Raw genomic sequence first — 114,802 nt, forward strand, 5'->3', positions numbered from 1 at the left:
CGTGAATAACCGACCACCACGATGCCATCCCATCGATAAGTTCTTTGCCGTTACTTAGCTTTAATTTAACGCCACTAGCCGATTCGACAGGGTAAACCGCGGGAGGATTGATCATGGATGAGTAGGGGTGCCAAATGTGTTGCTGGTCAAAAGAAACCTGCTCAGAAGTGATCATGCTTAGGAGTGCCCTTAATCGAAATTTTTTAATTAGGAGTATTAGAGCCTGCTTAAAATTTTTGATCAAGACAAGTTCTTATTTTATCTCTGAACGATTGTTATGTAAGAAAGCTCTAAAATATGATTTTTTTGTAACATGTTAATAAATAAGCGAAAAGCTAATAAAAAATGAGTGATTATGAAAAAAAATTCACTTAATTTAGAACTTGGTGAAACTTTATTCACAAGCTGTAGTCACAAACGCAAGAGCTCGTGACAGGCTCTGAGTTTTACAACTAACGCAAGATAATAAATTTTGTTCAATTTTGGGGTGAATTAAGAATGGCTAATAACAATACATCTGTAAAACCTATGGTTGCCGCTGTTGGTGCAGCATTTATGACTGGTATGGTTGCGGCGCCTGTTGCGACAGCTGCAGAAAACCCATTTGCTACAACTGATCTATCTTCTGGTTATAGCCAGCAAGTTGCTATGAATGAAGGCAAATGCGGCGAAGGTAAGTGCGGTGGTAAGAAAGCTGAGAAGTCTGAAGGCAAGTGCGGTGAAGGTAAATGCGGCGGTAAAAAAGCTGATAAGTCTGAAGGCAAATGTGGTGAAGGTAAGTGCGGTGGTGATAAAGCTGCTAAGTCTGAAGGCAAGTGCGGTGAAGGTAAATGTGGCGGTGACAAAGCTGCAAAATCTGAAGGCAAATGCGGTGAAGGCAAGTGTGGTGGTGACAAAACTGCTAAGTCTGAAGGCAAGTGTGGCGAAGGTAAATGTGGCGGTTCTAAATAAGCCCAAGTACGCTTTGTAGTACTTAATAGAGACCCTGAACCCTCAGGGTCTTTTGACTTAAAGGCTAGGTGTTTTATGAATAAAGACCGCTATCCCGTTACTGGGGCAGGCTTCGGCTTTCGCCGTTGTATGTCCGAGACATTAAAAGAAATTGATCCAAATGGATTTGATTTTCTAGAGATCGCGCCGGAAAACTGGATGGGGCTTGGTGGGCGTTTCGGTAAAGCGTTTAAACAATACACCGAAAAACACCCTTTTATGGCTCATGGTCTATCTCTATCTATCGGTAGCCCTTCGCCTTTAGATATGGATTTTTTGACTCGCCTTAAAGCCTTTCTAAAAGAACATAACATTCGCGGTTACTCTGAACATCTCAGCTACTGTTCTGATGATGGTCATCTTTATGATTTGATGCCGATCCCTTTTACTGCTGAAGCGGTGAAATACGTAGCAGAGCGGATACGTCAGGTTCAAGATGTGCTTGAGCAAAGAATTGCGATGGAAAACGTCTCGTACTATGCAGCGCCTGGTGCTGAGATGACCGAGCAAGAATTTTTGTTAGCTGTCTTGGAAGAAGCTGACTGCGATCTGTTGCTCGATGTTAATAACATCTATGTAAACAGTATCAACCATGGCTATGATGCTGAGGCGTTCTTAAGGGCAATGCCTGCTGAACGGATCATGTATCTTCATATCGCAGGTCATTACAACGAGGCTGAAGACCTTATCGTTGATACGCATGGAGCGCCTGTTGTTGATCCAGTTTGGTCTTTGTTGGAATCTACATATGACCAATTTGGTTTAGTGCCGACGTTATTAGAGCGTGACTTTAATATTCCGCCGCTGCCTGAACTATTAGCTGAGGTAGATCAGGTTCGTTCCTATCAAAATCAATGGAAGATGCGCCATGCACAAACCGTTGCCTGAAATGCCTAAGTTCCAGCAGCTACAATACGAGTTTGCTGCACATATTCGGAATCCCGATGAGAATGATGGTCCTGATGGTATCGAAGACCGTCGCATGGGTATATACCGAGACCTCTTCTTCAATAATGTTGAAGGTTTTTTGTCTGGCAATTTCCCGGTTTTAAAACAGATCAGTTCGAAAGAGTATTGGACTAAGTTGGCGCGCGGTTTTTTTGATAAACATCGTTGTCATACGCCTTACTTTCTTGAAATTGGTCAGGAATTTATTGCTTACGTTCAAAATGAGCGAGAACCACAGGCAGATGATCCTGCGTTTCTATTAGAGCTGATTCATTATGAATGGGTTGAACTCGCATTAGATGCGTCAGAGATAGAGCTACCTTTGCAAAATGTTGATGTTAATGGCGATCTGTTAACGCAACATCCCGTGCAATCGCCTTTGGCTTGGCTTCTCTCTTATCAGTATCCGGTACATTGTGTGCGTCCAGATTATCAGCCGACAGAACCAACAGGCACACCAACTTTCTTGATTGCTTACCGTAATCGCGAAGATGAAGTGCAGTTTATGGAAGTTAATTCAGTGACTGGACGGTTGTTGTACCTCTTATCTGAAGATGAATCGCTCACAGGTGAGCAGGCGTTACAGAAAATCGCGAGAGAGATGCAGCATCCTGATCCATCCCAAGTGGTTTCAGGAGGTTTAAGTACATTGGAGCATCTGCGTTCTAAGGGCATAGTGTTAGGTACAAGAGTTTAGTTACCACTCATTGGATAACGGGTGAAGTTATGTCGAATCCTATGGTTAGTTTTGTTAGTCGTTTACAAGATATCTTAGATAATACGAAGTGTGCAGATGGTCTAGCGCCTTTGTTGTTGAGATTGTATCTCGCGCCTGTGTTTTTGCAGGCGGGCTGGAATAAATATATTGGTTTCGAGAACACCGTTGAGTGGTTTGGAAACAAAGAGTGGGGTCTAGGCTTACCGTTCCCCGAACTCCTGGCTGCTATGGCTACCGGTACTGAATTAATTGGCGGTGTGTTGCTACTGATTGGTTTTGCTGTGCGCTGGATTAGCATTCCATTAATGATAACTATGCTAGTGGCTGCATTTGCCGTGCATTGGGAAAACGGTTGGTTAGCTATCTCTGATGGTGGTAGTTGGTTGGCTAATGACAGAGTCATGGAGGCTCAAGAGCGTCTAGCTGCGGCTAAGAGTTTGCTGCAGGAACATGGACACTACGATTGGCTAACGGGGCGTGGATCTGTTGTTATTTTAAATAACGGGATTGAGTTTGCTATCACCTATTTCGTGATGTTGTTCAGTTTGTTCTTTACTGGTGCTGGGCGATTCGTGAGTGTGGATTATTGGATTCGTCGCTGCTGTAAACAAGATTAGAATTTAGATATAAAAAAGGCCTCGATTTAGAGGCCTTTTTTATTGGGGATAAATATCGATTAACGCGGTTGCGTCGGATTAACGATCAGAGATACAAATGCGTCGTTATACCAATGAGATGCACTAATGAGATCGGTAAAAGATTCAGACTCAAAAACGCGTTCTAAATAACATTCAAACAGTGCGCTGGATTCTTCGATCATTTGTTCAGCTTGTGCAAAAGTAAAGTTCATATACACCTCAATAGTTAACCTGACTCCTTCAGACTTCTATCCCAAATAAAAACCCGAGCATTTTAATCGGGTTTTATACTTTAGTCAAAGTTTTGTTTAAATATTGATCAGGTGTTTGGTTATAAGCTTTTGTTTGTTTGGTTGTCGGATGAGGGCGTTTGCGACCCTACGGAATCTTTTATTTCATCTAGCATATCGTTTAACAAAGGCGCGCATTCATTGCCCGCGTCTAAAGCATTGTCGATAACCTGGCCGACAGTAGGAGATTCCTTCTGATTCAACGCTTGTTGATCATCCATGCATTGCATGTAGTTCTTCAGATAGATAGAACTCGTCTTTCCCGTGCTTTCAAGCTGCTCGATACTCTCGGGCAGTGTGAGTAACCAATCAGGAAACTGTTCTAAATGTTCGTTTGCTTGTGCTGATGCCGAAAAAGTCACTAGTGCAGTGCAAATCAATGCGCGTAAATACAGCATATAAGCCTCCAAAAGCTATAGGCGTATATTAATTAGTTTAGCCTGAAGAAGAGCTGAATCAGTCTCGCTATCGTTGAGGCGGATGCTATTCGACTGTGATTGAATCAACCGTTATTTCTTGATCTGTGATTCTAAAGCGAACGTTAAGATCGTGTAACTTTATTCCGTAACTTTTTTCTGCATCATTCTTTTTATAAGCCGGACGCGGATCACATTGCAGAAGTTCGCTAAGTTGCTGTTTTAACGGCTGTTGTAACCGGATTTCACTCGATGAAATTTCTTGTTGGGCTTGTTCCGAAAATATAACCGGTTGAGCTAGAAGGGTGATTTCATCTGCCATTGGGTATTCAGCATCAGAGATAATGTCTGAGTAAGGCAGGTATGGCTTTATATCAATGACAGGGGTGCCGTCTAATAGGTCTGCACCACTAATCACTAGTTCAATACCGTTAGATGTTTTTTCGATGCTAACTAAGCGTACAGGGGACAACCCGATAGGATTGGGGCGAAAAGGAGAGCGTGTAGCGAATACCCCAAGCCTTTTATTGCCGCCTAAGCGAGGAGGGCGGACTGTAGGTTTCCAGCCTTTATCAATGCACTCACTAAATAGGAAAACGAGCCAGATATGGCTGCAGTTTTCCAAACCCCTAACAATCTCATCACTGGAAAACTCTTCTAAGATCTCAACACGAGCCGTGACGCTTTTCGCTAAATTTGGCTGCCTAGGGATGCCAAATTTTTCTTTAAAAGGGCTTCGGATAACGGCGATTGGAGTTACAGAGTAAGTGCTTGGCATAAGTGAAGTCGCAAATTAGTTGTCACTAGTCTTGAGCTCAGGTTGTACTCTTTATTTTCCTTTAATGCCACTACTCTTCTTTTTAATTCTTTAACAAACTATTTATCTGTTCGAGCTAAAGCTAATCCATAGACCTGCTCGGCGCCGGCATTCAGTAACGCGAGGCTCGCTGCTTCGAAAGTCGCCCCTGTAGTCATTACATCATCAATTAACAATATTTGCTTATGTGTGATCGGTTTGCATTTGAAAGCACCTTTTTGATTCTTGAGTCGTTCTTTACGGGATAGGGAGCGCTGTTGTGGTGTGCTCTTTATTTTGATGAGTGAGTTATGGTCTGAGGGTATGCCGCTGTATTGGCTTATCTTCTCGCAGAGGAGTGCTGCTTGATTAAAGCCTCGTTTTATAAGGCTATATCTATGCATGGGGATCGGCATCAAGCAATCGATGGGTTGGTGAGTTGTTAAATGATCAGCCATCAGTCGGGCTATATGGCTTATAAACTGAGTATTACGATTGAATTTAATGCCGCTAATGAGTTGGTTAATAGGAAATTGATAGTGGAAAAGCGCTTGGGCTTGCTTAAAGGTCGGTTGCTTCTTTTGGCATTGACCGCAAATTAAGTTGTCTTGATTACTTGGGAGGGGAAGGGCGCAGACTTTACAGCAGTGTTCTAACCAAGGTAGGTCTTGTAAGCAGCTAGAGCAGATATTGCTTTTGGAGGGTGTATCAAGCTTGAGCTGACATAAAATGCATAGATCAAAAAACAGACTGTAGTCTACTATTGGTTTTTTCATTGGTTGACAGTTCCTTCTGTCAGGATAAAATTGTCGCTTTATTTTGGTACGTTTTATCGTGGTGCTAGGCTTCCTGCCTGTATCGCTATTTTCTCGGGAGAAGAAGCAAGATGCAACAACTAGGTGCAATTCGTCATGACTGGACAGAAGCAGAGGTAAAAGCTCTGTTTGAACTGCCTTTTAATGATCTGATGTTTAAAGCGCAAACAGTGCATCGCGAAAACTTCGACCCGAATGAAGTTCAGGTTAGTACACTGCTTTCTATTAAAACAGGTGCGTGTCCAGAAGATTGTAAATACTGCCCGCAGAGTGGTCATTACAATACTGGTCTGGAAAAAGAGCGCTTGATGCAAGTTGAAAAAGTATTGGAGAAGGCTCGTAAAGCCAAAGAAACAGGTTCAACCCGTTTCTGTATGGGCGCGGCATGGAAGCACCCAGCAGATAAAGATATGCCTTATGTAATCGAGATGGTTCAAAAGGTCAAAGAGATGGGTTTAGAAACCTGCATGACTTTGGGTATGTTGGATGAAGGCAAGGCTCAACAGCTTGCGGATGCGGGTTTGGATTATTACAACCATAACTTGGATACTTCTCCTGAGTTTTACGACAAAATTATCACTACTCGTACTTACCAGGATCGTTTAGACACGCTACAGAATGTTCGCGATTCCGGTATGAAGATTTGTAGTGGTGGTATTTTGGGCATGGGCGAAACGGCTAAGGATCGCTACGGTTTATTGATGCAACTAGCGAATATGCCAGTGCAGCCTGAAAGTGTACCAATCAACATGCTGGTTAAAGTATCGGGTACTCCGCTAGAAAATGTTGAAGATTTAGATCATATCGATTTTATTCGTATGATTGCTGTGGCGCGTATCATGATGCCTAAATCCCATGTTCGTTTGTCCGCTGGTCGAGAAAAAATGAGCGATGAAATGCAGGCGATGACATTCTTTGCTGGCGCCAACTCTATCTTCTATGGAGAGTGTCTACTCACTACACCAAATCCAGAAACACATCGCGATGTTCAATTATTTAAGAAGTTGGGTATCAATATGGAGCAACGTATCTCTGATACGGATGAAACCCAAGAAGCTGCATTAATGAATGACCTGCAGAAACAGCAGGACAGCACTCACTTCTACGAAGCTTAATGGCTTAAAGGAGGTAGTGAAGACTACCTCCTACTCTATACCCCTTAGAGATTTACTATGTCTTTTGACTCCTTGTCTGAAGAGCTGCAGCAGCGAAAGCAGCAGTCTCTTTATCGTCAACGCCGTACGTTAGAAACACCACAGCAACCTATGGTGAGCGTGGATGGGCGTGAGTATCTTGCCTTCTGCTCAAATGATTATTTGGGATTGGCTAATCATCCTGAGGTTATTCAAAGCTTTCACAAAGCGGCAGATAAGTATGGTGTTGGTGGTGGTGCTTCACATTTAGTGAATGGGCATAGCCAGGCTCACCATGAGCTTGAAGAGGCGCTTGCCGAATTTACAGGTAGACCTAGAGCGCTCCTTTTCTCAACCGGGTATATGGCGAATATTGGTGCCGTAAATGCTTTATTGGATAAGCAGGATGCGGTATTTCAGGATCGCTTAAATCATGCCTCTTTATTGGATGCAGGTTTGCTGTGCGGCGCGCGTTTTCAACGTTACTTGCATAACGACCCCGAGAGCCTAGATACACGCCTGAGCAAATCAGAGGCTCGACGTAAGTTAGTGGTTACTGATGGTGTATTTAGCATGGACGGTGATGTGGCTGATCTGCCTGCACTCGCTTCAGTATGTCGTGATCATAATGCTTGGTTAATGGTAGATGATGCGCATGGCTTTGGTTGTTTAGGTGAACAAGGTGGTGGCTGTGCGGAATATTTCGCTATGGGACCGAATTCACCTGAAGTGCTGGTGGGCACCTTGGGCAAAGGTTTTGGTACTGCGGGTGCATTTGTAGCCGGTTCTGAAGAGCTCATCGAGACCTTAATTCAACACGCTAGAACCTATATCTACACTACAAGTATGCCGCCAGCAGTGGCTGCTGCTACCTTAACGAGTTTGCGTATATTGCGTGAAGAAAACTGGCGTAGAGAAAAGCTCGAAGCGTTGATCCAGCAATTCCGAAAAGGTTGTGATGATTTAGGTTTGGATCTAATGGACTCTCCAACGCCGATACAGCCAATTGTAATTGGCGAATCAGATAAAGCGATCCAGATTAGTCAGGGGCTTGAACGAGAAGGTATATTCATCAGTGCGATTCGTCCGCCAACCGTTCCGCAAGGCAGCGCACGATTAAGAGTGACCTTAAGTGCCGCGCATACAGAAGCGCAAGTTGAGCGCTTATTAGGCACTTTAGAAAAAGTTATTAAAGAGCAGGCGTAGATGAGCCAAGTAAAGCTTTATAAAGAGTACCGCGAGAACCCAGGCAAGCCTGAACTAGTTCTATTACATGGCTGGGGGATGACAGGGCAGGTATGGGGCCCATTTGCTGATCAATTGGCAGAGTATTTTAGCCTGACGATTCTCGATCTACCGGGTTTGGGGCGATCTCAGGAGTTTCCTATCCCTTATACGCTTGATGCGGTATTGGATCTGCTAGTGGACCAGGTGCCTGAATCGGCAATCTGGTTAGGTTGGTCGATGGGTGGGCAGATCGCCGTTGCTTTTGCGGATCGTTTCCCAGCGCGTGTGAATAAGTTGATTACTATTGCTTCTAACCCTTGCTTTGTTCAGCGCGATGATTGGCCGTCGGCTATGGATGAAGAGACTCATCAGGCTTTCGAAACATCGCTTGCTCAGAATCAGAAAAAGACCTTAACCCGTTTTATTATGCTGCAAACACAAGGGGCTGAAGCGGGTCGAGATATTCTGAAGGCTCTTAAAGTGATCCTTTCAGATGTGGAGCACACGGCAGCTGAAGAGAGCTTAGCTTTATTGCGCTTAGATCAACGTCCGGAGTTAAAGAATCTAGCGGTGCCAGTGTTACACCTCTTTGGAGAGGTCGATCACCTTGTTCCAAATTCAGTAGCAGATGCTTGTCAGAGTATAAGTGGTGGTCAAGTGGTGACTTATACCGGTGCCGGTCACTTACCTTTCCTTTCTCATCAAGCTGACGTTGTCGCTGATATTCTTGGTTTTGTTCAAGGGGATCAATCATAGTGGATCTGTTGATTGATAAGCGCCGTGTAGCGGATTCATTTAGCAAAGCTGCTCAGACGTACGACAGTGTTGCTGACTTGCAAAGAGAGGTTGGACAGGAGCTATTGGCTTATCTCCCTCAGCAATCTGTATCCACCATGATGGATTTAGGCTGTGGTACAGGCTACTTCACTCCTAAGCTCAAACATGCCTATCCAGATGCAACTTTACTCAATCTAGATCTTGCCTTGGGAATGTTGCAGTTCTCCCGCGCGCAGCGCTGTGAAGATCAAACCCATTGGATCTGTGCTGATGCTGAGGCGTTGCCGATTGCTGATCAGCAGTTAGATCTGATCTTTTCAAGTTTGGCGATACAGTGGTGTGAAGACGTAGAGGGTTTGTTCTCAGAGATAAGCCGTGTGTTAAAGCCGGGGGGGCGCTTTGTCGTTGCTACGCTGGGGCCTGATACTCTTAAAGAGCTTCGTCAAGCTTGGTCTCATGCAGACAGCTTTACCCATGTGAATCAGTTTATGCCAGTGGAGCAGTTAAAGGCTGCTCTACCGGAAGCGCTTTGTTGTCAAACGTTAGAGCAGCAGAATAAGGTTCTACGTTATTCACAGTTAAAGCAGCTAACAGATGAGCTTAAAAGGCTTGGGGCGCACAATATGAACGCTGGTCAGCAACAAGGTCTGACGGGGCGAGAGCGGGTGCGCCGTTTTAAAGAAGGTTACGAACAGCAACGTTTGGATGATGGGGCTTTGCCGGCGACCTATCAGGTTATATACGCTGTATTTGAAAAAGAAGTTTAGGGGTAAGGTTGTGGGTAAGCGAAGTTTCTTTGTTGCAGGTACAGATACCGATGCTGGAAAAACCGTGGTTTCTACGGGACTGATTGAGGCCGCTAATCAGCGTGAGCTAAGAACGATCGGTTTGAAGCCCATTGCCGCGGGTTGTGAAGAAACGGATGACGGCTTACGAAACTCTGATGCAGTTGCTCTACAAGAGGCGGCATCCGTTGCTATGTCGTATGAGCAAGTAAACCCTTTTGCATTTAAACCTCCTATTGCACCGCATATTGCTGCAATGAAAGAAAATCGTGTATTAAGCGCTGATCGTATTGCTGCGATGTGCAAAGGCGCTTTAATGCAGCCTGCTGATTTTGTGATTATTGAAGGCGCGGGTGGTTGGCGAGTGCCACTAAGTTTTCGTGAAACTATGGCTAATATCCCTAAGCTTTTAAATGTGCCAGTGATCATGGTAGTGGGTATGAAGCTTGGTTGTATTAATCATGCTTTGTTGACTGCCGAAAGCATCTCCCGCGATGGTCTGCAGCTAGCTGGATGGATTGCTAACCGTGTTGATCCAGAGATGGATTGTTACGGAGAAAATGTTGAAACTATCGCAAATATGCTGCGCGCACCTCTACTTGGCGAAGTGCCATATCTAGATGAACCTTCTGCAAAAAATGTTGCCCAATATATTGATCTCGATTTATTGTTGAATAATTAACATGATCAAAAAATGAACATCTCCTCTCGATGTTCTATAATTACTGTTGCCATAGCTGTGTTTAAAAAATATAGAGGTGGTGGCTATGAATGTAACCAATGCTTTGCAGACAGGTTTGGTCGGTATTAATCGTGGTTTGGACAACGCGCCGCGAGCTGCTAGTGATGTCACTGGTTCGGGTAAGCCTGATCAACCTGAAGAAGCTACAGGCCGTGATCAAAACCAAGCGGTACTAGAATCAGCAGCAGGAACTGATGTAGAAGCTGCTGCGACAAAAGTTGTCAGTCAATTGGAAGAACCAGGCGAGCCTGGCGCGATTATTAATGTGCGTGTGTAAATGTGCATTAACTAATAAATGGATGTGGTGAACAAGGTGAAAGCAGAGATTGCTTTGCACATAATCAACAGAGGGGTATAGCTGATGCAGATATTCAATGCAGCTAATTCCCAGGCACTGAATGCCAGTGCTATACCGCAAGAACTTCGCTCGAGTGAAGCGAGGAAGGTGCTTGCGACTGTTGAAAATGTGGCGCCTGAGCAGGAGCTACAATCCAGTCGAGGTTTGGTTAACCGAGATCGTGTGACCCTTTCTGCTGAAGCAGCCGAACTATCCCGTCTTGCTAGCACAACGTCCACCGAACTAGAACGTGAAGATGGTGAACTTATTGGCTTGGAATCTGATGATGCCGAGCTAGTAGGGTTGGAGTCTTCATCATCGACTTCTGCTCCAGCATCCTTAGGCGTTTCTAAATCTGAACAGGCGCAAGAGCAGCAGGAGCTTGAAATAACTCGAGAGCTTGCTAAGCGTGACCGTGAAGTCAGAGCTCATGAACAAGCGCACGCTTCCATCGGTGGGCAATATACCTCTGCGCCGAGCTATACCTATGAGCGTGGGCCTGATGGTCGCCTTTATGCTGTTGCCGGTGAAGTCAAAATAGATACATCTCCAGTGCCGAATGATCCGCAGGCGACTTTAGAGAAAGCTGAAATTATCCAGAGGGCGGCTCTAGGTGTTGCAGAGCCATCTGCAGCCGATCGTGCTGCAGCGGCTGATGCTCGAGCTATGGCGGCTGAAGCGCGCGCTGAGATCCTGCAGCAAGAGGAAGGTGTAAAAGCTGAAGAGGCGAGTGCTGCTGAAGAGTCAGAATCGGAAGATGAGGATGATTCTCCAACTGCAGGTGAGCGTTTGCAGGAATTTAGAGATCAGCAACAGGCTCGTTCTGATGGTGCTGCTGAGGCTCTAAATGACTTTAATGAACGCATGAAAGATATCAATAAAGAGCTTGCACAGATCAACAAGAAACTAGTTGATGCCGGTGTCTTCCAAAAGCTTTTCCCTGAAGGCTCTCTACTTGATCAGCAAGTATAAGCTGGTCAATCCTTTCCTACTGTATATAATCCAATATGAGCTGTGTGAATTCAGCTGGTTTTTCCGCGTGTGGCCAATGGCCAGCATTTTGGATGATTTTGTAATCTGCTTTAGGGAATAGCCCTAAAACCGCATCGCGATATTTGGGTAGTAGATAATCCGATTTAGCGCCCTTAATAAATAAAACTGGATTTGTATAGGGGTTACCTTGAGGGGCTGCGCTGATATTGGAGTATTGGTTATGCAATGCGTCTAAGTTCATTCGCCATGCAAATTTCTTATCTTCAGTGCGGTAGAGATTCTTCAGCAGGAATGCTCTAACACCCAATTCATCGACATAAGCTGAAAGTTGTTTATCAGCATCGCCACGGGATTTAAGGGATGTTAGGTCGACTGAAAATAGTCCTTTGAATACATCGTCATGATGGGGTGTATATTCCACTGGGGCTATATCAACAATAACCAGCTTTGCTATGAGTTCTGGATGAGTAATAGCAAATTGCATTGCTGCTTTACCGCCCATTGAGTGGCCGATAATGTTGGCTTTGTTTAGCTTTAGATCCTGCATCAGTTCAGCGATATCACTAGCCATAAGTTCGTAGTCGATCTCCGCCGAGTGTGGAGAGCGGCCGTGATTTCTCATGTCGGCAGCGATCACTTGAAAGTGCTCTGACAGAACTTTGATTTGAGCGCCCCAGTTTTCAAGGGTGCCAAACAGGCCATGCAAAATAATTAAAGGTTCACCTTCGCCGTGAATCTGATAGTGCAGTTTCATTATCTATTACTCAAAATAAAGGCGGCGCTGATAAGTCAGGGCCGCCTTGGGTATTAACTTACTTAGATATTACAGAATATCTAGTAGCTCTACGTCAAATACAAGCGCAGAGTATGGAGGGATGCCACCTGGAGAACCTTGCTCACCGTAAGCTAGGTTGTAAGGGATAAATAGCTTCCATTTAGCGCCTTTGTTCATTAGCTGAAGAGCTTCAGTCCAGCCAGCGATTACGCCGCCAACAGGGAATTCTGCTGGTTGACCGCGATCGTAAGAACTGTCGAATACTTTACCGTCAGTGAAAGTACCGTGGTAGTGAGTACGAACAGTAGACTCGCGAGAAGGTTTGTCGCCTTCTTCACCTGCTTCGATGATTTCGTACTGTAGGCCTGATTCAAGAACAACAACGCCTTCACGTTTAGCGTTTTCAGCTAGGAACTCTTCACCTGCCGCAGCTGCTTCTTTAGCTTGTGCTTCTTGAGCTGCACGAAGACGTTCGTTGATTACGTTGAACGCTTCTTGGATCTCTTGAACTTCTACGCGCATTGCTTCGCCGTTGAAAGAATCAGCGATACCTGCGGAGATCGCATTTAGATCCATGCCTTCGAATGGCTGTTGTGCTAGCTGGTCGCCCATTTGACGGCCGATACCGTAGCTTGCTTTCTGTTCTAGTGTTTCAAATTGAAGATCAGACATTTATTGAGTCTCGTTGAGTCAAAAAAAGCGAGCAATCTCGCAGCTCGCTATAGAAAATTATTTGCTTAAAAACAATATGGGGTCGACGCGTGTGTTATTCAAGCTTACACCCCAATGAAGATGTGGTCCCGTGGAGCGGCCTGTTGATCCTATCTCCCCAAGCTTGTCACCTGTTTGGAGTACGTCCCCGATTTTTACATCAATTTTACTCATATGGCAGTACATCGTTGTCATGCCGTAACCATGATCAACAATGACTGTTTTGCCATTAAAGAAGTAGTGTCCAGTGTCTACAACGGTGCCTGCAGATGGCGCGGTAATTGGTGTGCCTTTAGGTGCCGCAATATCTAATCCGCTGTGAGGGTTGCGAGGCTGCTTGTTATAAAAACGTTTTAAGCCAAATGGGCTGCTATAAGGACCTTTAGCCGGAATAACAAACCGAGTCGGTAATTGCTCAGGTTCACTCCAATGTTTGTAAGCTGCGACCATTTTAGCTTTTTCGCGGCGCCAGCGTTTTACATCTTCAGGATCAGGTTCTACGTGACGTTTGTTTTTGATGGTTAGATACTGAGCTTTGTATTCTTTGTCCTCAACCTGAAAGTAATACGAGGTTCCGTCAGCTTTTAAGTGTTGTTTCTTGTCTGGTTTGGCGCTTAATGGGATGCCTGCAACAGCGATCCATTTGCTAGTATCCGCGTATGCAGTATCTGTTGATGGTAACACCATAACGCGATTTCCCTTATACCAAGCGGATGGCGCGATAGCTGATGTAAGGCCTTCAAGCGGTAAAATGGCAACGCCGCCAGGTACACGGCTTTCGGTTGGAAGTTCTAGAGCTTGTGCATTGATGCTGAAAGCGCATAAGCCTGTAAAGAGTAGAAGTGATTTGGTGAATGCTTTTCTGATCATATTAATGTTCCGTTATGACTTCATCTACGCTGCAGTGAAGTTGTCCTTTGTGTAAGTGAACTTCTATTTTTTGTCCGCTGACAACATCAGAGGCTGATTGAATAACTTTTTTGTCACTATCTTTGGTGATGGAGTAGCCTCGCTCTAGCGTAGCAAGTGGGCTAACAGTTTGTAACTGGCTCGCCAGCGAAGAAAGTTTTAATTGCTGACTTTTTAAATTTGATTGGCATGCCTGCTTAAGGCGTTGATGCAGCGAGTGAAGCTGTTCTTCCCTGCGTAGCAACAGCTGTTCAGGTGACTGAGCCTTTAAACGCCCTTCCAATTGCTGATATTTGATCTGCTTTTGCGCGAGGATGCGTCTGATTTGATTGTTCAGTTTTAGCTCTACATGATCCAAGCGTTGAGCTTGTTCTTTTAAAATCTGGCCAGGATGGCGTAATCGACTCTGTAAATTCGAAAGTTGCTGCTTGGCGGTAAAAAGCTGTTGCTTCTGTTGGCGCTTAAGTCGAAGGCTGAGCTGATTTAAGCGTAGTTGTAGCTCTTGTTGGTCTGGGCTGACTAATTCTGCAGCAGCGGAGGGGGTAGCTGCGCGGATATCGGCTATAAAGTCTGTAATGACCACATCAACTTCATGTCCTACTGCGCTGATAGTGGGTATTTCACAGTCAAATAAGGTGCGAGCAACTTGTTCGTTGTTGAAAGCTTGCAGATCTTCAAGTGAGCCTCCGCCGCGCCCCACGACGAGAACGTCACAAACTTGGTGCGCTTCAGCCAAAATTATCGCTTTGCAGATTTGTTGCGGGGCATCTTCGCCTTGTACGGCTGTCGGATAAATAGTGACGGGCAGGCCAGGGAAGCGTCTTTTTAGTACCGTTAAAATATCGTGTACTGCCGCACCTGTAGGTGAGGTAACGATGCCAATATGATTGGGGTGTTCCGGAAGCGCTTGTTTTTGTTTGCTGTCAAATAAACCCTCTTTCAAGAGTTTGTTCTTCAACTCTTCAAAAGCAACTTGAAGTTGGCCGCTGCCAGCGGGTTCTAGAAAGTCGCAGATTAATTGATAGTCGCCGCGGCCTTCATACAAGCTAACTTTAGCACGGACAATAACTTTGTCCCCTTGTTTGGGTTGCTTGCTTAACACTTGGTTGCGGTTCTTAAACATGGCGCAGCGTACTTGGGCTTTGTCATCTTTAAGAGTGAAATACCAATGGCCAGAACTAGGGCGAACAAAGTTAGAGATCTCGCCTTCTACTTGAATGGTAAGAAATGATCGCTCAAGCAAAGTGCGTGCTTGTCTATTTAGTTCGGAGACACTGAGCGCATGGGATTGAGTGCCAGATTTAAAGCTATTTGAGTTCTGCATGGCCCTCATATTAAACGATCTAATCGAGTTACTGCATCCGAAAGCAAAAAAAATGAAAACTAGGCCGTAATTACCCTGTAATTTACAAGTTTTAGATTGAGACAAAAGGCTAATTTCTGTATAATTTCCCGTTTAAATTTTACTTACTACACAGGCTGGCAAAGAATGTTGCGAATTGCTGAGGAAGCACTCACTTTTGACGATGTGTTGCTGGTTCCGGGCTACTCTGAAGTACTGCCAAAGGACGTTTCACTGAAAACTCAACTGACTAAAGGTATTCAGCTGAATATTCCTTTGGTCTCTGCTGCTATGGATACCGTGACTGAATCCGGTCTGGCTATAGCTATGGCGCAGGAAGGCGGTATCGGGATCATCCATAAGAACCTGACAATTGAGCAGCAAGCTGCTGAAGTTCGTCGCGTTAAAAAATATGAAGCAGGTGTTGTAAGTGACCCTGTAACTTGCAGCTCTACTATGACTGTAGGTGAACTACGTCAGCTGTCTATTGAAGTTGGTTTCTCCGGCTTCCCTGTAGTTGATGGCGACGATCTGGTTGGTATTGTGACTGACCGTGATTTCCGTTTTGAACGTAAGCTGGATGCGACTGTTGCTTCTATCATGACGCCAAAAGAGCGTTTGGTAACAGTGAAAGAGGGTGTGGACCCTGATGAAGTTCGCAATCTGCTTCGTAAGCACCGTATTGAAAAAATCCTAGTTGTTGATGATGCCTTCAAACTACAAGGCATGATGACAGTTAAGGATATGAATAAGGCTCAGTCTCATCCTAATGCTGCTAAAGATGCTAAAGGTCGTTTGATCGTTGGTGCTGCAGTAGGTACTGGCCCTGAAACACCTGATCGTGTAACCGCACTTGTAGAAGCTGGCGTTGACGTAGTTATTGTTGATACTGCACACGGCCACTCTAAAGGTGTTATTGATCGCGTTGCTTGGGTTAAACAGACTTACCCACAGGTCCAAGTGATTGGCGGTAACATTGCTACTGCTGAAGCGGCAATCGCGCTAGCTGATGCAGGTGCTGATGGTGTTAAAGTTGGTATCGGCCCTGGTTCTATCTGTACTACACGTATCGTTGCAGGTGTTGGCGTGCCTCAGATCAGTGCTGTAGCTAATGTTGCTACTGCTATGGCTGAACGTGGTGTTCCTGTCATCGCTGATGGTGGTGTACGTTTCTCTGGTGACCTAGCTAAAGCCATTGTTGCGGGTGCATCTGCGATCATGGTTGGTTCTATGCTAGCGGGTACTGATGAAGCGCCAGGTGAAGTTGAACTATTCCAAGGTCGAGCATTCAAGTCTTACCGTGGCATGGGTTCTCTAGGTGCTATGGGTCAATCTTCAGGTTCTTCTGACCGTTACTTCCAAGATGCTTCTAAAGGCGTTGAGAAGTTGGTGCCAGAAGGTATTGAGGGTCGTGTACCTTGTAAAGGTCCAATGGGCGGCGTAGTTCACCAGTTAGTAGGTGGCTTGCGTGCAGCGATGGGCTACACCGGTAGTGGCGATATTCAAACTATGCGTACAGTTCCACAGTTTGTACGTATCACTAACGCGGGTATGAGCGAAAGTCATGTTCACGATGTGAGCATCACTAAAGAAGCGCCAAACTACCGCGTAAGCTAAGTAAATAAACTCTGAAAAGAGGGGTGGATAGAATCCGCCCCCTTTTTTTTTTGCGGCGACGCTAATGTCGCAAAGTGAAGAGATTGAAAGTTATGACCAAAGATATTCACGCTCAACGAATTCTGATTCTAGATTTTGGTTCTCAGTACACGCAGTTAATTGCACGTCGTGTACGTGAAATCGGTGTTTACTGTGAAATTCACGCTTGGGATATGTCTGAAGACGATATCCGTGAGTTTGCGCCTAAAGGTATTATCCTTGCTGGTGGCCCAGAGTCTGTTACTGAAGGTGATTCACCTCGTGCACCAGAGGTTGTATTTAACCTAGATGTGCCTGTGTTGGGTATCTGCTACGGCATGCAGACTATGGCTGCTCAGATGGGCGGTGAAGTTTCTACATCCGATAAGCGTGAATTTGGTTATGCCCAGGTTCGTTTAGAAAGCAGCCCAAGCCGTCTACTTGAAGGTATTGAAGATCACGTTGCAAACAACGGTGCTCTCTCTCTAGATGTATGGATGAGCCATGGCGATAAAGTTACTACGCTGCCAGAAGGCTTTGCAGTAATTGCATCGACTGAATCTGCTCCGATTGCAGCAATGTGCAATCCTGAAAAGCAGTTCTTTGGTGTTCAGTTCCACCCTGAGGTGACACACACTAAACAGGGTGGTCGTATCCTTGAGCGTTTTGTTGTTGAGATTTGTGGTACTGAAGCGCTATGGAACTCTGCAAACATCATTGCAGACCAGATCGAAAAAGTACGCGAGCAGGTAGGTGATCAGAAAGTTCTTCTAGGTCTATCCGGTGGTGTTGATTCTTCTGTTGTAGCGGCATTGCTTCATAAGGCTATTGGCGATCAGCTGACCTGTGTGTTTGTTGATAACGGTCTTCTGCGTAAGCAGGAAGGCGATCAAGTAATGGATATGTTCGCTAAGAACATGGGCGTAAAAGTCATTCGTTCTGATGCGGAAGATTTATTCCTAGGTCGTTTGGAAGGTGAAAACGACCCTGAGAAGAAGCGTAAGATTATCGGTAATACTTTTATTGAAGTATTTGATGATGAAGCGACTAAGCTAACTGACGTTAACTTCCTAGCGCAGGGTACGATCTACCCAGACGTAATTGAGTCTGCTGCTGCGAAGACGGGTAAGGCGCATGTGATTAAGTCTCACCACAATGTGGGTGGTCTGCCTGAAGATATGCAGTTTGAGCTAGTTGAGCCGCTACGTGAGTTGTTTAAGGATGAAGTGCGTAAGCTGGGTCTTGAACTGGGTCTTCCATACGATATGGTTTACCGTCACCCGTTCCCTGGACCGGGTTTGGGTGTGCGTATCCTTGGTGAAGTTAAGAAAGAATATGCTGATATCTTGCGTGAAGCGGATGCGATCTTCATTGAAGAGCTGCATAAAGCTGATTGGTACCACAAGACAAGTCAGGCATTTGCGGTGTTCCTACCAGTTAAATCTGTAGGTGTTGTAGGTGATGGTCGTCGTTACGAATACGTTATTGCTATTCGTGCGGTAGAGACTATCGACTTTATGACAGCGCGTTGGGCTCATCTACCTTACGAGCTTCTAGAAACTGTATCTAGCCGTATCATCAATGAGATCCCTAAAGTATCTCGTGTGACTTATGATGTAAGCTCTAAGCCACCTGCGACAATTGAGTGGGAATAAGTATTCTTTAAGCTGAATTGTTATGATAAAAAGCCTGCTCTTGTGCAGGCTTTTTAGTGTTTGGGGAAAGGTGAATGGATCAGCGAGAGATAGATGAACGCTGGATGGAAGAGGCTTTACTGCTGGCGGATCGAGCTGAAGAAATTAACGAAGTGCCGGTCGGTGCTATCGTGGTTCTAGATGGTGAGGTTATTGGTAGGGGCTGGAATCAGCCGATTAGTGGTCACGACCCAACTGCACACGCTGAAATACTTGCGTTGAGGGATGCGGCGGCTAATGTCGGTAACTACAGGCTGGTCGGTGCTGATCTCTATGTAACAATCGAGCCTTGCACTATGTGCACCGGAGCTATTGTTCATTCTCGTATTCGACGTGTTATTTTTGGGGCGGTTGAAGCTAAAGCTGGGGCTGTTCAGAGTAATGGACAGTTGCTTGATCAAACTTGGATGAATTATCAGGTTGAGGTCGAGGCTGGTGTATTAGCTGAGCGTTGTAGCGAAAAAATTAGCGCGTTCTTCAAGCGTCGTCGTGCCGAAATCAAGGCCGAAAAATTAGCTAAAAAGCAAAACCTACTAAAGGGCGGGTAGAAGATCCTCGACTACTTGTCCTTTATCCCAGCTTTCATGGTCTGGATTTAGGTCCGCTTCTTCGTCCTGGCGCTTAGTTTGGAGAACCTGCATCTCCCAGCTAAGTAGCTTCATATATTTTCGAATATTACTGACATAGTGCACAGGTTCGTACCCGCGTGCATAACCGTAACGGACAGTGCTGTAATGTCTTTCTTGAGTTAATAGGGGAAGGTGTTTTTTTACATCATCCCACTTATCGGGGTTTAGCCCGGCTCTTGAGGTCAATACACGCGCATCTTCTAAGTGACCGTAACCTACGTTGTAACCAGCGAGTGCAAACCACAAGTGGTCAGGATCAGGAATGCGATCTGGAATTTTCTTCTTTACGATTACAAGGTAATGAGCACCGCCGATAATACTTTGCATGGGGTCTGTCCGGTCGGTGACATTAACCTCTTTAGCTGCAGCATTGGTTAGCATCATTATTCCTTTGACACCTGTAGGGGAGACTGCTTTTGGATCCCAGTGAGATTCTTGGTAGGCAATGGACGCTAATAATTGCCAGTCTATTCCGGTTTCCTGCTCGGCCATAAGGAAATACTGTTCGATCTTCGGAAAGCGTGTTTGCATATCCTTCTTGAAGGTCGTGGTGTCGTAGAAATTAAGTGGATTACTGCGATTAAAATATTTTTCTTTTAGTGATTCGATCAGAGTTTGGGTACTTTCAAGGGCAAGAAAGCGATTAATGGAATCGCGCAAAGTTTGGTCGTGATGAGGGGAGAGCATCCAGGCTAGAGGTTGTGGCTCGTCGAGATCAAAGCCTTTTTTAAGGCCTGGGAAAAAGGTTTTTTGGCTATCGAAAGTAACGGCATCAACGACTGTGTAGTCTATTTCTTTGTTTTGCACTTGTTCCATCAATTCAGTAGAAGAAAAAGTACTGGTTTCGTCCCAAGTTAATTCTGGATATTGAGCTTTAAGGTCTTGTAAGAGTTCGGCATGGCTGCTGTTGGCTAGGACGACTAGTTTTTTACCGGGTTTAAGTAGATCGGAAATGTCTTTGGGTGCTTTCTTGCCTTTGGTTTGACGGTATATCAGCGTAGTCGTGGTTTTGAGATAGGGTTGGGTGAACTCAAACTTTTCCTGGCGTTCTTCGGTGATCGTAAGCATGGAGCCCGCGATATGACCATCACGTGCGCTCATCGTCGTGAAAATAGAACTGAAATCATCAGGAAGAACCAATTCGAGTTCTACGCCAAGATGGTCGGCATAAGCTTTGGCTAAATCGTATTCAAAACCTGCTGGCTTGCCTTTTTCAATAAAATAAGTGTTCGGTGAGTTGCGTGTAACGAGTTTTATCGCGCCAGATTCTATGATCGCGCCTAGCTGGGTTTTGCTATTCCAGCTTAATAAGCCCGGAATACAGAGCAAAAGAAAAATAACCAGAGCATATGCTGCATCTTTTTTGCGACTAATATCAAACATCGTACTGCTTTTCTGGTATCCAACTGGCTGTTTCGGTAAAATTCACTACTTATATTTCTCCTGTAACCACTGCTTTATATTTGCAGCTATCAAGAGGCTCTATTAGAGATGCTGGCACTGCGCGGAGCACCTGCTCTTTCTGCTTTTCGTCATGAAAAGTTACTTACCGTTATTCAGTCTTCAGTTCCTGCTGTAACAGGTCTATATGCTGAATTTATGCATTTTTCCGATTTGTCACAAGCTTTATCGGACGATGAGCAAAAAGTATTGGAACGTATTTTACGTTACGGACCAAAAGCTGAGGCTCAGGAGCCAGCGGGTCAGCTGTTTTTAGTTGTTCCTCGCCCGGGCACTATATCGCCTTGGTCGTCGAAGGCAACTGATATCGCTCACAACTGTGGCTTATCAGCGATCAAGCGTCTGGAGCGCGGTATCGCATACTACGTTCAAGCATCTAAAGATCTTACTGATGCTGAAGTAGAAGCTGTACAGGCTGTATTGTTCGATCGCATGGTTGAAGCTGTATTGCCAAGTATAGATGACGCGTCTTCGCTTTTCTTAGAAGAAGAGCCGAAGCCACTGACGACTGTAGATATTTTGGGTGGTGGCCGTGAAGCGTTAGTTGCAGCGAATACCGACCTTGGCCTAGCGTTGGCTGAAGATGAGATTGATTACCTAGTTGAAAGCTTTATCGAGCTAGACCGTAATCCGACAGATGTTGAATTGATGATGTTTGCTCAGGCGAACTCTGAGCACTGCCGTCACAAGATCTTTAACGCTTCATGGGATATCGATGGCGAAGCGCAGGAGAAATCGCTGTTTGCCATGATTCGTAACACCAATGAAATGGGCGGTGAGAACGTACTGTCGGCGTATAAAGATAACGCTGCGGTAATGGTTGGTTCTAAAGCGGGTCGATTCTTCCCAAAACCGGATAGCAAAGAGTACAGCTACAATCAGGAAGATATTCAGATCCTGATGAAAGTTGAAACTCACAACCACCCAACTGCAATTGCACCACACTCGGGTGCTGCAACAGGTTCAGGTGGTGAAATTCGTGATGAAGGTGCGACCGGTAAAGGTTCTAAGCCAAAAGCTGGTCTTACAGGTTTTACTGTGTCTGATCTAAATATTCCTGGCTTTGAGCAGCCATGGGAATCTAAATACGGTAAGCCAGAGCGTATTGTGACACCTCTGGATATCATGATCGAAGGCCCTATTGGTGGTGCTGCATTTAACAACGAATTTGGTCGTCCCGCGCTAACAGGTTACTTCCGTACTTTCGAACAGAAAGTAAACGGCGCTGCGGGTGAAGAAGTTCGTGGTTACCACAAGCCAATCATGATTGCGGGTGGTTTAGGTAACATTCGTGATGAGCACGTTGAAAAGGGTGAAATCCCAGTAGGTGCTAAGCTGATCTGCCTCGGTGGCCCTGCAATGCAGATTGGTCTAGGTGGTGGTGCTGCATCTTCTATGACATCGGGTTCTTCTACTGCTGATCTTGATTTTGCCTCTGTACAGCGTGATAACCCTGAGCTAGAGCGTCGTTGCCAAGAAGTTATCGACCAGTGCTGGCAGTTGGGTGATGAAAACCCAATCGCATTTATTCATGACGTAGGTGCAGGTGGTCTATCCAATGCCTTCCCTGAATTGGTAGGTGATGGTAATCGTGGTGCTAATTTCGAACTGCGTAATGTGAACAATGATGAGCCAGGCATGTCGCCGTTGGCTATCTGGTGTAACGAAGCGCAAGAGCGTTATGTTATGGCGGTGGCTCCAGCGGATATGGCTCGCTTCGAAGCGATTTGTGAGCGTGAGCGTTGCCCTTATGCGGTTGTAGGTGAAGCGATCGAAGAGATGCACTTAACGCTTGGTGATACTCACTTCGAGAATAAGCCAGTTGATCTACCAATGAGCGTGTTGTTTGGCAAGCCGCCAAAAATGCATCGTTCTGTAGAGCGCAAAGCATACGAAGTACCGTCTTTCGATACAAGCTCGATCGATCTTAAAGATGCGGCTGAGCGCGTAATGAAACTGCCTGCGGTAGCTTCTAAGTCTTTCTTGATCACTATCGGTGACCGTTCGATTACTGGTCAAGTAGCGCGTGATCAAATGGTTGGTCCATGGCAGGTTCCTGTGGCTAACTGTGCGGTAACGACTGCTGCTTACGATACATATACTGGTGAAGCAATGGCCATGGGTGAGCGTACACCGCTTGCATTGGTTGACTCTCCTGCGTCTGGTCGTATGGCGATAGGTGAGACTGTTACTAACATTGCGTCAGCTCGCATCGGCGACATTAAAGATATTAAGCTGTCTGCAAACTGGATGTGTGCTGCTGGCCACCCAGGTGAAGATGAAAAACTGTATGACACTGTAAAAGCTGTAGGTATGGAGTTGTGTCCGCAGCTGGGTATCACTATCCCTGTAGGCAAAGACTCCATGTCTATGCGTACCGTGTGGGAAGATGAAGGCGAACAAAAATCTGTAACTGCGCCGATGTCTTTGATTATTACAGGCTTTGCCCCTGTAACAGATGCCCGTAAAACATTGACGCCTCAGCTACGTACTGATCAAGGTGAAACTGACCTGATTCTTTTGGATCTAGGTAATGGTAAAAACCGTATTGGCCTTTCTGCATTAGCTCAGGTTTATAACGAAGTAGGTCAAGATGTTCCTGATGTTGATCAGCCAGAGCAACTTGTAGCGTTCTTTGCAGCGATTCAAGAACTGAACGAGCAAGGTCAAATCCTTGCATACCATGACCGTGCTGATGGCGGTCTATTTGCAACGATTGCTGAAATGGCATTTGCTGGTAAAACAGGTGTTGATCTGAATCTAGATATGCTTGCTGGCGAAGAGAGTGAGTTGGCCGCAGCGTTGTTTGCTGAAGAGCTAGGTGCCGTTATTCAGGTTAAGCGTGATAGCTTAGAAACGGTTCTGACTGAGCTAAATGCCGCAGGTCTTGGCGATATTGCTCAGGTTCTAGGTTCTACTAACTTGGATGATGAGATTCGCTTCCACTTCAATGAGGAAGAGATCTATTCTGAGTCACGCGTACAGCTACAGCGCTGGTGGGCAGAGACTTCTTACCAGATTCAGTCTTTGCGTGATAACTCTGAATGTGCACAACAAGAGTTTGATCGTATTCTTGATAAACAAGATCCGGGTCTGAATACTGAGCTTACGTTTGATCAGAATGAAGATGTTGCTGCGCCATTTATTCAGACGGGTACACGTCCTCAGATGGCTATCGTTCGTGAGCAGGGTGTAAACGGTCAGATTGAAATGGGCGCGGCGTTTGATCGTGCTGGTTTTGCAGCTGTTGATGTCCACATGAGTGATATCCTTTCTGGTCGCGTTGAGCTTGATCAGTTTAAAGGCCTGGTTGCTTGTGGTGGCTTCTCGTATGGTGATGTGTTGGGTGCAGGTGAAGGTTGGGCTAAATCGATCCTATTTAACGCACGTGCACGTGATCAATTCCAGCAGTTCTTTAACCGTGAAGACACGTTTGCATTAGGTATCTGTAACGGTTGTCAGATGCTGTCTAACTTGCATGAATTGATTCCTGGTTCTGACTTGTGGCCGCACTTCGTACGTAACGTTTCAGAGCAGTTTGAAGCGCGTGTTGCTATGGTAGAAGTTCAAGATTCTAAGTCTGTGTTCTTGCAGGGTATGGCGGGTTCTCGTATGCCAATCGCAGTAGCACACGGCGAAGGTCGTGCAGAATTCAAAGATGAAGCGCACCTTGCGGGACTTAAGTCATCTGATACAGTGGCTCTACGTTACGTGGATAACTATGGTCAGCCTACAGAGGTTTACCCTGCTAACCCGAATGGGTCACCAGAAGGTATTACAGGTGTTACAACTACTGATGGTCGTGTGACTATTATGATGCCGCACCCTGAGCGTGTTTTCCGCACTGTAACTAACAGCTGGGCGCCAGATGAATGGTCTGAGGATGGTGCGTGGATGCGCATGTTCCGCAATGCGCGAGTTTGGGTAGGTTAATTCCTTTACGGTATAAAAAGGCAGCCAAGGCTGCCTTTTTTATTGCTCGTTATTTTAAGGGGAAGGCAAAAAATGATGAAAAAAAAGGCGCTCAGTGAGCGCCTTTTTATAAAGGTAGTAAGGAATTACTTAGTACCAGAAATCTCAACTTCTACACGACGGTTAGCACGTAGGCAGTCGATTAGGTTAGCGCCGCGCTGGCCATCGCAAGATTTAGCAGGAGCGTTTTCACCCATGTAACCAGTGCTGATTACAGAGCCGTTTACGCCGCCAGCTTGTAGAGCTTCAGAAACTGCATTTACACGCTTCATAGATAGAGCGTCGTTGTATGCGCTCGCACCGATACGGTCAGCGTGACCAACTAGGTTTACGCTAGTTACAGACTTAAGAGAGTTGATGTAGCTAGAAATGTCGCTTACATCGCCAGCGTTAGAGCTGTCGAAGTCGAAGTATACGATGTGCTTCTCAACAGTAGCCATTGGAGCTGGTGCTGGAGCTGGTTCTGGAGCAGGAGCAGCTGGTGCTTTGTAGCCTTCACAACCTTCGATAGCATTAGCTTCTTCCCAGAAGCCGTGACGCCAGCAGCCACCTGAGCCAGTTTTCCAAACTGTAGCGTTCGGAGTTTCGTCCCAGTAACCTGCATTGTCTGGGTGTGCTTGTGCACCAGTAGCTAGGCCCATAGCCATCACTAGGCCTGAAGCAATTGCGAATTTTTTCATTTTGCTGTCCTTAAAATACGATTGGGGTTCTGTATCTTAGAATTGTAAGAAATAATCTGCTTATTACAACTCTTCTAAGCTGAACATAGTATAAACATTCCAATATTTTGTACTATCTTTTGACTATTGTCGGATAAAAGCCGCTATTTTTAGCCTGGCTAATATAGATAGCTATCTATTTCTGAATGCAAACTGTGCACTTTAGTTGCAGATTTTCTCTATATTCTGTTGTTATGGTAATACTTTTTTATAGGGTTTTACTACCACTTTGGCATATACCCCTGCTTCTATATATGGGTCTTTATCTGCCCAAGCTTGCGCTTCTTGCAGTGAATTGAACTCTGCAATAACTAGACTGCCGCTAAAACCAGCTTCGCCTGGGTCTTCACTATCAATGGCAGGATGAGGACCGGCTATAAGTAAGCGGCCTTCTTCGTTAAGTTGATTCAGTCTCGCTAGATGGTCTGGGCGGGCTGCCAGTCTTTTTTCTAGGCTATTCTCAACATCTTCGGAAATAATAGCGTAAAACATAAGGTCTCCTGCTACTGATCGTTATTTTCTGTATTTTCAATGTGGCGTGATAGGTAGAAACCTTGAGCAATAATAAAGACAAGGGTGAGACCAAGCATGCCGAATAATTTAAAGTTAACCCAAATTTCTTCGCTAAAACTGTAGGCGACAAATAGGTTAATAATGCCCATCAGTACGAAGAATATAACCCAAGCAATATTAAGGTTTTTCCAAGCGAACGCCGGGAGGGATATATTGCTACCCATAAGGCGCTCAACAATAGTTTTTTGACCGATGAACTGGCTGCCCAAAAAAGCTAGGCCAAATAACCAGTTAACAACAGTTGGTTTCCACTGGATAAAGGTTTTATCTTGAAAGGCAACCGTTGCTCCACCTAAAAGAACAACTAAAACTAGTGTGACTAGCTGCATCTTTTCGATTGTGTGCGTTTTAATCCATGTGTACAGCATTTGGAGCAGCGTAGCTGGTATTAGGATTGCGGTGGCTAAAATGATGTCGTTTGTTGCCTTATAGACGATGAAAAAGATAATAATAGGTAAAAAATCGAGTAACAGCTTCATAGTCGTTGAAATCAGTCCGTTTAAGGTAAAATACAAAGAACGTTATAGCTCTTTATAGATAGAGTGAAAAATATGGAATTACCACACTACGATTTACATTGTCATTCTACTGCGTCAGACGGTGCCTTGTCCCCTATAGAATTACTAGAGTTGGCAAAAAACAATAATATTGATGTCCTAGCTTTAACAGACCATGACACGGTAGCTGGGGTTAAAGTTTTACAGGCTGAAAACCCTGCAGAAATTAAGATTATTACAGGAACTGAACTAACCTGCCTTTGGAATGGCCGAGTTATTCATATTGTAGGGCTAGGGGTGGATTTAGAATCCGACAGTTTAAAATCCTATCTTGCTAATTTATCTAATCTTCGAATAGAACGGTCAAAGAAAATTAGTCAGCAACTGGTTTCTATGGGCTTACCTGATGTTTTTGAGCAGGCAAAGCAATTGGCTGGTCAGGGGAGTATTGGGCGACCCCATTTTGCACGAGCTTTACGTGAGCAAGGAGCGGTTGCTAATGAGCAGCAAGCTTTTAAAAAATATTTAGGCATTGGAAAAAAAGGTGATGTCAAAATGGCATGGCCTGAACTTTCTGAAACAGTGGGGGTGATCAAAGCTGCGGGTGGTATTGCGGTTTTAGCGCATCCCACTAAGTATAAGATGACTTTTACGAAGCTACGTTTAGTTATTGCTGACTTTGTTGAATGTGGTGGAGAGGCAATTGAGGTTTCTTATCCAGGAGTTACACCAGATCATCATTATCATCTGTTGAGAATAGCAAAAGAAAATAATTTACTACTTTCGGCAGGTAGTGATTTTCATGCGCCTTCACAAGGGTGGACTAACCTAGGAAAGTACCCTCCGATAAAGGTTGAAGGGCAGCATGTTCTAGAGAAATTATTGAACTAAAAGTTTGTCGCTTTTGATTATTTATTAAATAATAGATTGTATAAGAATAACTTTATGTAAGGCGTGTGATAGTGAGCCAGTTTTTTCAAATACATCCCGATAATCCGCAAGCGCGTTTGATTTCACAAGCGGTCGAAATAATTAATAAAGGTGGCGTGGTTATCTATCCTACGGACTGCGCCTATGCATTGGGTTGTCATCTTGGTGATAAGACCGCTTTGGAGCGAATTAAGCGAATTCGACAATTAAGTGATAAGCATAATTTTACATTAGTGTGTCGAGATTTAAGCGAAATAAGTACTTATGCAAAAGTGGATAATACTTGTTATCGATTATTAAAATCCCACACCCCAGGGGCTTTTACCTTTATTTTAAAGGCTACATCAGAGGTGCCTAGGCGTTTATTGCATCCAAAAAGAAGAACGATAGGGATTAGAATTCCAGATAATGCAATTGCCCTAGCGCTAACGGAAGCGTTGGGTGAGCCAATAATGAGCACGTCGCTAATAATGCCGGGCGAAGATATGCCGCTAATGGATCCCTATGAAATGCGTGAATTATTGCAGCATCAGGTCGATCTTGTAATTGATGGTGGCTACTGTGGTATGGAAGCAACAAGTGTAATTAACTTAGTTGAAGATGTGCCTGAAATAATTAGACAAGGTGCAGGCGATATAAGTGACTTTGGTTAATTTATTTTTTATTTCTTTTTGAAAAATATTTTTCCTTGATTATTTATCGACTATAAAGATAATTGCTTACTTACTTTTATTTTGGTGGTTTTGAAATGTCTGATTTTCTTAAAGTTCTACTGCGCAAAAATTCATTGCGCAAACAATGCCAGGAATTATCTGTTTCTGAACTAGAAAAAGTGATTTCTGATTTAACTGTTATTGCTGAAGATAAGCGTGCTGAAGAAGAAGCGCTAGAGGCAGCTGAGCAGGAAAAAGCAGCAAAAATTGAAGCTATTCGCCAAAGTATGCAGGACGCAGGTGTGGATCTAAATGATCTAATGGGGCTAATTGGTGAAGCTGCAAGTACGCCTAAGAAAAAGGTGCAGCCTAAATACCGTATAGAAGATGACAGCGGTGAAGTTCACGAGTGGTCTGGTCGTGGCCGTACCCCGTTAGCTTTTCAGGCTTATTTCGATAAAGGATTTACTAAAGAAGACTGTCTCATTTAAAATAAGAGTACGGTTTTATAGAAGCCCTTTCTTTTATGGAAGGGCTTTTTTGTTTAAAGGTATTAACTTTGATTAATACCTGTTGTCTTAATTAGCATATTTGTAGGTGCGTCGAATGACTGACGAAAAGTTACATAAAGTATTGGCGCGCTCCGGAATAGGCTCACGTCGTGAGATGGAGCGTTGGATTAAAGAAGGTCGAGTTTCAGTAAATGGTTCAATTGCTACCTTAGGAGATCGAATCTCTGAAGGTGATACGGCTGAAGTTGATGGTCATCCTGTACAGTTGATATTTGATAAGCAGGCTGAGCGTAGAGTGCTTATTTATAATAAGCCCGTGGGTGAAATCTGTACACGTCATGACCCAGAAGGTAGGCCAACAGTCTTTAGGCATCTGCCGCCTTTAAAAGAGGGGCGTTGGATTGCGATTGGTCGACTCGACATTAATACATCTGGTTTGTTGTTGTTTACTACCGATGGTGAACTGGCAAATGCATTGATGCACCCGTCTGCTCAAATTGATCGTGAATATGCAGTTCGTGTTTTGGGTAATGTTGATGACGGCATTTTGTCCCGCCTAAAAGAAGGTGTTCTGTTAGAAGATGGCATGGCCCGTTTCACCGATGTGCAGTTCTTTGATGGTGAAGGTGCCAATAAGTGGTTCCACTGTGTAGTGATGGAAGGGCGTAATCGAGAGGTTCGTCGTTTGTGGGAGTCGCAAGAGATTCAAGTTAACCGTCTAAAACGTGTTCGCTTTGGGCCTATTTTCTTGCCTAGCGATGTTAAGTCGGGCACATGGAAAGAGATGACCGGTAAAGAAGTGAATTCTCTGTCTAAAATGCTTGAGCTTAAGCCGAAGCGTGGCGCAAGAATGACGGCTGATGAAAAGCAAAAATACGAGCGTCGTTACAAGAAGCAGAAGGCGCGTCGTCAAGAAGGAAGCTAGTTACGAAGTAAATTTAGACAATAAAAAAGCAGCTTAAAGCTGCTTTTTTATTGTCTTTTATTTCTACTAAATTATTGAGCGTCTAGCGATTGGCCGTTGACAGTTGCGCTGTCTTTGCCCATTAGATAAAGATAGGCCGGCATAATGTCTTCCGGTGCGGTCACTGATTGCGGGTTCTCAGCTGGGTAGGCATCGGAGCGCATTTGTGTTCTGGTTGCACCTGGGTTGATGCAGTTAGCGCGAATATTGCAAATGCCGCTGGTCTCATCTGCTAGTGTCTGCATCAAGCCTTCGGTCGCAAATTTAGATGCTGCATAAGCACCCCAGTATGCCTTGCTTTGACGTCCTACGCTTGATGATGTGAAAACAACCGATGCATCATCTGACTGTTGTAAAAGTGGCATGAGGGTTTGGGTTAGCATGAATGGTGCATTTAGATTTACTTGCATCACCTGCTGCCAAATTACTGGGTCGTAGCTTTCAATCGGTGTCCGCACACCCAAGATGCTGGCATTGTGAAGAATGCCATCGATTCGGCCGAATTCTTGATCGAGCGTGTTGGTTAGCTCAATGTAATCATGTTCTTGTGCACTTTCTAGATTGAGAGGGACTAGTGCAGGTTGTGGATAACCTGCGGCTTCAATCTCGTCATAAACATTTTCAAGTTTTTCTAGTGTGCGGCCAAGAAGAATGACGGTTGCGCCGTGAGCGGCAAAGGTTATTGCTGCGGTACGGCCTATGCCTGAGCCAGCGCCAGTCACCAGAATAACTTTATCCTTTAATAAGTCTGCAGGGGCTTGGTATTCAAACATAGTGATCTGTTCCTAATCATTAACGTAAAGCAGTGTATAGAGATTGTAGCAGTGGCTTGAGCTCAGTTGCACTGGATATCTGGTGATCGGCTTGCCAATTTTTAGGATCGTCGCCTTGATCGATGTAACCGTACTCGGCTGCGATGGTTAGCATGCCGGCGCGATTGCCTGCTTCGATATCCCTAATATGGTCGCCAATGTAGATGCTGCTTTCAGGGTCGCAATCGATTTCTTTGCAGGCTAAGAAAAGTGCTTCTGGGTTTGGTTTCTTGTCTTTAACGTGGTCTGGGCAAATGACGCTTTTTGCTGAATCGCTCAGTTGTAGCCCTTGCATTACTGGTGTGGTGTAGAGCTCTGGTTTGTTGGTGACAACACCCCAAGGTATGTTGTGCTCTTCAAGCCAAGTTAGAAATTCGGCCATACCAAAAAAGAGTTGGCTATCTACATCAAGATGTTCAAGATAAATGCTAAGCATTCGCTGGTGTAATCGGTCAAAGTCGGCTTCACCTTCTTTTAGATTGAAAGCAGCCCCAACCATAGCTCTGGCCCCATGAGAGACATAACCGCGAAGATATTCGTAGTTTATTTCATCACGACCTTCTTCTTTTAGGAGGGTGTTAACAACCCAGTGAAAGTCCGGTGCGGTGTCTATTAGTGTGCCATCTAAATCGAATAAAACTGAAGCTGGTTTATCGGACATGATTACTCTGGTTTAGTCGTAGCGATAATGTAATTCACATCGACATCTGATGGATGAAGGCTGTATGTTTTCGTCAGTGGGTTATAAGTCATACCGCACATGTCTATATTCTTTAGGCCGCTTTGACGGATCCAGTTGCCAAGTTCAGAAGGGCGAATAAACTTTTTGAAATCATGAGTGCCTTCAGGAACTAGTTTCAGTACTTTCTCAGCGCCAAGGATCGCGAAAAGGTAGCTCTTTGGATTGCGATTGAGTGTCGAGAAAAAGACCTTGCCGCCCGGTTTGCAAAGTTTGGCACAGGCTTGAACGATTGAAGATGGATCGGGAACATGTTCCAGCATCTCCATGCAGGTAACAACATCAAAGGATTCAGGTTGCTCGGCTGCTAGCTCTTCAACGGGGATCTGTTTGTAGCTGACATTAACGCCACTTTCAAGACCGTGTAGTTTTGCAACTTTTAGAGGAGCGGCGCCCATATCAATGCCTGTTACGGTTGCACCGCGTTGAGCCATTGATTCGGACAAAATTCCGCCACCACAACCGACGTCTAATACTTTCTTTTCGGCCAGATGCGCAATGCGATCTATATAACCAACGCGTAACGGGTTGATGTCGTGGAGTGGTTTGAATTCGCTATTTTTATCCCACCATTTGCTGGCAAGTTCTTCAAACTTTGCGATTTCTGCTGGATCAACGTTTGCTTGAGTGCTGTTTTCTGGCTGAGTCATGATGTTTTAGCTTTAAAGTATTTGTTGGCATTCTACCATTGCTAAGGCATTGAAAAACAGTTGATCGCGCATCTCTAACTTTAATTGTATAACCTCTTATTTTTTCAGGATTCCCTTGTAGGAAATGTGATATACTCGCGCGGTTAAAAATATCCGCGGAAACCTTCCGTTGTGAGAGTGATTCAAGGATAGGGAATGGGTGATTTAGCCAGAGAAATCCTGCCAGTTAACATCGAAGATGAACTGAAGCAGTCTTACCTTGATTACGCAATGAGCGTAATCGTCGGCCGTGCGTTGCCAGATGCGCGCGATGGCCTTAAACCAGTTCACCGTCGCGTGTTGTTTGCGATGAATGAATTGGGCAATGACTGGAACAAAGCATATAAAAAATCTGCCCGTGTGGTAGGTGACGTAATCGGTAAATACCACCCGCATGGTGATAGTGCGGTATACGACACTATTGTTCGAATGGCTCAGGATTTCTCCATGCGTTATACGCTGGTAGATGGCCAGGGTAACTTTGGTTCGATCGACGGTGACTCCGCCGCTGCGATGCGTTATACCGAAATCCGCATGGATAAGATCGCCCATGAGCTGTTGGCAGATCTTGAGAAAGAGACCGTCGATTTTGTTGATAACTATGACGGTACAGAAAAAATTCCAGCGGTTTTACCTAACCGTGTGCCAAACCTATTGGTAAATGGCTCTTCTGGTATTGCGGTTGGTATGGCGACGAATATTCCACCGCATAACCTGTCTGAGGTGGTTCGTGGTTGTATTGCGCTGATTGAAAATTCAGACCTGTCTGTTGATGACCTTATGGAGTTTATTCCAGGTCCTGATTTCCCAACAGGCGGTATTATTAACGGCCGTGCAGGAATCCTTCAGGCATACCGTACTGGTCGTGGTCGTATCTATGTGCGTGCTAAGCACCATGTAGAAGAAGATGCAAAGAGCGGCAAGCCTTCACTTATCATCACTGAGATCCCTTATCAGCTTAACAAAGCGCGCTTAATCGAAAAGATTGCTGAGCTTGTTAAAGATAAGAAGATTGAAGGCATTACCGAACTTCGTGATGAGTCTGACAAAGACGGCATGCGTATTGTTATTGAACTACGTCGTGGTGAAATGCCAGATGTGGTTATCAACAACCTGTTTGCTCAGACGCAGATGGAGTCAGTTTTTGGTATCAATATGGTCGCTTTGGTTGATGGTCAGCCAAAGATCCTTGATCTGAAAACAGCGCTTGAATGCTTTATACGTCATCGTCGCGAAGTCGTTACTCGTCGTACTGTTTATTTGCTTCGTAAGGCGCGTGAACGTGGTCATATTCTTGAAGGTCTAGCGATTGCTCTTGCAAACATAGATCCTGTTATTGAAATGATTAAAACTTCGCCAACCCCAGCTGAAGCGAAAGAACGTTTGATCGCAGAAGCGTGGGCGCCGGGTGATGTAATTCAGATGCTGGAGCGTGCTGGTGAAGATGCATGTCGCCCTGAAGATCTGGAAGAACAGTATGGCTTACGCGATGGTAAGTACAATCTTTCTCCAGTTCAGGCTCAAGCAATTCTAGAGTTACGTTTGCACCGTCTAACAGGTCTTGAGCATGAAAAACTGATTGCTGAATATAAAGAGCTGTTAGAACGTATTGCTGAACTTCTGAAAATTCTAGGTTCACACGAACGCTTAATGGAAGTGATTCGTGAAGAGCTTGAAGCGATTTTGGAAGAATATGGTGATGAGCGCCGTACTGAAATTACTGCTTCTCGTAAAGATCTGACAGTTGCAGATCTGATCACTGAAGAAGATATGGTGGTAACTATATCTCACGGTGGCTACGCGAAAACTCAGCCGTTGACCGATTACCAATCTCAGCGTCGAGGTGGTAAAGGTAAGTCAGCAGCAGCGATTAAAGATGAAGATTTCATCGAGCATCTACTGATTGCGAATACCCACGATACGATTCTGTGCTTCACGGACCGCGGTAAAGTTTACTGGTTACGCGTATTTGAAATTCCAGTGGCGAGCCGCACAGCACGTGGTCGTCCGATTGTTAATATCTTGCCTTTGGATGAAGGTGAGCGCATCAGCACGATCTTGCCTGTAGGTAGCTACGAAGAAGATAAGTTTATCTTCATGGCGACAGCTTCCGGTACGGTTAAGAAGACTGCACTGACTAACTTCTCCCGTCCGCGTACTAGCGGTCTGATTGCTCTTGATTTGTTAGATGATGACCATCTAATCGGTGCTGCAATCACTAATGGTGAAGACGATGTCATGTTGATGACAAGTGCTGGTAAATCTATGCGCTTCCGTGAGGAAGATGTACGCCCAATGGGCCGTACAGCACGTGGTGTACGTGGCGTTAAGATGGATGACGGCGTTAAGGTTATCTCGTTAATCATTCCTCAAGAGGGCGGTAAGATTTTGACCGCTTCTGAAAATGGTTATGGTAAGAAAACCGCTGTTGATGATTTCCCTGTGAAAGGTCGTGGTGGTCAGGGTGTTATTGCTCAGCAATGCTCTGATCGAAATGGTGCCCTAGCGGGTGCTGTTCAAGTCTTCGATGGTGATGATGTCATGCTGATCAGTGATCAGGGTACCTTGGTGCGTACGCGCGGGGATGAGATCTCAGAACTTGGACGAAATACGCAAGGTGTAACTCTGATTCGCGTTAGCGATGAAGAACGCTTAGTCAGCGTTGCTCGTATCGAAGAACCAGACGAAGAAGAGCAGGTGGAGACTGATGCAGAGGCGGAAACCCCGACCACTGCTGAGGAATAATTTCTACCTCAAGTGCGGCGCGAATGTGCCGCATTTTTTATATATGACTTTAAGTAGAGTGAAGATAAGTCTATGACACGTAAGTACAATTTCAGTGCAGGCCCTGCTGGTTTACCTAGTGAAGTATTGCTGCAGGCTCAAGAGGAACTTCTAGACTGGCACGGTAAAGGCCTTTCCATTATGGAAATGAGTCACCGCAGTAAAGAGTTTGTCTCGGTTGCTGAAGCAGCAGAGCAGGATTTACGTGACCTGATGGGAATTGGTAGTGACTACAAGGTTCTATTCCTTCAAGGTGGGGCTACCTCGCAGTTTTCTATGATTCCAATGAACTTGCTGCGCGGTAAAACTACGGCTGACTATATTAATACCGGTATCTGGTCGAAAAAAGCGATCCAAGAAGCGTCTCGTTATTGTGATGTACGTATTGCTGCATCTAGCGAAGGTAACGGTTTTACTGCTGTTCCAAGCCAAAGCGAGTTGGAGCTAAATGCAGAGGCGGCTTATCTGCATTACACGCCAAATGAAACGATTGGTGGCTTGGAGTTTGATTATGTACCTCAGTCTGGAGATGTTCCTCTAGTTGCTGATCTATCCTCTACAATCCTGTCTCGCGAGATTGATGTAAACCAGTTTGGTTTGATCTATGCGGGCGCGCAAAAGAATATTGGCCCAGCAGGTTTGACGGTTGTGATTGTAAGAGAAGATTTGTTAGGTGATGTTGTTGCCGGCACACCAACAATGTTTGATTACAAAGTACATGCTGATGCTGAATCTATGTGTAATACACCGCCAACCTATGGTTGGTATCTAGCTGGTTTAGTCTTTAAATGGCTAAAAGCCCAAGGTGGTGTAGCTGCGATACAAGCGGCTAATCAGCGTAAACAAGAAAAACTCTATGCAGCGATTGATGCCAGTGACTTCTATGCTAACCCAATGGCGTCAGCTAACCGTTCTTGGATGAACGTGCCATTTACTTTGGCTGATGATGCTTTGGATAAACTGTTCTTAGAACAAGCAGAAGAAGCGGGTTTATTGAACCTTAAAGGTCATCGCTCTGTAGGTGGTATGCGTGCGAGCATCTACAATGCTGTCCCAGAGGAAGCAGTGGATGCGTTGATCGCGTTTATGCAGCAGTTTGAAAAGCAACACGCTTAAAATCATTTGCGGAAAATGAGAAGAGTATGAGTGAACAAGAAAAAGAGTTACGTGTTTTACGTGACCAGATCGATTCTATAGATGGTCAGCTTCATGAGCTTCTGAATCAGCGTGCTAAATGTGCTCAACGTGTAGCTGAAGTTAAACAGAAACATCAAGGTGAAGCGGCGGCTGTATTTTATCGCCCTGAGCGTGAAGCTCAGGTATTGCGCGCTGTGATGGAGCGTAACGAAGGTCCATTGCCTGATAAAGAAGTTGCACGTCTTTTCCGTGAAGTAATGTCTGTTTGCTTGGCGTTAGAAGAGCCAATGCGAGTAGCTTTCCTTGGCCCAGAAGGTACATTTACCCAACAGGCTTCAATGAAGCATTTTGGTCACTCTGCTCATAATCTTCCGATGCAATCGTCTAAAGATGTCTTCCGCGAAGTGCAGTCTGGTGGTGCTCATTACGGTGTTGTCCCAATCGAGAACTCTTCGGAAGGTGTTGTTAGTAGCACGCTTGATCTGTTTAAACAGTTCGATCTTAAAATTTGTGGAGAAGTGGAAGTTCCAGTTCACCTACATTTATTGGTCAACGAAGGTGATAGCTTGGATGAGATCTTCAAGATCTATTCCCATGAGCAGTCCCTAGCGCAAAGCCGTAGTTGGTTAGATGCGCGTTATCCACATATTGAAAAGGTTGCAGTCAGCTCTAACGCCGAAGCAGCACGTTTGGCTAAGCAAGAAGGTCAAGGTTATGCCGCCATTGCAGGTGACATGGCTGCAGAACTTTATGAACTTGAAGCTGCTGTTAGCAATATCGAAGATCAGGCGGATAACTCAACGCGTTTCTTGATCATCGGTGATCAGGATGTTGGCCCTAGCGGTGATGATAAAACATCCATTTTGGTTTCTGTGCCTAATGCTCCAGGTGCTTTGTATCAGTTGTTGGAACCTTTCCATCGTTCACAAATTAGTCTGACACGTGTAGAAACCAGATCATCTGCGAAACAATCTATGTTCTATATCGATTTCGAAGGACATAGTGAAGACAAGCTAGTTGCTAAAGCGCTGGCTGAATTAGCCAAAGAAAGTGTTGAGCTGAAAATCTTAGGTTCATACCCACGCGCGGTGCTTTAAGAGGCATATCGATGAGTTGTGATTTCTTTTCACTGGCTTCACCAGGGGTGCAAAATCTGCACCCCTATTTGCCAGGCAAACCACCAGAAGAGTTAGAGCGAGAGCTTGGCTTAACTGATGTGGTGAAGCTGGCAAGTAATGAGAGCCCAATAGGGGCCTCACCAAAAGTCGTCACAGCTCTCCAAGATAAACTGTCAGGCATCAATCTTTATCCTGATAGTGGTGGTTACCGATTGAAGTTGGCTCTGGCTGACGATTTAAACTGCCAGTCGGAACAGATTACATTAGGTAATGGCTCTAATGATGTGTTGGAACTGATCGCTCGTGCTTTTCTAACCTCAGATGATGAAGTTATCTATTCTGAATATTCTTTTGTCGTTTATTCGTTGGTGACTCAAGCAATTGGTGCTAAAGCTGTGGTCGCTCCAGCCAAAGATTGGGGGCACGATCTTGATGCGATGTTGGAGCGATTAACTCCAAATACTCGTATGATCTTTATCGCTAATCCTAACAATCCGACGGGTACATATTTAACCCAAGGACAGTTAGAAACGTTTTTAGCCCAAGTGCCAGAAAATGTCTTAGTGGTTTTGGATGAAGCTTACACGGAGTATGTGGAAGCAGAAGACTTTCCGGATAGTTTGAGTTTACAGAAGCAGTATTCGAATCTAATCGTTACTCGAACCTTTTCTAAAGCTTATGGCTTGGCTGGTTTACGTGTCGGTTACTCGGTTTCAAACAACGATATAGCAAATCTGTTAAGCCGAGTAAGACAGCCATTTAATGTGAATAATCTGGCGCTTGCCGCTGCAGAAATAGCTATATCTGATCAAGAGCATCTAGATAAAGCTGTACAAGTTAATACTGCAGGCATGGCTTTTTATCAGTCAGGTTTGGCCAAGTTGGGATTGGCATTTATCCCATCGGTAGGAAATTTTATTGCAGTAGATCTGGCTAAAGATGCCTCGCCTATCTACCAATCAATGCTAGAGCAGGGTGTTATTGTTAGGCCAGTGGCGAATTATGGAATGCCAAATCACCTGCGCATCAGCATTGGTTTACAACATGAAAATGAACGTTGCCTAAAAGCATTACAACAAGTGGTAGAGAAACGTTGAGTCAAGGAATCAAAAATACACTAATTATTGGGTTAGGTTTAATTGGCGGTTCTTTAGCAAAAGTACTTCGTCAAAACCGTTGTTGCGGACAGATTATTGGTTTTGATCGTGACCCAGAAGAGACAAAGTTAGGTTTAAGTAGCGGAGTGATCGATGTAGCTGCTGATAGCCTAGCGGATGCTGTAAGTCAGGCGGATATTATTGTTTTAGCAGTGCCTGTAAAAGCGATGGAAAAGGTGCTGGTGGATATTGCGCCATTTATCGCTGAAGAAACATTGATTACAGATGTAGGTAGTACTAAGGCTAATGTGGTCGAAGCGGCTAAGCGAGTCTTTGATCAAGTGCCTTCTGGTTTTGTACCGGGTCACCCAATTGCTGGTTCTGAGAAAAGCGGTGTAGCAGCAGCGGATGAACATCTATTTGAACAGCACAAAATTATTCTAACGCCTTTAGCAGAATCTTCATCTTACGCTGTTAAGGTGTTTACTGAAATGTGGGCGTCCACTGGTGCAGAAGTGCTGATTATGGACGTAGAAAAGCATGATGAAGTGTTGGCAGCAACCAGTCATCTCCCACACATGCTGGCGTTTTCCTTAGTGGATACTCTGGCTCAGGAACAAGGTAATAATACTGATATTTTCCGCTATGCAGCTGGAGGCTTCCGTGATTTTACTCGGATAGCCGGTAGTGACCCGACAATGTGGCACGACATCTGTTTAGCAAATAGAGACGCTTTGCTAGCGCAGTTAGATCGATATACATCGGGATTAGCAAAGCTAAGAGCAGCGATTGAGTGCGGTGATAGTGAGACGATGTTAGGCACTTTCACGCGTGCGCGAGCTGCGCGAGAACATTTTTCAAGAATCCTTTCTGGTACGGCATATTCACAAGATATGAGTAATCAATTAGTAACCTTTCGTGCCCAGCCTGGCGGCAGCGTAAGTGGTAAAATTCGAGTTCCAGGTGATAAATCTATTTCACATCGCTCCATTATGCTGGGTTCCCTAGCTGATGGTGTTACGGAAGTTACAGGCTTCCTTGAAGGTGAAGATAGCTTAGCGACCTTGCAAGCATTCCGTGATATGGGTGTGGTTATTGAAGGTCCTGATGATGGCAATGTAACTATCTACGGCGTAGGTGTTAATGGCTTAAGTGCACCTCCTGGGCCTCTATATGTAGGTAATTCCGGTACATCAATGCGTTTGCTATCTGGTTTATTGGCAGCACAGCAATTTGATTCTGAGCTTACTGGTGATGCTTCTCTTACTAAACGTCCAATGGGTCGTGTAGCTGATCCACTTCGTTTGATGGGAGCAGAGATCGAAACAGCTGAAAACGGTCGTCCACCAATGAAGATTAAGGGTGGTCAGGCACTAAAAGGCATTCATTATGATATGCCTATGGCGAGTGCTCAGGTTAAGTCTTGTCTGCTATTGGCTGGTCTTTACGCTGAAGGTGAGACCTCTGTAACAGAGCCTGCACCGACACGTGATCATACAGAGCGTATGCTCACGGGGTTTGGTTATCCTGTAGAGCAAAATGGCTCTAAAGCAGCGGTTAAATCGGGTGGTCAGTTGCATGCAACTCGCATAGATGTGCCTGCTGATATCTCTTCCGCGACATTCTTTTTGGTAGCAGCGGCTATAGCTCCAGGTTCTGATTTGACTCTAGAGCACGTTGGTATCAACCCAACCCGTGTTGGCATTATCAATATCCTGCGTTTAATGGGTGCGAACCTTGAATTACTTAATGAGCGTGAAGTCGGTGGCGAACCTGTTGCTGATATCCGTATTCGTTATGCACCGCTTAAAGGTATCCATATTCCTGAAGACCAAGTTCCTCTGGCAATTGATGAGTTCCCTGCGCTATTTATTGCAGCCGCTTGCGCCGACGGTACAACGATTGTATCTGGCGCTGAAGAGCTTCGCGTAAAAGAGAGTGATCGAATTCAATCTATGGTTGATGGCCTTAAAGCACTTGGTGTGGATATTGAAGGTACGCCAGATGGTGCGATCATCCAAGGCGGAGAGATCGGCGGTGGCGTTGTAGAAAGCCATGATGATCACCGTATTGCTATGTCTTTTTGTGTGGCTGCGTTGCGTGCTACTGGTGAGATCACAATTAATGACTGTGCCAATGTAGCTACATCTTTCCCTGGCTTTGTTGAACTAGCACAGACTGCAGGAATAAAGGTAGAAAAGGAGGAGGGATGATGTCTAACGGACAGGTCCCCGTAATTACCGTTGATGGTCCCAGTGGATCGGGTAAAGGAACTATATGCCAGCTATTGGCGAAAGAATTAGGTTGGGAGCTGTTAGATAGTGGAGCGTTATATCGCCTACTAGGTCTTGCAGCTAATCATCATGGTGTAAACCTTGATGATGAAGAAGCGTTGGTCGTTTTAGCTGCACACTTAAATGTGCAGTTTATTCCTCGTGATGACGATACCGTTCAGATCGTTCTGGAAGGTGAAGAGGTTACTGATGCTATTCGCACTGAAGCTGTAGGAAAGGATGCTTCTATCGTTGCAGCTATTCCAGCGGTTCGTGATGCTCTATTAGAGCGTCAGCGTGCATTTGCTGAAATGCCTGGGCTAATTGCAGATGGTCGTGATATGGGTACGGTTGTTTTTCCTGAAGCGCCACTCAAAATCTATCTCGATGCCAGTGCTGAAGAGCGTGCTGTACGACGTTATAACCAGTTGATAAACAAGGGACTGGGTGCTAGTCTTCAAGCTATATTGGAGGATATTCAGGCACGAGACGACCGTGATATGAATCGTCCTGTTGCTCCTCTTAAGCCCGCGGCGGATGCAGTAATTCTTGATACGACTAAGATGTCAATCGAAGAGGTCCTAGCCGCTGTAATGGATGCAGCGAGGCATAAAGGGCTTCGCTGATAGTGTCATAACGACAAAGCGGGATACAGATATGAGCGAGAGCTTTGCTGAACTATTTGAAGAAAGCCTTCAAGAGTTGGAGATGGCGCCGGGCGCTATCGTAACGGGTACAGTAATTGCGATTGAGGATGACTTTGTTATCGTCAATGCAGGTCTCAAATCAGAAGGTGTTATCCCGCGGTCGCAGTTTATTGATGACTCTGGCGAGCTAACAATCGATGTTGGATCCGAAGTCAGAGTTGCGTTAGAAGCTGTCGAAGACGGCTTCGGTTCTACCCAGCTTTCTCGTGATAAAGCGAAACGTGCAGAAGCTTGGGCAGAGCTTGAGAAAGCTTACGAATCTGATGAAATTGTAACAGGGCGCATCTCGGGTAAAGTCCGAGGTGGTCTAACGATTATGCTTGGAAGTATTCAAGCATTCCTCCCGGGCTCTTTAGTCGATGTCCGTCCTCTTCGAGATACCAGTCACTTAGAAAACCAAGAACTCGAGTTTAAATTAGTTAAGCTCGATGCCAAGCGCAATAACATTGTTGTTTCGCGTCGCGCTGTGCTCGAAGCGGCTTACAGTGTTGAGCGTGAAAAACTACTTTCAGAACTGAAAGAAGGCCTTGTTGTTAAAGGCGTTGTCAAAAACATCACCGACTACGGTGCATTTATCGATCTTGGCGGTGTGGATGGTCTGTTACACATCACTGATATCGCATGGAAACGCGTTAAGCATCCAAGTGAAGTCCTAACGGTTGGCGAAAGTATCGATGTTCAGGTACTGCGTTTCGATAAAGAACGTAACCGTGTATCGCTAGGGGTTAAACAGTTAACGGAAGATCCGTGGACACAGCTGATTGCTAATTACGAAATCGGTACCAAAGCGAAAGCGAAAGTGACGAATCTTACTGATTACGGTTGTTTCGCTGAGATCGAAAAAGGTATTGAAGGTTTAATCCATGTTTCTGAAATGGATTGGACCAATAAAAATGTGCATCCATCTAAAGTTGTTCAGGTGGGAGACGAAGTCGATGTGATGTTATTAGACATCGATAAAGAGCGTCGTCGTATCTCTTTAGGTATGAAGCAATGCAAAGCGAATCCTTGGCAAGAATTTGCGACTAAATTCCAAAAAGGTGATCGCTTAAGTGGTAAAATCCGTTCAATAACTGATTTTGGTGTTTTCATTGGCCTAGAAGGTGGTATCGATGGCCTTGTACATCTATCCGATTTGTCATGGGATGACAGCGGAGAGGATGTTGTTAAAACACTGAAAAAAGGCGATGACTTAGAAGCGGTGGTGCTTTCGGTTGATTCAGAGCGAGAGAGAATCGCTTTGGGTGTTAAGCAGTTAGATGAAGATCCATTTAGCAGCTTTACTGCGAGTCATGGCAAGGGCAAAGTTGTTAAAGGTACGGTTTCTGATATCACTGACAAGGCGGTTAGTGTAACCGTGGCGGAAGGTGTTGAAGCGGTACTAAGAATCTCCGATGTGTCTCGAGAGCGCATAGATAATCTAGCAGATCATTTTAGCGTCGGAGATGAAGTTGAGGCTATGATCAGCCAAATCGATCGTAGAAACAGAGTGATTTCGCTCTCTATCAAGCAGATGGAAGTAGAGCAAGAGAAACAAGCTCTGGATAAAATTAGTCAGCAGTCTGAAACGACGCTATCAGGCCCAACGACTATCGGTGATTTAATTAAGGCTCAGATGAATAAAGGTGACTCTGAGTAGCTAGGCAGTATGTACGGTCCACGAGCAAAGGAGTATAGGTATGACGAAATCTGAACTGATTGAAGTACTAGTAGATCGACATGAACAATTGTCGGTAAAGGATATCGAGCTGTCCGTGAAGACGATGCTAGATCACATGACAGAATCTTTGTCTCAAGGTGATCGTATAGAAATCAGAGGATTTGGTAGTTTTTCACTACATTATCGAGCGCCTAGAACAGGGCGTAACCCAAAAACGGGTGAGTCTGTAGCGCTTGATGCTAAATATGTTCCGCACTTCAAACCAGGTAAAGAGTTGCGTGAACAGGTAAATGATTCAATTCAAAATTAGGTAATTGAGGTTTAATCCGGTGCGTTTAGTTAAAAAATTGATCTTCGTTGCTTTAGCGTTTTTGGCACTATTTATTGGTTTAATGTTAGTGATTAACAACACAGATCAGGTTGCGATTAATCTTGTTTTTCTGCAGCTACCAGAATTTAGTTTAGGTACTTGGCTAGTAGCGACATTTGTTGCGGGTGCTCTTATCGGTGGAGCGCTTAGTACAATGATTATCGTCATGTTAAAAACCCGTTTGGGCTCTGCGCGCCGTAAAATTGCTAGTACTCAAAAAGAGCTAGATCAGTTGCGAGTATCCAGCCTGAAAGATGCCGTTTAATCTCGACAACGCTTTTCTTTTAATTCCGTTTGTTCTGGCGATCGGCATTGGCTGGTTGCTAGGCAGGCGTGATAAGCAGTCAAAGCCTGCGCCTCCCCAAACGAATCTAAGCCACGAATACTTTACGGGTTTAGATTATCTTTTGAATGAGAAAATGGATGAGGCGATTGAAAGCTTTATCCGTGCTTTAGAGATCAATTCAGATACCATTCCAGCCCACCTTTCTTTAGCAAAGCTCTTTCGCCGTAAAGGTGATGTAGATCGAGCGATACAGATCCATCAAAACCTTCTAGCGCGCCCAAATTTGGATCGGGATGATTTTATGCGGATTCAGATGGCGCTAGCGAATGACTATTATTCTGTGGGCTTGTTGGACCGAGCTGAAAATCTCTTACAGGAAATTATTAAATCTCCTTCCCCTAAACGCATCCACAGTAAAGCGCTCAATCTGTTAATTAAGCTCTATGAGAAAGAAGGTGAGTGGGAAGAAGCCTTAGTTACAGCGAATAAACTCCCAACGGATGAAAGACGTGATTTAAATAACGAGTTAGCGCATTACTGCTGTGAATTAGCTGACATGGCATTACAGCAAAAGCTTATCAAAGCGGCGGCTGAGTATCTCAAAGATGCAGAGCAATTTGATTCGAATAATGTTCGTGTAAGCTTGTTAAAAGCTCAGATCGCAATGAAGTCTGAACAGTGGAAGCAGGCGATCAAGCATCTTAAAAAAGTATCAAAACAAGACCGGTTATTTGTCTCCGAAACGATTCCTCTGCTGAGGGAATGTTATGAGAGAACAGGAGATCATAAAGATCACCTAGAATACCTACGTAGCTGCTTGGCGCATTCTCCCTCAACGACAGTGCTGATTGCTCTCGCTGAGCATGTTAAGCAGGAGAGAGGTGTTTATGCGGCTGGAAGTTTTATTACTGAAGAATTAAAGCGTCGTCCTTCAGTAAAAGGATTTAATAGTCTGATCGATCTTCATATAGAATATGGCTCAGATAGTGCTAAGGATAGCTTAAAGGTATTACGAGGTCTGACAGGACAGTTAGAACTCTCAAAACCCGTATACCGTTGTAATAGTTGTGGATTTTCAGGCAGAACGCTCTCCTGGCAGTGTCCTTCATGTAAAAGCTGGGGCACGACTAAGCCTATTCAAGGCTTGGAAGGCGAATAAATTTTAGAGAACTTATATGTTATTGGATAAAAAAAGAGTCATTGTTGCACTAGATTACCCTGATCAAAATCAGGCTTTGGCAATGGCTAAGCAGTTGGACCCGACTCGATGCCGTGTAAAAGTTGGTAAAGAGTTATTCACGCGAAGTGGTCCGGCTATTGTAGAAACACTTCAGAGCCTAGGCTTTGATGTCTTTCTAGATCTGAAATTTCATGATATCCCGAATACTACGGCTAAAGCCGTTCGCGCAGCTGCCGAACTAGGCGTATGGATGGTCAATGTTCATGCTTCGGGTGGCCGCCGTATGATGGAAGCTGCTCGCAACGAGCTTGAGCAAGTTAATGGTTCTGAGACGTTGTTAATCGGTGTGACTGTACTAACCAGTATGGAGCGCAGTGACTTGCGCGATTTAGGGTTAGATATTGAACCGTTAGAGCATGTGAAACGTTTGGCTAAGTTAACTGAAGAAAGTGGTCTGCATGGTGTGGTTTGTTCTGCACAGGAAGTAACACCACTACGCCAAGTGATCGGCGAAGAATTCAAACTAGTAACGCCGGGTATTCGACCTGCGGATTCGGATGTTGGCGATCAGAAGCGTATTATGACACCGTCAGATGCATTAAAAGCAGGCAGTGATTACCTAGTGATTGGTCGCCCAATTACTAAAGCAGATTCGCCTGTAGGCGCACTAGCTAAAATCGATGCTGAATTAGAACCGTTGCTTTCGTAGCTTTAGCAAGCTATAAAGAAGGTCTGGCTTAAATGGATGAGGTCAGACCTAAAATAAAGTAAAAGGAATTTACTATGAAACTCTCTTCTTTAAGAGCGCTGATGATGGCGTTCGCTTGTGTGTTCTCTTTGTCTGCTTTTGCAGCTCCTATCGATCTTAATACCGCTACAGCCGAACAGTTAGCACAAAACCTTAATGGTATTGGGGTAGCTAAGGCAGAAGCTATTGTTGAATATCGTACTAACAATGGTCCTTTCACATCGGTAGATCAATTAACTGAAGTGAAAGGCATTGGTGCTGCCACAGTTGAGAAAAATCGCTCAAATATCTCTATTCAAGAGGTTGTGGATAAAAAGAGCGAAGTGGCGAGTAAGAAGTAGCGTTAAGCACTAGTAGTAGGTTGTAAGGCTCAGAGCGATTTGGGTGTTACAACCAGGCGGCTCCACGGACTCCGCTGGAGTCGCCAAATCGCGCTTTCAAAATCGGCGTATTCATCGAATCAGAGAACACATATTGGGCTAACCTCTCTGGAAGTTTCTGATAGATATCGCTCTGGTTAGAAAGCCCTCCGCCTAGCACAATAACCTCGGGATCCAAGATATTGATAACCGATGATAGCGCTTTAGCTAGCTGTTCGATGTATAACTCACAATGCTCTATTGCTGACTTGTCTCCAGTTTTGGCGAGCTCCCATATAGATTCGGTATCTAATTGTGAGAAAGTCGAATCGTTATAGTGAGTGGTAAAACCAGGGCCAGATAAAAACGTCTCTATACAGTCTTGTTTGCCGCAATAACAATCTCGCCCAACCCCATCTAATTCATTAATCCTAGGCAGCGAATTATGTCCCCACTCACCGCATATAGAATTTGGGCCACTAAGCAGTTGCTTATTTATAACAATGCCTCCACCGACACCTGTCCCTAAAATAACGCCAAATACAGAGTTGTAGTCTTTACCGCTACCATCGACAGCTTCAGACAATGCAAAGCAATCAGCATCGTTAGCTATTTTAATAGGCCTTTGTAGTCGGTCGCTTAAATCTTTATCCAATGGATGGCCGATTAAACAAGTGGAATTGGCGTTTTTGATTAAGCCTGTTTCTCGAGAAATTGCTCCGGGAATTCCAATACCAATGGAGCGGGTTGGATGCTTTATGTTGCTTTCAGCCCTTTCTATAAGCGAGCAAATTGCATCTAGGGTTGCTTGGTAATTCCCTTGTGGCGTAGGAACGCGATATCTAAATAGAACATCTGAAGATGGAGTCAACGCAATAATTTCGATCTTGGTGCCGCCAAGATCTATACCGATACAGTAGTCCATTTTTCTCTCATGCTATTTGAGAAATTTAAGTAATTTTATATAACAAAAGCGAGAGTGATTGGAATAAAAATGAGACTGCCCATATTGCCTAGCAAAACAATGGAAGCGACTTGATGAGGCTCTTGATTGTATCGTTCAGCAATCATGTAATTTAAAACGGCTGGTGGTAGTGCACCAAAGACAACTAAATAGGCAAACTGTGTCGCATCCAGTTGTAGGAACTGCTGGCAGATCAGAGCGATGATAATACCGCTGGCAGGGCAGAGTACTGCGCTGAGGCTACCTATTCTCCAATTAGAAAAGTCTACGCTAGTCATTCTTACACCCAGTGCAAAGAGCATTAATGGAATAGCTATCTGACCCAGCATGTCTATAAAGGTATGGACTGCTTTAGGGATCGGTAGATCGAAGCCGCTCCAGATAAGGCCTAAAATGGTTGCTAAAATCATCGGCATGCGAAGTAGATTAAGCAAACGAGTCTTATGATCCAGTATGTAGATACCGACAGTAAAGTGGAGCAAATTTTCCACTAGAAATAAGACTACAGCGGCTTGTAGCGCGTTTTCTCCAAAGGCTAAGACAATCAGCGGTATACCTAAATTACCACTGTTGCTGAACATCATTGGAGGTAGGAACGTTTTAGGATGTACCTTTAACAGTTTACAGGCAGGGTAGAGCAGAATACCTGAGCCAATCACAATAATAGCGGCGCCAATGGCGAGAGATTGGTACTTAATTAGATCAAATGATTCAGCAGATAAAACAGCAAAGATCAGCGCTGGAACAAAAACATCAATATTGATCTGATTGGCTGCATTCATGTCCGGCTGATAGCGGCGGGCATAAAAAAATCCCACTGTGACAATCGCCACAAGTGGGAACACGGTAAGGAATATCCGTTCAATCAGTAGACCTTGTACTTCCATCAATAACTACCTTATATGTCAGTTGTGGCCTACTTTGGAGCGTTTAATCGTACTCTTTGCCTGTTTGAACAATCAGTACAGGAATCTTGGAATTACGCATCACTTGCTGGCTTGTATGGCTATGGTGACCAAATCGGTTTTCCGCGCCCATAACGATCATATCAGCATTTTCAGCTTGTGCAGCACCAAGAATAGAATCAGTTTGATTGCCTTCAGCAACCTTGTGTTCAATGTTAAGCACAACAGGCTTATCTAAACTTTGCAGTTCGTCTTCGCAGAATTTCTCGACACGATCTTGCATTGTTTTGTGGATCTCTTTGATACCTTCATCATGCATCTGCTTGATAAGATCTTCAGAAACATAGTTTTGGATCAGAGCATGACCCATCTCACCCATCGGTTCTACTACGTGTAGCATAACGATCTTGGCATCATTTAGAACTGCCTGGTTAACCGCTTGGCGGAATACAGGCCGAGTGTGTTTACCCAAAGATGTTGCGTAAAGAATAGTTTTGATATCTGGAAGTGCCATGATCATTTCCTCAAAAACAGTCTTAGACTAAAGTATTGAATTCGGTCAGTTTAGCACTTCGTAAGTCGGTGCTCAGATTTACTCGACAATCTATAGACCTAGCTCAATATTTAAATTTAGAACTCAATTTAATGTGGCGAACCACACCCGCAGCGAGACTTTGGAGTCTTACCAATACCAGGGTTAAATGTATTTGTCGGGTCTAATGAGAAGTAGAAATTCTGTAGACCTTCTTCTGCTTCATAAAGATGACCAACGTTATGCTCAGCAGGGTATTTCGCACCTTTCTGTGCCAGTAGGTCCAACATCATCTTCTTCACGGCTTTACCATCAGCGCCTTTCTTCAGAATGTAGTCCTGATGGAAAACGTGACACATAAAGTGGCCGTAGTAGAGCGAGTGAACGATGTGCTTGCTGATCTCTTCCGGTAGTTTTTCTACCCAATCCGGATCATTTCGACGCAGTGCTATATCCAGTGCCAAAATATCTTCAACTTCATTTTGGTGGATGATCTGATAGCGAATAGCAGCACCTGCAGCGGCAAAACGGTGTAGATAAGCTTTTTTGGCTTCATCTGCATCGCATTCGAAGTAATCGCCAGACTGACTGTTGCTGAAAAACTCTTTTAGAAACTTATCTGCTTCGGAGATGCCACCGTCGCTCATTTTTAGCACGAGGTAGTGGTCATACTTCTCGCGGAAATCGCGCATACGTTTTGGCAGAATATTTGGCCAGCATCGGCTCATAACCTGCATAACGCGATCTGGGATATCTTTTGGCAAGAAGCTGATCTTATTCAGTGCAGCAGAGATACGACCTTTCATAGCGAAAAGCTTTGGAAGCGGGTCGGTGCCAAAGTAGTTAATCATCATAAAGGTATCTTTGCCGTATTTTTCAGCAATGTCGTAGATATCTTTATGCATGTATTCAGCAACTTCAGGTAGGTTATCGAAGTGTTGCAGGATGTGGCGGCGAATCTCTGTCAGTTCATTGGCATCGTTGGTGCCAATGTAATAAACCTGTTCTTTTTGTGCGACAGGGAAGGTATCTAAGCGAACAGCGAATACACCTACTTTGCCTGCGCAACCGCTGGATTCATATAAGCGGCTAGTATCAGCGTTGTAGCGAGCAGGTGTGTCTGCATCTACATCGCGAACAATTTCAGGATAATCGTTTGCCGATGCTTTTTGAGTGCTAGCTTTAACATCAGAATCGGTAAAGTTTTTCTGTTCTAAATTTGTAAGGATCTCTTCTGGCGTCTCGCCTAGGTCAATGCCAAGGTGATTAACCAATTCCAACTCGCCATTATCGTTAAGCTGAGCAAATAGAGAAAGCTCAGTATAGGCTGGTCCACGTTGAACTAAGGCGCCACCGGAGTTGTTTGCAATACCGCCAACAATTGAAGCGCCGATACAGGAAGAGCCAATAACAGAATGGGGCGCACGATTAATAGGCTTAAGCATCTTCTCTAGGGTGAATAGTGTTGCCCCAGGGAAGCTGATGATCTGCTTGCCTTCATCAATCAGGTAGATTTTGTTCATGCGTGTAGTGTTGATGACAATAATCTCACGATCATAGTCGTCACCACTTGGAGTGGAGCCTTCTGTTAGGCCTGTGTTAGCGGCCTGCATAATCACAATCGTATCGGCTTTAATGCAGGTATCTAGAACCTTCCACTGTTCTAAAAGTGTGGTTGGAAATACTACTGCAAGGGCAGAACCCTCGCCGGAGCGGAAACCTGTGCGATAGTGTTCGGTCTGGTTTTCCCCAGTGAGAACATTGTTCTCGCCAAGGATAGACCTTAACTGATCGAGAAGATCGTGACTGGACATATGAAGTACTCTACTAGCTCTAAATGGCCTTAAGGCCTAATTATTATATATGTGCGCACTGGGCATCTTAGATACCCAGTGCTATTCAGTTATCTTAACTGTAGGCGATAGTTGGTAGCCAAAGAACGATCTGAGGCCAGAATACTAGTACCAGTAGCGCAGCTAACTGAAGAATAATGAAAGGAATTACACCTTTATAAATATCAGTGATCTTAACGTTTGGTGGGCATACCCCTTTCAGATAGAAGAGGGCAAACCCGACGGGGGGCGTTAAGAACGAGGTCTGCAAGGCCATGGCGACAAGCATGACGAACCAAACCAATTCAGGGTTATCGATCCCCGGAGCTGTAATATCTAAGCCGAGGGCCGAAATTACAGGTGCCAATAGCGGCAAGATGATTAGCGTGATCTCGATCCAATCTAGGAAGAAACCTAGTAGGAAAATAACCGCTAGGATGAAGAAGATGATTCCATAAGGGCCAAATGGAAGGCCTGTTAGAAACTCTTCGATCATCTCGTCGCCACCTAGTTCACGAAGAACAAGAGCGAAACATGTTGCACCAATGAATATCGCGAAGATGTAGGCAGTTGTGTTCATTGTGCCGCCAACAACTTCATGTAGTACTTTGAAGCTAAACTTCTTGTTGTACATCGCCAGAAGTGTTGCACCAAATGCACCTACGCCAGCGGCTTCGGTCGGCGTTGCAATACCCGCAAAGATAGAACCAAGTACGACAATGATAAGAAGCAGTGTCGGTAGAACATCTTTAAGGACATTAAAGAAGATCTTTAGATCAACAGGTTTTGCATCATCCGGGATCGGCATGTGACTTGGGTTGATAAAGCCACGAGCAAGAATGTAGATAATGTAAAACGCGCCAAGCATTAGGCCTGGGAATACAGCGCCCATAAATAGGTCACCAACTGACAGACCTAATTGGTCAGCCATGATAACCAGCATGATGCTTGGTGGGATTAGAATGCCTAGCGTGCCTGCAGAAGCGATCGTACCTAGCGCAAGTGGCATGTTATAGCCCTGCTTAGTCATCGCTGGTAGTGACATAACTGCCAGTAGTACAACGGATGCACCGATGATACCGGTAGACGCAGCTAGGATAATACCAATCGCTGTCACTGTAATAGCAAGACCGCCGTGAACACGACCAAATAGCTCCTGCATCGATTTCATCAAGCGTTCTGCAACGCCAGATTTATCGAGCATGATCCCCATAAATATGAACATGGGGAGGGCTACAAGAATCCAGTTTTCCATGATGGTCCATAGACGGTTAACTACAAGCCCAAGTGTGGTGTAGTCCAGACCCGTCATGGTATCCATGTATGTGTCTGTAAATTGCCCTAAAAAGGCAAAAATGATACCAATGCCGCCTAATACCCAAGCGACAGGTATACCTGTAAATAGAAGCGCGATGAACGACAGGAACATCGCGATTACGAGAACTTCATTCGCATCCATCAGTCATCACCTTTAATAATTAGAGTCAAATCACGAATAAAACGAGAGATAAGTGCTAATGCTAGTAGGCCAAAACTTACGGGAATAACACCTTTAATGATCCAGCGATACGGCAGGCCGGAAGCGGCTTCTGAGCCTTCGTTTACTCGATAGGATTCAGCAACGAAATCGATACTTTGCATAAAGATGATTGCAACGAATGGTAGAACCATTGTTGGGATACTAATAACTTCGATCCAGCGCTTAGTGTTCGCCCTTAGGCGGGAATAGAACAGGTCTACGCGAATATGTGAATTTGTGGTTTGGGCATAAGAAAGACCAAACATTACGCCAATGGAATATAGGTGCCATTGCAGTTCTTCTAGGGCAATTAAGCCGCTAGCAAATCCTTTGCGCAAAATGACCTGCAGCATAATCACTAATACAAGAACAACATAGGTCCAAGCGATAGTGAGACCGATGCGTTTAATAAAATTATCAATCGCATCTGCGAGGGGCACGGGGGTCAGCTTTTCATTTTCAGTCACTGAAACTTACCTTCGCTACTTCTTATTAGATTCTTTGCCGAGTAGTGCTCACTCAAAAATCTAATTATTTATTTTTATAGATTACCTGTATGTACAGGCAAACAGGGCAGCCGAAGCTGCCCTGATATTCTTCGGAGGGCTGGGCACCTTCCGAAGAGAGTCGTCTTACTTAGTTGCGCGTGGTAGGAATGCGTTAGCTTCCCAAAGGTCGTAACCTTTACGGAATGTGCTCATGTCATCCCATACTTTCTTGAAGAAAGGATCCGCAGCAGTTTTCTCTGCAACTACTTCATCCCAAGTAGATTTGAAAGTGCTTAGCATTGTTTCGTTCCAGTAACGGATCTGAACGCCATTCTCTTGCGCTTTTTCCATTACAGGGAACTGCATCGCTTCACCTTCAGCGATTGCGTTAGTCATAGACGCTTTACAAGTTGTTTCAACAAGTGCCTTCTGGCCTTTGCTCATCTTGCCCCAAGTGTCTTTGTTGATCAGTAGTTCGAAGACTGTCGCCTGCTGGTGCCAGCCTGGGAAGTAGTTGTACTTAACGATCTTGTGGAAGCCTAGACGCTGGTCGATTGCTGGCTGAGAGAATTCAGATGCGTCGATTGCACCTTTCTCAAGTGCACCGAAGATTTCGCCGCCTGGAAGTTGAACTGTGCCTACGCCCAATTTTTCCATTACGTCAGCACCTAGACCGAAGAAACGCATGTTAAGACCTTTTAGGTCTTCTGGTTTTTCGATTGGCTTAGAGAACCAGCCAGATGTTTCAGGAGAGATGATTGCGCAAGGAAGAACTTTTACGTTGTAACCTGCATTGTCATACATTTCTTGGTAAAGGCTCATACCGTTACCGTAGTACAACCACGCCATGTACTCACCAGCTTCTGGGCCGAATGGAACTGCAGAGAACAGTGCAGCCGCAGGCATTTTACCCTGCCAGTAACCAGCAGTAGAGTAACCAGAGTTAACTTTACCAGTAGAAACTGCGTCCAGAATCTCTTTAGGGCTAACCAATTTGCCTGGCTCGTAAATTTTCATTTTCATTTTGCCGTCACTTACAAGCTTAAGCTGATCAGCAACCCAAACGATTGGAGTGCCTAGCGCTGGTAGGTGAGAACCGAAAGCAATTGGAGTTTTTAGAAGTAGTTTGTCAGCAGCTTGAGCTGGAGCTGTCGTACCTGCAATAGCAGCAGTAACAACAGCTGCAGAGATCAGAGACTTGGCGAACTTTTTCATGTCACATCCTCTAAGAGATTCATTTTTTATATTTAGTATTGAGATGCAGGAGGAGAGGGTATTGGGATGATAAGACCTCTGCTGCGCTGCAGTAATCTCAATTGGTAATACCAATTTACCATCAGAGATATGCTACTGTATTTTTTTTGAGCAGGGTCTGTCAATATTTTTTTGTTGCTAAATGACTATAGTCTAGATTTATAACATTGGTTAAATCTATTTCATAGTCAGCTATTACACAGGGTTTGTGGATAGTATAAATACGGTGAAAAAAATTATTCCGCTTGGGCTATTGTGTTGCTAATGTAGAATAAATTACTATTAATATTGGTCTTACCAATATAATTTGAGTGCAGAAGATGAGTTACAACCGGGTTAAACAGCCAAAGATTTCTGACGTAATCATGGAGCAGATGGAAGCCATGATTTTGGAAGGGACGTTAAAGCCAGGACAAAAACTACCACCTGAGCGCGAACTTGCAAAGCAGTTTGAAGTATCTAGGCCTTCACTTAGAGAAGCAGTTCAAAAATTGGCGGCTAAGGGGTTGCTAATCAGTCGTCAGGGCGGTGGTACTTATGTCTCTGAAGATTTGGGTGGCTCCTTCTCTGATCCACTGCTTGAGTTGTTTAGAACGCATCCCGAAGCTCAATATGATCTGTTGGAGTTTCGTCACGCTTTGGAAGGTGTGGCCGCCTATTATGCTGCACTTCGAAGTACACCTGCGGATAAAGAGGCGATCTTGAAGTGTTACGATGATCTTCAGCGCTATCACGATACTAAAGACATTCAGAAAGAGGTGTATGCTGATGTGGACTTCCACTTGGCAATCGCAGCCTCAACTCACAACATGGTTCTTCTGCATATGATGCGAGCACTCTTCAATCTGCTGCGCGAACATATTTGGGACAACCTTAAAAACATCTACCCGAACTCTGATTACCGCGAAAAGATCCATGATCAGCATAAAGTGCTGATGGATGCGATTTTAGAAGGTGATCCTGAAAAGGCGCGTCAGGCAGCTCATCACCATCTGGCTTATGTCGAAGAGGCGTTGTTGGAAGGTGAGCGTGAAAATACACGTTTAGAGCGTGCGCTACGCCGAGCAAACATATAACCGTATTTATTTCTGTATATAAACTACATATAAGGTATGTATAAAGCGATTTATACATCTTTTTAGGTATAAATATAGACATAAGTACTAAAATAAATGTAGTATTACTACAAAACCAATATTATAAGGTCTGTTTAGTCATTCAGCTGCTACTTTTAATGTAACAAGTTGGTTTGGTTAACAAAGATCAGATTACAAAAAATACATGCTGCGTTAACTTTTTAGAGTGGAGAGGTCAAAGTGCAAGACATTATTGATGACGTTGATCCAATTGAAACCCAAGAGTGGTTGGATGCGCTGGAATCAGTTGCAAAGAATGATGGCGACGATCGTGCCAAATACATACTGCGTAAGTTAGGTGAAAAAGCCAATGATATGGGCGTAAGCTCAGGTACGGCACTGACTACACCTTATCGCAATACTATTTCTGTTAAAGATGAATCACGTATGCCAGGCGACCTGTTTATGGAGCGCCGTATTCGTTCTTTCATTCGTTGGAACGCAATGGCAATGGTTATGCGTGCTAACGACAACGAAGATGGCCTAGGTGGCCACATTTCATCTTTCTCCTCTTCTGCAACACTATACGATATCGGTTTTAACTACTTCTTCCGTGGTAACGAAGGCGGTCAGGAATCTGACATGGTCTTCTTCCAAGGCCATATCTCTCCAGGTATCTACTCTCGTGCTTACCTAGAAGGTCGTTTAACTGAAGATCAGATGGATAACTACCGCCGTGAAGTTGATGGCAACGGTCTTTCATCTTACCCACACCCGTGGTTGATGCCTGATTTCTGGCAATTCCCAACCGTATCTATGGGTCTTGGTCCAATTCAAGCAATCTACCAAGCGCACGTTATGCGTTACCTTTCTGCGCGTGAATTGATTAATCGTGGTGATCGTAAGGTATGGGCTTTCCTAGGTGATGGTGAGTGTGATGAGCCAGAATCTCTAGGTGCTATCTCTCTCGCGGGTCGTGAGCAGCTTGAAAACCTGATCTTCGTAGTTAACTGTAACCTACAGCGTCTTGATGGTCCTGTTCGTGGTAACGGCAAGATTGTTCAAGAGCTAGAAGGTATCTTCCGCGGCGCTGGTTGGAACGTTATCAAATGCCTATGGGGTCGTCATTGGGACGCCCTGTTCGAAAAAGACACTAAAGGTCTTCTTCAAAAACGCTTTGACGAAGTTTGTGACGGTGAGTTGCAAAACTACAAGGCTAATGGTGGTGCGTACACTCGTGAGCACTTCTTCGGTAAGTACCCTGAACTACTAGAGATGGTTTCAGATCTGTCTGACGACGACATTATGAATCTGAACCGTGGTGGTCATGACCCATACAAAGTATTTGCTGCATACAACGAAGCAGTAAATCACAAAGGTCAGCCAACTGTAATCCTTGCACAGACTGTAAAAGGTTACGGTACGGGTAAATCGGGCGAAGCGAAGAACGACACGCACTCGATGAAGAAAGTAGCGATGGACGATCTTAAAGATTTCCGTGATCGCTTTAACATCCCACTATCTGATGATCAGTTGAAGGACGTGCCTTACTACCGTCCAGCACCAGATTCACCAGAAATGAAATACATGTTCGAACGCCGTGAAAGCTTGGGTGGTTTCTACCCAGTGCGTCGCACAGAGTTCGAAAAACTAGAAACGCCGCCATTGTCTGATTTTGACGGTCAGTTGAAAGACAGTGGTAAGCGCGCAGCCTCTACCCAGATGGTTCTTAACCGTGTGATGAGCACGCTGGTTAAAAATAAAAACATGGGTGAGCGTGTTGTTCCAATCGTACCTGATGAAGCACGTACGTTCGGTATGGAAGGTATGTTCCGTCAGTTGGGTATCTACACTTCTGAAGGTCAGCGCTATGTACCACACGATTCTGACCAGATCATGTTCTACAAAGAATCTAAAACAGGTCAGATTCTAGAAGAAGGGATCAACGAAGCGGGTGCGATGTCTGCATGGATGGCTGCGGCTACATCCTACGCAAACAACAACTGCACCATGGTTCCGTTCTACATTTACTACTCTATGTTCGGTTTCCAGCGTGTGATGGATTTGGCATGGGCTGCAGGTGATATGCAGGCTCGTGGCTTCCTGATCGGTGCGACTTCTGGTCGTACAACGCTAAACGGTGAAGGTTTGCAGCACCAGGATGGTCACAGCCATCTGATGGCTCAGATGATTCCGAACTGTAAGTCCTACGATCCAACCTATGGCTACGAGCTAGCCGTGATTGTTCAGGACGGTCTACGTCGCATGTATCAGGATCAGGAAAACTGCTTCTACTACATCACGACAATGAACGAAAACTACCACCACCCAGCAATGCCACAAGGTGCTGAAGAAGGCATCATTAAAGGTATGTACTTGCTGAAAGAGGGTAAAGATTCCGATAAGAAAGTTCAGCTAATGGGCTGTGGCACGATCCTTCGTGAAGTTGAAGCTGCGGCTGAAATTCTAAGCGAAGAGTTTGGTGTTGAGTCTGATATCTGGAGCACAACATCGATCAACGAACTTCGTCGTGATGCGATGTCAGTAGCTCGTGAGAACATGCTGAACCCAGAAGCTGAGCAGAAGAAAGCATACGTAACTCAGTGCATCGAAAGCCGTGGTGAAGGTCCGGTTATCGCATCGACTGACTACATGCGCTCTTATGCTGATCAGCTACGCGAATACATTCCTCGTAACTTCAAGGTACTAGGTACAGATGGCTACGGTCGCTCTGATACACGTACTAAGTTGCGTGAATTCTTTGAAGTTAACCGTTACTACGTTGTTCTGGCTGCGCTAAGAGCACTCCAGGAAGAAGGCAAGGTTGAAGGCGAAGTTGTCGCTAAAGCCATGCAGAAGTTCAACATCAACCCGGCTAAACCGGCACCGTGGACTGTTTAAGTCTGCGATGAGCTTCTTAACAGCTTAGAACTGGAGGAATTCAAAGTGAGTATTATCACAATTACTGTGCCAGACCTATCAGGTTCCACAGATGTTGATGTTGTTGAAGTGCTGGTAAATGACGGCGACACCATCAACGAAGGCGATAGCCTGATTGTTCTGGAAACAGATAAAGCATCCATGGAAGTGCCAGCGACTCATAGCGGTGTGGTTGTTTCCATGAAGGTCAATGTTGATGACCAAGTAAACGAAGGTGATCTTCTGCTTGAGCTAGATACAGGTGCTGCGGCATCTGCAGCTCCAGCCGCAGAAGAAGCGCCTGCGCCGGCTGCTGCACCAGAGGCTGCACCGGCTCCAGTTGCTGCACCTGCAGCCGCTTCTGCCGTTGAAAATGTACTGATCCCGGATCTGTCTGGTGCAACTGATGTAGATGTTGTTGAAGTACTAGTAAAAGACGGTGATACAGTATCTGAAGGCGATAGCCTGATCGTACTGGAAACAGATAAAGCATCTATGGAAGTGCCAGCGCCTAAAGATGGTGTTGTGATTTCTATGAAGGTCAACGTTGATGATCAAGTTAACGAAGGTGATCTTTTGATGGAACTGAGTGTAGGAGGTGCGGCTGCTCCAGCTGAAACTGCACCTGCTGCGGCTCCAGCACCAGCTCAGGAAGCTGCGCCTGCGCCAGCACCTGTTGCAGGTGGTAAAGAGAACGTGCTTATCCCTGATCTATCGGGTGCGAGCGATGTAGATGTTGTTGAAGTATTGGTAAAAGACGGCGACAGCGTTGAAGAAGGCGATAGCCTAATCGTACTAGAAACCGATAAAGCATCTATGGAAGTACCAGCACCTAAAGCGGGTACGGTTGTTTCCATGAAGATCAATGAAGGCGATACGGTAAACGAAGGTGATCTGCTGCTAGAACTTGAAGTTTCAGGTGGTACTGCACCAGCACCTGCGGCTCCTGCTGCTGCACCAGCTCCTGCGGCATCTGCCCCTGCGGCTCCAGCCCCAGCCCCGGCTAAGCCTGCGCCTTCTGCAGGTAAGGTTGATCTTGCTGCGCTAGAGAAGAAAAACAAAACGGTTCATGCTGGCCCTGCTGTTCGTGCAGTTGCCCGTGAATTCGGTGTTGATCTGTCTCTTGTATCCGGCACTGGTCGTCGTGGAAGAATCTTAAAAGAAGATGTTCAGGCATATGTTAAAAGTGCTCTGAAACAGCTAGCTGAAGCGCCAAAAGGCGGTGCAGTAACGGGTGGTTCAGGTATTCCGGCAATCCCTGAGGTAGATTTCAGCAAGTTTGGTGAAGTGGAAGTCGAGAAGCTTAGCAAAATTGCTAAAGTTACACGCGACAACATGAGCCGCTGCTGGTTGAACATTCCGCATGTGACTCAGTTTGATAAGGCTGATATCACTGATCTGGAAGCGTTCCGTAAAGAGATGAAAGACGAAGCTGCGAAGTCTGGCGTTAAGCTAACACCGCTGCCGTTTATGCTAAAAGCGATTGCTATCGCACTGAAAGAGCATCCGAAGTTCAATGCTTCTTTGCATGCTGATGGCGAGCACATTGTTTACAAGAAGTATGTAAACATCGGTATGGCTGTAGATACGCCTAACGGTCTGATGGTTCCTGTAATTAAGGATGCAGATAAGAAGAGTATCTACGAGCTTTCTAAGGAAGCGATCGAGTTGGCGGGTAAAGCTAAAGACCGTAAGCTTAAACCTGACGAAATGCAGGGTGCATGCTTCACAATCTCTAGTCTAGGTGGCATTGGTGGTACTGGCTTTACGCCAATTGTTAATGCACCAGAAGTAGCGATTTTGGGTGTGTCTAAAGCAGATATCGAACCGCGCTGGAATGGTAAAGAGTTCGAGCCACGTAAGATGTTGCCTTTATGCCTATCTTACGATCACCGCGCGATCAACGGTGGTGATGCAGGTAAGTTCCTAACCTACCTAAATGGCTTGCTAAGCGACATCCGTCGCCTAGTACTCTAATAAGCAAGTTTTCCACTCTCTTGGCTCGCGCCTCTTCGGAGGCGACTTTTTAGAGTGAAAAAAACAAACGGCGACTTTGTGCAGGAGGTCGCCGTTTTTTATGCCTGTATTGTTGTCACTAATCAGTCATCTCTTCGAAATAAGTTTTTAGCAAACAGGTCCTAGAGTCTTCTCATTCGTTGAAAAAGTGAGAAGAGCATGAAAGTTACTGTTTTTGGTATTGGATATGTAGGTCTGGTTCAGGCTGCAGTTCTGGCCGATGTAGGGCATGAAGTAGTCTGTGTCGATGTCGATCAGAAGAAGGTGGATGATTTAAATAAAGGCCTAATCCCTATTTATGAGCCTGGTCTAACAACTATTGTTCAAATCAACCATGAAGCAGGGCGTTTGCGTTTTACTACAGATGCAGCAGAAGGCGTCGCCCATGCTGAAATACAGTTTATTGCTGTAGGAACGCCACCAGATGAAGATGGCTCAGCGGATCTTAAATATGTGTTAGCCGTTGCAGAAACGATTGCTACCTATATGGAGTCACCGAAGATTATTGTGGATAAGTCTACAGTGCCAGTGGGGACTGCAGACAAAGTCTCTGCCAAAGTTTTATCAGTGTTGAGCTCTCGAAACAAAACGCTTGATTGTCACGTCGCCTCTAATCCCGAGTTTCTGAAAGAAGGTGCAGCAGTAAATGACTGCATGCGACCTGATCGGATAGTTATAGGCACAGATAGCAATCATGTTGAATCAGAGATGCGCGAGCTTTATTCCGCATTTAACCGTAACCATGATCGTATGATCTTTATGGATGTACGTAGTGCAGAGCTAACCAAGTACGCAGCTAATTGCATGCTAGCTACTAAAATCAGTTTTATGAATGAGATTTCCAATCTAGCTGAGCGTCTGGGGGCTGATATTGAAAATGTACGCCGGGGTATTGGTTCAGATGAACGTATCGGGTACCACTTTATCTATGCAGGCTGTGGATATGGTGGTTCATGTTTCCCAAAAGACGTGCAAGCGCTCGTTAGAATAGCAGACAGTATTGAGTATGATGCGCAGCTTCTAAAATCTGTTGAGGCAGTGAACTATCGTCAGAAATCGCTTTTGTTTAAGCATTTGAATAACTATTTTGATGGTGATTTACAGGGCAAAACTATTGCGGTTTGGGGGCTTTCATTTAAGCCAAAAACTAATGATATGCGCGAAGCTACCAGCAGGGTTTTGATGGAGGCGTTGTGGGGTCAAGGTGCTAAAGTTAGAGCCTACGATCCAGAAGCAATGGAGGAAACACAGCGAATCTATGGTCATCGTGCAGATCTTGAGTTAGTCGGAACTAAAGAGAGTGCTTTGCAAGGGGCTGATCTATTGGTTATCTGTACAGAATGGCGTGCATTCTGGTCGCCAGATTTTGACCTAATAAAAGATTCGTTGAACAACCCTGTCATCATTGATGGCCGTAATATGTACGAGCCTGAAACAGTTGAGCGTCATGGACTGGAATATTACGGTATTGGTCGAGGCCGCAGTGTTCAAAGGTAACAATTAGCTATTGAAGGTAAAGAGATGGATCTTCACTGCTTATCTTACCCTTATTTGGTAGAGGGTAGCAGCTTTGGTAAGCGCTAGTGCAGGGCAATAAAAAATTTGCGGCCGTTTTCTGTTAGGTTAGTGCAGCAATCACCTGCAGAAAAATCATGCCTCCAGGAGGTACTGTTATGCTTCTTGCTATGAGCGCAAACTCAAAAAATGTTCCTTTAAACCATTATCTTTTCACAAACGAAAAAACTAAAATAGTTCAAGGGCACTAGTAGATGAATCCGGTGAACAACCAACAGTACCGCCAGAGTAGAGAGCGTTAGAAAAGTAGATGGTGAGTCACTTATCCATCATTAGAGGGTTATAACACTTCTGACACTTAGATTGTCTTGGTTGCGGCGTAGTATAAACGCAAAATATTAATATCTATTCCATATGTTTACGATATCGAGGGTATCAACAGTGCCCTTTCTTAATTACCTGCTTTAGAAGCAATTTTATACATTGGCCTATTTTGTAAATGACTGTTCTGTAAATCGTTAGGTGAACGTTTCATCAAGCTATCATCAAAAATTCTGAAGATTGAGTCCTTCTCCGTTTGTGTTTGCTTGGTCCAGCCAATATGTTAAAGCTAAGTTTGATTACATGGGATATATTTCGCATGAAGTAATTGTTTGTTTTTATTGGTTAGGAGATAGTGCAACTAGAAGAGGTTAGGGAAGTGTCCCTTTTGGATTTAGGGTATATAATGCGCGGCATCTTATCATTGTTTCGTTAGATAAAGCTTTAAAGGAAAAGTCAGAATGTCGGATGTCAAAATTGGAATTATTGGGCTTGGGTATGTAGGTCTTCCTTTAGCTGTTGAATTCGGGAAAAAATACGAAACTATTGGCTTTGATATAGATCAAGATCGAATTAATGAACTTATCAATGGAAATGATTTGACGCTTGAAGTAGAAAGAGATGAACTGCTATCTGCTTCAAAACTAGTTTATACAGCTAATAAAGAGAAGCTTAAGTCATGTAATTTCTATATCGTGACGGTTCCTACTCCTATTAACGACCATAAAACACCTGACTTAACACCTCTAATTAAAGCCAGCGAAATGCTAGGAGATGTTATTTCGAAAGGCGATATTATTGTCTACGAATCGACTGTCTATCCTGGTGCTACAGAAGATGATTGTATACCAGTTGTCGAACGTGTTTCAGGTCTTAAGTTTAACGAAGGTTTTTTTGCTGGTTATTCCCCTGAACGAATTAACCCTGGTGATAAAGAACACCGTGTAACTAATATTCTTAAAGTCACAAGCGGTTCAACGGAAGAAGTTGCTGAGATGGTTGATCAGCTATATAAATCTATTATTACTGCAGGAACGCATAAAGCATCCTCAATCAAAGTAGCTGAAGCTGCCAAAGTAATAGAAAATACTCAGCGTGATGTAAATATTGCCTTGATTAATGAGCTTTCTATCATTTTTAATCGCCTTGGTATTGATACTTTAGAAGTCTTGGAAGCTGCTGGAACTAAATGGAACTTCTTGCCATTCCGTCCAGGACTGGTGGGCGGTCACTGTATTGGTGTCGACCCTTACTATCTTACCCATAAAGCACAGAGTGTAGGTTACCATCCAGAGATGATTCTGGCGGGGCGCCGTCTCAACGATGGGATGGGTGAATATGTTGTATCCCAGCTAGTTAAAAAGATGCTGAAACAGCGTATTCATGTTGAAGGGGCAAACGTTTTAGTTATGGGATTAACTTTCAAAGAAAACTGCCCTGATTTGAGAAATACCAAAGTTATTGATGTCGTCTCAGAATTGAAAGAGTACAACGTCAATGTCGATGTGGTTGATCCTTGGTGTTCAGCGGTAGAAGCTCAGCATGAATATGGTTTAGAGTTGATTAGTGAAGTTCCAGCTAATCACTATGATGCGATTATTATGGCGGTAGCTCATCAAGAGTTTAAGGACCAGGGTGCTGAAGCAATCAGGAAGTATGGCAAAGAAAACCACGTACTTTATGATTTGAAATACCTGCTTAATAAAGAACAGGTGGATATGCGTTTGTAGTATGAGGAAATTTGGTTTATAGGATTGAACATAAGATGACGAACAGATATGAAAATCTTAGAGCAGAGCTTTTAGATTCCCCTAAGGTTTGGTTAATAACAGGGGTTGCAGGGTTTATTGGCTCAAATTTATTAGAATCGCTTTTAAAACTGAATCAACGAGTTATTGGGTTAGATAATTTTGCTACTGGTTTCCAGGCTAACCTTGATGAGGTACAAGGACTGGTTGATGAAGATCAATGGGCAGGATTTAGTTTCCATGAAGGTGATATCAGGGATCCTGGTACTTGCCTCAAAGTTATGGAAGGGGTTGATTATGTTTTGCATCAGGCTGCTTTAGGGTCGGTGCCGCGCTCTATTGCTGATCCTCTAACAACTAATAGTGCCAATATAACCGGTTTTCTTAATATGCTAAATGCAAGTAAAGAGGCTCAGGTTAAAAGTTTTACATATGCGGCGAGCAGCTCTACATACGGAGATCACCCAGCTCTGCCTAAAGTAGAGGAGAATATTGGTAATCCTCTTTCACCTTATGCAGTAACTAAATATGTTAATGAATTGTATGCTAGCGTTTATGCTCGAACTTATGGCTTTAAAGCCATAGGTCTGCGTTATTTTAATGTATTTGGCAAACGTCAAAACCCCAATGGAGCTTATGCAGCTGTTATCCCAAAGTGGACTTCTGCGATGATTCAAAATGAAGAGGTTTTTATTAATGGTGACGGAGAAACCAGTCGAGATTTCTGTTATATCGAAAATACAGTGCAAATGAACTTACTAGCAGCAACAGCTTCTGATGATGCGAAAGATGAGGTTTATAATGTTGCGGTTGGAGATCGAACCACATTAAATTATCTTTATACTGCAATTGCTTCAGCTCTGAATCAAAACGGTTTCAATGTTCAATCGGAGCCTACATATAGAGATTTTCGTGTGGGTGATGTTAGACATTCACAAGCAGATATTTCAAAAGCGCAAACGAAACTGGGTTATGAGCCACAATACCGAATTAACACAGGTATTGCTGAGGTGATGCCTTGGTATATAAAATTTCTAAGTAATTAAGCGTCGCGATAAAAAATGTTATAAGGCTCTTTTGTTTAGGAGGCGCCTTTTTCTTTCCTGCGGCTCGTTTTATTCAAAGCTATCCAAGCTAAAGCCAATACAACTATAAAAGTCAGAGCATTTGTAGGCATCTGCAGATTAAAGTCCACGGTGGAATGGATCATCATGGCCAGTATCGACATCGAAGATCCAAAGGCTTTACCACGTAATACCTTAATTTTTACGTTTGTACTGTGCATATAGCCCTGCACCTAAGCTGCCGATCGTGAGCAGTGTTAAGGTGCCTATTACCTCGAATTCCGTAATTAATTCAATAGTCATTGTGGAACCACGACCAATAGCCTCAGTTCTATGCTCAGGGAAGGCGGTATAAAAGGTACCGGCTCTCAAGCAGAGTCTGCCAAGGCAGCATTATCTAAAGAAGTCAGCTCTGGTAATGTTATTTTTCTTGGCGCCATTAGTCATGATGTTTTGCCTAAAATGCTATCTGTGTTAGATGTTTATATATCCACTAGTTTTGTTGAAGGAATGTCTGTTGCTCTGCTTGAGGTTTTAAAAGTTGGGATTCCTGTTGTTACTACTAGAACTGGAGAGCCGTCAAGATTTGCCCAGGATGATTTTAATGGAAGAATAGTTGATGATTGGAATTCTAAAAACTTCAGTAGCTAAGTGAATTTAGTGTTGAATAATGATTCCTTTGATCGTAAACAGTGTTCTGAAAGTGTAAGTGAGTTTTCAGTTTCTTATGTGTTCGATAGATTATCTTCTAGTATTTATTTTAATTTTATGTTGCTTATATCGTAATTAATAGTTTAGGGCTCCATATCGTTCATTTATTTAATTAATAAGGTGCTTTTAATGCAGCGATTTGTTTTTCTAGGCTCCCCAATGGCTGCCTCATCTATGTCTGAGACAGTAGATCTTATATCTAAGCGATTACACAACGGTGAATTCACTCAGCACACAGTGGTTAATGTGGCTAAAGTCGTTAATATGCGTTCGGATGCTGAGTTGGCAAAATCTGTAACAGAGTGCGATATTATCTATATCGACGGAATGGGGGTTGTTTGTGGGACAAGGTTTCTTGGACACGATGTTTCTGAACGTATGGCTGGGGTTGGCCTTTTTCATCAGCTCAATAGGATGGCTGAGATAGAGTCATTATCGGTCTTTTACCTTGGTGCTAAGCAGGAAATAGTTGAAGAAACAGCTAAATGTATGCAGAAAACGCATCCTCATTTAGTTATTGTTGGCACGCACCATGGTGATTTTTGGGATGATGATGTATCACTCGTCAAGCTCATCAAAGATTCAGGTGCCAAACTTCTATTTTTCGCAATTACCTCTCCTAATAAAGAAAATTTCATTAATAAATGGAGAGGTCAATTAGGTGTCGATTTCGTAATGGGTGTTGGTGGTATTTTCGATGTTGTTGCAGGGAAGGTGCAACGAGCTCCTTTATGGATGCAAAAGTCTGGGTTGGAATGGCTATACCGAGTTATTCAAGAACCAAGACGTATGTGGAAGCGTTATTTGATTACTAATTCTAAATTCGCATGGCTGTTATTAAAAGAGAAATTCGGAGCTAATCAATGGCAATCTTAGTGACAGGCGGTGCAGGTTATATCGGTTCTCACACTGTTATTCAGCTGTTAGAGGCAGGTCGAGATGTTGTAGCCCTTGATAATCTTTGCAACAGTAGTGTAGAGGTGTTTAAGCGAATAGAGGAAATCACAGATAGTAAGCCTGTGTTTATCGAAGGCGATATCTGCGATAGAGAATGTTTAGATCAACTATTCTCTGATTATATCATTGACTCTGTTATCCACTTTGCGGGGTTTAAAGCGGTTGGTGAAAGCGTAGAAAAGCCGATTGAGTATTACCATAACAATGTCCATGGAACATTGGTTTTGTGTGATGCGATGCAAGAGGCTGGGGTAAAGAAACTGATATTCAGTTCATCTGCTACAGTTTATGGTGAAGATGCCCTGATCCCTTATATGGAATCTATGCCCCGTGGTAGTACCTCTAATCCCTATGGTACTTCCAAAGCTATGGTAGAGCAGATTCTTGAAGATCTCTCTGTTTCTGATCCTGAATGGTCTATTGCCTTACTCAGATACTTCAATCCAATAGGCTCTCACCCTTCGGGTTTGATAGGTGAAGATCCAAAGGGTATCCCAAATAACTTGATGCCTTTTATTAGCCAGGTTGCTGTGGGTAAGCGTGAAGAGTTATCTATTTTCGGCAATGATTATCCAACTAACGATGGGACCTGTGAACGAGACTATCTCCATGTGATGGATCTTGCTGATGGGCACCTCGGAGCTATGCAGTGCCTTAGTAGAACTGGCGTACACATATACAACCTTGGTACGGGCAAGGGCCTTTCCGTATTGGAGATGGTTAACGCGTTCAAGAATGTTACAGGTGTTGATGTACCTTATTGCTTTGCGCCTAGGCGGAAGGGGGATCTTCCCGCTTTCTGGGCCGATACAAGTAAAGCTGAGAGAGAGCTGGGCTGGGCAGCAACGAGAACACTGGATGAGATGATGGCTGATACATGGCGCTGGCAGTCCCAAAACCCTAATGGTTACGAGTAAATACAGCAGTACTTGTTTCCATGCTAAACTGTTTTGATTTAGACGTGCTTGTTGATGATCTCAGTCATACTATGCGGTGGTAGCGGTGCAAGGCTATGGCCGCTTTCACGTTCTCAATATCCTAAACAGTTTCTGAATCTATTTTCAGAAAGCTCCCTCCTCGGTTCCACTATCGAGCGCTCTACAAAATCTTATCATTGTTATTTTGTAGCTAACGAGGAGCATCGTTTCTTAGTGGCTGAACAAAAGCGTTGCTCTGACGTCAATGGAAAAATTCTTCTGGAACCTGTAGGTAGAAATACTGCTCCAGCTATTGCTATTGCTGCTTTGCTTGCTACTGCCGATGGTCTAGAAAGTGAAGCTATGGTGGTTATGCCGTCTGATCATCTTATTGAAGATATTAATCTGTTTCATGAGGCAATTAAAACGGCAGAAGGCTATGCTAGAGATGGTTTAATTGTGACCCTAGGGGTTACACCAACCCGGCCAGAAACTGGGTATGGATACATCAAGGCCGGTAAGCCGGTTTTTGGTTCCTCAGATGTGTTGTGGATTGAGAAGTTTTCAGAAAAGCCTGATCAAATTACGGCTGAAGCTTATGTTCGAACAGGTCATTTCTATTGGAATAGTGGTATCTATATTCTTACCCCTGCTACCTACCTGGCTCAGTTGAGAAAGCATGCACCTTATGTGTATTTAAAGGCTGTTGAGGCATTTGAAGGTTTAAAAGTGGATAGCGATTTTATCAGAGTTTCGCCTTCCGCTTTCGAGCAAATCCCTTCTATATCTATTGACCATGCCCTGATGGAGCCTTTGTGTAAAAACTCCAATGAGGCTGCTGTTGTTATTCCTTATCATTCAAGTTGGTCTGATTTGGGGACCTGGAACTCTCTTTGGGAGGTTGCTGAAAAGGATGAGGCAGGTAATGCAGTGCAGGGTGATGTATTGCTGCATGGCGTTAAAAACAGCTTACTTTACTCTTCAGGTAGGCTTATTTCAGCAGTCGGGGTAGAGGGTTTGGTTCTGGTAGAAACTCAGGATGCTGTGCTTATCGCTGATAAAAATAATGTTCAGGATGTTAAAAATATCGTTCAGCGGCTAGAAGCGGAAAACCGATCTGAGTATCTTCATCATCGTGAGGTATACCGCCCCTGGGGTAAGTATGATCTGATCGGTATAGGTGAGGGTTATCAGGTAAAGCAAATTACAGTGTCGCCTGGTGCATCACTTTCGTTGCAAAAACATAGCCAAAGAGCAGAGCATTGGATTGTGGTTAAAGGCTGTGCTGAGGTTTTAAAAGGTGAATCATCTTTCCTTGTCAGGGAGAATGAATCCACTTACATCCCTATTGGAGAGATCCATTCCCTCAAAAACCCAACTGCGGAAGAGCTTGTGATTATTGAGGTTCAATCAGGTTCATATCTTGGTGAAGATGATATCGAGCGCTTTGATGATCTTTATGGGCGTGATTAAGATATAGTTTGGAGAGATATTTCTTAAAGACTGATCCCTAAAGGTAAAAGAAAGAACTTCTCCTACAAACACTAATAACAAGGATGTTAAATGGCAAAAATTACTCATCATGGAGCGGTTAAGGGTGTACCCGGTTCCTGTCACCAGTTATTTTATAATGAAGAAAGCTCTATCCTAATTGAATGTGGATTATTCCAAGGGGATGAGCTTAATTCTGAAGCTGAACATTTCCAGTGCATTGAATTTCCAATAGATAGGATTTAAGCCCTTGTTATTACTCATTGTCAGATCGATCATGTGGGCTGATTGCCTTACCTTTTAGCCGCTGGCTTTAATAAACCTATTTTTGCGACCTTTGCTACTGCGAAATTACTTCCTCTTGTGATAGGAAATGCTCTAAAAGTCGGTTTTACTCGGGATAAGCGGCTAATAGAACAGGTGTTGGGTCTACTTAGATCTCTGATTGTGCCTGTAGAGTATAACGAATGGGTTCAGATTCCGGCTTTAATGCTGAAGGTCTTCGTTTTCAGGTTGCAGGTCATATTTTGGGCTCTGCTTTTATTGAGGCTGAGCTTTCTACTGAGCGAGTTGTGTTTTCTGGTGGTCTTGGGGCTTCTCACTCTCCTTTATTACCACCGCCAAAGTCTCCGGAAACCGTTGACGTGTTAGTTCTTGAAAGTACTTATGGGGATAAAGCGCATGAGTCTAGACAGGATAGAAGCACACGCTTAAGAGGAGTGACAGAAAATGGTCTAAGTAATGCCGGTAGGGTTTTAATTCGTGCATTCATTAAAGGGCGCACCCAATAATTGCTATATGAGCTTGAGTCTATTACCCATGAGGTGGGTGGTGATTGGGATAGTTTAGATGTCATTGTTGATTCTCCACTGGCTGAGTAATTTACAGAGCATTATCGTGAGCTAAAGGGTTTGTGGGATGGGGAGGCTTCAATGCGGGTGGAGTCTGGTTTGCATCCGCTATCTTTTGAGCAGTTGATTACTATTGATAGTCATGAAGATTATCAGCGGCTGCTTGAGTACTTAAAAGCTTGGGTAGGCCTGTCATTGTCATTGCCGCCAGTGATATGTGTTCTGGTGGGCCGATAGTCAACTCCCTAAAAGCTTTGCTGCCTGATCCGAAAACTGATGTGTTGTTTGTTGGCTATCAGGCTAAAGGTACGCCGGGCAGGGATATTCAGAAGTATGGGCCTCAGGGTGGCTATGTTGTTCTGGATAATCGGAGAATTGATAGTAAAGCAGGGGTTTATACCATCAGTGGCTATACCGGCCATGCGGATCAGCAGGATCTGGTTAATTTCGTCTCTGGTATGGGGAAGGTGCCTTCTGAAATACGTATTGTTCGTGGGCATGAAAAGCTAAGGAAGTATTAAAAGGTAAGTTATTAGAGATTTTTCCTGATTCTAAGGTTTGGGTGCCTGAGGGGTAAGGGAGTTTTAATCGCGAGGGGGCGTCGCTCCCACAGGGGGGGATTTGTAGGAAGCGCTCCATTATGTCCTGGGAGCTCGCGGTGAATAGAATTTTGAAGGATTGAGTATTGAGCGCGACGGGGTATAGCTCCCACTGGGAGTAATTAGTAGTAGGTGTGTCTCGCGGCGAAAGAAAGAGGAGGAGGGGATGAAAGGGAATTCATCAAGACTACGAAAAGGCCGGTATTCTGAAACTGGTCGAATCTATTTAGTTACTTTTGTTACTTGCAAGCGCAGAGTGATTTTCACCGAATTTGATGATACTAGATTAATGGTGAAAGTATTCAAACGTGAAATTGAATAAGCTAAGACGTTTTGCTTTGTTGTGATGCCAGATCATGTCCTTTAGCTTCTTCAACAGGGAGATGCTTCGCTGAGTAAAACGGTGCAGCGGGTTAAATCTATTTATTCTAGATATACTAACAGAAAGTTTGAGCACAATGGGAGTGAGGCGATTTGGTAAGATGGCTTTTATGATCATGCACTAATAAAGGATGAGGGATTAGTTAATCTTGCTAGGTATGGGGTATTGAATCCGCTAAGAGCTGGTATAGCGTCAAAAATTGGTAATTATTCTCAATGGAATGCTGTCTGGGTGAATGGATAATAATTGGGGGACCTTTAGCAGGTATTTGCCCCCCGAAGGGGGGAAGGGTACCGACATCCTTGTCGGCTCCTTATCTTCCCTGATCAAATAGCAGATGCCTTCATCCTTGAAGGCCTAGATCTTCCTTGACCACTCTGCTGGTAAACATATTAAGTTCAGAATTAGCGTAAATATATAAGAAAAATTCCTAATTTGATTTGCCTTGCTAAGGTGTTGTTTTTTTGCCTTTGTTCGGATGGTTTAAACTCTTTAGTTCTTTGCGTCCTTGATATGCGTGGATACAATTACTTTGATTTTTAAACCAATGGGTAGGTTTTAAGCGTGTATAGATATTTTTCAGCTTTTCTTCTGTTTTTTTCGACTTCTGTCTTTGCTGTTGAGTATTTGGTTGTAACTAACGATAGAGTAAGAGTACCTGAACAACCTGGGTTGCAAGGCAGAAGTATGCTGATGCTCAATAAAGGGCATCTGGTTATTAAATTAGAAGAAAAAGCGGATTGGACTCGAATTTATCTTATAGGTAAAGAGAAGCTAATAGGTAAGACTGATGGTTTTATGCATAGCTCGTTTTTAAAAGAGGAGCGTAAAGTCATGGAGCAGGCACTCCCTGAAGAACTTAGAATAGATATGGTGGCTGCTGATTTAGCCTGTGAAAAAATAATGAGGGCTGAATTAATGCAGGGGTGCAGATCTACGTCTGCAGTACAAATTTCATAAAGCAGCTCAATTAAGCAGTATTAAGGTTAATTGTAATGCAGAATTGGTAGCAAAATCCCGAAGTGGGGAGTTAATTCCTATACCTGTTAATCAAACGCTTGAGCATTCAGTTAATCAAACCATAGGCGATTTTTCCATGCATATTATTATGAAGGCTGATGCTTCTTATCAGTTAGAGCAGGTGGGCTTAGAGGGGAGTCGCTGTAGGCTTTTTGGGCACAGTAATTGATATCTTGTTTCATGTTAGGTGTAAGTGAATAAGGTCTGTTTTTAGCTTAGGGTTACCTCATGGGCATAGTTGCGATGCTCTTAGGTGGCCTTTTGGTAGGAGGTGTGCCTTTGTGCCCTGGGTGCTCGCGGCGAAACACTGAAACAATCGCGATGGGGCGTCGCTCCCACATCGAACTATCTTGCTTGTTGAGTAAATTTTTGTGGTGATTACTGCTCTTTAGTTTTCCGAGAAATCTTCGACGCTACAAAGCAAACTATAATCGCAATAACTACGCCTACCGCATTTGCATACGCGTCTTCAATAGAAAAGTGGCGTGATGGTTGAAGAGCGCCTTGAAGGTACTCAAGCAGCCCTGCCAGTAAAAACCAGCTGCTCCAGTAGATCCAGCTAGAGATCTTGTATAGAGCTAGCCTTCCCATAAATGAAACACTAAAGAATGCTATGAAGTGTCCTGCCTTATCTGAATTTTCAAAGATCCTTTCAGGTGGCGAAGGGCGGAATATACTATAGGCCAGTGCAGCTAAGGCTAGAAGGAAAATTACCCAGATCATAGTCTTATATTTTTGGATAAAAGTGTTGTTCAATTGTTTTCTCAGTTTTAAATAGTTGCGTGGCGATATTAATCTCTAGGTCAGGATAAGTTGTTCGCGGCAGGTTGCTCTTACTCATAGATATTGGTAGTAGGTGAGATCTAGCGTCCGACGCCATAGTAGGTGAAGCCAAGGTTCTCTAGCATCTTTTTATCAAAAATGTTTCTGCCATCAATGATTAGAGGATGACTCATTGAGCTTAAGATCTCGTTGTAGTCAGGGGACCAGTATTCAGGCCAATCTGTTAGTAATAAAAGACCATCGCTGTCTCTAAGGGCTTCATAGCTGTTCTCAAAGTACTGAAGTTGTTCTTGTTCGCCGAAATGCTCAAGAATATTGTTCATCGCTTCAGGGTCGTGCATCTGGACCTTACAGCCTTGCGCGAGCAATGTACCGATAACTTTTAAGCTGGGAGCATTATCGATACTGGCGGTACCTGATTTAAATGAAAGCCCCCAAATGGTTACTGTTTTGTCTCTAAGGTCACAAGAGTAGTGGCGCCATAATTTTCGGAATGGCTGCTCTTTTTGCTTTTCGTTCTCAATTAGTACTGTATCCAGCAGTTTTGAGTTTCTTGCTTCCGTCATTAATTCTGACAGTGCTTCAATATACTGTTGAAAATGCAGGCCACCGAAACCACAGCCTGGGTGAAGATAGTGTGGCCCAATACGTGGGTCTGTGATCATTGCTTCTCGAATAACCTCAATATCAACCTCTAGCTGATCGGCTAAGTTTGCTAATTCGTTTATATAGCCGAGCCGCAGCGCAAGCATCCCTGTATTGGCAAACTTTGTGAATTCAGCCTCTTTAGACGACATGATCATCCATTGTTTGACGGCTTGGCTAAATGGCCGCATGAGGGCTTTGATATTGAGTATAGCCCAGTCGTTAGTACAGCCTAAGATGATGGTTTGTGGCCATTTGTAATCCTGTAGGGCTGAGCCTTCGGATAGCATGTCAGGTATATAGCAAATAACCTGATTGTTATTTTCGTCTAACTGACTTTGCAATTTGTCTGAGCTGCCAACACCAAAATTGGATTGGTTGATGATCAATGCGTTTGATGAATGATGCTGACTGATACGACTGATAAGACGTTCGGCAGTTTTAAACTGGTCAGGGTTTAATGCCAAAATATGGTTTGATGCATGCTCTATGCCTTCACCTCTTGATCCAATGATGAGTCGGCCATTAGATTGAGCATCCAGAATTAACTGTTCAAGTCCTGGCTCATTGCTAACCTTGAACTCCAGATCTTGCTCGTTAGGCGCTTCATGTTCATTGGTGACTAAGAGAATATGGTTGCCGCTTTCAGCTAGTGCCGCGGCTGCAGTCCATGCAAGGAGTTCGTTACCCCAAATGGTAATCTTCATTTAGCTTCTCCTTTAGCTGCAATTCTGTTTATTAAGCCGTCGGTTGAACTGTCGAATTTAGGTGTTTCGTTGTTTGTATCGAAGGCGCTTAGTAGAGACGTAGCTACTTTCTTGCCTAGCTCCACACCCCATTGATCAAACGGATTAATATTCCAGATAACCGATTGCACAAAAACTTTATGTTCGTATAGTGCTATCAGCTGCCCAAACGAAAATGGCGTAAGTTCATCCAGCATGATTGTTGTGCATGGCTGGTTACCTTTGTAGCGCTTATAGGCTGGGGCAGTTTCTGCCCCTTCGAGAACGGAATCACCTAGCGCTAAAATTCTAGATTGGGCTAGGCAGTTTGCTAAATTTAGCTGATGTTGATGCTGGAGTTCTGAATTGTCAGTGTCATGATACCTTCTCGCTGCAACAATAAAATCACACATAACTGCTTCTGTGCCTTGGTGAAGCAATTGATAAAAAGCGTGCTGAGCATTTGTTCCAACTTCTCCCCACAAGATAGGGCAGGTCTTGTAGTTTACGCCATTGCCCTGACGATCAACGGATTTACCGTTGCTCTCCATTTCAAGCTGCTCAAGATAGGCTGGAATATGACTTAGTCTACCGTCATACGGTAGGATGGCGTGGGCGTTTATGTTCTGAAAATTGATGTTCCAGATGCCTGTCATAGCAAGAAGGACGGGTAGATTTACGTCTAGTGGTGCCGTTTTGAAATGTTCATCCATTTCATGTGCACCAGCAAGTAGATCTTTGAATCCGGCCATACCGAGTTTTAATGCGATTGGCAGTCCAATAGTGGACCACATTGAATAGCGTCCACCAGTCCAATCCCAAAATTCGAGTTGATTGCTTTTAGGGATACCCCATTCCACGACTTTATCGGGGTTGGCTGAAACACCAATGAAATGACGGGATACAAGCGTTTCTTCGCTGCCAGCGTAGCTTGATTTCTTTAGCCACTCTTTAGCTGTTTGAGCATTGGCTAGGGTATCTATCGTAGTAAATGATTTCGACGAAATAATGAATAGCGTTCTAGCTGGGTTTAATTCGTCGAGTAGATCGGCCATCTGGCTGCCGTCCATTGAGGATACAAAATGGACCTTTATTTTACGTGCTATGTCTGGAGTGTTTTCTGACAAGGCTTTACATGCCATAAATGGGCCTAGGTCCGACCCCCCTACGCCAATATTAACCACTGTATCAATGGAATGCCCTGTATAACCGCGCCACTGGCCTGAGTGAATTCGAGTTACAAGTTGCTCCATTCTTTCTAAATTGTCATGGACCTCATCAATGATATTTGTTCCTGATAGGTCTAGAGAGTAATGGGCAGGAGACCTCAGAGCTGTGTGCAAGGCTGGTCTGTCTTCCGAATCATTTACATGATCGCCTTTGAATAGTTTTGTGATCCATTCGGAAAGCTGTTTTTCCTCAGCGAGTTTGATTAATAGAGATATGGTCTCGCTTGTGATTCTTTGTTTAGATAAATCGAGGAGCAGATCTTTCTGTTCAAAGGTGAGGTGTTGGAAGCGATCAGAGTCCTGTAGGAATAGAGTGCTTATATGTGATTGAGACATATAATAAGCATGGGATTGGAGGTCTTTCCATGCTATTGATTCAGTTGAAGACATCAGGTTTCCTTATTGGAGCTAATCGCTAGATTCAGTATTTTACCTGCTCTTTTTATGCGGGGTAAGATCCTTCCTTGGATATCTCTGATACAGCTAGAGGTATCTTTTTGAAATAGATATTTCGAGGTGGTATGCCTCTCTTAAGCGGTGATCTGAGAGAGGCTTCCTAACCCGATATTAAAGATTTAGCTCTTTAATAAATGTTTTCAGGCTTTCAGCGGTTTCTTCGTGTTGAAGGCCATAAACAACATTCGCTTGAAGGTAACCTGCTTTGTTACCGCAATCGTAAGTTTTGCCGCTCATATGGAAAGCTTGAAGGTTGCCTTCATTTAGGTAGTCTGCCATGGCATCTGTTAATTGGATCTCTCCGCCTGCGCCAGGTTTCGTATCCTTGAGTAGTTCCATGATGCGTGCGGGTAAAATATAACGACCGTTGATCGTTAAGTTAGACGGCGCTTCATCTACAGGTGGTTTTTCAACCATACGAGAAATATTTGCAGATTGGCCAGCAGAGATCGCTACGCCTGAGCAATCTACTACACCGTAGCGATCTACGTGCTCCATTGGGACTGGTTCAACCATAATTTGGCCGCAATCTGTATTATGATAAGTTTCTACCATGGCTGATAGATCAGTTTGTGGAAGTCCGTAACAGTTGATCAGCATGTCGGGTAGTAATACTGCAAAGTCTTCATTGCCGATAATTGGTGCGGCGCACAGAACGGCATGGCCTAATCCTAACGCTTTATCTTGGCGTACCGCGCTGATGGATACATCTGACGGAAGTATGTTTTGTACCGATTCTAGAATTGCTGTTTTGCCTTTGTGTTTTAATTCTGCTTCTAGTTCGTAATGGCAATCAAAGTGATCTTCTATAGAGGCTTTGCCTGATCGAGTAACTAAGACAATATCTTTAATTCCTGCAGCTACTGCTTCTTCTATGACGTGTTGTATAACAGGCTTGTCTACAACGGGCATCATCTCTTTAGGAATTGCTTTGCTTGCAGGAAGTACGCGAGTACCTAAGCCTGCGACAGGGATTACCGCTTTGGTTATGTTTTTTGTCATAGAAAAAGATCCTTTTGTCTGAACGCCATGCTTAATCACATAATAACATGCTTGTACGCTATGGTTGTTAATAGAGTGAAGTGATTTTGTCTTTAGATAAAGCTCTGGTTTGATTTACTTTATGGTGGAGTTTTTCTAATAAGGTTTAGTGTTAATATGCTCGGTTTAATCATGTTGTAGAGTTAAATATGGATCTGATTGAGCCTTTTCTTAAAGTGCTTCTTCTTATTTTTCTTGCTGAATTCGGTGATAAAAGTCAGTTGGTTTGTATGACTTTGTCGGCTAGATATAAGCCTGTTCCGGTCTTAATTGGCGCTGTGGCTGCGTTTTCAGTATTGAATCTATTGGCCGTTTTGTTTGGTGCAACCATTAGTGCTTATCTACCCCAGACTGCAATCTTTGCGCTGGTCGGTACACTGTTTTTGGTCTTTGGTATTCAGTCCTTACGGGTTGAAGATGATGAAGAAGAGGGGGAGCCTAATATCGGTAGGCACCTGCTTCTGTCTGTATTTGTATTAATATTTCTAGCTGAGTTGGGCGATAAAACGCAGTTATCTATAGCGGGGCTATCTGCTGTAGAGAATGCATGGATTGTTTGGCTTGCGGGAACATCTGCATTGTTGGTTACGACGTTGCTGGGAGTTTGGTTGGGGCAATTCTTACTTCAGCGATTGTCCATTATTTGGATTCATCGAGCGGCCAGTGTGTTATTTATTGGTTTTGCTTTAGTGGCTTTTTGGCAGTTAGCACAATTGGTGATGTAGATATGATCCAAGGTTTTCTTATTTTGTTGGTATGCCAGTTGGTTGGGGAACTTATTGTTACGGCAGCAAGTGTGCCTATTCCTGGTTCAGTGGTTGGCATGGTTTTGTTACTGGTAGGCTTGATTGTTCGTGGTGAGGTGCCGGAAGGGCTGCGTGTAACCGCTGAGGGGTTGCTGAAAGTGCTGCCATTGCTTTTGGTGCCAGCAGGTGTCGGTTTGATGAACTATTTTGGAGTGCTTTCCGATTATTGGCTTGAGCTGATGGTGTCGCTGTTTGTAAGTACTTTGATAACCATGTTTGTTGTGGCTTTTTTGCTGAAGGTGCTCTCGAAGGAAAAGGTGAGTGCTAAACAGGATTTAGGAGATGACGATGCTTGAGTTGTGGTCTCATTTTCAAGTATTTCCAGTGCTATGGCTTGTCTTGACTCTGGTGGTTTTTTTGTGTGCGTCCTGGATAAATACAAAAGCAGGTAAAACTCCGTTTTTACATCCAGTATTGGTATCACTCTCTCTGATTATTGTTGTTCTAAAACTAACTGAAACGGACTATGCGACCTATATGCAGGGTGGGCAGTATATTCACTTACTATTAGGTCCTGCGGTAGTCGCGTTGGCGGTGCCCTTATATGACAACCTGGCAACTGTTAAGCGATTGCTGCTGCCTTTGCTGGTAGGTTGTGTCGTTGGAGCTATTGTTGCCGCGAGTTCAGCAATTCTCATTGGTGTTGCTTTTGGGTTGAGTGATGAGTTGCTATTAACCTTAGCACCTAAATCGGTTACTTCTCCTATCGCAATTGCGGTAGCTGAAAAAATGGGCGGTTTTCCTTCTTTGGCTGCCGGACTTGTTCTTATTACAGGTGCTATGGGCTGCTTGATCGCGCCGTTTGTTTACCGTCTATTAGCTATTAAAGATGAGTCTGTAAAAGGCTTTGTTTTAGGTGTTGGTGCGCATGCGATGGGTACCGCATTTGCTTTTGAATATGGCATGGTTGCAGGTGCATTTGGTGGCTTGGCTATGGGAATGACGGGGGCATTTACTGCGTTTATGCTACCGGTTTTGGTGCCTTTGTTGGGGTTGTAGTTGCAAGAGTGTCTTATCGCGGTAAAATGCCGCTCCTACAAAGAAAGCTTTATTGGAGGAGGTGCATCTTACACCGAAATTTATTTAGTCTAGAAACTTATCCTACGATACAGCCTAAAAGTGAGCATCTCTGGGAGTCGTATCTGCGCTGAAAAAAACCTTTCTAGCTGTATTGTACTTTATCCACTGAATTGAAATGTTTCCTAGTAACACCCCTCCTTATGTTGCATTTGCTAAATGATCCTTTCGCCGGTAAAGTTCGCGCAGGTTAAAAAGTAGATCAAATTGGCAAATCTCATGACTCCATTAGAAAGATACAAGCAAGACCTCAAGCGCGATGATTTCTCTTATGATCCAGCCCAAGAGATGGCTGTTGAGCATCTTCAGCGTTTATATGACGATCTTGTAGCGGTTAAGGCTGAAGAGCCTAAAGTCGGTTTAATGGGGCGTTTGAAGAGTAAGCTGAAAAAACCGGAGCCGAAAGAGCCGGTTAAAGGTTTGTATTTCTGGGGTGGTGTAGGTCGTGGTAAGACTTACCTGATGGATACTTTTTACGACAGTCTTCCGTTCGAACAGAAGATGCGTACCCACTTCCACCGTTTTATGCAGCGTGTACATGCAGAATTAAAAGAGCTGGATGGTACGGCTAACCCACTAGTTGAGATTGGCAAAAAGTACGCACAAGAAGCTCGAATTATCTGTTTTGATGAATTCTTTGTCACAGATATCACTGATGCCATGATTCTGGGCGGCTTGCTGCAAGAATTATTCAAGAACGGTGTGGCTCTAGTGGCAACGTCCAATATTGTTCCTGACGGGCTATATAAAGATGGTTTGCAGCGCGCTCGCTTCTTGCCAGCGATCGATATGCTGAATCGTTATACTGAAGTTGTGAATGTTGATGGTGGCGTAGACTATCGTTTACGTGCTTTAGAGCAGGCGGAGCTTTACCACTATCCGTTAGATGCTGAAGCAGATAAGAGTTTAAACCGCAGTTTTGAAAGTCTTGCGCCAGATCTAGAAGAGGTGGTTGAGGCCGAGGTTCTGGATATTAATGGCCGTGATATGCAGACACGCCGCTGCTGTGAAGACGTGGTTTGGTTTGATTTTAAAGAGCTTTGTGAAGGTCCTCGTTCCCAGAATGACTACATTGAACTGGGCAAGATATTTCATGCTGTTATGGTGGGTAATGTGCCGCAGCTGGGTCGCTCTAATGATGATGCCGCTCGTCGCTTCATCAACATGGTCGATGAATTCTATGATAGTGGCGTTAAGTTGATTATCAGTGCTGAAAAGCCAATTCATGAGATTTATTCAGAAGGGCGTTTGGAATTCGAAATTGAGCGAACTCAAAGTCGTTTACTTGAGATGCAGTCTCATGAATATCTAGCGCGTGAGCATAGAGCATAGAGCATAGAGCATAGGCTTTGTGTAATTATCAAAAAAGCACCTTAGGGTGCTTTTTTTTCGCGGCAAGATGCCGCTCCCATAGGTTGTTTGTATTGTTGACGGGCATGACATCGCTCAGCAATGTTTAATTTTGAACTTGTAGGAGACGCTTCTAGCGTCGAATGTTTGAGGTTTTATTTAGATTTTAACTTGCGGGTAATGGTGTTGATATATATAATGCGCGCTCCCAAGTTTAGGCTTGCTTAAATTTTGGGCAGAAGAGAGTTGTTCTAATCAATTTGGAACAACAAATAATTATAAGTCAGATCGGGCGATTTTATTAATAAAATCAACGAGATCTGAGTAAAGTTGAAAGGCTATACAGATGAAAACATTCGTCGCTAAGCCAGCCGAAGTAAAACGCGACTGGTACGTTGTTGACGCAGAAGGTAAAACTCTGGGTCGTCTGGCTACTGAAATTGCACGTCGTCTACGTGGTAAGCATAAGCCAGAATACACTCCACACGTTGATACTGGTGACTACATTGTAGTTGTTAACGCTGAAAAAGTAGGCGTTACTGGTAACAAGCGTAAAGATAAAACTTACTACCACCACACTGGTTTCCCAGGTGGCTTGAAAGAAGCTTCTTTCGAGAAGATGGTAGAAACTTTCCCTGAGCGCACTATCGAGCTTGCTGTTAAAGGCATGCTGCCAAAAGGTCCACTAGGTCGCGCTATGTATGCGAAGCTGAAAGTTTACGCTGGTGCAGAACATCCGCATCAGGCTCAGCAGCCTAAAGAACTTAACGTTTAAGGGGAAGGATAATCATGTCTACTACACAGTATTACGGTACAGGTCGTCGTAAAACTTCTACAGCACGTGTTTTCCTGCGTCCAGGTACAGGTGCTATCACTATCAACAACCGCACTATCGAAGAATACTTTGGTCGTGAAACTGCGCGTATGATCGTTCGTCAGCCTCTAGAGCTTACTAACAATCTTGAAGCGTTCGACGTTGTTGTTACTGTTAAAGGCGGCGGCGGCTTCGGTCAAGCTGGCGCTATCCGTCACGGTATCACTCGTGCACTAATGGAATTTGATGAAACGCTTCGTCCAGCTCTACGTGAAGCAGGTTACGTTACTCGTGACGCTCGTATGGTTGAACGTAAGAAAGTTGGTCTACGTAAAGCACGTAAGAAGCCACAGTTCTCCAAGCGTTAATTCGATATCTTTTTCGAAAGATTTTGGATTCAGAAAAAGCGCCTGCCCCTTTATCGGGGTGGGCGTTTTTTTTGCACTGCGTTATATCAATACATTGGCCTAAAGTACGGCGAAAAATAAGTAATTCACCTTGTAAGAAAGGGGTAATTTCTTTACTATTTGGGCCATTTTTAAGATACAGATTTCCGTAGCTATAAAATTCTTAGCGGCCAGAATATTTTTGCACCTGCAGAGATATAAAATAAGGTCGATTGAGGGGAGATAACTTAATGAGCAATGATGGCGTGAATAAGGGTCGGCGCCGTCTCCTAATCGGTGCTACATCCGCAGTTGGTGCGGTTGGTGCTGTAGGAGCAGCTGTCCCATTCGTAGCTTCCTGGACGCCGAGTGCGAAGGCAAGAACTGCCGGCGCACCTGTCAAGGTGGATGTAAGTAAACTGGAACCTGGTCAGCAGGTAATTGCTAGCTGGCGTGGTAAGCCTGTGTGGATCGTTCGTCGTGGCGAAGAAGCATTGGCTAATCTGGCTAAGCTAGATAGCAACTTGCAGGATCCAAAATCGGATAACCCTGCACAGCAGCCTGATTACATTCCAAAAACCCCTGCGCGTTCTCTACGTGAAGATATCGCTGTTTTGGTTGGTATTTGTACTCACCTAGGTTGTTCTCCAACTTATCTTCCTGAAGTAGGTGTTACATCTGGTCAGGGTGAAGATTGGGTTGGCGGTTATTACTGCCCATGTCATGGTTCTCGTTTTGATCTTTCTGGTCGAGTAATGAACGGTTCCCCGGCTCCAAGTAACCTTGTGATCCCGCCTCATCACTATGAGAGCGAAAATGTGATCATCGTAGGTATTGATCAGGAGACTGCATAATGGCTGGTTCTCGTAACAAAGGTAACCCAGGTATCATGGGTTGGATTGATGATCGTTTCCCAGCTACAGCTATGTGGGAAGATCACCTATCTAAATACTACGCTCCAAAGAACTTTAACTTCTGGTACTTCTTTGGTTCATTGGCGCTTCTAGTGCTTGTTAACCAGATCCTAACGGGTATCTGGCTAACTATGTCTTACAATCCTTCAGCTGAAGGTGCGTTTGCTTCTATCGAATACATCATGCGTGATGTTGAATACGGTTGGTTGCTACGCTATATGCACTCTACCGGTGCATCTGCATTCTTCGTAGTTGTTTACCTGCACATGCTTCGTGGCATGATGTACGGTTCTTACCGTAAGCCTCGTGAGCTTGTATGGCTATTCGGTATGACAATCTACCTAGCGCTTATGGCTGAAGCTTTCATGGGCTACCTATTGCCATGGGGTCAAATGTCTTACTGGGGTGCACAGGTAATCGTATCTCTATTCGCTGCTGTACCATACGTTGGTCCAGAACTAGCTGAATGGATTCGTGGTGACTACCTGATCTCTGGTATTACTCTAAACCGTTTCTTCTCTCTGCACGTAATTGCTCTACCAATCGTTCTATTGGCATTGGTTGTTCTGCACATTATCGCGCTACACGAAGTGGGTTCTAACAACCCAGACGGTATCGAAATTAAAGATAACAAAGATGAGAACGGCGTACCTGTTGATGGTATCCCATTCCACCCTTACTACTCTGTTAAAGACATTGTAGGTGTGGTTGTGTTCCTATTTGTTTTCTGTGCAGTAGTCTTCTTCTTCCCAGAAGGTGGTGGCTACTTCATTGAGGCGCCAAACTTTGAGCCAGCTAACCCGCTGAAAACACCTGAGCATATCGCGCCTGTATGGTACTTCACGCCATTCTACGCAATGCTACGTGCTATCCCACCAATCCTAGGTTCTCAATTCCCAGGTGTTGTTGTGATGGGTGCAGCGATTGCTATCTTGTTTGTGCTTCCTTGGTTGGACCGTAGCCCAGTTAAATCTATCCGTTACAAAGGTTGGATGAGTAAGCTGTGGTTGGTTATCTTCTGTGTAAGCTTCGTAATCCTGGGTTACTTGGGTGTTGTTGCATCTACTCCAGGCCGTACGCTAGCGGCTCAGATCTGTACTGCGCTTTACTTCGCATACTTCTTCCTGATGCCGTTCTACACCAAGATGGAAAAAACTAAACCGGTTCCAGAAAGGGTTACAGGCTAATGAAAAAGTTTCTTATTGCATTAGTAATGGCGGCGCTGCCGATGGCTGCAAGCGCTGCTGGTGGTGCTAAAGGCCACCTTGATGAGATGGATGTAGATCTACATAACCAAGCATCTTTGCAGCGTGGTATGCAGACGTTTGTAAACTACTGCTTGGGCTGTCACTCTGCTGAGTTCCAGCGTTATGAGCGTGCTGCACTAGATTTAGGCATGAACCCAGAGCTTGTTGCTGAACACTTGATCTTTGGTGATCACAAAGTGGGTGAGCAGATGACTATCTCTATGGACAAAGGCGATGCTGGTAAGTGGTTTGGTAACCCTCCACCAGATCTAACGCTAGAAGCGCGTCTTCGTGGTCCAGATTGGTTGTACACTTACCTACGTAGCTTCTACGCTGATGATTCTCGTCCATGGGGCGTGAACAATGCAGTGTTCAAAGACGTTGGTATGCCGAACGTACTTGGTCCGCTACAGGGTGAGGTTGTTGCAAGCTGTTCTTGGGAAGAAATGAATGCTCACGGTTTGCGTGGTGAGGGTATTGATCCTCTAACTAACAAGCCGCTAACTAGCTGTACTTCTGTTAAGAAGGGCACTGGTGAGCTATCTCCAGAAGAGTTTGATGCGCTAGTATATGATCTAGTTAACTTCATGGTTTACATGGGTGAGCCATCTAAGTTGGATTCTCAGCGTATCGGTACTTACGTGTTGATCTTCTTGTTCCTATTCTTCTTCCTTGCGTATGCGCTGAAGAAAGAATTCTGGAGAGATGTACACTAATAGCTTTACGATATAATCGTGAGCTTTAAAACGCGGCCTCTTTTTTAAGGGGCCGCGTATCTGTTTCTAATAAGGGGTATTCTTAATGGGTGTTGTGGCAAAACGTTCTTCCATGTCCTTCTACTCTAATGGCGAGGACCAGTATAGCCATCGAGTTCGTATCGTCCTGGCAGAAAAGGGTGTTGCTGTAGAGATTCATGATTGTGATGAAGGTAATCTTCCTGAAGATCTAACTTCAATGAATCCGTACAATAGCCTGCCAACTTTGTTGGATCGCGATTTGGTTCTTTATGAGCCAAATGTGATGATGGAATATCTTGATGAGCGCTTCCCGCATCCTCCGCTATTGCCTGTTTATCCTGTAGCTCGTGCGGAAAGCCGACTATACATGTATCGCATCCAGCGTGACTGGTGTGATCTTGCGGATAAAATCATTGAAGCTGCGATGGCTGATGATGAAGATACAGCAGAAGAGGTTCGTAAAGAGCTACGTGATAGCTTGATTACGATTTCACCTATCTTTGCTGATAAGCCTTTCTTCATGAGTGAAGAGTTTACTTTGGTTGATTGCTGCCTAGCTCCACTATTGTGGCGTTTGCCGTTGTTGGGTATCGATCTTCCAGAAGATCAGTGCAAGCCTTTGGTTAAGTATATGGATCGCTTATTTGAGCGTGAATCTTTCCAAATGAGCTTGTCAGAAGCAGAGCGTGAAATGCGCGATTAATTGTTTCGTAGTAAAGTTAAAAAAGGGATGATGTTTCATCCCTTTTTTTATGTCGTAATTTTGTTAAATGTTTGGATAAAGAAATGAAGCCGAGTCGCCCTTATCTTGTTAAAGCACTGTATGACTGGTTATTAGATTGTGATTTAACACCTCATCTTTTGGTAGATGCTACGCAGGATGATGTTACGGTTCCTACGCAGTTTGTTGATGATGGTCAGATTGTTTTAAATATTAATCCATCAGCGGTTCGGGATTTTTATCTCGATGATCGAGCATTGTCTTTTAATGCGCGTTTTTCAGGTCAGCCAATGGATATATATGTGCCAATGGCGGCTATCTTAGCTATATATGCGCGTGAAAATGGACAGGGTATGGGCTTTGGTGGTGAGCCGGGTGTTGACTGCTATACGCAGGAGTTGGCAATACTGGACAACGTAGAAGATATGGATGCAGATGAGCCTGAGGAAGCTGAAAAGCCGGCTAGGTCGAAAAGGCCGTCATTAAAAGTTGTGAAGTAGTTAAGAGAAGTGGAAGGGGTGAATCTATAGAATAAAAGGTGCGTACTAAGGGTTAGTACGCACCGTTGTTCTTATCGATTAACGTATTCAAAGACTTTTACGATTTTCTCTACACCAGCGATATTTCTTACGATATTGATCGCATTCTCAGCTTCTTGAGGGCTTACAAGACCCATAAGATAAACCGTGCTGCTATCAGTTACTACCTTGATGCGAGACCCATCAACTGCTTCGTTTGTTAATAGCTCGGCTTTAACTTTCGTGGTTAGCCAAGCGTCGTTTGTGCGCGCGATAGTGGATGATACGCCAGAGATTTTAACTTCGTTATGAATCTTACGTACTTTTCGTACTTGGCTGACGATCTGTTCAGCTTCCTGCCTTGAGCTTTCTGCAGGTGCTTGGCCTGTTAACAGAACAACGCCGTTATAGCTTGTTACGCTGATATTGGTTGCCTGCATCTGTTCTGAGCCCTTGGCAAGGTTTACCATCGATAGTGTTTCAATTACTTCATCATCTATATATGAACCAACGGTTCTGCTGCCAGGGTCTTCCTGAATAGGACCTTCTCTTCCGGCACTTAGGATATCGGAACAGCCTGTAACTAATAGCGATAAGCTAATCCCTGCAATTAAACTAAATGTCTTTTTGTTGATCATGTTTATTCGCTTCCAAAAAGTTGGTAGTCAATTAAATCGCATAAAGAGTGCAAAACTAGTAACTGCGCATGGTGAACTAGCGAACTATCGTCGCTAGGTACGCATATCTCGATCTCTTCTGGGCTGAGAAGCGCTGTGATATCGCCACCATCAGAACCGTTCAGGACGATAACAGTCATTTCACGATCATGGGCGGCCTGTATTGCTTGTACAAGGCTGCTGGAGCGACCGTGAGGTGTTATCAGTAATAAAATGTCCCCAGGTTGGCCTAAGGCATGGATCTGTTTGGCTTGCGCGTCCATAAAGCCGCTATCTTCACAGATTGCGCTTAACGTAGCACCGTCTGAGTTAATATTGATTGCGGGTAGACCTGGACGCTCATGCCTAAATCTATTCATCAATAGTGCGGTGAAGTGTTGCCCTAAAGATGAGGAGGCTCCATTGGCACAGCAGAGAATCTTGTTCTCACTGACAAGGCAATGGAGTAAAAGTTCGCCAGCATGGGCAATTAGTGGGGTGTACTGCTCAATGGTGATTGCGTTGACTTCCATTGAGTTGTGAAACTGGCTGACAATGCGGTCTTCGAGTTCCATGCTGTCCTTAATCGTTTACCTTAAGTTCTGAAGGCATCTTTATACCACAGCGGCTCCGTTGGTGCTGCATCATATTCATAAGCAATGACATCAAATCGGCAATTATTGTTAGAAAATTGCGTTTTATGGCTCAAATAATGTTGTGCTGCTTTAATGATCTTTCGTTGTTTGGTGGTAGTAACTGAAGCTGCTGCACCGCCATACTTTTTTGAATTGCGGTAACGGACTTCGATAAAGACAAGTGTGCGACGATCTAACATGATTAGATCGATCTCGCCGAAGCGGCAATGATAATTGCGTTCGACTAGGGTGAGTTTGTTTTTTGAGAGGAATCTTTCGGCGTGTTTTTCGGCGTCCTTGCCGGTCTTGTTTCTGTCCATGAATATTATTTACTCAATAATTTGTGGGATACCATCTTTATATTGGGCCCAAGTTAGCGTTCTGAAAACAAGGCCGTTGTTATTAATGCTGAGTTGGCCTGTCTCGCCGTTGATCTGGGTGCCAGGAACCGCGCTTAATTGTTTTAGATAAGGATGAATGCGATAAGCATCAAGGCCTAGAGCGTATAAGCGACCAAAACGACTGTTTGTGTCATTTCGTTGCTGTGAAATAAGTACTTTGTCTTGGGATGGTGGTTTTAGGTTCCAAGGGGTGCCTAGGAAAGTAACGTTATTCAGGTCTTGGTCCTGAATAGGGTTGTTGCTACCGCTGAATACGTGTGAGGTGGCATAAATTGGCAGGTCGCCTGCAAAGTTAAACGCTAGCATAGTATTTAGCTGTCTAGCATCATTTGGTAGTGCAGTGAGGATAATCGCTTCCATATCGTGGCGACGATGTTCTTCAAATTCAATTTTATGGGTATAAACAACTTTTCTTACGTTCTTGTAGCGCTGTTTACTTTTATCTGTGGATAAAAATTGACTCACATGCTCAGAGAATTCGCTGATATCCCCAAAGTTACTAGAGTGGACAACCATGCCGCCCAGGCTTGTGTAGTGTTCTTCAAAAGCCTTGTTGATTTTTTCGCCCCAGCCACTGTTTGGTGTTAATACTGCGGCACGGCGTATGCCGTCTTTCCATGCGCGCTCTGCAATTTGAATGGCTTCATCTTCGGCTGAAAGGCCAAATTGATACATGCCTTCGCGAGCGGGTGAATCGGTGTAGTTTAGGGCGAGTACAGGCACTTGGATATGCTGATCGGCAGCCAAGGTTGTAACATAGTCTTTAGCTAAAGGCCCGATGATCATATCGACTTGTTGCTCATTAACGATTGAAGCCAGCTGAATCGGGGTATTTATCTTTTCAGAGTCCAGAAATAGCAGTTCTGGAGAGGTTTTGCCTGGTTGTTGGCTGCGTAGATGAGCCATCATAATGCCTTCTTTGATGGCGTTGGCAGGTTTGGCTAATTTGCCTTCAAGTGGCAATAGTACTGCTATTTTTTGAGCTGAGAATGTCTGTGCACCTAGTCCGCCAAGAGATTGAGGTGGTAGCTTTTGGGCTGGGTGAGATTCCCATAATACGGCCCAGTTATTCAGCGCTTGGTTTTGTGTGTCTAGTTGAGTGTTGACGCTTAGCTCGTAAGCTAGCTCTAGCCAGCCCTGCTCATGATAACTATTAGTTCCGCTACGAATAAGCTCGGAAAGCTGGATTGCTTCAATTTTAAGTAGGCTATTCCAGATTTGATCGTGCAGGATTTGCTTTGCTGCGTCCGTGTCGAGCAGTTGGCTTAATCTAATAAGTGCTTTAGCTTCACTAAAATGTTGCTGTTGTAGCTGGAATGCTTGGGCACGCAATTCGAGAATTTGAATCTCTTGCTCGGTTAGGAGTTTAAGATCCGACAAACCATTTAATCTGTCTAGCTGTTGCAGGGCTTGTTCAGGCTGGTTTTGTTCTAGTGAGGCTTCAGCTTGAAGTTTAGCGATCTCAAAGCGAAGAGATGGGGCTAGGAGGGCAACGTCTATTTGGCTTAGTACGGCAGCAGCTTCTTGCTTGCGGTCTAGGCTAAGTAAAATCTTCGCGGCGTCTGCTCGATACTGAGCAGATTTGATCGGTTTTGCAGAATTCGCTTTTTTAAGTAGGCTTTCTACTCGTTGTTGGTCTTGCTCAGCTGCAGTCAGCGTTGGTTTCGTGGATGTCGTACTAACTGAACAACCAGAAATAATTGTGCTGATTAAAATTGCTGAAAGAGACAGGCGCCACTGAAATTTCATATACTTCGCAACCCACGTTTTAAGATGGTATCTGTAATGTTAGAACCCGCACTGTACGTTGTAGCAACGCCAATAGGAAATCTGCAGGATATGACACCTCGCGCTATTGAGGTCTTGCAGCAAGTTGAGTTGATAGCTGCTGAGGACACACGTCATAGTGCCCGTTTGATGGCGCATTTTGGTATCAATACCCGCCTTGTTTCCGTCCATGAGCATAACGAACGCCAGCGAATTGAGACGATTGTACACCAGTTGCAATCTGGTGCCAGTGTTGCACTAATTTCTGATGCTGGAACGCCTCTAATTTCGGACCCTGGATATGTTGTAGTTCAGGGGGTTAGAGAGCAGGGTTTTAAAGTTGTGCCTGTTCCTGGCTGTGTGGCTTTTATTGCTGCGTTGTCTGCGGCGGGTTTGCCTACAGATCGATTTATCTTTGAGGGATTTTTGCCGCATAAATCGAGCGGGCGTAAGCAGCAGCTAAAGGGGTTGGTTGATGAAACGCGAACGCTGATCTTTTATGAATCTCCGCATCGTATTGTGGCCTCCCTGAAAGATATGCAGTCAGTCTTTGGTGGTGAGCGTGTTGTGGGTATTGCTCGTGAGCTAACTAAAACTTATGAAACGATCCATGTGGATAAGTTGGATGCTGTCATAGAGTGGATGGAGGCTGATTCCAATCAGCAGCGCGGTGAGTTTGTTGTTTTGGTTCACGGTATAGAAAATAAAGGCGCAGCTGAACTTGATGCTAAAGCTCTGGAGGTGCTGGATATTCTTCTTGCAGAGCTGCCAGCGAGTCAGGCGGCTTCTTTGGCTGCGAAAATTACCGGTTTGAAGAAAAAAGTGCTTTATCAGGCGGCTTTAGATCGCTAACTGATTTCGCTTTTGTTAGAATTCGCGCCGAGGAGTTTGCCAGGCAGTCGCTGCCTTCTTTGAAGGTGGAGGAAAGTCCGGGCTCCAAAGGGTAGAGTGCCAGATAACGTCTGGGCGGCGCGAGTCGACGGAAAGTGCAGCAGAAAATATACCGCCTAAGCATCCTCGGATGCCGGTAAGGTTGAAATGGTGCGGTAAGAGCGCACCGCGTGGGTGGTAACACTCCACGGCATGGTAAACCCCACTCGGAGCAAGACCAAATAGGGTTCCTATAGGCGTGACCCGCGCTGGAACCGGGTAGGTTGCTTGAGGTGCATAGTGATATGCATCCCAGATGAATGATTGTCCACGACAGAACCCGGCTTATCGGCAAACTCCTCATTATTCTTTCTTTTCAGGAAGAGCGGTGTCCACTGCTTTTCCTGTAAAGGTCTGATTCGCCTAATTCATTGTTTTATATGCAGTCTCTCAATGCTTTGTTTTTGAGAGCTTCTCTCTGTATGCATTTCTCTAATGTTTGATCTCTGATAACCGTCATTTACGGCGCTTTCAGCCTTGCTTTAGTTGGGGTTACTTTCTATAGTGTGCTCTAGTGGGATAAAGTGGGTAAAAGTGGGTTTTTCTGTAATTTAAGTGGGTTTTGAGAGCCGAAAATGTTTAGAGGCGTTAATCAAATCAATCTGGATGCCAAGGGGCGCATGGCGATTCCGGCACGTTATCGCGAGAAAATCGCGACGTGTTGCGATGGTCAGCTCGTGGCTACGATTGATACTGAAGCGCGCTGTTTACTGCTTTATCCACTGGAAGAATGGGAAGTTATTCAGGAGAAAATTGAAAGCCTGCCTAGCTTTAATCCCGCAGCGCGTCGAATTCAGCGTCTACTGATTGGTCATGCAACTGATCTTGATATGGATGGAAATGGACGATTGCTTTTGCCCGCTCCACTTCGAGAGTATGCGGAGCTCGATAAAAAAATTGTGTTGCTTGGGCAAGGGCAGAAGTTTGAAATCTGGAGTGAGTCCAGATGGTTAGCTACCCGCGAAGAGTATCTTCAAGAGGTAGAAGGTGGCATGGCAATGCCTGAAGAATTACAAAATTTATCGCTATAGCGGATCGAGTAACGACGAATGAGCCAGGAATTTAAACATATCACAGTGCTGTTAAATGAAGCTGTAGAAGCTTTAGTGCAGGACGCGTCTGGTTTCTATGTCGACGGGACCTTTGGTCGTGGCGGTCATTCTGCATTGGTATTGGATCAATTGGCAGAAGATGGTCAGTTGATGGGAATCGATAAGGATCCAACCGCCATTGCGCATGCACACGAACGTTTTGCAGATGAAGATCGTTTCTCTATAGCGCACGGCAGTTTTGCACAATTGCAAGAATTTGTAACTGAGCGCGGTTTGCAAGGACAGGTTGATGGAATTTTGCTGGATTTGGGTGTGTCTTCACCACAGTTAGATGATGCTTCCCGAGGGTTTAGCTTTCTAAATGATGGTCCGCTGGATATGCGAATGGACACCTCTTCTGGTGAAAGTGCGGCTGATTGGATCGCTCGCGCCGAAGAGAAAGAGATTGCTGATGTGATTTATACCTATGGCGAGGAGCGTTTCTCCCGTCGTATGGCGAAAGCGATTGTGGCTAAGCGTGAAGAAGAGCCAATTACCACGACAGCGCAGCTTTCAAAAATTATTGCTGAAGCCAATCCTGCTTGGGAGAAAGGTAAGAACCCTGCAACACGTGCTTTCCAAGGTATTCGTATCCATATTAATCGTGAATTGGAAGATCTGGAAAGCTGTTTGGATCAGGCTTTAGAAATGTTGAAAGTGGGTGGGCGTCTAGTAGTTATTAGCTTCCACTCACTAGAAGATCGGATTGTGAAGCGCTTTATTCGTCAGCATGTTAAAGGCGATGAGCATATTCCACGTGGTATTCCGGTTACAAACGATATGTTGAAAATTCGGTTGAAGAATGTGGGTAAGGCTGTGAAAGCGAGTGCCTCTGAAACCGAAGAGAACGTACGGGCTCGAAGTGCAGTTATGCGAGTGGCTGAAAAGGTCGCTTGATGCTTGGAAGGTTCTGGAAAAATTGGGTTGGCGATCAGGAGGATGAGAAGGGGAATTCATCTGGTCGAGACAATTTTTATAGTGCTGAAGAGTTGCTGAGCCCATTTTTATTGGTGTTTGTGTTGGTTGTGGTGCTTTTGGTGTCATGCTTGGGCGTAGTCATGAGCGCCTTTGAATATCGACAGTTATTTAACCAGCATCAGGAATTGATACAGCAAAGGGATGAGCTTCAAGTTGAGTGGGGACAGCTACTGCTTGAGCAAAGTGCATGGGCTGCCAATAACCGAGTTGAACAACAAGCAACGAGCGTATTGGGCATGAAAGTGCCAGACGTTGAGCAAATAGAGATCGTGAAGCATGAGCGATAACACTGAAGCAGCAGTTGGTAGAGGATGGCGCCTTTGGTTGGTGCTGGTTCTTCTATTGCTCGTTGCAGGTGGGATTACAGCTCGCATGCTTTCGCTTTATGTTGAAGAGCAGTCGTTTCTGCAAACTCAAGGTGATGCTCGTTCATTGAGAACGGTTCAGGTACCCGCTCATCGTGGGATTATCACTGATAGGCATGGTGAACCCTTAGCGGTGAGTGCACCGGTCGCGACTATCTGGGCTGATCCGAAAATGACAGATATGCAGCACGATGGTTTGTCAAAACTAGCGGTGCTGCTTAAAACGAACAAAAAGAAACTACTAGCTAAGTTATCTGAAAATCGCAGTCGTAGATTTCTGTATTTACAGCGTCAAGTTACACCTGAACTAGCTGAAAAAATTAGAGCTTTGCGTATTCCGGGTGTGCATGTCGATCGTGAATATAAGCGTTACTACCCGGCAGCTGAGGTAACAACGCATCTGGTTGGTTTCACTAACTTGGATGGTAAAGGCCAAGAAGGTCTAGAGCTGGCTTATGAGGATTGGTTAAAGGCTGACGCCGGTAAGCAGTTGGTTATGAAAGATCGTTTGGGTAGAACGATCAAGCATATTCGCGAAGTTAAGCCGGCGCTGCATGGTAATGATATTCAGCTAAGTATCGATTTAAGGCTGCAATATCTAGCGTATAGAGAATTAAAAGCCTCAGTTGAAGCGCATAAAGCTGATGGCGGGTCGATTGTGATGCTAGATGCATCTACGGGCGAAGTGTTAGCAATGGTTAATCAGCCATCTTACAACCCGAATGATCCAAAACAGAGAATTTCGACGGCATTAAGAAACAGGGCGTTAACCGATACATTTGAGCCGGGCTCGACGGTTAAACCTATGACGGTTGCGGCGGCGTTGATGAGCGGTGAATACGAGCCGGAAACAATCGTAAATACTGCACCTGGTTATATGCGGGTTAAAGGTAAAACGATTAGAGATCATCGTAATTACGGTGAGATAGATATCTCAACCATCATTACGAAATCCAGCAATGTGGGTGTAACGAAGCTGTCATTAAGCTTACCTGAAGGTTCGGTACGTAATCTGTATCACAATTTAGGCTTAGGGCAGGCAACAGGCATCGGATTCCCAGGTGAAAGTACGGGTTATCTACCTTATCTGAATTCGAGACAGCAAGTTGAACGTGCGACGCTTTCTTATGGTTATGGCTTATCGGTAACGCCATTACAGCTAGCTCAGTCATATTTGGCGTTGGCTAATGATGGTGTCGTGAGCCCTGTTAGTCTGATTCGCCAAAACGAAGCAGGCAAACCTGTTCGAGTTATGCCTGCGGATGTGGCGGTTGATGTCCGTGAAATGATGGAAACTGTGATTAGCGTTAAAGGCACGGGTCGTAGAGCTGCTGTTCAGGGGTATCGAGTGGCAGGAAAAACAGGCACTGTGCATAAGGTTGGCCGCGGTGGATATATCGATGATCAGTATATATCTACATTTGCAGGTTTGGCGCCGGTAAGTGATCCGCGCTTAGTAACAGTAGTGATGATTGATAACCCTAAAGGCCAGGAATATTACGGTGGTGAGGTAGCAGCTCCGGTTTTTTCAAGAGCGGTAGGTGGAGCTTTGCGTTTGATGAATATCCCACCGGATAATTGGCCAGAAGTGAATAAGCAGGTTGCTCAGCGTTGAATGAGGTGACTATGTTGGAAATCAGTAGAACATTGAAAGAGATTGCGCCGGAGTGGGTTGATGAAACTTACGCCGGCTTTGTCGTATCTGCTATTTCGCAAGATAGCCGCACGGTTACGCCCGGCACTCTGTTTATTGCTCGATCCGGTATCCAGCATCGTGGTGTCGATTTCGTTGAAGCGGCTGAAAAAAGTGGTGCAGTCGCTATTTTGTTGGACTGTCGTGAAGTTGGTGATTGCCCTTCGCTTTCGATCCCTGTGATTGCTGTGCCTGATTTAGTCAGTCAGATTGGTCCTGTAGCCGCAAATTTTTATGGCCACCCAAGCCGTCATCTGAATGTAATTGGCATTACGGGGACTAACGGTAAGACCTCTTGTGCGCATTTTGTTGCTCAGGCGATGAATGCGATAGGCACGAAAACTGCGATTGTTGGCACTATTGGAAATGGTTTTCCAGGCCAGCTAGAGCAGGCAACTCATACAACCCCAGATGCTGTAGGTTTGCAGCGTTTGTTTGCTGAATTACGCGCAGCAGGTGCCGAAAGCGTTGTGATGGAAGTCTCTAGTCATGCTTTACAGCAGGGCCGAGTTGCTGGGGTTGAATTTGATTATGCCGCACTCACCAACTTAAGCCGTGATCATCTGGATTACCACGGTTCTATGGCTTCTTACGGTGCGGCTAAAGCAAGATTGTTTAAACGCTTTGATCTAAAAGCTTCTGTTATCAATAGTGATGATGCTTTTGGTCAAACGCTGTTAGCTGATGACGAAGTTAAAGGTAAAAAAGTAGCGGTTGGGCGTGCACAAGGCGATTATCTGATCGCAGCATACCGTTTAGCTTTACACGGTATCGAAGCGGAGCTGAAAACGGCGCAAGGCAACTTTGCTTTCGCTAGTAAAATTATCGGCGAATTTAATCTGGACAATTTGCTTCTTGTAGCAGCTTTGCTCTCCGAGCAAGGGTTTAGCCGAGAGCAGGTTATGCACGGGCTTTCCAAATTAGATGCAGTGCCAGGGCGAATGCAGGCATTGGTCACTGCGGATAAGCCGTTGGTAATTATTGATTATGCGCATACGCCAGATGCTCTAGAGAAAGCAATCCAAGCTGTTAGAGCTCATACGTCAGGGCGTTTGTGGTGCGTATTTGGTTGTGGTGGAGACCGCGATACAGGTAAACGAGAACTAATGGGCAATATTGCAGACCGATTTGCAGATCGGTTGGTTGTGACTAGCGATAACCCAAGAACCGAACAGCCAGATAGCATTATTGAAATGATCGAGAGCGGTATTCATGATCATCAGGCGGATGTTGAAGCGGATCGTGCAGAAGCGATCAGAATGGCGATCAATGCTGCTTCAGCAGAAGATGTCGTATTGATCGCAGGTAAAGGTCACGAAAATTATCAAGAGATTGCTGGTACACGTTACCCGTTTAGTGATGTTGATGTGAGTAAGTCAGTTTTAGGGGTGGCGGTATGATTGGTCAGTGGTTTTTGCAGCAGTTACAGCAAGCTTTTGGCGGGCAGATAACGGCTGATACTGAATTTACAGGTGTCAGTACGGACACACGTACGATTAAGCAGGGCGACCTATTTGTCGCTCTGGTTGGTCCTAATTTTGATGGTCATCAGTTTATAGAACAGGCACTTGAAAAAGGCGCGGTCGCCGCGGTTGTTTCTCGATCTATGCCAGAAATTAAAGCGCCATTGTGGCAAGTTGAAGATACGCGTATTGCTCTGGGGAACATTGCGCAAGCGAATCGTCAGCGCTTTGATGGCACTGTTTACGCAGTGACAGGCAGTAGCGGTAAAACGACAGTTAAAGAGATGCTATTCGCGATTCTGTCTCAGAATAATCAGGTATTGGCTACCAAAGGTAATTTGAATAATGACATCGGCGTACCGCTAACACTGTTCGAATTAAGTGATCAGCATCAAATTGCTGTGATTGAACAGGGTGCCAGTGCTGGTGGTGAGATTGCTTATACGACTGCGATTTCTCTACCAGATGTTGCGATTTTGAATAACGCGATGGGTGCTCATCTGGAAGGGTTTGGCTCTCTGCAAGGTGTAGTCGAAGCGAAATCTGAGATCTTTTCGCAGTTAGATGAAACTCAAGGCACGGCTGTTATCAACCTAGATGATCCGCATACAGAGTATTGGTTAAATCAAAACCAAGGAAAGCCTCAGAGCAACTTCTCTCTTAGCTCCGAGAAGGCTGCTGTCTATGCGTCGGACTTGAAACCATCTAGCAATGGCTGTTTTTCTTTTGTTTTGCACAGAGGCTCTGAGTCTCAAAGGGTTCAGCTGCAGGTGATGGGACAGCATAACGTTGCGAATGCCCTAGCTGCGGCAGCTGCTGTAAGCGCTAAAGGAATGCCTTTAGCGGAAATTTGCAGCGGTTTAGAATCCTTTACTGCAGTATTTGGACGTATGCGTTGTTTGTCGACAGCGTCTGGTGCTCAAGTGATTGATGATAGTTATAACGCCAATCCTGGTTCGGTAAATGCGGCAGTGGATCTGCTGGTTAGTTTGCCGGGCAAATCAGTATTGGTTTTAGGAGATATGGCTGAGTTAGGGGCAGATGCCGCTGATCAGCATGCACAGGTAGGTTGCCGGGCAGCGCAGAAGGGGGTTAGTTGTTTCTATGCAACTGGCGTGCTGTCCCGGCACTCTGTTTCAGCGTATAACGCTGCAGCAGATGGGCAGGGAATGCATTTTGAAACACGTGAAGAATTAACAACTGCATTGAAAAAGCTGGCTGATCAGAATACCAATATTCTGATTAAAGGCTCGAGAAGTGCAGCGATGGATCAGGTCGTGAAGAACCTGACTGAAGGGGAATAGAAGGCAATGCTACCACTGCTGGCAGAATTTTTATCGGGATATTACAGCGGCTTTGCTGTATTTCAGTACCTAACCCTGCGTGGGATTTTGGGTGTATTAACAGCATTGTTGATAGCTTTGTGGGTCGGCCCTCATATGATCAACAAACTACGTAGTAATCAGATTGGTCAAGCGGTACGAGATGATGGTCCTCAGACGCATTTGAGCAAAGCAGGTACACCAACAATGGGTGGTGCTTTGATCCTAGTTGCAATTGCGATTAGTACCCTTTTGTGGAGTGATCTGACTAACCCTTATGTGTGGATTACGTTGGGCGTGACGCTTATTTTTGGTGCAGTGGGCTGGGTCGATGATTATCGTAAAGTGGTTGAGAAAAACCCACGAGGATTGCCTGCTAAGTGGAAGTACCTGTGGCAGTCAGTAGGTGGTATGGGGGCGGCAGTATTACTCTATAGCATGGCTTCCACACCAGTTGAAACAGAGCTTCTGATTCCATTCCTAAAAGATGTGTCGATCGATCTCGGTATCTTCTTTATCGTTTTTACCTACTTTGTAATTGTCGGTAGCTCCAATGCGGTAAACCTCACTGATGGCTTAGATGGTCTAGCTATTTTGCCAACTGTAATGGTAGCTGGAGCATTAGGTGTATTTGCATATCTGTCCGGTAACATCAATTTTGCTGAATATCTGTTGATCCCTTACGTGCCGGGTTCTGGTGAGCTGATTATATTTTGTGGTGCCATGGTTGGTGCTGGTCTTGGTTTCTTGTGGTTTAACACTTATCCAGCTCAAGTGTTTATGGGTGATGTCGGTGCCTTGTCTTTGGGTGCTGCGCTTGGTGTTATTGCCGTTATCGTCCGTCAAGAATTTGTACTGTTCATTATGGGCGGTGTGTTTGTGGCTGAAACCGTGTCAGTAATTTTGCAGGTGGCATCGTTTAAATTAACAGGTCGCCGTATCTTCCGGATGGCGCCTTTGCATCACCATTTTGAATTGAAAGGTTGGCCAGAGCCTCGTGTAATTGTTCGTTTCTGGATCATCACAGTAGTTTTGGTGCTGATTGGCTTGGCATCTCTGAAAATTCGTTAAGGTAAAGTTTGAGCATGAGTTTAATCGCCAGCGATAAATTAAAAGTGGTCATCGGTTTAGGTCAAACCGGGCTGGCATGTGCGCGCTATCTGGCGTCTAAAGATGAGCGTTTTTTCGTTGTTGATAGCCGAGAGAATCCTCCAGGTATGGATGAGCTATCAACTGAGCTTCCTGACGTTAAACTGATTTGTGGCCCTTTTGATGCTGAGCTATTGAGTGGTGCGTCAGAATTGATTTTGAGCCCTGGTGTTGCACAAAGTAATCCTGCCATTCAAACGGCGGTAAAAGCGGGCGCGAAATTAAGTGGTGATATTGATCTTTTCTGTAATGAGATCAGTGCCCCAATTGTTGCGATTACTGGTTCAAATGCTAAAAGTACGGTCACTACCTTAGTGGGTGAGATGGCTGCTGCAGCAGGCTTGAATGTTGGAGTGTGCGGGAATATTGGTACGCCTGTACTTGAGATGTTAAACGAGCCTGAAAAAGATCTGTATGTTATCGAACTATCAAGTTTCCAGTTAGAAACAACTAATGATCTTCGAGCAGCAGTTGCAACGGTACTCAATATTAGCCCTGATCATTTAGATCGTTATGATTCTATGCAGGGTTATTATCAGGCTAAACACCGGATTTTCCGCGGAGCTAAAAAGGTCGTTGTTAACCGTGATGATGCACTGACAATGCCATTAATGCCGAGTGGTGTTGATCAGCTTGCTTACCACTTAGGTAAACCCGATCTCAAAGTCTTTGGTTTGACTGAAGAAAAAGGTGAAACTTGGCTTGCTGTTGGTCTGGATAAATTAATACCGGTATCTGAGTTAAAAATACGTGGTAGTCATAACATGGCCAATGCACTGTCTGCATTGGCTTTAGGTCAGTCTGTTGGCTTGCCAATGGATGCGATGCTAACGGCTTTAAAGAACTTTGCTGGCTTGAAGCATCGTTGCCAGTGGGTCGCTGAAAAAGGCGGTATTGAATACTACAACGATTCCAAAGGTACTAACGTTGGTGCGACTGTTGCTGCGCTGAACGGTTTAGGAAAAACCCTATCTGCAGATCAACGTATTGTGTTAATTGCTGGCGGTGTTGGTAAAGGTGCCGAATTCTCTGAATTGGCTGAACCTATGCAGCAGTTCGCAAGAGCATTGATCTATATCGGCGAAGATGGACCGCGTTTAGCTGACAGTTGTGAAGGTGTGATTAAAGAATCAGCGGATGATATGCAAGCTGCTGTTGCAAAGGCGCAAGCTCAAGCGAAAGAGGGTGATATTGTTCTACTTTCGCCAGCCTGTGCGAGCTTTGATATGTTCTCTGGTTTTCCCGCTCGTGGTGATGCTTTTATTGATGCGGTGGAGGCTCTTTAATGATCTCTTTGGCGATGACGAACATTAAGCAGAGGTTAGAGGGTTTAATTCCTTCGCCTCCGCCTGTTTGTACGTCACAAAGAGTGTTGCCATTTGACCCATGGGTGCTGGCTTGTTCAGTTGCTCTGGTTCTAACGGGGTTTGTAATGATTAGCTCTGCATCTTTAGATGTGGCGCTAAAAAATAACGGGACAGCGTATTTTTACGTTATTCGTCAGTTCATATTTATCATGTTGGCGATGATTGGTGCTGTAGTCGTTTGGAATATCCCAATGCGCTTTTGGGAAAAGACCGGGCACTGGTGGATGTTGGCTGCCGGTGTCTTATTGATTTTGGTACTTATCCCGGGTGTCGGTAAAGGGGTAAATGGTAGTCATCGTTGGTTACCTTTAGGTCCTTTAAATCTCCAGGCATCTGAAGTCGCTAAGTTCTGTATGGTGATGTACATGGCTGGCTACTTGGTGAGACGCTTGGATGAAGTGCGTAGCAGCTGGAAAGGGATTGCGAAGCCGACTCTACCTCTGGGTATTTTTTGTGTGCTGCTGTACTTCGAGCCGGACTTTGGTGCCTTAGTTGTCCTGATGGGGACAGTTATGGGCATGATCTTTTTGGGTGGAATGCGCTTTTCCCAATTCTTGATGGTGATCTCTGGTGTAGTGGGTCTGCTGGTTGCTGTTGTGGGTTTGCAGCCTTACCGAGTAGCTAGACTTCAGAGCTTCTTAGATCCATGGTCCGATCCTTTTGGAACTGGGTACCAGTTATCGCAGGCACAAATCGCTTTTGGTCGTGGTGAATGGTTTGGAACGGGGTTAGGTAATAGCGTTCAAAAACTATTTTATCTGCCAGAAGCTCATACTGACTTTGTGTTTTCAGTATTGGCAGAAGAGTTGGGCTTTATCGGCGCGATCGCTTTGATCTTGGTTTATGCCGTATTAATCGTGAATATTTTCCGTATTGGTCGTCGAGCTGAAAAGGTAAAATCCTTTTTCTCTGCTTATGTCTGTTACGGCTTTGCAATTATCTTTGCAGGGCAGGCGTTGATCAATATTGGGGTGAATGTTGGTGCTTTGCCTACAAAAGGTTTGACACTTCCCTTGGTGAGTTACGGTGGAAGTAGTTTGTTAGTAAGTTGTGCCATGTTGGCCGTTATTTTAAGAGTTGACTACGAATTGAAACTAGCTGGAAAAAATCAGCCAGATGCTGAAGCTAAAGAGCGTAAACAAAAAAATCAGGAGGCTACCGCATGAGCGCTTCTGATAAAAAAGTAGCTTTGATTATGGCTGGCGGCACTGGCGGCCATGTCTTCCCTGCATTGGCTACAGCAGAGAAACTACAGGCACAAGGTGTTCATGTTGAATGGTTGGGCTCTCGACACGGAATAGAAGCTGATTTGGTACCTGCAGCAGGATTAAAACTGCACTCTATTGAAGTCAGAGGTTTAAGAGGCAAAGGCAAGTTAAGCCTTCTTTTGGCTCCATTTAAACTGTTGATCGCTTTGTGGCAGGCGCTATCGGTTGTTCGCTCTGTTAACCCTGATGTTGTATTAGGTATGGGCGGTTTTGCTTCTGGTCCCGGTGGTCTTGCTGCGTGGTTGCTAAGAATTCCGTTGATCATTCACGAACAGAATGCTGTTGCAGGAATGACTAACAAGGCTTTGTCTAAATTAGCCAAAAAAGTTCTGGAAGCGTTCCAAGGTGCATTCAAAAGTGGCTTAACGACTCAAACTGTGGGTAATCCGGTACGCGGAAGTATTTTGAATTTACCTGAACCTAAAGAGCGTTTTTCTGATCGTGAAGGACCTTTGCGTCTTTTGGTTGTAGGTGGAAGTTTAGGCGCGAAAGCGATTAACGACCTTCTGCCTGAAGTGCTTGCTGATTTACCTCAGGAGCAACGTCCAGAGGTTTGGCATCAGGCAGGAAAAAGAAATATTGAAGAAACTCAGCAGCGTTATGAAGCGCTGGGCGTAACTGAGTGTAAAGTTGTGCCATTTATTGATGATATGGCAGAAGCCTATAGTTGGGCAGATGTGGTTTTATGTCGTGCTGGTGCTTTAACGGTGAGTGAATTGAGCAATGCAGGTGTGGCATCTGTATTAGTGCCTTTTCCTTATGCGGTTGATGATCACCAAACTAAAAACGCAAATTATCTTGCTGAGAGAGATGCTGCAATTTTAATTCAGCAGGCGGATCTTAATAAAGAAACGCTAACAGCATTATTAACAGAACAATTAAATCAACGAGAAACGTTGATGGAAATGGCGAACAAAGCGCTATCACTAGGTAAACCCGAAGCAAGTGATGTGGTAGCAAATGTTTGTCTTGAGGCAATGAAGTAATGAAACAACAAAATGCTTTCACCCGTTATGAAATACCGGAAATGCGCCGTATCAGCCGAATTCATTTTATCGGCATTGGTGGTGTGGGTATGTGTGGTATTGCGGAAGTATTGCTGAATCAGGGATATCAGATCTCAGGTTCAGATATTAAAGTGTCCGCGACAACTCAACGCCTAGAAGGCTTGGGGATGAACATCTTTATTGGGCATGCTGATACCAATGTCTCAGGTGTGGATGTGGTTGTTGTTTCCACTGCGGTTAACGAAGAAAACCCAGAAGTGAAAGCTGCACGTGAACAGCGTATTCCGATTGTTCGTCGTGCTGAAATGTTGGCTGAATTGATGCGCTACCGTCACGGTATTGCTGTAGCTGGCACGCACGGCAAAACAACGACGACAAGTCTGTTAGCTTCCATCTTTGCTGAAGGCGAGCTTGATCCAACATTTGTCATTGGCGGTCGACTGAACAGTGCTGGCACCAACGCCAAAATGGGCACGAGCCGCTATCTTGTGGCAGAGGCTGATGAAAGTGATGCTTCATTCCTTCACTTACAGCCTATGGTTGCGATTGTTACAAACATCGATGCGGACCATATGGAAACTTATGAGAATGACTTCTCTAAGTTGAAGAAAACATTTGTCGAGTTTCTACATAACCTACCATTCTACGGTCTTGCGGTTATGTGTATCGATGATCCTGTTGTAAGGGAAATCCTTCCGGAAGTTAGTCGTCCAGTGCTGACTTACGGTGTAGAGGAAGATGCTGACTACCGTGCTGAGAATATCAGACAAGAAGGTATGTACACCCGCTTTACCGTTAAGCGCCCGGGAGATTTTGCCGATCTAGAAATCTCACTAAATATGCCGGGACATCACAATATGTTGAATGCCTTAGCAACGATTGCTGTGGCTACCGATGAGGGCATTAGTGATGAAGCGATCTGCACCGCTTTAACTAAGTTTGAAGGCGTTGGTCGTCGTTTCCAAGTTTTGGGGGACGTGCCTGTCAATGGTGGTAGCGTTATGTTGGTTGATGATTACGGTCACCACCCAAGAGAAGTTAATGCCGTTGTTAAAGCCATTCGTGAAGGCTGGCCTGAAAAGCGTTTGGTGATGATTAATCAGCCTCATCGTTATAGCCGAACTCGTGATTTGTACGAAGACTTTGTGGAAGTACTGTCTGAAGCCGATGTGTTGTTATTGCTAGAGGTTTATGCCGCTGGTGAAGAGCCAATTGCTGGTGCTGATAGTCGTAGCCTATGTCGAAGCATTCGTCAGCGTGGTCGTATAGATCCGGTATTTGTTAGTGATAAAGACACCGTTGCCGATGTGCTGAAAGATATTTTGGAGCCAGGTGATCTATTGCTGACTCAAGGTGCGGGTGATATTACAGCGCTTGCTCATCAGCTTAAACAGGCCAACCTTGTAGCCGATAAGGAGGAAAAATGAGTTATCAAATTGATGCTCAAATGAAATCCGACTTCGGACGAGTTGCGGTTATTTTTGGTGGTAATTCATCTGAGCGTGATGTTTCACTCAAGAGTGGTGCTGAGGTTTTAGCTGGACTACAACGTGCAGGTGTTGATGCATTTGGTATCGATCTCTATGGTCCTAATGGCGATCAACAGCCGTTACAGCAACTACAAGAAAATCACTTTGATCGTGCCTTTTTGATTTTACATGGCCCAGGCGGTGAAGACGGTACCTTGCAAGGTGCGTTGGAAATGCTAGGCAAACCATACACTGGAAGTGGTGTGACAGCTTCTGCAATCGGTATGGATAAGTTAAGAACCAAGCAGGTGTGGATAGGCGCAGGCTTACCGACTCCAACATTTGCGGCATTTAATGGTGAATTTGAGGTTGATGACATCGTTGAGCGTCTTGGTTTACCGATGATTGTTAAGCCTGCGCACGAAGGTTCCAGTATTGGAATGAGTAAAGTTGCCAGTGCTAGTGAACTAGAAACAGCATTGGAAACAGCCGCTGGTTTTGATCGTAGTGTGATCGCAGAAAGTTGGATGAGTGGTGACGAGTATACCGTTGCGGTGCTTGATGGTTCTGCATTGCCTCCTATTCAGCTAGTCACGCAGCACGAGTTTTATGACTTTGATGCAAAATATCTAGCGAACGATACGCAGTACAAGTTCGATCATGGTTTGTCAGAGGACAAATTAACATCCCTGAAACGTCTAGCTGAACAAGCATTTGCCGCGGTTGGCTGTAAAGGCTGGGGGCGTGTAGATGTGATGCAAGATCAAGATGGAAACTTCCAACTATTAGAAGTTAATACGGCTCCGGGTATGACGGATCATAGTCTTGTGCCAATGGCTGCGCGAGAGCAAGGAATTAGCTTTGATGAGTTGGTCGTTAGAATATTAAAAACGGCCCAATAAAATGAACCTTTTGCGATTTTTTCGACAAACTGAACCGTTGGGGGAGCAAGAAGTAGAGCTTGCTAAGCCTCGCGGTGCCAGTCGTGAAAAGATCGCTAAAGAAGAACCAGTAAAAGGGAAAGCTGATAAAAAGAATCCTAAAAAGGATAGCCTAGTAAATAACGATACTGAGTTTTGGTGGAAGCCATTTTGGACGTTGTCTTCTCTAGTTATTTTTATCGGCGTGTTATGGGGTATTGGTCATAACTTATGGCAGTGGTTGGATCGCCCGGTAGCGAGCGTAGTGATTGAAGGTAAAACCCAGCATTTGGACCGAGAAAAGTTAGGGCAGATTATTGCTGGTGACCTAACAGCGAATCTATTAGAGATTGATATTGAATCGGTTCAATCACTAGTAAGTGAACAGCCATGGGTCAGGGTCTCTTCTATTCGACGAGATTGGCCCGATACCTTGCTTATTGAAGTTGAGGAAGAGGTGCCGGTTGCTCGTTGGGGGGAGAGAGGTTTGTTAAACCATCAGGGCGATATATTTTGGCCTGAACTTTCTCAAGAGTATCGGAGCTTACCTCGATTAAGTGGGCCTGCTCCAGATACAGAAAGGGTAATGTCACAGTTTCATGATTTTAATCAGATGTTGAAGCCTATGGGGCTTAGTGTTGTCGCACTGGATTTAGAGGCTCGTGGAGCCTGGACCATGGAGCTAGATAACCAGATAAAAGTAGTTGTAGGTCGAGAAGCAATCAATGCACGCTTACAACGGTTTTTGACTTTGTATAAACAACGATTGGCTGCTCAAGCGGCTGATATAGAAACAATCGATATACGTTATACCCATGGGGTGGCGGTGAAATGGCGGGAAAAACCCGAAAGCGAAATGCAGGATAAAACATAATGAGTGGTTCGATGGAAAACAATATGGTTGTTGCGCTCGATATCGGGACCTCAAAGGTGCTGTGCCTTGTAGGGGAGATCGGTATTGATGGTGCCATCGAAATTATCGGCATTGGCTCGCACCCATCTCGAGGCCTGAAAAAAGGCGTTGTAGTGAATATCGAATCAACAGTGAGCTCGATTCAGCGCGCGGTAGAAGAGGCTGAATTGATGGCGGGTTGTAAGATTCACTCTGTGACAGTTGGGATTGCAGGTAGCCATATTAACAGCCTGAATTCTCATGGCATTGTGGCTGTTCGAGATCGAGAAGTTACTGAGTATGACCTGGAACGCGTAATTGATGCTGCACGTGCTGTGGCTATTCCAGCTGACCAGAAAATCTTGCACATTTTGCCTCAAGAGTATGAGATTGATAGCTCAGAGGGCATCAAAGAGCCTTTAGGGATGTCGGGTGTGCGTTTAGAAGCGAAGGTGCACCTTGTTACTGGTTCAGTGAATGCTGCTCAGAATATTGAAAAGTGTGTGCGACGTTGTGGTCTTGATGTAGATAACCTAGTTCTTGAGCAATTGGCTTCAAGCTATTCCGTTTTGACGGAAGATGAGAAGGAGCTGGGTGTTTGTATGGTGGATATCGGCGGTGGCACCTCTGATATCTCTATTTTTACAGGCGGTTCTATTCGTCATACTGCGGTCATTCCGATTGCTGGTGATCAAGTTACAAACGATATCGCGATGGCTTTGCGAACACCAACGCAGCATGCGGAAGAGATCAAGGTTAAATATGCGTGTGCACTGGCACAGCTCGCTACAGGTGAAGAGACCGTTAAGGTGCCTGGTGTAGGTGATAGGCCTGCTAGGGATCTTTCTAGACAGTCGTTAGCAGAAGTGGTTGAGCCCCGTTACGAAGAATTGTTTAGCCTGATTCAGGCCGAATTGAGACGCAGTGGTTTTGAAGATTTGGTTGCAGCAGGCATTGTGCTGACAGGCGGAACTTCGAAAATGGAAGGTGCCATTGAATTAGCTGAAGAAATCTTCCATATGCCGGTTCGCTTGGCGACACCACACGGTGTACGTGGGATGGAAGATATTTTAAGTAGCCCTATTTATGCAACAGGTATGGGGCTTCTGCAATACGCACAACAAGATCATGTTGGTGCTGTTGAGCAAGACGTCGAGCCAGAAGTCGTTGTGGGTTCGCAAAAGAGTGTTTTAGACAAGATGAGAGCTTGGTTTCAGAACAACTTCTGAACAAGCTGAAGGTTTTTAGATTGATAGCAGCAAAAGTAGCGTGCTGCTTTATTAGGGGATAGTGCTTGGCAGGGCACTAAAGGAGCTAACAATGTTTGAACTGTTAGATAGCGTTCCGCAAAATGCCGTTATTAAAGTTATCGGTGTTGGTGGTGGAGGCGGAAACGCTGTAAAACACATGGAAAGTGGTGACCTAGAAGGGGTGGAATTTGTTTGTGCAAATACAGATGCGCAAGCGCTTTCATCTATGGCGTCCCAAAAAGTTATCCAGCTTGGTAATACGCTTACCAAAGGCCTAGGCGCGGGTGCAAATCCAGAAGTTGGTCGTCAGGCTGCGATGGAAGATCGGGATCGCATTGCAGAAATGTTGCAAGGTGCGGATATGGTATTTATCACGGCTGGTATGGGCGGTGGTACAGGTACGGGTGCCGCACCTATCGTAGCCGAAGTAGCTAAAGAACTCGGAATTCTAACAGTCGCAGTCGTGACAAAGCCTTTCCCGTTTGAAGGCCGTAAACGAATGAGTATTGCTATTGAAGGTATCAAAGAGCTTCGCGAAAGTGTTGATTCCCTCATTATTATCCCTAACGAAAAACTGATGCAGGTACTAGGTCGTAATTGCAGCCTTTTGAATGCATTTGAGTCTGCCAACGATGTTTTGAAAGGGGCTGTTCAGGGTATTTCGGATCTTATTACACGTCCGGGTATGATCAATGTTGACTTTGCTGATGTGCGGACTGTTATGTCCGAAATGGGCATGGCGATGATGGGTACCGGTGGTGCGCGTGGTGAGAACCGAGCTGCTGAAGCTGCAGAGAAAGCGATCAAGAGTCCACTACTTGATAACGTAGATCTGAAAGGCGCGAGCGGTATCTTGGTAAATATCACTGCGGGTATGGATCTCAGCTTGGGTGAATTTACCGAAGTGGGTAATCAGATTGAAGAGTACGCATCTGAAAATGCCACGATTGTCATCGGTACCGTCATTGAGCCAGAGATGACTGACGAACTGAAAGTGACAGTTGTTGCTACGGGTTTGGATAAGCCAGAAGAAACGGTCCGCCCTGTTTCTGGTGGAATGCAAAAAGTGGATGGAAGTTTAGACCTTGAGCAGATCGATCTGCCTACGGTTTTGCGTCGCAAAAAAAATGAGGCACTTGACGGGCCGGCTGAGACTGAAAGTGAGTTGTTAAAATCAACAGGTACTGAGAGCGAGTCCGCTTATTTAGATATTCCTACTTTTCTGCGTAAACAAGCGGATTAATTGGAATGTCCTTTCTAAAAGGGCGATTATTTGTTAGTATCTCGCGCTAGAGTGGCCTATTTTATTTTTTGGCAGATAGCATGATTAAACAGAGAACATTAAAAAACAGCATTAAAGCAACAGGTATTGGTTTGCATACGGGGCAGAAGGTTTATCTGACGTTGAAGCCTGCGCCAGTAAATACCGGTATTGTTTTCCGTCGTACTGACTTGGATCCAGTTGTTGAGATCCTTGCGCATGCGCACAATGTTTCTGATACAAAACTGTCAACCAACCTGGCTAAAGATGGCGCGCGTATAGCGACTGTTGAGCACCTACTTTCTGCAATGGCTGGCTTAGGTATTGATAATGCTTATGTTGAGCTAAGTGCAGAAGAAGTACCTATTATGGATGGTAGTGCTGCGCCGTTTGTATTCTTGATCCAGTCGGCAGGCCTAGAAGAGCAGAATGCTCCTAAAGAATTTATCCGTATTAAGAAAGAAGTAACGGTTGAGGCTGATGGTAAGTCAGCTACGTTTAAACCGTTTGATGGCTTTAAAGTGGGCTTCAAAATCGATTTTGAACACCCAGCATTTGAAGGCCGTAACATGGAATCTTTCCTAGACTTCTCTAGTACTTCTTTCGTTAAAGAAGTTAGCCGTGCGAGAACGTTTGGTTTTATGAGTGACTATGAATACCTTCGCTCTCAAAACCTAGCATTAGGTGGTAGCTTTGATAATGCGATCGTAGTCGATGATTACCGTATTCTTAATGAAGACGGCCTTCGTTACGACGATGAATTTGTTAAGCATAAAGTGCTTGATGCGGTGGGTGATCTATACCTACTAGGTAAGAGCTTGATCGGTGAGTTCTACGGAAACAAATCAGGGCATTATCTAAACAATCGTCTTTTGCGTGAATTGTTAGCGCAAGAAGATGCTTGGGAAGTGGTGACTTTCGAAGATAATGAAGAAAGCGCGCCTATCTCTTATCAGAAGCCAGTATTAGCAGTCTGATAGATCGAAAGAATTAAGAGCCGAACTTTTATAGTTCGGCTTTTTTTTGTCTATTTCCCTATCTTTTTTCCATATTTTTTTTATTTCCCCTTTTAGATTCATTTTCTGCCCCCAATAAAGGTAGAATGCTGAGTTAATTTTTATCCGCTAATCGAGCGGACTATAGGTTTTAGACTTCACAGGTATAAGTCGAGATATGCTGACAGGACTGTTAAAGAAAGTTTTTGGTAGTAAGAATGATCGCGAATTAAAGCGCATGGGTAAGATCGTAAAGGCGATCAATGCGTTGGAAGTAGATCTAGAAAAACTAACGGATGAAGAGCTAAAGGCTAAAACGGCTGAATTCCGTCAGCGTCTTGATGATGGCGCGACTCTGGAACAGATCCTTCCTGAAGCTTTCGCTACGGTAAGAGAAGCATCAAAGCGTGTTATGGGTATGCGCCATTTTGATGTTCAGCTTATCGGTGGTATGACACTGAATGATGGCAAAGTTGCGGAGATGCGTACGGGTGAAGGTAAAACCCTTGTAGCAACATTAGCTGTATATCTAAATGCGCTTCCTGCTGAAGGCGTTCACGTAGTAACAGTGAATGATTACCTAGCAGAGCGTGATGCTGAATGGATGCGTCCTCTTTATGAATCTCTAGGCTTATCGGTAGGTGTTGCGCTATCTGGTCAAAATCCAGAAGTGAAACGTGCTGCTTATGCTTGTGATATCACTTACGGCACAAACAACGAATTTGGCTTTGATTATCTCCGCGATAACATGGCATTTAGCACTGCTGAGAAAGTGCAGCGCGGCTTTAACTTCGCTGTAGTCGATGAGGTTGACTCTATCTTAATCGACGAAGCGCGTACGCCTTTGATCATCTCAGGTCCTGCAGAAGATAGCTCTCAGCTTTATATTGCGATTAACGAGCTAATTCCTTCGTTAGAGAAATTCGATGGTGAAATTGATCCTCAGGACGAAGAGCAGGAGATTAACGAGCACTTCGTTGTTGATGAGAAAAACCGTACGGTTGAACTGACAGAAGCGGGTCACACTGCTGTTGAAGATATGCTTGCACAAAAAGGTCTTCTGAGTGAAGGTGATAGCCTGTATGCACCTCAGAACCTTAACCTGCTGCACCACGTGCTAGCGGGGTTGAGAGCGCATAACTTATTCCAACGTGATGTTGATTACATTGTTCAGGGCAATCAGGTTGTGATTGTCGATGAGCACACGGGTCGAATCATGGAAGGCCGACGTTGGTCAGAAGGTTTGCACCAAGCGGTAGAAGCAAAAGAGGGTGTATCGGTTCAGAATGAGAGCCAGACTTTTGCCTCAACCACATTCCAGAACTACTTCCGTCTATACGACAAACTGTCTGGTATGACGGGTACGGCGGATACGGAAGCATTCGAGCTGCGTCAGATTTACGGTTTAGATGTTGTTGTAATTCCAACCAACAAAGCGATCGCTCGTAAAGACGAGAACGATCTGGTTTACCTGACGGTTGAAGAAAAGTACGAAGCTATTATCAAAGAGATTCGTGCTTGTCAGGAAGCGGAGCGTCCTGTACTTGTGGGTACAGCGTCCATCGAATCATCTGAGTTAATCTCTTCATTACTGAAGAAAGAAAAAATTACGCACAATGTATTGAACGCAAAGAACCACGGTGGTGAAGCGTCAATCATTGCTCAGGCAGGTCGTCCAGGTGCTGTGACTATCGCGACTAACATGGCTGGTCGTGGTACCGATATTGTGTTGGGTGGTAAGTTAGAGGCTGAACTAGCTGAACTTGATAACCCATCTGAAGAACAAGTTGCTGAATTGACGGCTGCATGGCAGAAGCGCCATGAACAGGTATTGGAAAATGGCGGTCTACATATTGTAGGTACTGAACGTCATGAATCTCGTCGTATTGATAACCAGCTACGTGGTCGTGCAGGTCGTCAGGGTGACCCAGGTTCATCTCGATTCTTCTTGTCCTTAGAAGATGATTTGATGAGAATCTTTGCTTCCGATCGTGTAAGACAGTTGATGCAAGCGCTAGGTATGGAGCGTGGTGAAGCTATCGAGCATAAGATGGTAAGTAATGCGATCGAGAAAGCGCAGCGTAAAGTAGAGGGTCGTAACTTTGATATCCGTAAGTCATTGCTTGAATATGATGATGTAGCTAATGATCAGCGTACAATCATCTACGAACAGCGTAATGACTTGATGGCCACAGACGATATCTCTGAAACAGTTAATTCTGTTCGTGAAGAGGTTGTTGCTAATAAATTTAGTGAGTTTGTTCCGCCGCAGAGTCTTGAAGAACAGTGGGATATTCCAGGTCTTGAGAAAGCATTGGAAACTGATTTTTCCATTAAAATGCCAATTCAAGAGTGGCTAGATCAAGATGATTCATTGCATGAAGAAACCCTGCATCAAAAAGTTCAGGATACAGTGCTAGAGGTTTATCAGCAGAAAGAAGCGCAAGTGGGCGAATCTACAATGCGTAACTTTGAGAAGCAGGTTATGCTTCAGGTGCTAGATACCCTGTGGAAAGAACACCTACAGACTATGGATCACCTGCGTCAGGGCATTCACCTTCGAGGTTATGCACAGAAGAACCCTAAGCAGGAATACAAGCGTGAATCTTTCCACCTATTCCAAGAATTGCTGGAAAATATCAAGCGTGATGTCATTCGTATTCTAAGTCATGTGCAAGTTCAGCAGCCAGAAGATGTTGAAGCGATGGAGCAGCAGCGCCGTGAGCAAGCTGAACGACAGCAGATGGACTTTAAGCATGACAATAGCTCAGCTATGTCGGGTGAAGAGGGTGAAAGTTCCAATGCTGAAGAGCAAGCTCAGCCAGAAACTTTCGTTCGAGATGGCCGTAAAGTAGGTCGTAACGAACCATGTCCATGTGGTTCAGGTAAAAAATACAAGCAGTGTCACGGTAAGCTTTCGTAAGAGTGAACTGTTTATTGGTCAACACAGAAAGCAGCTTTTAAGCTGCTTTCTGCATCTTAGGAGACAGAAAATGGCAGTCGGGCCAGCTACATTTCCAGAAAAAATGCACCCAGTTGCAGGGTTTAAATTAGGAACAGCTTCTGCAGGTATTAAAACTCCAGGTCGAAAAGATGTAGTGCTGATGGAGTTGTGTGAAGAAGCTACTGTCGCAGGCGTTTTTACTTTGAATGCTTTTTGCGCAGCGCCGGTGCAGATTTCTAAAAAACATTTAGACGCTGCAGCAACGCGATATTTTATCGTTAATACAGGCAACGCTAATGCGGGTACTGGTGAGGAAGGTTGGAATGATGCTATTACAACCTGTGAAGAGGTCGCTAAGCTTTGCGATTCGGGTGTTGAGGCAGTTCTTCCTTTTTCCACTGGTGTTATCGGTGAAAAGTTGCCTGTAGAAAAATTAGTTTCAGCTTTGCCTGCAGCTAAAGAGGTGCTATCGGAATCAGGTTGGGATGAGGCTGCAGAAGGCATTTTAACCACTGATACACGAATCAAAGGCGCTAGCCGTCAATTTGAGTACCAAGGCAAGGTTGTAACTTTGACTGGTATATCAAAAGGCTCAGGCATGATTAAGCCAAATATGGCAACAATGCTGGGCTATGTGGCAACAGATGCGCAAGTTGATGCTGATTTATTGAAAGTGCTACTTACTGATACAGCCAATTGCTCCTTTAACCGTATTACGGTTGATAGTGATACATCTACAAATGATTCTTGTATGTTGGTTGCGACTGGGAAATCAGGTGTGTCAGTTTCTGCGGAAGATCGTTCCCTACTAGCCTTATTCAAAACTGAATTGACACAGCTTATGCAAGATTTGGCGCATGCGATTGTACGTGATGGCGAGGGTGCAACTAAGTTTGTGACAGTAAAAGTTGAGTCAGCTAAGACGCAGCAGGAAGCTTTGAAGACGGCTTTTGATATTGCTCACTCTCCTCTAGTTAAAACGGCTTTATTCGCTTCAGATCCAAACTGGGGGCGTGTATTGGCGGTAGTTGGGCGTGCCGAGATAGAAAATCTAGATCTTAATGCGTTAGAGATCTATTTAGGCGATGTTTGTATCGTTAGTAAGGGTGGAAAAGACGCTACTTACACTGAAGAAGCTGGTCAGGCGGTTATGGACCAGGAAGAGATTCTAATTCGAGTCGTACTTAATCGTGGTGACGTGTCAGAGACGGTATGGACTACGGATCTTTCCCATGACTATGTCAGCATCAATGCGGATTACCGTAGCTAATGGCTAATAAGGTTGTTCATGTCGCAGCGGCTGCTATCTGGAATAGTAAGCGTGAGTTGCTGATTGCGAAACGCCCTGATGATAAACACCAGGGCGGCTTGTGGGAGTTCCCTGGTGGTAAGGTTGAGTCAGGGGAAGCTGTGCTTGATGCTTTAAGCCGTGAGCTTGATGAAGAGCTGGGGATCAGACTTACCCAAGCAGAAAAGCTGATAGAGGTTCCTTATCATTATCCTGATAAATCAGTTTTACTCGATGTTTATAGTATTACTGAATTTGAGGGAGAGCCTTGGGGTAAGGAAGGGCAGCCAGTACGTTGGGTGAAGCTTGATGAGTTGGATGGCTATGAGTTCCCTGCTGCAAATAAACCGATCTTGGATGCCTGCCTTTTACCGAAATCACTTGCTATAACGCCGTATCTTTCAGATCTTCAACAGCTTGAAGTATCTATTATGCGAGCAATAAAGGCTGGAGCTGAAGGTGTTGTCCTTCGAGCTCCTCTGTTTGAGGCTGATTCAGTAGCATTGGATAAAACAATTGATTTCATCAATGCTCAAATAGATGCGGCCTCTGTAAGAAATGTTTTCTTTACGGTAAACACTACGGTAGACATTGCGAATAAGTTGGCTCTTGATGCAGTTCATCTTTCAGTGAGTAATCTGGAAAAGTTGAATCATAGAGACGAGTTCACTGGGCGTTGGCTGGGTGCGTCTTGTCATAATGCTGATGAACTGTCCGAAGCGATAGCTAAAGGGGTCGATTACATAATGCTGTCACCAGTACAGCATACGCAATCGCACCCTGAGGTAGAGCCATTAGGTTGGAAGGATTTTTCCGAATTAGCTAAGTCTAGCTTGGTGCCTGTTTTTGCGTTGGGTGGCATGGATAAAAGCGATTTAGTTCTCGCTGTGGAGAATGGTGCGCAAGGTATTGCGGCAATTAGTGCATGGTCGGAGGGATAGGCTGATCTTTATCAATCTGTTCTTCCGTTTCACCGCTACTAAAATCGCTAGCAGCTTTTGATTCAGGTATTGAATATTCTTCGCTTGCCCAAGCGCCTAAATCAATCATTTTGCAACGTTCACTACAGAAGGGTCTAAAAGGGTTGCTGCTGTCCCAAGCTTGCTCTTTGGAACAGGTTGGGCATTTTATTTTTGGACTACTCATTTCTTTTTCTCTTTTGTAGCTTCACTAAGCTCTGTGTGTAGCTTGATAACCTGATTTTCCAAGCTTTCTAAATCAGCATTGTTATCGATGATAATATCTGCTTTTTTTAGTCTTTCTTGGCGGGGCAACTGGGCGGCCATAATTGCTTTGATCTGTCCTTTGCTAGCGCTATCGCGCTTAACAGTTCGAGCTAATTGTAACTCTTCGGCCGCATCTACAACGATTACTGTCTGAACTAATTCGTGCTGGTCTGTTTCTAATAATAGTGGGGAAGACAGTACAGCATAGCTGCTTGTGGCATCGTGTAATTGCTGTTTGATACTTTGGCGAATAATCGGGTGTAATAGTTGCTCTAACCAGGTTTTGGCTGTTTTATCTCTGAAGATTATTTCGCGCAAATCTTTACGATTTAATTCACCACTTTCAGTGACAATGTGACTGCCAAAGTGCTCAGCGATTTTGTCTAGTGCAGGTTCGCCTTTTGCGACCACTTCTCGTGCAACAATATCAGCATCAACAATAGTGATTCCGAGGTCTTGTAAACGATCAGTTACAGCGTTTTTTCCTGAGCCGATGCCACCTGTGATGCCAACAATGTACATAGATTAGATTCTTATTAGTTGAAGGTAGAGTGTTGTCAGAGTGTCGCCCCAGATCAGTGCTATCCATCCTGCAATTGAGAGATATGGGCCAAATGGAATAGGGTTTTGAGGTGAATGGTTTTTAAACAGCATCATAGCTATACCAATTATCGCACCGACTAATGAGCTTAATAGAATAATTAGTGGCAATTGATAGACTCCAGCCCAGGCTCCAAGGGCTGCGAGTAGTTTGAAATCTCCGTATCCCATACCTTCTTTGCCTGTTAGCAGTTTAAATGCCCAGTAGATTGACCATAAGCTTAGGTAACCTGCCATTGCACCATAGACAGCGTGTTCTAGTGAACTGAAAAGGCCAAAACTGTTGACGAATAAACCCAGCCATAGCAAAGGTAGAGTTAAACGGTCGGGAAGTAGTTGATGATCAATATCTATAAAAATCAGGCATACCAGTACCCATGTAAGTACTACTACGCTTAATCCAATCAGGTTAAAGCCAAAAACGTAAACTGCATAAGCGGAGCAAATAGCTGTAAATAATTCTACAAAAGGGTATCTGAAAGGTATCGGTAACCCGCATGAAGAGCATCTAGCGCCAAGGAATATCCAGCTAATAACCGGTATGTTTTCATACCATCTGATTCTGTGTGCGCATTTGGGGCAGGTAGATGCGGGAACGGAAAGATTATAGATTTCTTCCTGCTCTTCCTGCTCTTCCTGCTCTTCCTGCTCTTCCTGCTGTTGCTTAGCTTCCTGTTCCTTCAGGTAGCAAAAAATTTCTTTCTCCCATTCTCGAGTCATCATAATAGGTAAACGATGTATGACTACGTTTAAAAAACTACCGACACAAAGAGAAAACAAAAACGCGCAAGCGATAGCCAGCGCGGGGTCATTAATAATTGGAATCATAGTTTTAAACTTGAAATTTGCGTAGGAGGAGTAACTTCAATTAAATTTACTAGGATAAAAATGAAACCATCAAAGAGTTTTTCATAATTTATTGTAATCAGCACTTCATATATGGGTTATTCACCCTTCTATTAGGAAATTAAGAATAAACCAAAACTTGGATGTTGTGCTAAACAACGTTGCCTAATTGGAATATCGGAAGATACATGGCTATAACGAGTCCGCCAACTAAAACTCCAAGAACAGCCATAATAAGAGGTTCTAGTAAGCTAGATAAGTTATCTACAGCGTTATCCACTAGCTCTTCATAAAAATCAGCAATCTTTTCTAACATCATCTCAAGTGAGCCGGCTTCTTCCCCGATTGCAATCATCTGAATAACCATATTGGGAAATATACCTGTCATGGTTACTGCGTTTTGAAGGGATTGCCCTGTAGATACGCCATTTTTAATTTGTAAAATTGCATCCCTATATAGAGCGTTACCTGAAGCGCCGGCGGCAGACTCTAGAGCGTTGACTAAAGGAACTCCTGCTGCAAAAGTTGTAGCAAGCGTTCGTGCGAAACGAGCAATAGATGCATTGTGTAATATTTCACCAATGATAGGTATTTTTAGCATCGCTTTGTCAGTTCCGTCTCTAAATCTCTGAGATTTTTGTTTTGCTTTTTGGAATGAAAAGCCTATGACAGCAACAATAAGGAAAGTGATCCACCACCATTCTTGTGCAACTTCAGATAAATTAATCACGAATTTAGTAAAGGCTGGGAGGTCTGCGCCAAAACCTTTGAACACATCTTCAAATTGAGGTACGACTTTTACAAGGAGGATAGCTGAAACAATTAGGCCAACAATTATTACAGCTGTTGGGTAAGTTAATGCTTTCTTTATTTTTGCCTTAAGTGATTCTAGCTTTTCTTTATAAGTTGCTATTCGGTCTAGCATTGCATCTAATGCGCCCGATTGCTC

The 114,802-nt window shown here is 44.5% G+C and carries 111 protein-coding genes and 1 other RNA gene (2 of these 112 only partly in view); 77 read left to right on the top strand and 35 right to left on the bottom strand.

Annotated features, from left to right (window positions below; all coding sequences use genetic code 11):
- Positions 1 to 175, bottom strand: the beginning of a protein-coding gene (gene bioA, locus ACMXYT_RS03000; RefSeq protein WP_415911841.1) for an adenosylmethionine--8-amino-7-oxononanoate transaminase. 1,112 nt of this gene lie to the left of the window's left edge; the window shows 175 of its 1,287 coding nt (coding positions 1-175); it begins with the start codon at positions 173 to 175; the stop codon falls past the left edge of the window.
- Between the two features lie 323 nt (positions 176 to 498).
- On the opposite strand from bioA, the gene ACMXYT_RS03005 reads away from it, so the two are divergent.
- The 4 genes from ACMXYT_RS03005 (at position 499) to ACMXYT_RS03020 (ending at position 3,273) form a co-directional block, all read left to right on the top strand.
- Entirely contained in the window at positions 499 to 951 is a 453-nt protein-coding gene (locus ACMXYT_RS03005; protein ID WP_415900148.1) for a hypothetical protein, read from the top strand.
- A 75-nt stretch (positions 952 to 1,026) separates the two neighbouring features.
- Entirely contained in the window at positions 1,027 to 1,878 is an 852-nt protein-coding gene (locus tag ACMXYT_RS03010; protein ID WP_415900150.1) for a DUF692 domain-containing protein, read from the top strand.
- A complete protein-coding gene (locus ACMXYT_RS03015) occupies positions 1,859 to 2,635 on the top strand; it encodes a DUF2063 domain-containing protein (protein WP_415911842.1) in 777 nt (258 codons plus the stop codon). The genes ACMXYT_RS03010 and ACMXYT_RS03015 overlap by 20 nt, the downstream gene beginning before the upstream one ends.
- Positions 2,636 to 2,676: 41 nt before the next feature.
- Positions 2,677 to 3,273 (top strand): DoxX family protein, encoded by a 597-nt coding sequence (locus ACMXYT_RS03020; RefSeq protein WP_415912193.1) that lies wholly within the window; start codon positions 2,677 to 2,679, stop codon positions 3,271 to 3,273.
- Positions 3,274 to 3,332: 59 nt separating this feature from the next.
- Here the strand turns inward: ACMXYT_RS03020 and ACMXYT_RS03025 are convergent, their stop codons facing one another.
- From ACMXYT_RS03025 to ACMXYT_RS03040, 4 genes are all read right to left on the bottom strand, one after another.
- A complete protein-coding gene (locus tag ACMXYT_RS03025) occupies positions 3,333 to 3,506 on the bottom strand; it encodes a hypothetical protein (RefSeq protein ID WP_415883536.1) in 174 nt (57 codons plus the stop codon).
- 119 nt (positions 3,507 to 3,625) lie between these two features.
- Entirely contained in the window at positions 3,626 to 3,982 is a 357-nt protein-coding gene (locus ACMXYT_RS03030) for a hypothetical protein (RefSeq protein WP_415900152.1), read from the bottom strand.
- Positions 3,983 to 4,067: 85 nt separating this feature from the next.
- Positions 4,068 to 4,778, bottom strand: coding sequence for a tRNA (N6-threonylcarbamoyladenosine(37)-N6)-methyltransferase TrmO (gene tsaA, locus ACMXYT_RS03035; protein WP_415900153.1), 711 nt, complete (start codon positions 4,776 to 4,778; stop codon positions 4,068 to 4,070).
- 98 nt (positions 4,779 to 4,876) lie between these two features.
- Positions 4,877 to 5,572 (bottom strand): ComF family protein, encoded by a 696-nt coding sequence (locus ACMXYT_RS03040; RefSeq protein ID WP_415900154.1) that lies wholly within the window; start codon positions 5,570 to 5,572, stop codon positions 4,877 to 4,879.
- Between the two features lie 110 nt (positions 5,573 to 5,682).
- On the opposite strand from ACMXYT_RS03040, the gene bioB reads away from it, so the two are divergent.
- The 7 genes from bioB to ACMXYT_RS03075 all read left to right on the top strand — a co-directional run bounded on the left by bioB (position 5,683) and on the right by ACMXYT_RS03075 (position 11,584).
- Entirely contained in the window at positions 5,683 to 6,726 is a 1,044-nt protein-coding gene (gene bioB, locus ACMXYT_RS03045; protein ID WP_415883540.1) for a biotin synthase BioB, read from the top strand.
- 57 nt (positions 6,727 to 6,783) lie between these two features.
- Positions 6,784 to 7,950: an 8-amino-7-oxononanoate synthase gene (gene bioF / locus ACMXYT_RS03050; protein ID WP_415900155.1), complete on the top strand. Its 1,167-nt coding sequence runs from the start codon at positions 6,784 to 6,786 to the stop codon at positions 7,948 to 7,950.
- On the top strand, positions 7,951 to 8,727 hold the full coding sequence (locus ACMXYT_RS03055) for an alpha/beta fold hydrolase (RefSeq protein ID WP_415900156.1): 777 nt from the start codon (positions 7,951 to 7,953) through the stop codon (positions 8,725 to 8,727).
- Positions 8,727 to 9,515, top strand: a complete 789-nt coding sequence (gene bioC / locus ACMXYT_RS03060) for a malonyl-ACP O-methyltransferase BioC (protein ID WP_415911843.1) — start codon at positions 8,727 to 8,729, stop codon at positions 9,513 to 9,515. Before ACMXYT_RS03055 ends, bioC begins: the two co-directional genes overlap by 1 nt.
- Before the next feature lie 10 nt (positions 9,516 to 9,525).
- Entirely contained in the window at positions 9,526 to 10,215 is a 690-nt protein-coding gene (gene bioD, locus ACMXYT_RS03065) for a dethiobiotin synthase (RefSeq protein ID WP_415900158.1), read from the top strand.
- Between the two features lie 85 nt (positions 10,216 to 10,300).
- Complete coding sequence (locus ACMXYT_RS03070; RefSeq protein ID WP_415883545.1) at positions 10,301 to 10,552, top strand: hypothetical protein; 252 nt, start codon at positions 10,301 to 10,303, stop codon at positions 10,550 to 10,552.
- Positions 10,553 to 10,636: 84 nt separating this feature from the next.
- The gene (locus ACMXYT_RS03075) at positions 10,637 to 11,584 is read left to right on the top strand and encodes a putative metalloprotease CJM1_0395 family protein (protein ID WP_415911844.1); all 948 of its coding nucleotides are present in this window, start codon (positions 10,637 to 10,639) and stop codon (positions 11,582 to 11,584) included.
- 16 nt (positions 11,585 to 11,600) lie between these two features.
- Here the strand turns inward: ACMXYT_RS03075 and ACMXYT_RS03080 are convergent, their stop codons facing one another.
- The 4 genes from ACMXYT_RS03080 to xseA form a co-directional block, all read right to left on the bottom strand.
- Positions 11,601 to 12,359: an alpha/beta fold hydrolase gene (locus ACMXYT_RS03080; protein ID WP_415897550.1), complete on the bottom strand. Its 759-nt coding sequence runs from the start codon at positions 12,357 to 12,359 to the stop codon at positions 11,601 to 11,603.
- 69 nt (positions 12,360 to 12,428) lie between these two features.
- Positions 12,429 to 13,052, bottom strand: a complete 624-nt coding sequence (locus tag ACMXYT_RS03085) for an FKBP-type peptidyl-prolyl cis-trans isomerase (protein WP_415883548.1) — start codon at positions 13,050 to 13,052, stop codon at positions 12,429 to 12,431.
- 57 nt (positions 13,053 to 13,109) lie between these two features.
- Entirely contained in the window at positions 13,110 to 13,961 is an 852-nt protein-coding gene (locus ACMXYT_RS03090) for a peptidoglycan DD-metalloendopeptidase family protein (RefSeq protein ID WP_415897551.1), read from the bottom strand.
- A 1-nt stretch (position 13,962) separates the two neighbouring features.
- Positions 13,963 to 15,324, bottom strand: a complete 1,362-nt coding sequence (xseA, locus tag ACMXYT_RS03095) for an exodeoxyribonuclease VII large subunit (protein WP_415911845.1) — start codon at positions 15,322 to 15,324, stop codon at positions 13,963 to 13,965.
- Positions 15,325 to 15,489: 165 nt separating this feature from the next.
- On the opposite strand from xseA, the gene guaB reads away from it, so the two are divergent.
- The 3 genes from guaB (at position 15,490) to tadA (ending at position 19,219) form a co-directional block, all read left to right on the top strand.
- Positions 15,490 to 16,959, top strand: coding sequence for an IMP dehydrogenase (guaB, locus tag ACMXYT_RS03100; RefSeq protein WP_415900160.1), 1,470 nt, complete (start codon positions 15,490 to 15,492; stop codon positions 16,957 to 16,959).
- A gap of 92 nt (positions 16,960 to 17,051) precedes the next feature.
- A complete protein-coding gene (guaA, locus tag ACMXYT_RS03105; RefSeq protein WP_415895663.1) occupies positions 17,052 to 18,632 on the top strand; it encodes a glutamine-hydrolyzing GMP synthase in 1,581 nt (526 codons plus the stop codon).
- 74 nt (positions 18,633 to 18,706) lie between these two features.
- Entirely contained in the window at positions 18,707 to 19,219 is a 513-nt protein-coding gene (gene tadA, locus ACMXYT_RS03110; protein ID WP_415900161.1) for a tRNA adenosine(34) deaminase TadA, read from the top strand.
- Here tadA and mltF read toward each other — a convergent pair.
- Positions 19,205 to 20,683, bottom strand: coding sequence for a membrane-bound lytic murein transglycosylase MltF (mltF, locus tag ACMXYT_RS03115; protein ID WP_415900162.1), 1,479 nt, complete (start codon positions 20,681 to 20,683; stop codon positions 19,205 to 19,207). The two genes, tadA and mltF, sit on opposite strands and share 15 nt — an antisense overlap.
- A 108-nt stretch (positions 20,684 to 20,791) precedes the next feature.
- On the opposite strand from mltF, the gene purL reads away from it, so the two are divergent.
- Entirely contained in the window at positions 20,792 to 24,694 is a 3,903-nt protein-coding gene (purL, locus tag ACMXYT_RS03120; protein ID WP_415900163.1) for a phosphoribosylformylglycinamidine synthase, read from the top strand.
- Positions 24,695 to 24,819: 125 nt separating this feature from the next.
- Here purL and ACMXYT_RS03125 read toward each other — a convergent pair whose 3' ends face one another.
- From ACMXYT_RS03125 to ACMXYT_RS03135, 3 genes are all read right to left on the bottom strand, one after another.
- On the bottom strand, positions 24,820 to 25,413 hold the full coding sequence (locus tag ACMXYT_RS03125) for an OmpA family protein (protein ID WP_415900164.1): 594 nt from the start codon (positions 25,411 to 25,413) through the stop codon (positions 24,820 to 24,822).
- Between the two features lie 231 nt (positions 25,414 to 25,644).
- Positions 25,645 to 25,944, bottom strand: a complete 300-nt coding sequence (locus ACMXYT_RS03130) for a YciI family protein (protein WP_415900165.1) — start codon at positions 25,942 to 25,944, stop codon at positions 25,645 to 25,647.
- 11 nt (positions 25,945 to 25,955) lie between these two features.
- The gene (locus ACMXYT_RS03135) at positions 25,956 to 26,504 is read right to left on the bottom strand and encodes a septation protein A (RefSeq protein ID WP_415883558.1); all 549 of its coding nucleotides are present in this window, start codon (positions 26,502 to 26,504) and stop codon (positions 25,956 to 25,958) included.
- A gap of 72 nt (positions 26,505 to 26,576) precedes the next feature.
- On the opposite strand from ACMXYT_RS03135, the gene ACMXYT_RS03140 reads away from it, so the two are divergent.
- The 4 genes from ACMXYT_RS03140 (at position 26,577) to rluB (ending at position 29,542) form a co-directional block, all read left to right on the top strand.
- Positions 26,577 to 27,413 carry a PHP domain-containing protein gene (locus ACMXYT_RS03140; RefSeq protein ID WP_415900166.1) on the top strand — a complete coding sequence of 279 codons (837 nt, stop codon included), beginning with the start codon at positions 26,577 to 26,579 and terminating at the stop codon, positions 27,411 to 27,413.
- Between the two features lie 71 nt (positions 27,414 to 27,484).
- The gene (locus ACMXYT_RS03145) at positions 27,485 to 28,105 is read left to right on the top strand and encodes an L-threonylcarbamoyladenylate synthase (RefSeq protein WP_415900167.1); all 621 of its coding nucleotides are present in this window, start codon (positions 27,485 to 27,487) and stop codon (positions 28,103 to 28,105) included.
- Between the two features lie 95 nt (positions 28,106 to 28,200).
- Positions 28,201 to 28,596 (top strand): H-NS family nucleoid-associated regulatory protein, encoded by a 396-nt coding sequence (locus tag ACMXYT_RS03150; RefSeq protein WP_415900168.1) that lies wholly within the window; start codon positions 28,201 to 28,203, stop codon positions 28,594 to 28,596.
- A 115-nt stretch (positions 28,597 to 28,711) separates the two neighbouring features.
- Positions 28,712 to 29,542 (top strand): 23S rRNA pseudouridine(2605) synthase RluB, encoded by an 831-nt coding sequence (gene rluB, locus ACMXYT_RS03155; protein WP_415900169.1) that lies wholly within the window; start codon positions 28,712 to 28,714, stop codon positions 29,540 to 29,542.
- A 71-nt stretch (positions 29,543 to 29,613) separates the two neighbouring features.
- Here the strand turns inward: rluB and ACMXYT_RS03160 are convergent, their stop codons facing one another.
- From ACMXYT_RS03160 to ubiG, 3 genes are read right to left on the bottom strand one after another with little or no spacing between them, the layout of a single operon-like run.
- A complete protein-coding gene (locus ACMXYT_RS03160) occupies positions 29,614 to 30,354 on the bottom strand; it encodes a YciK family oxidoreductase (RefSeq protein WP_415900170.1) in 741 nt (246 codons plus the stop codon).
- A gap of 19 nt (positions 30,355 to 30,373) precedes the next feature.
- Positions 30,374 to 31,054, bottom strand: coding sequence for an HAD-IA family hydrolase (locus ACMXYT_RS03165; RefSeq protein WP_415900171.1), 681 nt, complete (start codon positions 31,052 to 31,054; stop codon positions 30,374 to 30,376).
- A gap of 2 nt (positions 31,055 to 31,056) precedes the next feature.
- Positions 31,057 to 31,782, bottom strand: a complete 726-nt coding sequence (gene ubiG, locus ACMXYT_RS03170) for a bifunctional 2-polyprenyl-6-hydroxyphenol methylase/3-demethylubiquinol 3-O-methyltransferase UbiG (RefSeq protein ID WP_415883565.1) — start codon at positions 31,780 to 31,782, stop codon at positions 31,057 to 31,059.
- A gap of 195 nt (positions 31,783 to 31,977) precedes the next feature.
- Between ubiG and gyrA the strand changes: the two genes are divergently transcribed.
- From gyrA to ACMXYT_RS03230, 12 genes are all read left to right on the top strand, one after another.
- On the top strand, positions 31,978 to 34,566 hold the full coding sequence (gene gyrA / locus ACMXYT_RS03175; protein WP_415883566.1) for a DNA gyrase subunit A: 2,589 nt from the start codon (positions 31,978 to 31,980) through the stop codon (positions 34,564 to 34,566).
- Between the two features lie 72 nt (positions 34,567 to 34,638).
- Positions 34,639 to 35,721, top strand: coding sequence for a 3-phosphoserine/phosphohydroxythreonine transaminase (gene serC, locus ACMXYT_RS03180; RefSeq protein WP_415883567.1), 1,083 nt, complete (start codon positions 34,639 to 34,641; stop codon positions 35,719 to 35,721).
- 26 nt (positions 35,722 to 35,747) lie between these two features.
- Complete coding sequence (gene pheA, locus ACMXYT_RS03185; protein WP_415900172.1) at positions 35,748 to 36,839, top strand: prephenate dehydratase; 1,092 nt, start codon at positions 35,748 to 35,750, stop codon at positions 36,837 to 36,839.
- A gap of 11 nt (positions 36,840 to 36,850) precedes the next feature.
- Complete coding sequence (gene hisC, locus ACMXYT_RS03190) at positions 36,851 to 37,957, top strand: histidinol-phosphate transaminase (RefSeq protein ID WP_415911846.1); 1,107 nt, start codon at positions 36,851 to 36,853, stop codon at positions 37,955 to 37,957.
- On the top strand, positions 37,954 to 40,170 hold the full coding sequence (locus ACMXYT_RS03195) for a bifunctional prephenate dehydrogenase/3-phosphoshikimate 1-carboxyvinyltransferase (protein WP_415900174.1): 2,217 nt from the start codon (positions 37,954 to 37,956) through the stop codon (positions 40,168 to 40,170). Before hisC ends, ACMXYT_RS03195 begins: the two co-directional genes overlap by 4 nt.
- Entirely contained in the window at positions 40,170 to 40,856 is a 687-nt protein-coding gene (gene cmk / locus ACMXYT_RS03200; RefSeq protein ID WP_415887060.1) for a (d)CMP kinase, read from the top strand. The genes ACMXYT_RS03195 and cmk overlap by 1 nt, the downstream gene beginning before the upstream one ends.
- A gap of 31 nt (positions 40,857 to 40,887) precedes the next feature.
- Positions 40,888 to 42,576, top strand: coding sequence for a 30S ribosomal protein S1 (gene rpsA / locus ACMXYT_RS03205; protein ID WP_415900175.1), 1,689 nt, complete (start codon positions 40,888 to 40,890; stop codon positions 42,574 to 42,576).
- A gap of 40 nt (positions 42,577 to 42,616) precedes the next feature.
- The gene (ihfB, locus tag ACMXYT_RS03210) at positions 42,617 to 42,907 is read left to right on the top strand and encodes an integration host factor subunit beta (protein ID WP_415883573.1); all 291 of its coding nucleotides are present in this window, start codon (positions 42,617 to 42,619) and stop codon (positions 42,905 to 42,907) included.
- Positions 42,908 to 42,926: 19 nt separating this feature from the next.
- Positions 42,927 to 43,232, top strand: coding sequence for a lipopolysaccharide assembly protein LapA domain-containing protein (locus tag ACMXYT_RS03215; RefSeq protein WP_415900176.1), 306 nt, complete (start codon positions 42,927 to 42,929; stop codon positions 43,230 to 43,232).
- Positions 43,222 to 44,412 (top strand): lipopolysaccharide assembly protein LapB, encoded by a 1,191-nt coding sequence (lapB, locus tag ACMXYT_RS03220; protein ID WP_415900177.1) that lies wholly within the window; start codon positions 43,222 to 43,224, stop codon positions 44,410 to 44,412. The genes ACMXYT_RS03215 and lapB overlap by 11 nt, the downstream gene beginning before the upstream one ends.
- 16 nt (positions 44,413 to 44,428) lie before the next feature.
- The gene (pyrF, locus tag ACMXYT_RS03225; protein ID WP_415900178.1) at positions 44,429 to 45,142 is read left to right on the top strand and encodes an orotidine-5'-phosphate decarboxylase; all 714 of its coding nucleotides are present in this window, start codon (positions 44,429 to 44,431) and stop codon (positions 45,140 to 45,142) included.
- Positions 45,143 to 45,216: 74 nt separating this feature from the next.
- Complete coding sequence (locus ACMXYT_RS03230; protein ID WP_415900179.1) at positions 45,217 to 45,522, top strand: ComEA family DNA-binding protein; 306 nt, start codon at positions 45,217 to 45,219, stop codon at positions 45,520 to 45,522.
- Positions 45,523 to 45,568: 46 nt separating this feature from the next.
- Here ACMXYT_RS03230 and ACMXYT_RS03235 read toward each other — a convergent pair whose 3' ends face one another.
- From ACMXYT_RS03235 to ACMXYT_RS03265, 7 genes are all read right to left on the bottom strand, one after another.
- Complete coding sequence (locus ACMXYT_RS03235) at positions 45,569 to 46,465, bottom strand: ROK family protein (RefSeq protein ID WP_415911847.1); 897 nt, start codon at positions 46,463 to 46,465, stop codon at positions 45,569 to 45,571.
- Between the two features lie 35 nt (positions 46,466 to 46,500).
- Positions 46,501 to 47,391 carry an AEC family transporter gene (locus tag ACMXYT_RS03240; protein WP_415900181.1) on the bottom strand — a complete coding sequence of 297 codons (891 nt, stop codon included), beginning with the start codon at positions 47,389 to 47,391 and terminating at the stop codon, positions 46,501 to 46,503.
- A 43-nt stretch (positions 47,392 to 47,434) separates the two neighbouring features.
- On the bottom strand, positions 47,435 to 47,923 hold the full coding sequence (locus tag ACMXYT_RS03245; protein ID WP_415893522.1) for a universal stress protein: 489 nt from the start codon (positions 47,921 to 47,923) through the stop codon (positions 47,435 to 47,437).
- 128 nt (positions 47,924 to 48,051) lie between these two features.
- On the bottom strand, positions 48,052 to 49,755 hold the full coding sequence (gene dld, locus ACMXYT_RS03250; RefSeq protein ID WP_415900182.1) for a D-lactate dehydrogenase: 1,704 nt from the start codon (positions 49,753 to 49,755) through the stop codon (positions 48,052 to 48,054).
- Between the two features lie 94 nt (positions 49,756 to 49,849).
- Complete coding sequence (locus ACMXYT_RS03255; RefSeq protein ID WP_415883582.1) at positions 49,850 to 51,232, bottom strand: TRAP transporter large permease; 1,383 nt, start codon at positions 51,230 to 51,232, stop codon at positions 49,850 to 49,852.
- Positions 51,232 to 51,759, bottom strand: coding sequence for a TRAP transporter small permease subunit (locus tag ACMXYT_RS03260; protein ID WP_415883583.1), 528 nt, complete (start codon positions 51,757 to 51,759; stop codon positions 51,232 to 51,234). The genes ACMXYT_RS03255 and ACMXYT_RS03260 overlap by 1 nt, the downstream gene beginning before the upstream one ends.
- A gap of 165 nt (positions 51,760 to 51,924) precedes the next feature.
- Positions 51,925 to 52,995: a TRAP transporter substrate-binding protein gene (locus tag ACMXYT_RS03265; protein WP_415900184.1), complete on the bottom strand. Its 1,071-nt coding sequence runs from the start codon at positions 52,993 to 52,995 to the stop codon at positions 51,925 to 51,927.
- A 359-nt stretch (positions 52,996 to 53,354) separates the two neighbouring features.
- On the opposite strand from ACMXYT_RS03265, the gene pdhR reads away from it, so the two are divergent.
- From pdhR to ACMXYT_RS03335, 14 genes are all read left to right on the top strand, one after another.
- Complete coding sequence (pdhR, locus tag ACMXYT_RS03270; RefSeq protein WP_415883585.1) at positions 53,355 to 54,110, top strand: pyruvate dehydrogenase complex transcriptional repressor PdhR; 756 nt, start codon at positions 53,355 to 53,357, stop codon at positions 54,108 to 54,110.
- 240 nt (positions 54,111 to 54,350) lie between these two features.
- On the top strand, positions 54,351 to 57,011 hold the full coding sequence (gene aceE / locus ACMXYT_RS03275; protein ID WP_415911848.1) for a pyruvate dehydrogenase (acetyl-transferring), homodimeric type: 2,661 nt from the start codon (positions 54,351 to 54,353) through the stop codon (positions 57,009 to 57,011).
- A gap of 45 nt (positions 57,012 to 57,056) precedes the next feature.
- Positions 57,057 to 59,006: a dihydrolipoyllysine-residue acetyltransferase gene (gene aceF / locus ACMXYT_RS03280; RefSeq protein ID WP_415911849.1), complete on the top strand. Its 1,950-nt coding sequence runs from the start codon at positions 57,057 to 57,059 to the stop codon at positions 59,004 to 59,006.
- Positions 59,007 to 59,204: 198 nt separating this feature from the next.
- On the top strand, positions 59,205 to 60,542 hold the full coding sequence (locus tag ACMXYT_RS03285; RefSeq protein WP_415900187.1) for a UDP-glucose dehydrogenase family protein: 1,338 nt from the start codon (positions 59,205 to 59,207) through the stop codon (positions 60,540 to 60,542).
- Between the two features lie 800 nt (positions 60,543 to 61,342).
- On the top strand, positions 61,343 to 62,611 hold the full coding sequence (gene tviB, locus ACMXYT_RS03290; protein ID WP_415900188.1) for a Vi polysaccharide biosynthesis UDP-N-acetylglucosamine C-6 dehydrogenase TviB: 1,269 nt from the start codon (positions 61,343 to 61,345) through the stop codon (positions 62,609 to 62,611).
- Between the two features lie 35 nt (positions 62,612 to 62,646).
- Positions 62,647 to 63,675 (top strand): NAD-dependent epimerase/dehydratase family protein, encoded by a 1,029-nt coding sequence (locus tag ACMXYT_RS03295; RefSeq protein ID WP_415900189.1) that lies wholly within the window; start codon positions 62,647 to 62,649, stop codon positions 63,673 to 63,675.
- Between the two features lie 351 nt (positions 63,676 to 64,026).
- On the top strand, positions 64,027 to 64,344 hold the full coding sequence (locus ACMXYT_RS03300) for a glycosyltransferase (RefSeq protein ID WP_415900190.1): 318 nt from the start codon (positions 64,027 to 64,029) through the stop codon (positions 64,342 to 64,344).
- Positions 64,345 to 64,533: 189 nt separating this feature from the next.
- Entirely contained in the window at positions 64,534 to 65,280 is a 747-nt protein-coding gene (locus tag ACMXYT_RS03305) for a WecB/TagA/CpsF family glycosyltransferase (RefSeq protein ID WP_415911850.1), read from the top strand.
- On the top strand, positions 65,268 to 66,278 hold the full coding sequence (galE, locus tag ACMXYT_RS03310; RefSeq protein WP_415900192.1) for a UDP-glucose 4-epimerase GalE: 1,011 nt from the start codon (positions 65,268 to 65,270) through the stop codon (positions 66,276 to 66,278). The genes ACMXYT_RS03305 and galE overlap by 13 nt, the downstream gene beginning before the upstream one ends.
- Before the next feature lie 54 nt (positions 66,279 to 66,332).
- Entirely contained in the window at positions 66,333 to 67,751 is a 1,419-nt protein-coding gene (locus tag ACMXYT_RS03315) for a mannose-1-phosphate guanylyltransferase/mannose-6-phosphate isomerase (RefSeq protein ID WP_415900193.1), read from the top strand.
- A 90-nt stretch (positions 67,752 to 67,841) separates the two neighbouring features.
- A complete protein-coding gene (locus ACMXYT_RS03320; protein ID WP_415900194.1) occupies positions 67,842 to 68,015 on the top strand; it encodes a hypothetical protein in 174 nt (57 codons plus the stop codon).
- Between the two features lie 221 nt (positions 68,016 to 68,236).
- Positions 68,237 to 68,560, top strand: a complete 324-nt coding sequence (locus tag ACMXYT_RS03325) for a hypothetical protein (protein WP_415900195.1) — start codon at positions 68,237 to 68,239, stop codon at positions 68,558 to 68,560.
- 239 nt (positions 68,561 to 68,799) lie between these two features.
- Positions 68,800 to 69,141: an MBL fold metallo-hydrolase RNA specificity domain-containing protein gene (locus ACMXYT_RS03330; RefSeq protein WP_415900196.1), complete on the top strand. Its 342-nt coding sequence runs from the start codon at positions 68,800 to 68,802 to the stop codon at positions 69,139 to 69,141.
- A 1,024-nt stretch (positions 69,142 to 70,165) separates the two neighbouring features.
- Positions 70,166 to 70,561, top strand: coding sequence for a hypothetical protein (locus ACMXYT_RS03335; RefSeq protein ID WP_415900197.1), 396 nt, complete (start codon positions 70,166 to 70,168; stop codon positions 70,559 to 70,561).
- 438 nt (positions 70,562 to 70,999) lie between these two features.
- On the opposite strand, the gene ACMXYT_RS03340 is transcribed toward ACMXYT_RS03335, so the two are convergent.
- The 4 genes from ACMXYT_RS03340 to galU all read right to left on the bottom strand — a co-directional run bounded on the left by ACMXYT_RS03340 (position 71,000) and on the right by galU (position 75,461).
- Positions 71,000 to 71,344, bottom strand: coding sequence for a hypothetical protein (locus ACMXYT_RS03340; protein ID WP_415911851.1), 345 nt, complete (start codon positions 71,342 to 71,344; stop codon positions 71,000 to 71,002).
- A 140-nt stretch (positions 71,345 to 71,484) separates the two neighbouring features.
- Positions 71,485 to 72,756 carry a nucleotide sugar dehydrogenase gene (locus ACMXYT_RS03345; RefSeq protein WP_415900198.1) on the bottom strand — a complete coding sequence of 424 codons (1,272 nt, stop codon included), beginning with the start codon at positions 72,754 to 72,756 and terminating at the stop codon, positions 71,485 to 71,487.
- Positions 72,753 to 74,393: a glucose-6-phosphate isomerase gene (gene pgi / locus ACMXYT_RS03350; protein WP_415900199.1), complete on the bottom strand. Its 1,641-nt coding sequence runs from the start codon at positions 74,391 to 74,393 to the stop codon at positions 72,753 to 72,755. The genes ACMXYT_RS03345 and pgi overlap by 4 nt, the downstream gene beginning before the upstream one ends.
- Before the next feature lie 177 nt (positions 74,394 to 74,570).
- Positions 74,571 to 75,461 (bottom strand): UTP--glucose-1-phosphate uridylyltransferase GalU, encoded by an 891-nt coding sequence (galU, locus tag ACMXYT_RS03355; RefSeq protein WP_415911852.1) that lies wholly within the window; start codon positions 75,459 to 75,461, stop codon positions 74,571 to 74,573.
- Positions 75,462 to 75,649: 188 nt separating this feature from the next.
- On the opposite strand from galU, the gene ACMXYT_RS03360 reads away from it, so the two are divergent.
- From ACMXYT_RS03360 to ACMXYT_RS03410, 11 genes are all read left to right on the top strand, one after another.
- On the top strand, positions 75,650 to 76,225 hold the full coding sequence (locus ACMXYT_RS03360) for a TMEM165/GDT1 family protein (RefSeq protein ID WP_415900201.1): 576 nt from the start codon (positions 75,650 to 75,652) through the stop codon (positions 76,223 to 76,225).
- Between the two features lie 2 nt (positions 76,226 to 76,227).
- Positions 76,228 to 76,602: a CidA/LrgA family protein gene (locus ACMXYT_RS03365; protein WP_415900202.1), complete on the top strand. Its 375-nt coding sequence runs from the start codon at positions 76,228 to 76,230 to the stop codon at positions 76,600 to 76,602.
- Positions 76,595 to 77,305: an LrgB family protein gene (locus ACMXYT_RS03370; protein WP_415900203.1), complete on the top strand. Its 711-nt coding sequence runs from the start codon at positions 76,595 to 76,597 to the stop codon at positions 77,303 to 77,305. Before ACMXYT_RS03365 ends, ACMXYT_RS03370 begins: the two co-directional genes overlap by 8 nt.
- Positions 77,306 to 77,602: 297 nt before the next feature.
- Entirely contained in the window at positions 77,603 to 78,715 is a 1,113-nt protein-coding gene (gene zapE, locus ACMXYT_RS03375) for a cell division protein ZapE (protein WP_415883618.1), read from the top strand.
- 364 nt (positions 78,716 to 79,079) lie between these two features.
- On the top strand, positions 79,080 to 79,508 hold the full coding sequence (gene rplM, locus ACMXYT_RS03380; protein ID WP_415883619.1) for a 50S ribosomal protein L13: 429 nt from the start codon (positions 79,080 to 79,082) through the stop codon (positions 79,506 to 79,508).
- A 14-nt stretch (positions 79,509 to 79,522) separates the two neighbouring features.
- Positions 79,523 to 79,915, top strand: a complete 393-nt coding sequence (gene rpsI / locus ACMXYT_RS03385; protein WP_286239726.1) for a 30S ribosomal protein S9 — start codon at positions 79,523 to 79,525, stop codon at positions 79,913 to 79,915.
- A 269-nt stretch (positions 79,916 to 80,184) separates the two neighbouring features.
- Entirely contained in the window at positions 80,185 to 80,787 is a 603-nt protein-coding gene (gene petA, locus ACMXYT_RS03390) for a ubiquinol-cytochrome c reductase iron-sulfur subunit (protein ID WP_415883620.1), read from the top strand.
- Positions 80,787 to 82,034 carry a cytochrome b gene (locus ACMXYT_RS03395; RefSeq protein ID WP_415883621.1) on the top strand — a complete coding sequence of 416 codons (1,248 nt, stop codon included), beginning with the start codon at positions 80,787 to 80,789 and terminating at the stop codon, positions 82,032 to 82,034. The genes petA and ACMXYT_RS03395 overlap by 1 nt, the downstream gene beginning before the upstream one ends.
- Positions 82,034 to 82,810: a cytochrome c1 gene (locus ACMXYT_RS03400; RefSeq protein ID WP_415900204.1), complete on the top strand. Its 777-nt coding sequence runs from the start codon at positions 82,034 to 82,036 to the stop codon at positions 82,808 to 82,810. The genes ACMXYT_RS03395 and ACMXYT_RS03400 overlap by 1 nt, the downstream gene beginning before the upstream one ends.
- 85 nt (positions 82,811 to 82,895) lie before the next feature.
- On the top strand, positions 82,896 to 83,534 hold the full coding sequence (locus tag ACMXYT_RS03405) for a glutathione S-transferase N-terminal domain-containing protein (protein WP_415900205.1): 639 nt from the start codon (positions 82,896 to 82,898) through the stop codon (positions 83,532 to 83,534).
- 83 nt (positions 83,535 to 83,617) lie between these two features.
- The gene (locus ACMXYT_RS03410) at positions 83,618 to 84,052 is read left to right on the top strand and encodes a ClpXP protease specificity-enhancing factor (protein WP_415900206.1); all 435 of its coding nucleotides are present in this window, start codon (positions 83,618 to 83,620) and stop codon (positions 84,050 to 84,052) included.
- 71 nt (positions 84,053 to 84,123) lie between these two features.
- Here the strand turns inward: ACMXYT_RS03410 and ACMXYT_RS03415 are convergent, their stop codons facing one another.
- The 4 genes from ACMXYT_RS03415 to ACMXYT_RS03430 are packed head-to-tail and all read right to left on the bottom strand — an operon-like array spanning position 84,124 to position 87,511.
- Positions 84,124 to 84,708, bottom strand: a complete 585-nt coding sequence (locus ACMXYT_RS03415; RefSeq protein WP_415900207.1) for a BON domain-containing protein — start codon at positions 84,706 to 84,708, stop codon at positions 84,124 to 84,126.
- Between the two features lie 2 nt (positions 84,709 to 84,710).
- Positions 84,711 to 85,301: an SIS domain-containing protein gene (locus ACMXYT_RS03420; protein WP_415883626.1), complete on the bottom strand. Its 591-nt coding sequence runs from the start codon at positions 85,299 to 85,301 to the stop codon at positions 84,711 to 84,713.
- A gap of 20 nt (positions 85,302 to 85,321) precedes the next feature.
- Positions 85,322 to 85,681 (bottom strand): YraN family protein, encoded by a 360-nt coding sequence (locus ACMXYT_RS03425; RefSeq protein ID WP_415893567.1) that lies wholly within the window; start codon positions 85,679 to 85,681, stop codon positions 85,322 to 85,324.
- A 9-nt stretch (positions 85,682 to 85,690) separates the two neighbouring features.
- Positions 85,691 to 87,511 (bottom strand): penicillin-binding protein activator, encoded by a 1,821-nt coding sequence (locus tag ACMXYT_RS03430; protein ID WP_415900208.1) that lies wholly within the window; start codon positions 87,509 to 87,511, stop codon positions 85,691 to 85,693.
- Between the two features lie 36 nt (positions 87,512 to 87,547).
- On the opposite strand from ACMXYT_RS03430, the gene rsmI reads away from it, so the two are divergent.
- The 21 genes from rsmI to ACMXYT_RS03535 all read left to right on the top strand — a co-directional run bounded on the left by rsmI (position 87,548) and on the right by ACMXYT_RS03535 (position 112,122).
- On the top strand, positions 87,548 to 88,381 hold the full coding sequence (gene rsmI, locus ACMXYT_RS03435; RefSeq protein ID WP_415900210.1) for a 16S rRNA (cytidine(1402)-2'-O)-methyltransferase: 834 nt from the start codon (positions 87,548 to 87,550) through the stop codon (positions 88,379 to 88,381).
- A gap of 31 nt (positions 88,382 to 88,412) precedes the next feature.
- Positions 88,413 to 88,763, top strand: an RNA gene (rnpB, locus tag ACMXYT_RS03440) — RNase P RNA component class A.
- A gap of 271 nt (positions 88,764 to 89,034) precedes the next feature.
- A complete protein-coding gene (mraZ, locus tag ACMXYT_RS03445; RefSeq protein ID WP_415900211.1) occupies positions 89,035 to 89,490 on the top strand; it encodes a division/cell wall cluster transcriptional repressor MraZ in 456 nt (151 codons plus the stop codon).
- Positions 89,491 to 89,508: 18 nt separating this feature from the next.
- Positions 89,509 to 90,447, top strand: coding sequence for a 16S rRNA (cytosine(1402)-N(4))-methyltransferase RsmH (gene rsmH, locus ACMXYT_RS03450; RefSeq protein ID WP_415900213.1), 939 nt, complete (start codon positions 89,509 to 89,511; stop codon positions 90,445 to 90,447).
- Positions 90,447 to 90,815, top strand: coding sequence for a cell division protein FtsL (gene ftsL / locus ACMXYT_RS03455; RefSeq protein WP_415900214.1), 369 nt, complete (start codon positions 90,447 to 90,449; stop codon positions 90,813 to 90,815). The genes rsmH and ftsL overlap by 1 nt, the downstream gene beginning before the upstream one ends.
- Positions 90,805 to 92,508, top strand: coding sequence for a peptidoglycan D,D-transpeptidase FtsI family protein (locus tag ACMXYT_RS03460; RefSeq protein WP_415887101.1), 1,704 nt, complete (start codon positions 90,805 to 90,807; stop codon positions 92,506 to 92,508). Before ftsL ends, ACMXYT_RS03460 begins: the two co-directional genes overlap by 11 nt.
- Positions 92,509 to 92,519: 11 nt before the next feature.
- Positions 92,520 to 93,986 carry a UDP-N-acetylmuramoyl-L-alanyl-D-glutamate--2,6-diaminopimelate ligase gene (locus ACMXYT_RS03465; protein ID WP_415900215.1) on the top strand — a complete coding sequence of 489 codons (1,467 nt, stop codon included), beginning with the start codon at positions 92,520 to 92,522 and terminating at the stop codon, positions 93,984 to 93,986.
- Positions 93,983 to 95,353 (top strand): UDP-N-acetylmuramoyl-tripeptide--D-alanyl-D-alanine ligase, encoded by a 1,371-nt coding sequence (locus tag ACMXYT_RS03470; protein WP_415900217.1) that lies wholly within the window; start codon positions 93,983 to 93,985, stop codon positions 95,351 to 95,353. The genes ACMXYT_RS03465 and ACMXYT_RS03470 overlap by 4 nt, the downstream gene beginning before the upstream one ends.
- Positions 95,354 to 95,359: 6 nt before the next feature.
- On the top strand, positions 95,360 to 96,442 hold the full coding sequence (gene mraY / locus ACMXYT_RS03475) for a phospho-N-acetylmuramoyl-pentapeptide-transferase (protein ID WP_415900218.1): 1,083 nt from the start codon (positions 95,360 to 95,362) through the stop codon (positions 96,440 to 96,442).
- Between the two features lie 14 nt (positions 96,443 to 96,456).
- The gene (gene murD / locus ACMXYT_RS03480) at positions 96,457 to 97,806 is read left to right on the top strand and encodes a UDP-N-acetylmuramoyl-L-alanine--D-glutamate ligase (protein ID WP_415900220.1); all 1,350 of its coding nucleotides are present in this window, start codon (positions 96,457 to 96,459) and stop codon (positions 97,804 to 97,806) included.
- Positions 97,806 to 99,053, top strand: coding sequence for a putative lipid II flippase FtsW (gene ftsW / locus ACMXYT_RS03485; RefSeq protein WP_415900222.1), 1,248 nt, complete (start codon positions 97,806 to 97,808; stop codon positions 99,051 to 99,053). Before murD ends, ftsW begins: the two co-directional genes overlap by 1 nt.
- On the top strand, positions 99,050 to 100,141 hold the full coding sequence (murG, locus tag ACMXYT_RS03490; protein ID WP_415900224.1) for an undecaprenyldiphospho-muramoylpentapeptide beta-N-acetylglucosaminyltransferase: 1,092 nt from the start codon (positions 99,050 to 99,052) through the stop codon (positions 100,139 to 100,141). The genes ftsW and murG overlap by 4 nt, the downstream gene beginning before the upstream one ends.
- Positions 100,141 to 101,589, top strand: a complete 1,449-nt coding sequence (gene murC / locus ACMXYT_RS03495; protein WP_415900226.1) for a UDP-N-acetylmuramate--L-alanine ligase — start codon at positions 100,141 to 100,143, stop codon at positions 101,587 to 101,589. Before murG ends, murC begins: the two co-directional genes overlap by 1 nt.
- Positions 101,586 to 102,533: a D-alanine--D-alanine ligase gene (locus tag ACMXYT_RS03500; RefSeq protein WP_415900228.1), complete on the top strand. Its 948-nt coding sequence runs from the start codon at positions 101,586 to 101,588 to the stop codon at positions 102,531 to 102,533. Before murC ends, ACMXYT_RS03500 begins: the two co-directional genes overlap by 4 nt.
- 1 nt (position 102,534) lies before the next feature.
- Positions 102,535 to 103,425, top strand: a complete 891-nt coding sequence (locus ACMXYT_RS03505; protein ID WP_415911853.1) for a cell division protein FtsQ/DivIB — start codon at positions 102,535 to 102,537, stop codon at positions 103,423 to 103,425.
- The gene (gene ftsA, locus ACMXYT_RS03510) at positions 103,425 to 104,672 is read left to right on the top strand and encodes a cell division protein FtsA (protein ID WP_415897613.1); all 1,248 of its coding nucleotides are present in this window, start codon (positions 103,425 to 103,427) and stop codon (positions 104,670 to 104,672) included. Before ACMXYT_RS03505 ends, ftsA begins: the two co-directional genes overlap by 1 nt.
- Positions 104,673 to 104,763: 91 nt before the next feature.
- Positions 104,764 to 105,936 carry a cell division protein FtsZ gene (ftsZ, locus tag ACMXYT_RS03515; RefSeq protein WP_415900231.1) on the top strand — a complete coding sequence of 391 codons (1,173 nt, stop codon included), beginning with the start codon at positions 104,764 to 104,766 and terminating at the stop codon, positions 105,934 to 105,936.
- Positions 105,937 to 106,016: 80 nt separating this feature from the next.
- Positions 106,017 to 106,931, top strand: coding sequence for a UDP-3-O-acyl-N-acetylglucosamine deacetylase (gene lpxC / locus ACMXYT_RS03520; protein WP_415897614.1), 915 nt, complete (start codon positions 106,017 to 106,019; stop codon positions 106,929 to 106,931).
- Between the two features lie 196 nt (positions 106,932 to 107,127).
- On the top strand, positions 107,128 to 109,872 hold the full coding sequence (gene secA, locus ACMXYT_RS03525; protein ID WP_415900233.1) for a preprotein translocase subunit SecA: 2,745 nt from the start codon (positions 107,128 to 107,130) through the stop codon (positions 109,870 to 109,872).
- Between the two features lie 70 nt (positions 109,873 to 109,942).
- Positions 109,943 to 111,163, top strand: a complete 1,221-nt coding sequence (gene argJ, locus ACMXYT_RS03530; protein ID WP_415911854.1) for a bifunctional glutamate N-acetyltransferase/amino-acid acetyltransferase ArgJ — start codon at positions 109,943 to 109,945, stop codon at positions 111,161 to 111,163.
- Positions 111,163 to 112,122 (top strand): Nudix family hydrolase, encoded by a 960-nt coding sequence (locus tag ACMXYT_RS03535; RefSeq protein WP_415900237.1) that lies wholly within the window; start codon positions 111,163 to 111,165, stop codon positions 112,120 to 112,122. The genes argJ and ACMXYT_RS03535 overlap by 1 nt, the downstream gene beginning before the upstream one ends.
- On the opposite strand, the gene ACMXYT_RS03540 is transcribed toward ACMXYT_RS03535, so the two are convergent.
- The 4 genes from ACMXYT_RS03540 to ACMXYT_RS03555 form a co-directional block, all read right to left on the bottom strand.
- Positions 112,100 to 112,327: a DNA gyrase inhibitor YacG gene (locus ACMXYT_RS03540; protein WP_415883654.1), complete on the bottom strand. Its 228-nt coding sequence runs from the start codon at positions 112,325 to 112,327 to the stop codon at positions 112,100 to 112,102. The genes ACMXYT_RS03535 and ACMXYT_RS03540 overlap by 23 nt on opposite strands.
- Entirely contained in the window at positions 112,324 to 112,929 is a 606-nt protein-coding gene (coaE, locus tag ACMXYT_RS03545; protein ID WP_415911855.1) for a dephospho-CoA kinase, read from the bottom strand. The genes ACMXYT_RS03540 and coaE overlap by 4 nt, the downstream gene beginning before the upstream one ends.
- 3 nt (positions 112,930 to 112,932) lie before the next feature.
- Complete coding sequence (locus tag ACMXYT_RS03550) at positions 112,933 to 113,835, bottom strand: prepilin peptidase (RefSeq protein WP_415911856.1); 903 nt, start codon at positions 113,833 to 113,835, stop codon at positions 112,933 to 112,935.
- Between the two features lie 169 nt (positions 113,836 to 114,004).
- A protein-coding gene (locus ACMXYT_RS03555; RefSeq protein ID WP_415900242.1) for a type II secretion system F family protein crosses the window boundary here: on the bottom strand, positions 114,005 to 114,802 show its 3' portion. 423 nt of this gene lie beyond the right edge of the window; only the last 798 of its 1,221 coding nucleotides appear in the window; its start codon lies off the right edge, out of view — the gene reads right to left on this strand; its stop codon occupies positions 114,005 to 114,007.

This window comes from Neptuniibacter sp. QD37_11 (assembly GCF_047778105.1).
Lineage (GTDB): Bacteria > Pseudomonadota > Gammaproteobacteria > Pseudomonadales > Balneatricaceae > Neptuniibacter.

Excerpts from the sequence above, each read along its gene's own strand:
- ACMXYT_RS03370 (WP_415900203.1), top strand. The coding sequence starts at position 76,595 with ATGCTTGAGTTGTGGTCTCATTTTCAAGTATTTCCAGTGCTATGGCTT.
- pheA (WP_415900172.1), top strand. The coding sequence starts at position 35,748 with ATGAGTGAACAAGAAAAAGAGTTACGTGTTTTACGTGACCAGATCGAT.
- ACMXYT_RS03240 (WP_415900181.1), bottom strand. The coding sequence starts at position 47,391 with ATGGAAGTACAAGGTCTACTGATTGAACGGATATTCCTTACCGTGTTC.
- ACMXYT_RS03265 (WP_415900184.1), bottom strand. The coding sequence starts at position 52,995 with ATGAAAAAGTTCGCCAAGTCTCTGATCTCTGCAGCTGTTGTTACTGCT.
- ACMXYT_RS03040 (WP_415900154.1), bottom strand. The coding sequence starts at position 5,572 with ATGAAAAAACCAATAGTAGACTACAGTCTGTTTTTTGATCTATGCATT.
- ACMXYT_RS03285 (WP_415900187.1), top strand. The coding sequence starts at position 59,205 with ATGAAAGTTACTGTTTTTGGTATTGGATATGTAGGTCTGGTTCAGGCT.
- ACMXYT_RS03070 (WP_415883545.1), top strand. The coding sequence starts at position 10,301 with ATGAATGTAACCAATGCTTTGCAGACAGGTTTGGTCGGTATTAATCGT.
- ACMXYT_RS03415 (WP_415900207.1), bottom strand. The coding sequence starts at position 84,708 with ATGATCAACAAAAAGACATTTAGTTTAATTGCAGGGATTAGCTTATCG.
- ACMXYT_RS03505 (WP_415911853.1), top strand. The coding sequence starts at position 102,535 with ATGAACCTTTTGCGATTTTTTCGACAAACTGAACCGTTGGGGGAGCAA.
- ihfB (WP_415883573.1), top strand. The coding sequence starts at position 42,617 with ATGACGAAATCTGAACTGATTGAAGTACTAGTAGATCGACATGAACAA.
- ACMXYT_RS03430 (WP_415900208.1), bottom strand. The coding sequence starts at position 87,511 with ATGAAATTTCAGTGGCGCCTGTCTCTTTCAGCAATTTTAATCAGCACA.
- rplM (WP_415883619.1), top strand. The coding sequence starts at position 79,080 with ATGAAAACATTCGTCGCTAAGCCAGCCGAAGTAAAACGCGACTGGTAC.
- tsaA (WP_415900153.1), bottom strand. The coding sequence starts at position 4,778 with ATGCCAAGCACTTACTCTGTAACTCCAATCGCCGTTATCCGAAGCCCT.
- petA (WP_415883620.1), top strand. The coding sequence starts at position 80,185 with ATGAGCAATGATGGCGTGAATAAGGGTCGGCGCCGTCTCCTAATCGGT.
- serC (WP_415883567.1), top strand. The coding sequence starts at position 34,639 with ATGACACGTAAGTACAATTTCAGTGCAGGCCCTGCTGGTTTACCTAGT.
- tadA (WP_415900161.1), top strand. The coding sequence starts at position 18,707 with ATGGATCAGCGAGAGATAGATGAACGCTGGATGGAAGAGGCTTTACTG.
- ACMXYT_RS03550 (WP_415911856.1), bottom strand. The coding sequence starts at position 113,835 with ATGATTCCAATTATTAATGACCCCGCGCTGGCTATCGCTTGCGCGTTT.
- pdhR (WP_415883585.1), top strand. The coding sequence starts at position 53,355 with ATGAGTTACAACCGGGTTAAACAGCCAAAGATTTCTGACGTAATCATG.
- galU (WP_415911852.1), bottom strand. The coding sequence starts at position 75,461 with ATGACAAAAAACATAACCAAAGCGGTAATCCCTGTCGCAGGCTTAGGT.
- ACMXYT_RS03345 (WP_415900198.1), bottom strand. The coding sequence starts at position 72,756 with ATGAAGATTACCATTTGGGGTAACGAACTCCTTGCATGGACTGCAGCC.
- ACMXYT_RS03025 (WP_415883536.1), bottom strand. The coding sequence starts at position 3,506 with ATGAACTTTACTTTTGCACAAGCTGAACAAATGATCGAAGAATCCAGC.
- coaE (WP_415911855.1), bottom strand. The coding sequence starts at position 112,929 with ATGTACATTGTTGGCATCACAGGTGGCATCGGCTCAGGAAAAAACGCT.
- ACMXYT_RS03080 (WP_415897550.1), bottom strand. The coding sequence starts at position 12,359 with ATGAAACTGCACTATCAGATTCACGGCGAAGGTGAACCTTTAATTATT.
- ACMXYT_RS03400 (WP_415900204.1), top strand. The coding sequence starts at position 82,034 with ATGAAAAAGTTTCTTATTGCATTAGTAATGGCGGCGCTGCCGATGGCT.
- ACMXYT_RS03020 (WP_415912193.1), top strand. The coding sequence starts at position 2,677 with ATGGTTAGTTTTGTTAGTCGTTTACAAGATATCTTAGATAATACGAAG.
- ACMXYT_RS03395 (WP_415883621.1), top strand. The coding sequence starts at position 80,787 with ATGGCTGGTTCTCGTAACAAAGGTAACCCAGGTATCATGGGTTGGATT.
- purL (WP_415900163.1), top strand. The coding sequence starts at position 20,792 with ATGCTGGCACTGCGCGGAGCACCTGCTCTTTCTGCTTTTCGTCATGAA.
- ACMXYT_RS03150 (WP_415900168.1), top strand. The coding sequence starts at position 28,201 with ATGTCTGATTTTCTTAAAGTTCTACTGCGCAAAAATTCATTGCGCAAA.
- ftsA (WP_415897613.1), top strand. The coding sequence starts at position 103,425 with ATGAGTGGTTCGATGGAAAACAATATGGTTGTTGCGCTCGATATCGGG.
- guaA (WP_415895663.1), top strand. The coding sequence starts at position 17,052 with ATGACCAAAGATATTCACGCTCAACGAATTCTGATTCTAGATTTTGGT.
- secA (WP_415900233.1), top strand. The coding sequence starts at position 107,128 with ATGCTGACAGGACTGTTAAAGAAAGTTTTTGGTAGTAAGAATGATCGC.
- ubiG (WP_415883565.1), bottom strand. The coding sequence starts at position 31,782 with ATGACTCAGCCAGAAAACAGCACTCAAGCAAACGTTGATCCAGCAGAA.
- murC (WP_415900226.1), top strand. The coding sequence starts at position 100,141 with ATGAAACAACAAAATGCTTTCACCCGTTATGAAATACCGGAAATGCGC.
- dld (WP_415900182.1), bottom strand. The coding sequence starts at position 49,755 with ATGTCCAGTCACGATCTTCTCGATCAGTTAAGGTCTATCCTTGGCGAG.
- ACMXYT_RS03165 (WP_415900171.1), bottom strand. The coding sequence starts at position 31,054 with ATGTCCGATAAACCAGCTTCAGTTTTATTCGATTTAGATGGCACACTA.
- mraZ (WP_415900211.1), top strand. The coding sequence starts at position 89,035 with ATGTTTAGAGGCGTTAATCAAATCAATCTGGATGCCAAGGGGCGCATG.
- guaB (WP_415900160.1), top strand. The coding sequence starts at position 15,490 with ATGTTGCGAATTGCTGAGGAAGCACTCACTTTTGACGATGTGTTGCTG.
- ACMXYT_RS03255 (WP_415883582.1), bottom strand. The coding sequence starts at position 51,232 with ATGGATGCGAATGAAGTTCTCGTAATCGCGATGTTCCTGTCGTTCATC.
- rpsA (WP_415900175.1), top strand. The coding sequence starts at position 40,888 with ATGAGCGAGAGCTTTGCTGAACTATTTGAAGAAAGCCTTCAAGAGTTG.
- ACMXYT_RS03245 (WP_415893522.1), bottom strand. The coding sequence starts at position 47,923 with ATGGCACTTCCAGATATCAAAACTATTCTTTACGCAACATCTTTGGGT.
- xseA (WP_415911845.1), bottom strand. The coding sequence starts at position 15,324 with ATGCAGAACTCAAATAGCTTTAAATCTGGCACTCAATCCCATGCGCTC.
- gyrA (WP_415883566.1), top strand. The coding sequence starts at position 31,978 with ATGGGTGATTTAGCCAGAGAAATCCTGCCAGTTAACATCGAAGATGAA.
- ACMXYT_RS03140 (WP_415900166.1), top strand. The coding sequence starts at position 26,577 with ATGGAATTACCACACTACGATTTACATTGTCATTCTACTGCGTCAGAC.
- bioB (WP_415883540.1), top strand. The coding sequence starts at position 5,683 with ATGCAACAACTAGGTGCAATTCGTCATGACTGGACAGAAGCAGAGGTA.
- ACMXYT_RS03085 (WP_415883548.1), bottom strand. The coding sequence starts at position 13,052 with ATGTCTGATCTTCAATTTGAAACACTAGAACAGAAAGCAAGCTACGGT.
- ACMXYT_RS03315 (WP_415900193.1), top strand. The coding sequence starts at position 66,333 with ATGATCTCAGTCATACTATGCGGTGGTAGCGGTGCAAGGCTATGGCCG.
- hisC (WP_415911846.1), top strand. The coding sequence starts at position 36,851 with ATGAGTTGTGATTTCTTTTCACTGGCTTCACCAGGGGTGCAAAATCTG.
- ACMXYT_RS03055 (WP_415900156.1), top strand. The coding sequence starts at position 7,951 with ATGAGCCAAGTAAAGCTTTATAAAGAGTACCGCGAGAACCCAGGCAAG.
- lapB (WP_415900177.1), top strand. The coding sequence starts at position 43,222 with ATGCCGTTTAATCTCGACAACGCTTTTCTTTTAATTCCGTTTGTTCTG.
- ACMXYT_RS03420 (WP_415883626.1), bottom strand. The coding sequence starts at position 85,301 with ATGGAACTCGAAGACCGCATTGTCAGCCAGTTTCACAACTCAATGGAA.
- ACMXYT_RS03405 (WP_415900205.1), top strand. The coding sequence starts at position 82,896 with ATGGGTGTTGTGGCAAAACGTTCTTCCATGTCCTTCTACTCTAATGGC.
- ACMXYT_RS03090 (WP_415897551.1), bottom strand. The coding sequence starts at position 13,961 with ATGATCAGAAAAGCATTCACCAAATCACTTCTACTCTTTACAGGCTTA.
- ftsW (WP_415900222.1), top strand. The coding sequence starts at position 97,806 with ATGATCTCTTTGGCGATGACGAACATTAAGCAGAGGTTAGAGGGTTTA.
- ACMXYT_RS03465 (WP_415900215.1), top strand. The coding sequence starts at position 92,520 with ATGTTGGAAATCAGTAGAACATTGAAAGAGATTGCGCCGGAGTGGGTT.
- ACMXYT_RS03030 (WP_415900152.1), bottom strand. The coding sequence starts at position 3,982 with ATGCTGTATTTACGCGCATTGATTTGCACTGCACTAGTGACTTTTTCG.
- murG (WP_415900224.1), top strand. The coding sequence starts at position 99,050 with ATGAGCGCTTCTGATAAAAAAGTAGCTTTGATTATGGCTGGCGGCACT.
- ACMXYT_RS03075 (WP_415911844.1), top strand. The coding sequence starts at position 10,637 with ATGCAGATATTCAATGCAGCTAATTCCCAGGCACTGAATGCCAGTGCT.
- ACMXYT_RS03460 (WP_415887101.1), top strand. The coding sequence starts at position 90,805 with ATGAGCGATAACACTGAAGCAGCAGTTGGTAGAGGATGGCGCCTTTGG.
- galE (WP_415900192.1), top strand. The coding sequence starts at position 65,268 with ATGGCAATCTTAGTGACAGGCGGTGCAGGTTATATCGGTTCTCACACT.
- murD (WP_415900220.1), top strand. The coding sequence starts at position 96,457 with ATGAGTTTAATCGCCAGCGATAAATTAAAAGTGGTCATCGGTTTAGGT.
- ACMXYT_RS03235 (WP_415911847.1), bottom strand. The coding sequence starts at position 46,465 with ATGGACTACTGTATCGGTATAGATCTTGGCGGCACCAAGATCGAAATT.
- mraY (WP_415900218.1), top strand. The coding sequence starts at position 95,360 with ATGCTACCACTGCTGGCAGAATTTTTATCGGGATATTACAGCGGCTTT.
- ACMXYT_RS03230 (WP_415900179.1), top strand. The coding sequence starts at position 45,217 with ATGAAACTCTCTTCTTTAAGAGCGCTGATGATGGCGTTCGCTTGTGTG.
- ACMXYT_RS03300 (WP_415900190.1), top strand. The coding sequence starts at position 64,027 with ATGCTCAGGGAAGGCGGTATAAAAGGTACCGGCTCTCAAGCAGAGTCT.
- ACMXYT_RS03500 (WP_415900228.1), top strand. The coding sequence starts at position 101,586 with ATGAGTTATCAAATTGATGCTCAAATGAAATCCGACTTCGGACGAGTT.
- ACMXYT_RS03535 (WP_415900237.1), top strand. The coding sequence starts at position 111,163 with ATGGCTAATAAGGTTGTTCATGTCGCAGCGGCTGCTATCTGGAATAGT.
- pyrF (WP_415900178.1), top strand. The coding sequence starts at position 44,429 with ATGTTATTGGATAAAAAAAGAGTCATTGTTGCACTAGATTACCCTGAT.
- bioF (WP_415900155.1), top strand. The coding sequence starts at position 6,784 with ATGTCTTTTGACTCCTTGTCTGAAGAGCTGCAGCAGCGAAAGCAGCAG.
- ftsL (WP_415900214.1), top strand. The coding sequence starts at position 90,447 with ATGCTTGGAAGGTTCTGGAAAAATTGGGTTGGCGATCAGGAGGATGAG.
- cmk (WP_415887060.1), top strand. The coding sequence starts at position 40,170 with ATGTCTAACGGACAGGTCCCCGTAATTACCGTTGATGGTCCCAGTGGA.
- ACMXYT_RS03360 (WP_415900201.1), top strand. The coding sequence starts at position 75,650 with ATGGATCTGATTGAGCCTTTTCTTAAAGTGCTTCTTCTTATTTTTCTT.
- rsmH (WP_415900213.1), top strand. The coding sequence starts at position 89,509 with ATGAGCCAGGAATTTAAACATATCACAGTGCTGTTAAATGAAGCTGTA.
- ACMXYT_RS03125 (WP_415900164.1), bottom strand. The coding sequence starts at position 25,413 with ATGAAAAAATTCGCAATTGCTTCAGGCCTAGTGATGGCTATGGGCCTA.
- ACMXYT_RS03015 (WP_415911842.1), top strand. The coding sequence starts at position 1,859 with ATGCACAAACCGTTGCCTGAAATGCCTAAGTTCCAGCAGCTACAATAC.
- ACMXYT_RS03320 (WP_415900194.1), top strand. The coding sequence starts at position 67,842 with ATGGCAAAAATTACTCATCATGGAGCGGTTAAGGGTGTACCCGGTTCC.
- ACMXYT_RS03160 (WP_415900170.1), bottom strand. The coding sequence starts at position 30,354 with ATGTTTGAATACCAAGCCCCTGCAGACTTATTAAAGGATAAAGTTATT.
- argJ (WP_415911854.1), top strand. The coding sequence starts at position 109,943 with ATGGCAGTCGGGCCAGCTACATTTCCAGAAAAAATGCACCCAGTTGCA.
- ACMXYT_RS03425 (WP_415893567.1), bottom strand. The coding sequence starts at position 85,681 with ATGGACAGAAACAAGACCGGCAAGGACGCCGAAAAACACGCCGAAAGA.
- ftsZ (WP_415900231.1), top strand. The coding sequence starts at position 104,764 with ATGTTTGAACTGTTAGATAGCGTTCCGCAAAATGCCGTTATTAAAGTT.
- ACMXYT_RS03135 (WP_415883558.1), bottom strand. The coding sequence starts at position 26,504 with ATGAAGCTGTTACTCGATTTTTTACCTATTATTATCTTTTTCATCGTC.
- ACMXYT_RS03305 (WP_415911850.1), top strand. The coding sequence starts at position 64,534 with ATGCAGCGATTTGTTTTTCTAGGCTCCCCAATGGCTGCCTCATCTATG.
- ACMXYT_RS03325 (WP_415900195.1), top strand. The coding sequence starts at position 68,237 with ATGGGTTCAGATTCCGGCTTTAATGCTGAAGGTCTTCGTTTTCAGGTT.
- ACMXYT_RS03540 (WP_415883654.1), bottom strand. The coding sequence starts at position 112,327 with ATGAGTAGTCCAAAAATAAAATGCCCAACCTGTTCCAAAGAGCAAGCT.
- ACMXYT_RS03005 (WP_415900148.1), top strand. The coding sequence starts at position 499 with ATGGCTAATAACAATACATCTGTAAAACCTATGGTTGCCGCTGTTGGT.
- ACMXYT_RS03410 (WP_415900206.1), top strand. The coding sequence starts at position 83,618 with ATGAAGCCGAGTCGCCCTTATCTTGTTAAAGCACTGTATGACTGGTTA.
- ACMXYT_RS03010 (WP_415900150.1), top strand. The coding sequence starts at position 1,027 with ATGAATAAAGACCGCTATCCCGTTACTGGGGCAGGCTTCGGCTTTCGC.
- ACMXYT_RS03340 (WP_415911851.1), bottom strand. The coding sequence starts at position 71,344 with ATGATCTGGGTAATTTTCCTTCTAGCCTTAGCTGCACTGGCCTATAGT.
- ACMXYT_RS03365 (WP_415900202.1), top strand. The coding sequence starts at position 76,228 with ATGATCCAAGGTTTTCTTATTTTGTTGGTATGCCAGTTGGTTGGGGAA.
- mltF (WP_415900162.1), bottom strand. The coding sequence starts at position 20,683 with ATGTTTGATATTAGTCGCAAAAAAGATGCAGCATATGCTCTGGTTATT.
- rluB (WP_415900169.1), top strand. The coding sequence starts at position 28,712 with ATGACTGACGAAAAGTTACATAAAGTATTGGCGCGCTCCGGAATAGGC.
- rsmI (WP_415900210.1), top strand. The coding sequence starts at position 87,548 with ATGTTAGAACCCGCACTGTACGTTGTAGCAACGCCAATAGGAAATCTG.
- zapE (WP_415883618.1), top strand. The coding sequence starts at position 77,603 with ATGACTCCATTAGAAAGATACAAGCAAGACCTCAAGCGCGATGATTTC.
- tviB (WP_415900188.1), top strand. The coding sequence starts at position 61,343 with ATGTCGGATGTCAAAATTGGAATTATTGGGCTTGGGTATGTAGGTCTT.
- ACMXYT_RS03130 (WP_415900165.1), bottom strand. The coding sequence starts at position 25,944 with ATGTTTTACGCTATTATTTCCGAAGATGTTGAGAATAGCCTAGAAAAA.
- ACMXYT_RS03470 (WP_415900217.1), top strand. The coding sequence starts at position 93,983 with ATGATTGGTCAGTGGTTTTTGCAGCAGTTACAGCAAGCTTTTGGCGGG.
- ACMXYT_RS03295 (WP_415900189.1), top strand. The coding sequence starts at position 62,647 with ATGACGAACAGATATGAAAATCTTAGAGCAGAGCTTTTAGATTCCCCT.
- lpxC (WP_415897614.1), top strand. The coding sequence starts at position 106,017 with ATGATTAAACAGAGAACATTAAAAAACAGCATTAAAGCAACAGGTATT.
- rpsI (WP_286239726.1), top strand. The coding sequence starts at position 79,523 with ATGTCTACTACACAGTATTACGGTACAGGTCGTCGTAAAACTTCTACA.
- pgi (WP_415900199.1), bottom strand. The coding sequence starts at position 74,393 with ATGTCTTCAACTGAATCAATAGCATGGAAAGACCTCCAATCCCATGCT.